Source organism: Methylobacterium sp. J-092, from assembly GCF_022829325.1.
Classification (GTDB): domain Bacteria; phylum Pseudomonadota; class Alphaproteobacteria; order Rhizobiales; family Beijerinckiaceae; genus Methylobacterium.
The window spans coordinates 55,567-166,456 of record NZ_JAKSXU010000128.1 but is presented as its reverse complement, the minus strand read 5'-3'; the positions used below and the strand labels follow the sequence as shown (position 1 = coordinate 166,456).

Annotated in this window: 106 protein-coding genes and 3 pseudogenes (2 of these 109 running past the window's edge); 47 read left to right on the top strand and 62 right to left on the bottom strand. The window is 70.0% G+C overall.

The window, feature by feature from the left end:
* Positions 1–511, top strand: the 3' portion of a protein-coding gene (locus MKK60_RS15530) for a cell division protein FtsX (protein WP_243936981.1). It extends 461 nt beyond the left edge of the window; the window shows 511 of its 972 coding nt (coding positions 462–972); its start codon lies beyond the left edge, outside the window; the stop codon is at positions 509–511.
* 181 nt (positions 512–692) lie between these two features.
* Complete coding sequence (locus tag MKK60_RS15525; protein WP_409567411.1) at positions 693–1,490, top strand: YdcF family protein; 798 nt, start codon at positions 693–695, stop codon at positions 1,488–1,490.
* Between the two features lie 118 nt (positions 1,491–1,608).
* Here the strand turns inward: MKK60_RS15525 and MKK60_RS15520 are convergent, their stop codons facing one another.
* From MKK60_RS15520 to MKK60_RS15425, 20 genes are all read right to left on the bottom strand, one after another.
* A complete protein-coding gene (locus MKK60_RS15520) occupies positions 1,609–2,265 on the bottom strand; it encodes a hypothetical protein (RefSeq protein WP_243951640.1) in 657 nt (218 codons plus the stop codon).
* Between the two features lie 61 nt (positions 2,266–2,326).
* The gene (locus MKK60_RS15515; protein WP_147729483.1) at positions 2,327–2,713 is read right to left on the bottom strand and encodes a hypothetical protein; all 387 of its coding nucleotides are present in this window, start codon (positions 2,711–2,713) and stop codon (positions 2,327–2,329) included.
* Between the two features lie 384 nt (positions 2,714–3,097).
* Positions 3,098–3,436, bottom strand: a complete 339-nt coding sequence (locus tag MKK60_RS15510) for a hypothetical protein (RefSeq protein ID WP_409567207.1) — start codon at positions 3,434–3,436, stop codon at positions 3,098–3,100.
* The gene (locus MKK60_RS15505; protein ID WP_147729862.1) at positions 3,433–3,900 is read right to left on the bottom strand and encodes a PTS sugar transporter subunit IIA; all 468 of its coding nucleotides are present in this window, start codon (positions 3,898–3,900) and stop codon (positions 3,433–3,435) included. Before MKK60_RS15505 ends, MKK60_RS15510 begins: the two co-directional genes overlap by 4 nt.
* 134 nt (positions 3,901–4,034) lie before the next feature.
* Positions 4,035–4,637: a ribosome hibernation-promoting factor, HPF/YfiA family gene (hpf, locus tag MKK60_RS15500; RefSeq protein ID WP_147729861.1), complete on the bottom strand. Its 603-nt coding sequence runs from the start codon at positions 4,635–4,637 to the stop codon at positions 4,035–4,037.
* 218 nt (positions 4,638–4,855) lie between these two features.
* Positions 4,856–5,947 carry a catalase family protein gene (locus MKK60_RS15495; RefSeq protein ID WP_243986990.1) on the bottom strand — a complete coding sequence of 364 codons (1,092 nt, stop codon included), beginning with the start codon at positions 5,945–5,947 and terminating at the stop codon, positions 4,856–4,858.
* 119 nt (positions 5,948–6,066) lie between these two features.
* The gene (gene rpoN, locus MKK60_RS15490; RefSeq protein ID WP_147859997.1) at positions 6,067–7,617 is read right to left on the bottom strand and encodes an RNA polymerase factor sigma-54; all 1,551 of its coding nucleotides are present in this window, start codon (positions 7,615–7,617) and stop codon (positions 6,067–6,069) included.
* Positions 7,618–8,029: 412 nt separating this feature from the next.
* Positions 8,030–9,652, bottom strand: a complete 1,623-nt coding sequence (locus MKK60_RS15485) for an ABC-F family ATP-binding cassette domain-containing protein (RefSeq protein WP_243986988.1) — start codon at positions 9,650–9,652, stop codon at positions 8,030–8,032.
* Positions 9,653–9,722: 70 nt separating this feature from the next.
* Positions 9,723–10,076: a hypothetical protein gene (locus tag MKK60_RS15480; protein WP_187274913.1), complete on the bottom strand. Its 354-nt coding sequence runs from the start codon at positions 10,074–10,076 to the stop codon at positions 9,723–9,725.
* 96 nt (positions 10,077–10,172) lie between these two features.
* A complete protein-coding gene (locus MKK60_RS15475) occupies positions 10,173–13,301 on the bottom strand; it encodes an efflux RND transporter permease subunit (RefSeq protein ID WP_243986987.1) in 3,129 nt (1,042 codons plus the stop codon).
* Positions 13,302–13,314: 13 nt separating this feature from the next.
* The gene (locus MKK60_RS15470) at positions 13,315–14,988 is read right to left on the bottom strand and encodes an efflux RND transporter periplasmic adaptor subunit (RefSeq protein ID WP_313901132.1); all 1,674 of its coding nucleotides are present in this window, start codon (positions 14,986–14,988) and stop codon (positions 13,315–13,317) included.
* 98 nt (positions 14,989–15,086) lie between these two features.
* Complete coding sequence (locus MKK60_RS15465) at positions 15,087–15,467, bottom strand: hypothetical protein (RefSeq protein WP_243986971.1); 381 nt, start codon at positions 15,465–15,467, stop codon at positions 15,087–15,089.
* Positions 15,468–15,478: 11 nt separating this feature from the next.
* Complete coding sequence (locus tag MKK60_RS15460) at positions 15,479–16,042, bottom strand: helix-turn-helix domain-containing protein (protein ID WP_243986969.1); 564 nt, start codon at positions 16,040–16,042, stop codon at positions 15,479–15,481.
* Between the two features lie 454 nt (positions 16,043–16,496).
* The gene (locus MKK60_RS15455) at positions 16,497–16,883 is read right to left on the bottom strand and encodes a DUF305 domain-containing protein (protein WP_243986961.1); all 387 of its coding nucleotides are present in this window, start codon (positions 16,881–16,883) and stop codon (positions 16,497–16,499) included.
* Between the two features lie 58 nt (positions 16,884–16,941).
* Positions 16,942–17,619 (bottom strand): NrsF family protein, encoded by a 678-nt coding sequence (locus MKK60_RS15450; RefSeq protein WP_243986959.1) that lies wholly within the window; start codon positions 17,617–17,619, stop codon positions 16,942–16,944.
* Entirely contained in the window at positions 17,612–18,181 is a 570-nt protein-coding gene (locus MKK60_RS15445) for an RNA polymerase sigma factor (RefSeq protein WP_147844732.1), read from the bottom strand. The genes MKK60_RS15450 and MKK60_RS15445 overlap by 8 nt, the downstream gene beginning before the upstream one ends.
* Positions 18,182–18,352: 171 nt before the next feature.
* On the bottom strand, positions 18,353–19,075 hold the full coding sequence (locus MKK60_RS15440) for a DUF1223 domain-containing protein (RefSeq protein ID WP_243986957.1): 723 nt from the start codon (positions 19,073–19,075) through the stop codon (positions 18,353–18,355).
* Between the two features lie 64 nt (positions 19,076–19,139).
* Positions 19,140–19,658 carry a phosphate-starvation-inducible PsiE family protein gene (locus MKK60_RS15435; protein ID WP_243934509.1) on the bottom strand — a complete coding sequence of 173 codons (519 nt, stop codon included), beginning with the start codon at positions 19,656–19,658 and terminating at the stop codon, positions 19,140–19,142.
* A gap of 393 nt (positions 19,659–20,051) precedes the next feature.
* On the bottom strand, positions 20,052–20,234 hold the full coding sequence (locus MKK60_RS15430; protein WP_147844753.1) for a hypothetical protein: 183 nt from the start codon (positions 20,232–20,234) through the stop codon (positions 20,052–20,054).
* Between the two features lie 50 nt (positions 20,235–20,284).
* Positions 20,285–21,574, bottom strand: coding sequence for a glycosyltransferase family 4 protein (locus MKK60_RS15425; protein ID WP_243986955.1), 1,290 nt, complete (start codon positions 21,572–21,574; stop codon positions 20,285–20,287).
* Between the two features lie 152 nt (positions 21,575–21,726).
* Between MKK60_RS15425 and MKK60_RS15420 the strand changes: the two genes are divergently transcribed.
* From MKK60_RS15420 to MKK60_RS15400, 5 genes are all read left to right on the top strand, one after another.
* On the top strand, positions 21,727–22,959 hold the full coding sequence (locus MKK60_RS15420; RefSeq protein WP_243934512.1) for a glycosyltransferase family 4 protein: 1,233 nt from the start codon (positions 21,727–21,729) through the stop codon (positions 22,957–22,959).
* A gap of 352 nt (positions 22,960–23,311) precedes the next feature.
* The gene (locus MKK60_RS15415) at positions 23,312–23,665 is read left to right on the top strand and encodes a phasin (RefSeq protein WP_147729981.1); all 354 of its coding nucleotides are present in this window, start codon (positions 23,312–23,314) and stop codon (positions 23,663–23,665) included.
* 248 nt (positions 23,666–23,913) lie between these two features.
* Positions 23,914–24,795 carry a hypothetical protein gene (locus tag MKK60_RS15410; protein ID WP_243986952.1) on the top strand — a complete coding sequence of 294 codons (882 nt, stop codon included), beginning with the start codon at positions 23,914–23,916 and terminating at the stop codon, positions 24,793–24,795.
* Between the two features lie 328 nt (positions 24,796–25,123).
* Entirely contained in the window at positions 25,124–26,383 is a 1,260-nt protein-coding gene (locus MKK60_RS15405) for an N-acetylmuramoyl-L-alanine amidase (protein WP_147728853.1), read from the top strand.
* Between the two features lie 180 nt (positions 26,384–26,563).
* The gene (locus MKK60_RS15400; RefSeq protein WP_243986950.1) at positions 26,564–28,984 is read left to right on the top strand and encodes a penicillin-binding protein 1A; all 2,421 of its coding nucleotides are present in this window, start codon (positions 26,564–26,566) and stop codon (positions 28,982–28,984) included.
* 257 nt (positions 28,985–29,241) lie between these two features.
* Here MKK60_RS15400 and purQ read toward each other — a convergent pair whose 3' ends face one another.
* The 10 genes from purQ to MKK60_RS15350 all read right to left on the bottom strand — a co-directional run bounded on the left by purQ (position 29,242) and on the right by MKK60_RS15350 (position 37,152).
* Positions 29,242–29,922 (bottom strand): phosphoribosylformylglycinamidine synthase subunit PurQ, encoded by a 681-nt coding sequence (gene purQ, locus MKK60_RS15395; RefSeq protein WP_243986948.1) that lies wholly within the window; start codon positions 29,920–29,922, stop codon positions 29,242–29,244.
* On the bottom strand, positions 29,922–30,161 hold the full coding sequence (purS, locus tag MKK60_RS15390) for a phosphoribosylformylglycinamidine synthase subunit PurS (RefSeq protein WP_147728648.1): 240 nt from the start codon (positions 30,159–30,161) through the stop codon (positions 29,922–29,924). The genes purQ and purS overlap by 1 nt, the downstream gene beginning before the upstream one ends.
* 103 nt (positions 30,162–30,264) lie before the next feature.
* Entirely contained in the window at positions 30,265–30,504 is a 240-nt protein-coding gene (locus MKK60_RS15385) for a hypothetical protein (protein WP_147843713.1), read from the bottom strand.
* Between the two features lie 112 nt (positions 30,505–30,616).
* On the bottom strand, positions 30,617–31,216 hold the full coding sequence (locus tag MKK60_RS15380) for an ActR/PrrA/RegA family redox response regulator transcription factor (RefSeq protein ID WP_147728650.1): 600 nt from the start codon (positions 31,214–31,216) through the stop codon (positions 30,617–30,619).
* Positions 31,217–31,255: 39 nt separating this feature from the next.
* On the bottom strand, positions 31,256–32,650 hold the full coding sequence (locus MKK60_RS15375; RefSeq protein WP_147728651.1) for an ActS/PrrB/RegB family redox-sensitive histidine kinase: 1,395 nt from the start codon (positions 32,648–32,650) through the stop codon (positions 31,256–31,258).
* A gap of 67 nt (positions 32,651–32,717) precedes the next feature.
* A complete protein-coding gene (locus MKK60_RS15370) occupies positions 32,718–34,022 on the bottom strand; it encodes a Gfo/Idh/MocA family protein (RefSeq protein WP_243986946.1) in 1,305 nt (434 codons plus the stop codon).
* Positions 34,023–34,097: 75 nt separating this feature from the next.
* Complete coding sequence (locus MKK60_RS15365) at positions 34,098–34,442, bottom strand: PilZ domain-containing protein (protein WP_243986944.1); 345 nt, start codon at positions 34,440–34,442, stop codon at positions 34,098–34,100.
* 115 nt (positions 34,443–34,557) lie between these two features.
* On the bottom strand, positions 34,558–35,316 hold the full coding sequence (locus MKK60_RS15360; protein ID WP_147858874.1) for a phosphatase PAP2 family protein: 759 nt from the start codon (positions 35,314–35,316) through the stop codon (positions 34,558–34,560).
* A 52-nt stretch (positions 35,317–35,368) separates the two neighbouring features.
* On the bottom strand, positions 35,369–35,938 hold the full coding sequence (locus MKK60_RS15355; protein ID WP_147842686.1) for a 2'-5' RNA ligase family protein: 570 nt from the start codon (positions 35,936–35,938) through the stop codon (positions 35,369–35,371).
* A gap of 44 nt (positions 35,939–35,982) precedes the next feature.
* Complete coding sequence (locus MKK60_RS15350) at positions 35,983–37,152, bottom strand: SPL family radical SAM protein (RefSeq protein WP_243986943.1); 1,170 nt, start codon at positions 37,150–37,152, stop codon at positions 35,983–35,985.
* 53 nt (positions 37,153–37,205) lie between these two features.
* Between MKK60_RS15350 and MKK60_RS15345 the strand changes: the two genes are divergently transcribed.
* Positions 37,206–38,135 carry an alginate O-acetyltransferase AlgX-related protein gene (locus tag MKK60_RS15345; protein ID WP_147858876.1) on the top strand — a complete coding sequence of 310 codons (930 nt, stop codon included), beginning with the start codon at positions 37,206–37,208 and terminating at the stop codon, positions 38,133–38,135.
* Positions 38,136–38,190: 55 nt separating this feature from the next.
* Here MKK60_RS15345 and MKK60_RS15340 read toward each other — a convergent pair whose 3' ends face one another.
* Entirely contained in the window at positions 38,191–38,418 is a 228-nt protein-coding gene (locus MKK60_RS15340; RefSeq protein ID WP_147725639.1) for a hypothetical protein, read from the bottom strand.
* A 285-nt stretch (positions 38,419–38,703) separates the two neighbouring features.
* Between MKK60_RS15340 and MKK60_RS15335 the strand changes: the two genes are divergently transcribed.
* The 7 genes from MKK60_RS15335 to MKK60_RS15305 all read left to right on the top strand — a co-directional run bounded on the left by MKK60_RS15335 (position 38,704) and on the right by MKK60_RS15305 (position 42,918).
* Positions 38,704–39,681: a glutathione S-transferase family protein gene (locus MKK60_RS15335; protein ID WP_147842196.1), complete on the top strand. Its 978-nt coding sequence runs from the start codon at positions 38,704–38,706 to the stop codon at positions 39,679–39,681.
* Between the two features lie 53 nt (positions 39,682–39,734).
* A complete protein-coding gene (locus MKK60_RS15330; protein ID WP_147858877.1) occupies positions 39,735–40,223 on the top strand; it encodes a hypothetical protein in 489 nt (162 codons plus the stop codon).
* A 238-nt stretch (positions 40,224–40,461) separates the two neighbouring features.
* Positions 40,462–41,376 carry a thioredoxin family protein gene (locus MKK60_RS15325; protein WP_243936937.1) on the top strand — a complete coding sequence of 305 codons (915 nt, stop codon included), beginning with the start codon at positions 40,462–40,464 and terminating at the stop codon, positions 41,374–41,376.
* A 55-nt stretch (positions 41,377–41,431) separates the two neighbouring features.
* On the top strand, positions 41,432–42,100 hold the full coding sequence (locus tag MKK60_RS15320; protein ID WP_147725636.1) for an LON peptidase substrate-binding domain-containing protein: 669 nt from the start codon (positions 41,432–41,434) through the stop codon (positions 42,098–42,100).
* Between the two features lie 93 nt (positions 42,101–42,193).
* Positions 42,194–42,397, top strand: a complete 204-nt coding sequence (locus MKK60_RS15315) for a Trm112 family protein (RefSeq protein WP_243987065.1) — start codon at positions 42,194–42,196, stop codon at positions 42,395–42,397.
* 20 nt (positions 42,398–42,417) lie between these two features.
* Positions 42,418–42,693, top strand: a complete 276-nt coding sequence (locus MKK60_RS15310; protein WP_243986942.1) for an adenylosuccinate synthase — start codon at positions 42,418–42,420, stop codon at positions 42,691–42,693.
* 69 nt (positions 42,694–42,762) lie between these two features.
* Complete coding sequence (locus MKK60_RS15305; protein ID WP_187274747.1) at positions 42,763–42,918, top strand: hypothetical protein; 156 nt, start codon at positions 42,763–42,765, stop codon at positions 42,916–42,918.
* Positions 42,919–43,035: 117 nt separating this feature from the next.
* Here MKK60_RS15305 and MKK60_RS15300 read toward each other — a convergent pair whose 3' ends face one another.
* The 11 genes from MKK60_RS15300 to MKK60_RS15250 form a co-directional block, all read right to left on the bottom strand.
* Positions 43,036–44,595, bottom strand: coding sequence for a SpoVR family protein (locus MKK60_RS15300; protein ID WP_243986941.1), 1,560 nt, complete (start codon positions 44,593–44,595; stop codon positions 43,036–43,038).
* A gap of 163 nt (positions 44,596–44,758) precedes the next feature.
* Complete coding sequence (locus tag MKK60_RS15295; protein WP_243986940.1) at positions 44,759–46,060, bottom strand: YeaH/YhbH family protein; 1,302 nt, start codon at positions 46,058–46,060, stop codon at positions 44,759–44,761.
* A gap of 101 nt (positions 46,061–46,161) precedes the next feature.
* A complete protein-coding gene (locus MKK60_RS15290; RefSeq protein ID WP_147842192.1) occupies positions 46,162–48,114 on the bottom strand; it encodes a PrkA family serine protein kinase in 1,953 nt (650 codons plus the stop codon).
* Positions 48,115–48,343: 229 nt separating this feature from the next.
* A complete protein-coding gene (locus MKK60_RS15285) occupies positions 48,344–48,799 on the bottom strand; it encodes an Ig-like domain-containing protein (RefSeq protein WP_409567408.1) in 456 nt (151 codons plus the stop codon).
* Between the two features lie 128 nt (positions 48,800–48,927).
* Positions 48,928–49,347, bottom strand: a complete 420-nt coding sequence (locus tag MKK60_RS15280; protein WP_187274748.1) for a hypothetical protein — start codon at positions 49,345–49,347, stop codon at positions 48,928–48,930.
* A gap of 85 nt (positions 49,348–49,432) precedes the next feature.
* Positions 49,433–49,954: a MerR family transcriptional regulator gene (locus MKK60_RS15275; protein ID WP_243951604.1), complete on the bottom strand. Its 522-nt coding sequence runs from the start codon at positions 49,952–49,954 to the stop codon at positions 49,433–49,435.
* Between the two features lie 38 nt (positions 49,955–49,992).
* The gene (locus MKK60_RS15270; RefSeq protein WP_147725630.1) at positions 49,993–50,310 is read right to left on the bottom strand and encodes an integration host factor subunit alpha; all 318 of its coding nucleotides are present in this window, start codon (positions 50,308–50,310) and stop codon (positions 49,993–49,995) included.
* Between the two features lie 122 nt (positions 50,311–50,432).
* Positions 50,433–51,410, bottom strand: a complete 978-nt coding sequence (locus MKK60_RS15265) for a beta-ketoacyl-ACP synthase III (protein ID WP_243986939.1) — start codon at positions 51,408–51,410, stop codon at positions 50,433–50,435.
* Positions 51,411–51,591: 181 nt separating this feature from the next.
* Positions 51,592–52,626 carry a phosphate acyltransferase PlsX gene (gene plsX, locus MKK60_RS15260; RefSeq protein WP_243986938.1) on the bottom strand — a complete coding sequence of 345 codons (1,035 nt, stop codon included), beginning with the start codon at positions 52,624–52,626 and terminating at the stop codon, positions 51,592–51,594.
* Positions 52,627–52,795: 169 nt separating this feature from the next.
* Positions 52,796–53,299 carry a DUF177 domain-containing protein gene (locus MKK60_RS15255; RefSeq protein WP_147842190.1) on the bottom strand — a complete coding sequence of 168 codons (504 nt, stop codon included), beginning with the start codon at positions 53,297–53,299 and terminating at the stop codon, positions 52,796–52,798.
* Positions 53,296–53,856 carry a ubiquinol-cytochrome C chaperone family protein gene (locus tag MKK60_RS15250; protein ID WP_147842189.1) on the bottom strand — a complete coding sequence of 187 codons (561 nt, stop codon included), beginning with the start codon at positions 53,854–53,856 and terminating at the stop codon, positions 53,296–53,298. Before MKK60_RS15250 ends, MKK60_RS15255 begins: the two co-directional genes overlap by 4 nt.
* 225 nt (positions 53,857–54,081) lie before the next feature.
* Here MKK60_RS15250 and MKK60_RS15245 point away from each other — a divergent pair, with 225 nt between their 5' ends.
* Positions 54,082–54,579, top strand: a complete 498-nt coding sequence (locus MKK60_RS15245; RefSeq protein WP_147842188.1) for an outer membrane protein assembly factor BamE — start codon at positions 54,082–54,084, stop codon at positions 54,577–54,579.
* Between the two features lie 127 nt (positions 54,580–54,706).
* Here MKK60_RS15245 and MKK60_RS15240 read toward each other — a convergent pair whose 3' ends face one another.
* A complete protein-coding gene (locus MKK60_RS15240) occupies positions 54,707–55,366 on the bottom strand; it encodes an HAD hydrolase-like protein (protein WP_409567407.1) in 660 nt (219 codons plus the stop codon).
* A complete protein-coding gene (locus MKK60_RS15235) occupies positions 55,306–56,802 on the bottom strand; it encodes a sensor histidine kinase (protein WP_243986937.1) in 1,497 nt (498 codons plus the stop codon). Before MKK60_RS15235 ends, MKK60_RS15240 begins: the two co-directional genes overlap by 61 nt.
* 138 nt (positions 56,803–56,940) lie before the next feature.
* On the opposite strand from MKK60_RS15235, the gene MKK60_RS15230 reads away from it, so the two are divergent.
* Positions 56,941–57,426, top strand: a complete 486-nt coding sequence (locus MKK60_RS15230) for a hypothetical protein (RefSeq protein WP_243936917.1) — start codon at positions 56,941–56,943, stop codon at positions 57,424–57,426.
* Here MKK60_RS15230 and MKK60_RS15225 read toward each other — a convergent pair.
* A complete protein-coding gene (locus MKK60_RS15225) occupies positions 57,393–58,484 on the bottom strand; it encodes an alkene reductase (RefSeq protein WP_147725623.1) in 1,092 nt (363 codons plus the stop codon). The genes MKK60_RS15230 and MKK60_RS15225 overlap by 34 nt on opposite strands.
* A 270-nt stretch (positions 58,485–58,754) precedes the next feature.
* On the opposite strand from MKK60_RS15225, the gene rlmN reads away from it, so the two are divergent.
* A complete protein-coding gene (rlmN, locus tag MKK60_RS15220) occupies positions 58,755–60,074 on the top strand; it encodes a 23S rRNA (adenine(2503)-C(2))-methyltransferase RlmN (RefSeq protein ID WP_243986936.1) in 1,320 nt (439 codons plus the stop codon).
* A 92-nt stretch (positions 60,075–60,166) separates the two neighbouring features.
* Here the strand turns inward: rlmN and MKK60_RS15215 are convergent, their stop codons facing one another.
* Entirely contained in the window at positions 60,167–60,565 is a 399-nt protein-coding gene (locus MKK60_RS15215; protein ID WP_147725621.1) for a DUF3775 domain-containing protein, read from the bottom strand.
* Between the two features lie 209 nt (positions 60,566–60,774).
* On the opposite strand from MKK60_RS15215, the gene MKK60_RS15210 reads away from it, so the two are divergent.
* The 3 genes from MKK60_RS15210 (at position 60,775) to MKK60_RS15200 (ending at position 64,614) form a co-directional block, all read left to right on the top strand.
* Complete coding sequence (locus MKK60_RS15210) at positions 60,775–61,941, top strand: MFS transporter (protein WP_243986932.1); 1,167 nt, start codon at positions 60,775–60,777, stop codon at positions 61,939–61,941.
* Between the two features lie 64 nt (positions 61,942–62,005).
* Positions 62,006–64,174, top strand: a complete 2,169-nt coding sequence (locus MKK60_RS15205) for a primosomal protein N' (RefSeq protein WP_243986930.1) — start codon at positions 62,006–62,008, stop codon at positions 64,172–64,174.
* Positions 64,175–64,254: 80 nt separating this feature from the next.
* Entirely contained in the window at positions 64,255–64,614 is a 360-nt protein-coding gene (locus MKK60_RS15200) for an STAS/SEC14 domain-containing protein (RefSeq protein ID WP_147729390.1), read from the top strand.
* 33 nt (positions 64,615–64,647) lie between these two features.
* On the opposite strand, the gene MKK60_RS15195 is transcribed toward MKK60_RS15200, so the two are convergent.
* Positions 64,648–65,037, bottom strand: a complete 390-nt coding sequence (locus MKK60_RS15195) for a hypothetical protein (RefSeq protein WP_147729391.1) — start codon at positions 65,035–65,037, stop codon at positions 64,648–64,650.
* Positions 65,038–65,357: 320 nt separating this feature from the next.
* Entirely contained in the window at positions 65,358–66,668 is a 1,311-nt protein-coding gene (locus tag MKK60_RS15190) for a leucine-rich repeat-containing protein kinase family protein (protein ID WP_243986925.1), read from the bottom strand.
* 185 nt (positions 66,669–66,853) lie between these two features.
* Between MKK60_RS15190 and MKK60_RS15185 the strand changes: the two genes are divergently transcribed.
* The 5 genes and pseudogenes from MKK60_RS15185 to MKK60_RS15165 all read left to right on the top strand — a co-directional run bounded on the left by MKK60_RS15185 (position 66,854) and on the right by MKK60_RS15165 (position 71,789).
* Positions 66,854–67,435 carry a hypothetical protein gene (locus MKK60_RS15185; RefSeq protein WP_243986922.1) on the top strand — a complete coding sequence of 194 codons (582 nt, stop codon included), beginning with the start codon at positions 66,854–66,856 and terminating at the stop codon, positions 67,433–67,435.
* Positions 67,380–68,612, top strand: coding sequence for a DNA-packaging protein (locus MKK60_RS15180; protein WP_243986920.1), 1,233 nt, complete (start codon positions 67,380–67,382; stop codon positions 68,610–68,612). The genes MKK60_RS15185 and MKK60_RS15180 overlap by 56 nt, the downstream gene beginning before the upstream one ends.
* A gap of 98 nt (positions 68,613–68,710) precedes the next feature.
* Positions 68,711–69,884: pseudogene (locus MKK60_RS15175) on the top strand (phage portal protein).
* A 47-nt stretch (positions 69,885–69,931) separates the two neighbouring features.
* A complete protein-coding gene (locus MKK60_RS15170) occupies positions 69,932–70,420 on the top strand; it encodes an HK97 family phage prohead protease (RefSeq protein WP_243937291.1) in 489 nt (162 codons plus the stop codon).
* An 85-nt stretch (positions 70,421–70,505) separates the two neighbouring features.
* Positions 70,506–71,789: pseudogene (locus MKK60_RS15165) on the top strand (phage major capsid protein).
* A 54-nt stretch (positions 71,790–71,843) separates the two neighbouring features.
* On the opposite strand, the gene MKK60_RS15160 reads toward MKK60_RS15165, so the two are convergent.
* The 3 genes from MKK60_RS15160 to MKK60_RS15150 all read right to left on the bottom strand — a co-directional run bounded on the left by MKK60_RS15160 (position 71,844) and on the right by MKK60_RS15150 (position 74,327).
* On the bottom strand, positions 71,844–72,419 hold the full coding sequence (locus MKK60_RS15160; RefSeq protein ID WP_243986912.1) for a PAS domain-containing protein: 576 nt from the start codon (positions 72,417–72,419) through the stop codon (positions 71,844–71,846).
* A 181-nt stretch (positions 72,420–72,600) separates the two neighbouring features.
* Positions 72,601–73,476 (bottom strand): S1 family peptidase, encoded by an 876-nt coding sequence (locus MKK60_RS15155; protein ID WP_147843740.1) that lies wholly within the window; start codon positions 73,474–73,476, stop codon positions 72,601–72,603.
* Positions 73,477–73,583: 107 nt separating this feature from the next.
* The gene (locus MKK60_RS15150; protein WP_243936887.1) at positions 73,584–74,327 is read right to left on the bottom strand and encodes a S1 family peptidase; all 744 of its coding nucleotides are present in this window, start codon (positions 74,325–74,327) and stop codon (positions 73,584–73,586) included.
* 36 nt (positions 74,328–74,363) lie between these two features.
* On the opposite strand from MKK60_RS15150, the gene MKK60_RS15145 reads away from it, so the two are divergent.
* The 7 genes from MKK60_RS15145 (at position 74,364) to MKK60_RS15115 (ending at position 77,400) form a co-directional block, all read left to right on the top strand.
* Positions 74,364–74,921 carry a hypothetical protein gene (locus MKK60_RS15145; protein ID WP_243986910.1) on the top strand — a complete coding sequence of 186 codons (558 nt, stop codon included), beginning with the start codon at positions 74,364–74,366 and terminating at the stop codon, positions 74,919–74,921.
* A gap of 63 nt (positions 74,922–74,984) precedes the next feature.
* On the top strand, positions 74,985–75,332 hold the full coding sequence (locus tag MKK60_RS15140; protein ID WP_243986909.1) for a head-tail adaptor protein: 348 nt from the start codon (positions 74,985–74,987) through the stop codon (positions 75,330–75,332).
* Entirely contained in the window at positions 75,329–75,784 is a 456-nt protein-coding gene (locus tag MKK60_RS15135) for a DUF3168 domain-containing protein (RefSeq protein ID WP_147844727.1), read from the top strand. The genes MKK60_RS15140 and MKK60_RS15135 overlap by 4 nt, the downstream gene beginning before the upstream one ends.
* Positions 75,781–76,191: a phage major tail protein, TP901-1 family gene (locus MKK60_RS15130; protein WP_147844728.1), complete on the top strand. Its 411-nt coding sequence runs from the start codon at positions 75,781–75,783 to the stop codon at positions 76,189–76,191. Before MKK60_RS15135 ends, MKK60_RS15130 begins: the two co-directional genes overlap by 4 nt.
* 202 nt (positions 76,192–76,393) lie before the next feature.
* Positions 76,394–76,717, top strand: coding sequence for a gene transfer agent family protein (locus MKK60_RS15125; RefSeq protein WP_243986908.1), 324 nt, complete (start codon positions 76,394–76,396; stop codon positions 76,715–76,717).
* A gap of 29 nt (positions 76,718–76,746) precedes the next feature.
* Positions 76,747–76,932, top strand: a complete 186-nt coding sequence (locus tag MKK60_RS15120; protein ID WP_147844810.1) for a phage tail assembly chaperone — start codon at positions 76,747–76,749, stop codon at positions 76,930–76,932.
* A gap of 27 nt (positions 76,933–76,959) precedes the next feature.
* Positions 76,960–77,400: a phage tail tape measure protein gene (locus MKK60_RS15115; RefSeq protein ID WP_243986907.1), complete on the top strand. Its 441-nt coding sequence runs from the start codon at positions 76,960–76,962 to the stop codon at positions 77,398–77,400.
* 495 nt (positions 77,401–77,895) lie between these two features.
* Here MKK60_RS15115 and MKK60_RS15110 read toward each other — a convergent pair whose 3' ends face one another.
* The 6 genes from MKK60_RS15110 to MKK60_RS15085 form a co-directional block, all read right to left on the bottom strand.
* A complete protein-coding gene (locus MKK60_RS15110) occupies positions 77,896–79,749 on the bottom strand; it encodes an ATP-binding protein (RefSeq protein WP_243986906.1) in 1,854 nt (617 codons plus the stop codon).
* 1,366 nt (positions 79,750–81,115) lie between these two features.
* Complete coding sequence (locus MKK60_RS15105; protein WP_243986905.1) at positions 81,116–83,401, bottom strand: restriction endonuclease; 2,286 nt, start codon at positions 83,399–83,401, stop codon at positions 81,116–81,118.
* Positions 83,402–84,445: 1,044 nt separating this feature from the next.
* Positions 84,446–84,952: a hypothetical protein gene (locus MKK60_RS15100; protein WP_243986903.1), complete on the bottom strand. Its 507-nt coding sequence runs from the start codon at positions 84,950–84,952 to the stop codon at positions 84,446–84,448.
* Between the two features lie 161 nt (positions 84,953–85,113).
* A complete protein-coding gene (locus MKK60_RS15095; protein WP_243986901.1) occupies positions 85,114–86,355 on the bottom strand; it encodes a tyrosine-type recombinase/integrase in 1,242 nt (413 codons plus the stop codon).
* A gap of 435 nt (positions 86,356–86,790) precedes the next feature.
* The gene (locus MKK60_RS15090; RefSeq protein ID WP_243986899.1) at positions 86,791–89,454 is read right to left on the bottom strand and encodes a hypothetical protein; all 2,664 of its coding nucleotides are present in this window, start codon (positions 89,452–89,454) and stop codon (positions 86,791–86,793) included.
* A 305-nt stretch (positions 89,455–89,759) separates the two neighbouring features.
* Entirely contained in the window at positions 89,760–90,602 is an 843-nt protein-coding gene (locus MKK60_RS15085; RefSeq protein WP_243986897.1) for a hypothetical protein, read from the bottom strand.
* A gap of 524 nt (positions 90,603–91,126) precedes the next feature.
* Here MKK60_RS15085 and MKK60_RS15080 point away from each other — a divergent pair.
* Positions 91,127–92,518 carry an L-serine ammonia-lyase gene (locus MKK60_RS15080; RefSeq protein ID WP_243986895.1) on the top strand — a complete coding sequence of 464 codons (1,392 nt, stop codon included), beginning with the start codon at positions 91,127–91,129 and terminating at the stop codon, positions 92,516–92,518.
* Positions 92,519–92,957: 439 nt separating this feature from the next.
* The gene (locus MKK60_RS15075) at positions 92,958–93,686 is read left to right on the top strand and encodes a GntR family transcriptional regulator (protein ID WP_409567406.1); all 729 of its coding nucleotides are present in this window, start codon (positions 92,958–92,960) and stop codon (positions 93,684–93,686) included.
* On the opposite strand, the gene MKK60_RS15070 is transcribed toward MKK60_RS15075, so the two are convergent.
* Positions 93,687–94,121 (bottom strand): nuclear transport factor 2 family protein, encoded by a 435-nt coding sequence (locus tag MKK60_RS15070; protein ID WP_243986884.1) that lies wholly within the window; start codon positions 94,119–94,121, stop codon positions 93,687–93,689.
* A 192-nt stretch (positions 94,122–94,313) separates the two neighbouring features.
* Here MKK60_RS15070 and MKK60_RS15065 point away from each other — a divergent pair, with 192 nt between their 5' ends.
* From MKK60_RS15065 to MKK60_RS15055, 3 genes are read left to right on the top strand one after another with little or no spacing between them, the layout of a single operon-like run.
* Complete coding sequence (locus MKK60_RS15065) at positions 94,314–95,495, top strand: ABC transporter substrate-binding protein (protein WP_243986882.1); 1,182 nt, start codon at positions 94,314–94,316, stop codon at positions 95,493–95,495.
* 10 nt (positions 95,496–95,505) lie between these two features.
* On the top strand, positions 95,506–96,375 hold the full coding sequence (locus MKK60_RS15060; protein WP_243986880.1) for a branched-chain amino acid ABC transporter permease: 870 nt from the start codon (positions 95,506–95,508) through the stop codon (positions 96,373–96,375).
* A gap of 4 nt (positions 96,376–96,379) precedes the next feature.
* Positions 96,380–98,848, top strand: a complete 2,469-nt coding sequence (locus MKK60_RS15055) for an ATP-binding cassette domain-containing protein (RefSeq protein WP_243986878.1) — start codon at positions 96,380–96,382, stop codon at positions 98,846–98,848.
* Positions 98,849–99,028: 180 nt separating this feature from the next.
* Here MKK60_RS15055 and MKK60_RS15050 read toward each other — a convergent pair whose 3' ends face one another.
* Together MKK60_RS15050 and MKK60_RS15045 are read right to left on the bottom strand one after the other, a co-directional pair.
* Positions 99,029–99,421 carry a hypothetical protein gene (locus MKK60_RS15050; RefSeq protein ID WP_243986869.1) on the bottom strand — a complete coding sequence of 131 codons (393 nt, stop codon included), beginning with the start codon at positions 99,419–99,421 and terminating at the stop codon, positions 99,029–99,031.
* 202 nt (positions 99,422–99,623) lie between these two features.
* Positions 99,624–99,992, bottom strand: coding sequence for a hypothetical protein (locus MKK60_RS15045; protein ID WP_243986867.1), 369 nt, complete (start codon positions 99,990–99,992; stop codon positions 99,624–99,626).
* A gap of 82 nt (positions 99,993–100,074) precedes the next feature.
* Here MKK60_RS15045 and MKK60_RS15040 point away from each other — a divergent pair, with 82 nt between their 5' ends.
* The 8 genes and pseudogenes from MKK60_RS15040 (at position 100,075) to MKK60_RS15005 (ending at position 107,477) form a co-directional block, all read left to right on the top strand.
* Positions 100,075–101,637: a recombinase family protein gene (locus MKK60_RS15040; protein ID WP_279604111.1), complete on the top strand. Its 1,563-nt coding sequence runs from the start codon at positions 100,075–100,077 to the stop codon at positions 101,635–101,637.
* Positions 101,638–101,663: 26 nt separating this feature from the next.
* Positions 101,664–102,533 carry a plasmid partitioning protein RepB C-terminal domain-containing protein gene (locus tag MKK60_RS15035; RefSeq protein WP_243986864.1) on the top strand — a complete coding sequence of 290 codons (870 nt, stop codon included), beginning with the start codon at positions 101,664–101,666 and terminating at the stop codon, positions 102,531–102,533.
* Positions 102,530–103,444 (top strand): plasmid partitioning protein RepB C-terminal domain-containing protein, encoded by a 915-nt coding sequence (locus tag MKK60_RS15030; RefSeq protein WP_243986863.1) that lies wholly within the window; start codon positions 102,530–102,532, stop codon positions 103,442–103,444. Before MKK60_RS15035 ends, MKK60_RS15030 begins: the two co-directional genes overlap by 4 nt.
* A gap of 564 nt (positions 103,445–104,008) precedes the next feature.
* Positions 104,009–104,812 (top strand): hypothetical protein, encoded by an 804-nt coding sequence (locus MKK60_RS15025; RefSeq protein WP_243986862.1) that lies wholly within the window; start codon positions 104,009–104,011, stop codon positions 104,810–104,812.
* Between the two features lie 425 nt (positions 104,813–105,237).
* Positions 105,238–105,465 (top strand): annotated as a pseudogene (locus tag MKK60_RS15020) (phage tail tape measure protein); the annotation flags it as partial.
* Positions 105,466–105,479: 14 nt separating this feature from the next.
* Positions 105,480–106,121, top strand: coding sequence for a DUF2460 domain-containing protein (locus tag MKK60_RS15015; protein WP_243986861.1), 642 nt, complete (start codon positions 105,480–105,482; stop codon positions 106,119–106,121).
* 13 nt (positions 106,122–106,134) lie between these two features.
* Positions 106,135–107,010, top strand: a complete 876-nt coding sequence (locus MKK60_RS15010) for a DUF2163 domain-containing protein (protein WP_243986860.1) — start codon at positions 106,135–106,137, stop codon at positions 107,008–107,010.
* An 11-nt stretch (positions 107,011–107,021) separates the two neighbouring features.
* Positions 107,022–107,477: a peptidase P60 gene (locus tag MKK60_RS15005; RefSeq protein ID WP_243945572.1), complete on the top strand. Its 456-nt coding sequence runs from the start codon at positions 107,022–107,024 to the stop codon at positions 107,475–107,477.
* 17 nt (positions 107,478–107,494) lie between these two features.
* On the opposite strand, the gene MKK60_RS15000 is transcribed toward MKK60_RS15005, so the two are convergent.
* Both MKK60_RS15000 and MKK60_RS14995 read right to left on the bottom strand, forming a co-directional pair.
* The gene (locus MKK60_RS15000) at positions 107,495–107,779 is read right to left on the bottom strand and encodes a helix-turn-helix domain-containing protein (protein ID WP_243986859.1); all 285 of its coding nucleotides are present in this window, start codon (positions 107,777–107,779) and stop codon (positions 107,495–107,497) included.
* 35 nt (positions 107,780–107,814) lie between these two features.
* Positions 107,815–108,117 (bottom strand): type II toxin-antitoxin system RelE/ParE family toxin, encoded by a 303-nt coding sequence (locus tag MKK60_RS14995; protein WP_243945575.1) that lies wholly within the window; start codon positions 108,115–108,117, stop codon positions 107,815–107,817.
* Between the two features lie 92 nt (positions 108,118–108,209).
* Here MKK60_RS14995 and MKK60_RS14990 point away from each other — a divergent pair, with 92 nt between their 5' ends.
* On the top strand, positions 108,210–110,890 hold the 5' portion of the coding sequence (locus tag MKK60_RS14990) for a glycoside hydrolase/phage tail family protein (RefSeq protein ID WP_243986858.1). The gene runs 1,213 nt beyond the window's last position; the window shows 2,681 of its 3,894 coding nt (coding positions 1–2,681); the start codon lies at positions 108,210–108,212; the stop codon falls past the right edge of the window.

Sequence of the window (110,890 nt, the reverse complement as noted above, 5' to 3'; positions counted from 1 at the left end):
CCTCAAGCACCTGCGCGCCGGCCTCGCCGAGGCGATGCCGGGGGTCGCCAGCCTCGACGACCACGCGCTCTGGCTGCAGCGGCTCTCGACCGCGGCCAACACCTTCGTCGGCATCGGCGTCGGCATCGTCGCGCTGGTGCTGGTCGCCACCGGCCTCGCGGTGGCGTTCGCCACCCGCGGCGCCATGGCCGGAAACCGCGAGGTGGTGGAGGTGCTCCACTTCGTCGGCGCCGACGACGACTTCATCGCCCGCGCCTTCCAGCGCCGCTTCTTCGGGCTGGGGCTGCGCGGCGGGATCATCGGCTCGGCCGCGGCGCTCGCCGCCTTCGCGCTGGCCGGGCTGCTCGCCCGCACCTGGCGCTCGGGGCCGGCGGGCGACGAGGTCGAGGCCTTGTTCGGCGCCTTCCACATCGGCTGGCGCGGCTATGCCAGCGTGATGGCGATCGGCGTCATCGCCTCGCTCGTCACCGCCGTGATCTCCCGGCTGACCGTGCGGCGGTTCCTGGCCTGAGTCGCGCGTCCGGCCGGTCCGGCATCGCGCCCCGCCGGGCATAGGAGACGAACGGTTCCGAAAATCCCCGTGATCGGAAGTGCTTGGCCGTGCGTTAACCCTCCGGAAAGGATTTGCGTCCGCAAATGCCGCCTCCGCCCCGCCGCAATCGGCGCTATTCTCCCGGAGCATGACCACGCGTATGGCGCGCGCCTTCGATCCGAGACAGGCCGGCCCCGGCGCCGAGCTCACGGGCTGGGCCTGGGACGCCCGCCCGAGGGCGATGCCGGCGGCCGCGCCCGCCGCGCGGCCCGTCGGCCCGATGGCGCTGACGATCCTCGGCCTCGCCGGCCTCGGCGCGGTCGCGCTGCTCTCCGGCTTCCTCGCCTTTGTCGCCGCGCTCGACCGCAGCGAGCGGGTGCTGCAGGGCCGTGCCGACGGGATCGTCGCGCTGACCGGCGGCGCCCAGCGCATCGGCGACGCGATCGACCTGCTGGCCGGCGGCTACGGCCGGCGCCTGCTGATCACCGGCGTCAACGAACGCACCAGCCGCGACGAGATTGCCCGGCTCAACCCGACGCAGCGCCACTGGATCGATTGCTGCGTCGACCTCGACTACCGCGCGCGCAACACCATCGGCAACGCCATCGAGACCCGGCGTTGGATGCGCCACAACCGCTTCAGCACCGTCGCGGTGGTGACCTCGAACTACCACATGCCGCGGACCCTGATTGAGCTCGACCACGCGCTCCAGGGCGCCGACCGGATCGTGCCCCATCCGGTGATCGCCGAAGGCTTCGACGCCGCCGATTGGTGGCACAGCCCCTCGGCGACCAAGCTGCTGGCGTCCGAATACCTGAAGTTCCTGGTCGCCTGGGTCCGCACCCGCTTCGAGACCGACCCGGAAAGCTCGCGCGTCGCGATCCTGATCGGCCGCGGCAAGCCGGTGAAGGCGCCGGTGCGGATGGTCGCCGAGCCGCTGCTGCGCGATCTGCAGTAGGCCGCCCGCGCCGCTCGCCGGCCCCACCTCATGAAAAAGCCCTGCGTGCCGGGGCATCGCAGGGCTGATCGTGGGCACCGTCGCCGAGGCGACGGGCCGATCGAAGGCTGAGCGTCGCTCAGAGCGGCTTGGCGGGGTAGGTGCGCACGCCGGGGCGGGCAGCCGCACCCGAAGGAACGCCCTGGCTCGCCGTCGCGCCGGACGGGTCGGTCGCGGTCAGCGCCGGGCCGCTCCAGCCCTCGGACCGCCAGCTCTGCGACCGCTCGTCGACGTTGACCGAGCCGTGCTGCTCGAGGATGTCCATCGCCGTCGTGGCGTGGGCGTCGTCCGTGCGCACCGTCACCAGGGTGCCGCCGCGGCGGATGCCCTCGTTGTAGGTGTGGGCGTCGTTCTCGCTGATCCCGGCGCCGGTGAGCGCGCCGACGAGGCCGCCCGCGGCCGCGCCGATGCCGGCGCCCGTCAGGGTCGCGACCAGCCAGCCGGCCGCCACGACCGGCCCGACGCCGGGGATGGCGAGCAGGCCGAGGCCGGTGAGGAGGCCGGTCGCGCCGCCGACCACCGTGCCGAGCGAGGCGCCGGTCCCGGCTCCCGTCTCGGCCTTGTGGGCGGTCTCGGCATGGTCGCCCGTGCCGAGCCGGCCGGCATGCCGGTCGCCCTCGTTGTTGCTGACGACGCTGATGTCGCCGTGCGAGATGCCGGCCGCCTCGAGGCGGGACACCGCGGTGCTAGCCGCGTCGTAATCGTCGTAGAGCGCCGTGATGGTTTGCTGAGCCATGGTCAAATCCTGGATGTCGTGGGAATTGCGTGCCTGCGCCTCAGCCGTCCGGGGACGGCGATCACTGCGCGGCGACGTTGCCCTTGAAGTCGACGCCGACCTTGACCGGCTTGCCGTTCAGCATCGCGTCGCCGCGCCAGATGCCCTTGTCGTCCTTCATCAGGCCGCGGACGTCCTTGTAGCCGGCATCCTCGAGGCGCTTGTGCGTCTGGGCTTCCGTGAAGCTGTTGGCGCCTTCCTCCAGCTTGGCATGCGCGGCCGCGTTGGCGGTGGCGGGCTTGCCGGCGTCGGGCCTGTCGGTGTTCGGACGCGTGACGGCTTCCTGGCCACCGGACTTCTCGCTGGACTTGGCGTCCGGAGCGGGGTTGCCCGTCGTCGTGGTCTGTGCGGACACGGTGCCCGTACCGAGAAGGGTGACGAGCGCGATGGCGGTCAGATAGCGTTGCAAGGCGGTTTCCTCTACTGTTGGTCCCCTTCAATTCCTTCGTGGCGCGAAGCGTTCCACTTTATATTTTGCGAGAACATCGTGTCGGCGGCTAACGACGGCGACGAGCTTTGCGATCACGCACGGCTTGCTTGGGAAATATTTCGCAGCGGTTGCCGCAGCGTGCGCGATGACCAGGACGCGCGCGAAACATCGCGCTCTTCCCTCCTCCCGACGGATCTCGGGCTTGCCCGAGATCCGCACCCTGTGTGCCCAAGGCGGGCAGGCCCGACTTGGGGACGGGGGAGGGAAGAGGCGTCGCGGCTTCGGTTGCAGGGATGAGAGCCGGGAGCGAAACGACGGCACGGGGCCGGGCCGATAGGAACCGGCCTCCACCCCCCTTCACGATCACCCGCGGCAGCGGGCCTTGATCGCGGCGGAGAATTCCTTCTCGGAGTCCTGGACCTGGGTCAGCCGGGCGCCGCGCTCGGAGCCCGAGAGGCAGCGGCCGTAGACGCCGGCGACGCGGCGCATGGTGTCCACGTGGCGGCGCCAGATCCGGCAGGCCTTGGCGTCGTCGCCGTCGGCCTGCTCGAGCTGGTCGAGCGCCTGCCGCTGCATCGATTGGGCGACGAGCACGTCGCGGGCGCAGGTGCCGTCGGCCGCGCCCTGCTGCGCCGCGGCCGCCGCGGGCATGGCGAGGAACGCCGCGAGCGCGGCCCGGCGCAGGATGCGAGGCCCGCTCATGCGGCCTGCGAGGCCGAGGTGTGGGTGAGCAGCGCGTAGAGGGCGTGCCCGTCGCGGGCCGCGCGGATCCGGTCGAGGATTCCCGGCTCGCGCAGGATGCGCGCGACCTGGGCGAGCGCCTTCAGGTGGTCGGCGCCCGCGCCCTCGGGGGCGAGCAGCAGGAAGGCGAAGTCGACCGGGCGGCCGTCAAGGGACTCGAAGTCGACCGGGCGGTCGAGGCGGGCGACGAGCCCGAACAGCCGGTCGAGCCCCGGCAGCTTGCCGTGCGGGATCGCGACGCCGTCGCCGATGCCGGTGGAGCCGAGGCGCTCGCGCTGGAGCAGGGTCTCGTAGACGTCGCGGGCGTCGAGCGCCGGCAGGCGGCGGACGGCCTGGGCGGCGAGGTCCTGCAGCACCTGCTTCTTGGCCCGGGCGCGGAGCGAGGGCACCACGGAATCCGGATCGAGGAATTCCAGCATCGGCATTGAAGGACCGCCCGTCCGATCGAAAGCCATGGGGGCCCCGCCCCCATGAAGAGGGGGCGCGCCGCGTTGTCCGCGCGGCCCAACCCCGAAAACATCAATCCCCGCGCCGACGGGCCGGTTCCGGCTCCCTCGGCTCAGGCCGCGGCGCTCGGCGGGTCGACCCAGCCGATCGCGCCGTCGCTGCGCCGGTATACGACGTTGATGCGGCCGGTGCCAGCATGGACGAAGACGATCACCGGGGCGCCGGTGAGGTCCAGCGCGGTGACCGCCTCGCTCACCGAGTGGCGCTTGAGGGTCTTGGTGCTCTCCGCCACGATCGGCGGATGGTTCGAGCCGTCGTCGGGCTCGTCCTCGTCCTCCTCCGGAGCGGCGAAGACCGCATAGGCCGCCTCGACCGCGGCGCCGTTCGGGCCCCCGTTCGGCCCTTGGGCGTGCTCCTTGAGCCGGTGCTTGTAGCGGCGCAGGCGCTTCTCCAGCCGGTCGGCGGTCTGCTCGAAGCTGGCGCGGGCGTCGTGCGCGGTGGACGACGCCTCGATGGTGAGCCCGGAGACGAGGTGCAGCACGCAGTCGGTGCGGTAGGCGGTGCCGTCGCGCCGGAGCGTGACGTGGCCGGTGCTCGAGTCGTTCATGTGCCCGTCGAGATACTTGGACAGGGTCGCCGCCATCCGCTCGTCGACCCGGCCCCTGAGGGCTTCGCCGAGGTCCAGGCCGTGGCCCGTGACGCGCAATGACCCCATGTATCCTCCGGTTTGGTTGACCCTGGTCTCTTGCCCGCGGATCGAGGCCCGCGGGATTCGGCGGAACGCCGACCCGCCGTCGCAGCGGGGGACGGAGTTAAGGAGCCGGCGCAGGGGAAGTCAACGGAGAGAGCCGGCCCCTCCGGCGGCGGCCGCGACCCCGGGGCGAACCCGAAGCCGCGGCGCCCGAGCGCGCACCGGCCTCGACCGCCGGCGCGTCACCCGCCCGCTCGGTCGCCGCCGGCCGGCTCGTGGATCGGGCAGCCGTTGAAGCGCTCGCGGAACGCGGCCGAGTGCTTGTAGGGCGCGTTGCGCGCCCGGTTGATGTTGCCGAGCGGCCGGTGGGCGGCGAGCCCGGTCCAGACGCTGAAGCGCATGCCCTCGTCGACCGCCTGCACCCGGCCCGGCTCCCAGCTGTCCTGCGGCCGGACGGTGATCAGGCCGACCCGCTGGAACGGCGCCTCCGCCTCGTCCCACTCCACCGTCGGATCCTCCACCGGCTGGCGTTCGAGGTCGCGGCAGAGCTGGACCCGGAAATCCCACACGCCCTCGATGCCCCGCATCTCGGACTGGACCGTCTCGCGGATCGCGTTCGGTCGCCCCGAGGCGTCGATCTCGGTGCCGGTGAGCGCGGTCAGCGCCGGGGCGACGGGGGCGACCGAGAACTTCGCGATGTGGTCGCCGTACCGGAACGGGGTGACGCTGTAGTAGGTCTCGCCGAGCGGATCGACGTTCGGTGCGCCGCCGAGCGCGCCGATGGTCGGGCTGTCGATGCCGACCGCGTGCAGCGCCTTGTTGACCCCGCGCAGCACGGTGGAGGCGGCGACCTTCAGGCCCTCGGCCCGGTCGGTGGTGCCGGCGAGCAGCTTCAGGCTGCCCAGGAACTTGTCGGCGTTCGGCGCCTGGAACACCGTGCCGTTGACGAAGATGAAGTTCTGCGTGGTGCCCTCGGCGTCGGGCAGCCGCTCGCCCGCGACGTCGAGCACCTTCAGGGCGAGGCCGCGCGGCAGCGAAACGGCGTCGGGCAGGATGTCGCCCGCGTTCGTCGAGAGCCGCAGGTAGACCTTGTGCTCGCCGGGCGTGGCGAACAGGCCCTGCGCCAGCTCGGGCGGCAGGTCCGCGTCGATCCTGAGCACGCCCTCGAGGATGCCGTGCGCCTTGGCGTGGACGGAGCGCACCGCGTGCCCGGAATCCTCGGCCACCGTCTTGAGGATGGTGTCGAAGGTCTCGTTGAGCTTGTCGATCGTCCGCCCTTCCTCGACGGTCACGGTCTCGACGTCAGGATTGTAGTGAACCGGGCTCGCGAGCATGCAACGTCTCCTGAACTTGCTTGCGCACAACCAATCATGTCCGGATCCGTTCCCGGTTCGACCCTCGGGTCCAGGCTATAGGCCGCCGCGGACGGCGCACGCGACCGGTTCGCGGGCTCTCAGCGCGCCATCATCGCCCCGGGCTGCATCCCGCCCTGCGCATAGCGCTCGCGCCGGCGCTCGATCGAGGACGGGATCCGCAGCGATTCCCGGTACTTCGCCACCGTGCGGCGGGCGATGTCGACGCCCTCGCCGCGCAGCTTCTGCACCAGGGCGTCGTCGGAGAGCACGTCGTCCGAGGTCTCGCCGTCGACGAGCTGCTTGATGCGGTGGCGCACGGCTTCCGAGGAATGCGCGGCGGTGCCCGCCGCGCCCGGGATCGCGGCGGTGAAGAAGTACTTCATCTCCAGGGTGCCGCGGCTGGTGCCGATCGCCTTGTTGGAGGTGACGCGCGAGACGGTGGATTCGTGCATCCCGATCGCCTCGGCGACCGTCTTCAGGTTCAGCGGCCGCAGGTGCGCGACGCCGTGGACGAAGAACCCGTCCTGCTGGCGCACGATCTCGGTGGCGACCTTGAGGATCGTGCGCGCGCGCTGCTCCAGGCTCCGGGTGAGCCAGTTCGCGGTCTGCAGGGCCTCGGAGAGGAACGCCTTGTCCCCCTCGGCCTTCGCACCCCGGACCACGCGGGCGTAGTAGCTCTGGTTGACCAGCACCCGCGGCAGCGCCTCGCCGTTCAGCTCCACCAGCCAGGAGCCGTCGGGGGCCGCGCGCACGAACACGTCGGGGATCAGCACCTCGACGCCGCTGGAGCCGAAGGCCCGCCCGGGCTTGGGGTCGAGCCGGCGGATCTCGGCCAGCATCTCGACGAGGTCCTCGTCGTCGACGCCGCACAGGCGCCGCAGCGCCGAGAAATCGCGCTTGGCCACGAGGTCGAGGCGGGAGACCAGCGCCTGCATCGCCGGGTCGAACCGGTTCTGCTCGCGCAGCTGGATCGCCAGGCACTCGGCGAGGTCGCGCGCGGCGATTCCGGCCGGATCGAAGCTCTGGACGAGCTTGAGCACGCCCGCCACCCGGTCGAGGGAGGCGCCGAGGCGCTCGGCCACCGCGTCGATCGATTCGCGCAGGTATCCGGCCTCGTCCACCGCATCGATCAGGAAGCCGCCGATCAGCCGGTCGGTGGCGTCGCGGGTGGCGAGGTCGAGCTGGCGGCCGAGATGCTCGCGCAGGGAGGTCTCGACGGTGAGCGTCGCCTCGAAGTCCGGCGCCTCCGAATCGAAGCTGCCGCCGGTGCTGCCGTAGGGCGCGGGCGTCAGCGAGAGCATGTCGCCGGTGGCCGCCTCGCGGATCGGGCTCGGCGCGTCGTCGGGGTAGACGTTGTCGAGGCGGGCGTCGAAATCGCCGTCGATCTCGCCGCGGCCCGGGTCGACCTCGGCGGCGGTCCACTCGGCGGCGCCCTCGAAGGTCTCGGCGGCGGGTTCCGCGCCCTCGGCCGGCCCCTCGGACGGCTCGGCCTCGGCGCGCTCCAGGAGCGGGTTGCGCTCCAGCTCGGCGTCGACGTAGGCCGCGAGATCGAGCTGGGAGAGTTGGAGAAGCTTGATCGCTTGCAGAAGCTGCGGTGTCATCACCAGGGACTGGCCCTGGCGCATTTCCAGCCGTTGCAGCAAACTCATCGCGTGGCCTCGGTCCTCTTCGGTGAACAGGCCGCGCCCCGCGTTATTGCGCTATAGGCACGGTTCTTGCTTAAGCCCTAGTGAAACGCTGTAAACCGATCCCGGCCGCGCGTCAAAGCGTGATGGCCGGTCGTCGCGTTGGTTCGGGGGACGGTGGCACCGGCGCCACAGCCATGGGGGGCGCCCGTCCCGCTCGCCGACCCGGCCGCGCACGAAGGCCTCGCGCGCCGCAGCGGCGCGATCCGGCTCGGGAATCGTGCCGGATCGGCCGGCCGGCGGGGGCGCGGTTCGGCACTCGCGCATGCGGCGATCGGGGGCGATGGCCGCCACCCCGCAGCCGTCGCCATGGCGGCGCGGGACGTCGCGGATGCGGTCGAGGCGCCGCAGCTCGTGCCGCGCTCCGGTCCCGTGCTCAGCTGCGCAGGCCGGGCGCCTCCTGGCCCGTGCGGGCGACGTACTCGGTGTAGCCGCCGCCGTACTGGTGGATGCCGTCGGGCGTGAGCTCGAGCACCCGGTTCGAGAGCGCGGCCAGGAAGTGGCGGTCGTGGCTCACGAACAGCATCGTGCCCTCGTAAGTGGAGAGCGCGTCGATCAGCATCGCCTTGGTGCCGATGTCGAGGTGGTTGGTCGGCTCGTCGAGCACCAGGAAGTTCGGCGGGTCGAACAGCATCTTGGCCATCACCAGCCGCGCCTTCTCGCCGCCCGAGAGCACCCGGCAGCGCTTCTCGACGTCGTCGCCCGAGAACCCGAAGCAGCCGGCGAGCGCGCGCAGGGAGCCTTGGCCGGCCTGCGGAAAGGTGCTCTCCAGGTCCTGGAACACGGTGAGGTCGCCGTCGAGCAGGTCCATGGCGTGCTGGGCGAAGTAGCCGAGCTTGACGCTGCCGCCGACCGCCACCGTGCCGTCGTCGGGCTGGGCCGAGCCCGTCACGAGCTTCAGCAGCGTCGACTTGCCGGCGCCGTTGACCCCCATCACGCACCAGCGCTCGCGCCGGCGGATGCCGAAATCGAGGTTTTGGTAGATCGTGCGGCTGCCGTAGCGCTTGTGTACGCCCTTCAGCATCACGACGTCGTCGCCCGAGCGCGGCGCCGGCTGGAACTCGAACGCCACCGATTGCCGGCGCTTCGGCGGCTCGACGCGCTCGATCTTGTCGAGCTTCTTCACCCGGCTCTGCACCTGGGCGGCGTGGCTCGCCCGCGCCTTGAAGCGCTCGATGAACTTGATCTCCTTGGCGAGCATCGCCTGCTGGCGCTCGAACTGCGCCTGCTGCTGGCTCTCGTTGAGCGCACGCTGCTGCTCGTAGAAGGCGTAGTCGCCCGAGAAGGTGGTCAGCGTGCCGCCGTCGATCTCGATCACCTTGCCGACGATGCGGTTCATGAACTCGCGGTCGTGCGAGGTCATCAGCAGCGCGCCCTCGAACCCCTTGAGGAAGGATTCGAGCCAGATCAGGCTCTCGATGTCGAGGTGGTTGGAGGGCTCGTCGAGGAGCATCACGTCCGGGTTCATCAGCAGGATGCGGGCAAGCGCCACGCGCATCTTCCAGCCGCCGGACAGCTTGCCGACGTCCCCGTCCATCATCTCCTGGGAGAAGCTCAGGCCGGCCAGCACCTCGTAGGCCCGGCCTTCGAGCGCGTAGCCGTCGAGCTCCTCGAAGCGCGCCTGGACCTCGCCGTAGCGGGCGATCAGCGCGTCCATCTCGTCGGCCCGGTCGGGATCGGAGAACGCCGCCTCCAGCGCCTTCATCTCCAGGCCGACGGCGCTGACCGGGCCGGCGCCGTCCATCACCGCCGAGACGACGCTGCAGCCCGACATCTCGCCGACGTCCTGGCTGAAGTAGCCGATGGTGACGCCGCGATCGGTGGCGACCTGGCCCTCGTCGGGCTCCTCCTCACCGGTGATCATCCGGAACAGGGTGGTCTTGCCGGCGCCGTTGGGGCCGACGAGGCCGATCTTCTCGCCCTTCTGCAGGGCGGCGGACGCCTCGATGAAGACGATCTGCCGGCCGTTCTGCTTGCCGATCTTTTCGAGGCGTATCATGCGGTCAGGGACCCTCGGGATGGTCCCGCGGGCCTTACGGCATCGGGCCCGCGACCGGAAGGGCGCCGGGCTATCGCGCGAAGCGGGCCTGCAGGCTGTGCCCGTGCATCCGCGCCGAGAACACCACCTTGGCGCCGGCGGGCAGCGGCCCCTTGAGCGCGCCGACCATGCGGTTCGGCGCGGCGCCGGCGAGCGGCACCGTCTCGGTCCCGGCCCCGGTCTGGACGAAGGCCTTGCCCGTCAGCCCCGCGGTCGCGGCCGGGCCGCCGTCGTCGTCGGTGACGAAGAACGTCAGCGCGGTCTCCGACGCGACGAGCTCGATCGGATGCCCGTCCGCCACCACCACGACGCCGCCGTTCGGGCCGGCGGCGCGGGCCGGGGCGGCGAGGGCGAGGAGGAGGGCGATGGCGAGGACGGGGCGCATGGACGGCTCCTGGGTTTTACGGGGTGGCGACATTGGTTCAGCAGGACTAGGTGCGTCTTCCCTCCCCCGCAGAGGGGGGAGGGAAGTGACGCACCGTCAAAACGCATCGGCCGTCGCAACCCCGGTCGGCGCCTCCGCCCGGGCGGCGGCGCGCAGGCGCTCCACCGGCCGGCGGCCGAAGCCGAGGAACAGGATCGGCGTCAGCACCGTGTCGAGCAGCGTCGCGCTGATCAGGCCGCCGAAGATCGTCACGGCGACCGGGTGCAGGATCTCCTTGCCGGGCGCGTCGGTGCCGACGAGCAGCGGCGCCAGCGCGATGCCGGCGGCGAGCGCGGTCATCAGCACCGGCGTCAGCCGCTCCAGGCTGCCGCGAATCACGAGGTTCGGCCCGAACGGCAGGTCCTCGTGGATCGCGAGGTTCAGCCAATGGCTGATCTTGAGGATGCCGTTGCGCGTCGCGATGCCGGTCAGGGTGATGAAGCCGATCATCGAGGCGACCGAGAGCGGCTGCCCGGCGAGCCACAGGGCGACCACCGAGCCGATCAGCGCCAGCGGGATGCTGCCGAGGATGATCAGCGTCAGCACGGCCGAGCGGTAGCGGCCGTAGAGCAGGGTGAAGACCAGCGCCAGCGACACGAGCGAGAGCAGGCCGATGGTGCGCGCCGCCTCGCCCTGCGCCTGGAACGCGCCTTCGAGGCTGGTCGCGTACCCGGCCGGCCACCGGGTCGCATCCACCTGCTGGCGGATGGCGGCGACGACCCGGCCTATGTCGGCGCCGGGCGCGGTGTTGGCCTGGACGACGATGCGCCGGCGCGCGTTCTCGCGAAGGATCTGGTTCGGGCCGTCGGTCTCGCGGATGTCGGCGATCTGGCGGGCCGGCACCCAGCCGGAGGGCGTCTCGACCAGGAGGTCGCCGAGCGCCTGGGTGGTGCGCTGGGTGTCGGAGAGCCGCATCACCACGTCGAAGCGGCGGATGCCGTCAACCACGCGCGAGACCACCTGGCCGTTCGACAGCCGGCTCAGCTGGTCCACGAGCGCCGCCGGCTGCACCCCGTACAGGGCGGCCCGCGCATAGTCGACGCGGACCTCGAGCTGCGGGATCAGCACCTGCTTCTCGACCTGCAGGTCGGCGATGCCGGGGATCGCGGACAGGCGCTGGCGCAGGTCGTCGGCGAGGCGCCGCAACGTATCGAGGTCGTCGCCGAAGATCTTCAGCGTGATCTCGGCGCGCACCCCCGAGAGCATATGGTCGAGCCGGTGCGAGATCGGCTGGCCGACGTTGACGGAGACCGGCAGCAGGGCGAGGCGGGCGCGGATGTCGGCGACGAGGGCGTCCTTGGGCCGGGCGCCGGGCTTCAGGTCGACCTCGAGGTCGGAGGAGTGGACGCCCTCGGCATGCTCGTCGAGCTCGGCCCGGCCGGTGCGGCGGCCGACCGAGCGCACGTCCGGGATCTCGAGGAGCAGGCGCTCGGCCACCAGCCCCATCCGGTTGCTCTCGGGCAGCGAGATGCCGGGGTTGAACGCCATGTTGACGGTGAACGAGCCCTCGTTGAACGGCGGCAGGAAGGCGCGCGGCAGCCACGTCGCCGCGACGGCGGCGGCCGCGACCGCGAGCCCGGCCGCGATCAGGATCGGGCGCCCGCGGGGCAGGGCGACGCGCAGGGTCGCGGCGAGCGCGCGCTTGAGCCCGCGGATCAGCCCGCTCTCGTGCTGGTCGAGGCGCTTGAGGCCGGGCAGGAGGTAGTAGGCCATCACCGGCGTCAGGGTGATCGAGACCACGAGGCTCGCCAGGATCGCGACGATGTAGGCCTGCCCCAGCGGCGCGAACAGCCGGCCCTCGATGCCGGAGAGCGCGAACAGCGGCACGAACACCAGCACGATCACCATCGTCGCGTAGACGATGCCCGAGCGCACCTCCTGCGAGGCGGAGACCACCACGTCGAAGGTCGAGCGCGGGTCGCCCGCCGCGCGGTTCTCGCGAAGGCGCCGGAAGATGTTCTCGACGTCGACCACGGCGTCGTCGACCAGCTCGCCGATGGCGATGGCGAGCCCCCCGAGGGTCATCGTGTTGATCGACAGGCCGGCGAGATGGAAGGCGATGGCCGTCGCCAGGATCGAGACCGGGATCGCGGTGAGCGAGATCGCCGTGGTGCGCAGGTTCAGCAGGAACGCGAACAGGACGACCGCCACCACCGCGATCGCTTCCACCAGCACTTGCTCGACATTGCCGATCGAGGTCTCGATGAAGTTCGCCTGCCGGAAGATCAGCCGGTCGGCGCGCACGCCCTTCGGCAGGGTGGCGGTGATCTCGGCGAGCGCCGCCTCGATCCGCGCGGTGAGCGCGACGGTGTCGGTGCCGGGCTGCTTCTCCACCGAGATCACCACCGCCGGCGCGCCCATGTAGCCGGCATCGCCCCGCTTCACGCGCGCCGAGAACGACGCCTCCGCCACCTGCCGCAGGAAGACCGGCCGCCCGTCGACCGTGGCGACGACCATGTTGCGCAGGTCGTCGAGGTCCATCGTCCGGCCGAGGTTCCGGATCAGGTATTCGCGGGCGTACTGGTCGGTGAAGCCGCCGCCGGTGTTGGTGCCGAACTGCGCCAGCGCCGCCTCGAGCTGGGCCTGCTTGACGCCGAGCGCCCGCAACGCGGCGGGCTGCGGCGCGACGCGGAACTGGCGGACCTCGCCGCCCATCGGGATCACCTGCGCGACGCCGGGAATCGAGAGCAGGCGCGGCCGGATCGTGAAGTCGGCGATCTCGCGCAGGCGCATCGGATCGACCGTGTCGCCGGTGAGCGCGACCATGACGATCTGCCCCATGATCGAGGAGATCGGCCCCATCGTCGGGCTCACCTCCGCCGGCAGCTGCGGCCGCGCCATCGCAAGGCGCTCGGCCACCTGCTGGCGGTTGCGGTAGATGTCGGTGCCCCAGTCGAACTCGACAGTGACCACCGACAGCCCGACGCCGGAGACCGAGCGCACCCGGGTGACGCCGGGCAGCCCGTTCATCTGCGTCTCGAGCGGGAAGGTGACGAGCTGCTCGACCTCCTGCGGCGCGAGCCCTTCGGCCTCCGACATGATGGTGACGGTGGGCCGGTTGAGGTCGGGGAAGACGTCGACGGGCAGCCGCGTGACGGTGAAGGCGCCGTAGACGACGAGGATCGCGGCGACGGCGAGCACCGCCAGCCGGTTCCGCAGGGCCTGGGTGACGAGGAGCGTGAACATGCGCGGGCTCCCGTCAGCGGATCTGGTTGAGGAGCTCGGCGCCCTGCGTCACGATCCGCCGGCCGGGCTCGAGCCCGGAGACCACCCGGACGCGGGCGGCGTCGAGGGGCTCGACCTGGACCTCGCGCGGCGCGAAGCGCTCGGGGGCGACGTGCTCGTAGACCAGGGTCTGGCCGTTGCCGCCGCGGACCACGCCGAGCCGCGGCAGGGCGAGGCCGGTCTGCTGCGTGTCGGTGGCGGCGAGCACCGTCACGAACTGGCCGGTGCGCAGCTCGGGCGGCGCGTCGCGCACGGCGAACTGGATCGGCACCGCCTGGGCCCGGTCGGCGAGGCCGGCGCCGCGATAGGCGAGCTCGAGCCGTCGGCCGTCGGCGAGCCGCGCGGTGGCGTCGGCGGTGCTGGCGAGCGCGTCGAAGCTCAGCGCCTCGACCCAGAGCCGGGACGGGTCGACGATCTTGAACACCATCGCGCCCGGGCTCGCCATCTGGCCGGCGACCGCGTTGGCCTCGGCGATCACCCCCGAGACCGGCGCGGCCAGCGCCTCCGGCTGCGAGCGGACGCCGTCGAGCGCCGTGCGGCGGTCGACGAGGCCCTTCAGCTCGGCATCCGCGTCGTCGATCTGCACCTGCGAGACCGCGCCGCCGGGGCTCAGCTTGCGGTAGCGCTCGACCCGGCGCGCGACGATGGCGATCTGCTGGTCGAGCTCGCCCTGGCGCTGGCGCATGTCCGACACGTCCACCGCCTGGACCGGCGGCGTGACGAAGGCCAGCACCTCGCCCTTGCGCACGCGGGTGCCGAGGCGCGGGAACAGGCCGGATTCCGGCGGCGACAGCCGGCCGCCGACCGAGGATTGCACCACGCCGCTGCCGTTCGGGTCGGCGATGATCCGGCCGGGCAGCTCGGTCGTCCGCGCCAGCACGCCCGACGCGGTGACGAGGGTGCGCAGGGTCAGCACGCGCTGGGTGGGTTTCGGCACGAACACCGACCCGTCGGGCAGGCGGCGGGCGAGGTCCTGGGCGCCGGTGGCGGCCATCGGGGTCGGGGCCTCGTGGTCGTCGTCGCCGTGCGCGAAGGCCGCCGGCGCCAGCACGAGCCCGGCCGCGAGCACGACGAGGGCGAGTGCCGCGCCGCTCCGGCGCCCGCGCATCAGCACCGTCGCGAGGATGCCGAGCACGAAGCCGGCGCCGCCGACGAGGAACGGCATCGGGTCGGCGCTGCGCAGGTGCGCGCCGAAATCGTGGGCGACGGCGAGGCCGGCATGCCACGGCGCAGGCTCGGGCGTCGGGGCCGGCGGTACCGGCACGTCGAGGTCGACCGGGAACAGGTCGGTCTTGCCGCCGACGGTCACCGTGAACAGCACGTCGTAGTCGCCGGGCACCGCGCTCCAGGGGGCGTCGAGGCGGTAGCTGCCGTCGGGGCCCGCGACCGCGGCGGCCTTGCCCGCCGGCGTCTCCGCCTCGATCGTCGCGTCGGCCACGGGCTCGTTGGTGTCGGCGCGGTCGAGGAACACCGTGAGCCTGCCGTCGCGCGCCACCGCGACGAGCTCGAGCGCGTCGGTGCTCGACGCGCCGCGCGGGGCCTCGACGGCGGGCGCCGCCTTCGGCCCGTCGGAATGGTCGTGGCCTTCGTGGGCGCGCGCCGCGCCGGCCCACAGGCCGAGGTGTGAGCGCGGCCGCCGCGAGGGCAGCCGGGAGCCGGATCGTCATGGGAGAGCAACCTTCGCATCGGGACGGGCGCGACTCGTCGGGACGAGCCGCGTGGCGCGCCGGGGCGGCGCGCGCAGCCTCAGGCGAAGGGTCTGGGGGGCTCGGGAAGGGCCTCGGATACGGCGCTCGGGCGCACGGAATCCGGCCCCATCGCGACGCGGTCGCCGCTCGGGCGGGCGGCGCGGACGCCGTCCCCGTCCGAGGCCGCGACGAAGACGTGGGCGCAGCAGCAGCCCAGGCAGGCGAGGCAATCCGCCCGGTCGGCGGCGGCCTCCGGCGCGGCGATCACGGCGGCGACGCCCGGGGCGGCCTTCGAGGCGTTCCCGACGCGCGCATGCCCGGCGCCGGGGTGGTGGGCGTGCCCGGCATGCGCCTGGGCGAAGGCCGGGACCATGACGAGAAGCGCCGCGACCCGAAGGATCGCAGCGAGCCGTCGCAGAAGGTGCCGGGCCTGTCGCATCGTGCGTGAGCCTAGCACGATTCGGGCTTCTGGACAGGGCGTCGAAGCGGGTCCACCGGGGCGTGGCCTTCCCCGGCGCGAAGGGCGGACGCCGCATCCGCTTCGGTCGCGGCTCCGCAGGTGGCGAGGGCATCGACGACCGCTTCGGGGTGGCGATGGATCGTCCAGATCAACGTCATGGCCGTGGCGTTCGGCCTGGACTTGCCCTGTTCCCAGTTCTTGACGGTCGCTTCCTCCAGCCCGAACCGGAGCGCGAACTGGGCTTGCGAGAGATGCAGGGCCTCGCGCACGCTTCGGACGGAGATCGGGTCGGGTGCATGCTTGCGGACGGCGATGCCCAGCGCCGTCAGTTCCGCCGTCAGCCGGCTCAGGCTCTCGACCTTCGGCACCTCGACATAGGCCTCGCCGGTGTCGAACACGTCCGTCATGACCGCGTGAGCCGCCTTCACCGGAAGATGCCTACGGACCAGGGCGCGGGCCGCCGCCACCGTGTCGAGGTGCGCGTCCGGCAGCCGCTTGAGGCTGAGGCGCTCTACGGAGCCGTCGGGGACGAGGGTCCCGTCCCGGATTTGCACCCGTGGTCCGAACGCCGCCAACAATGTGGATCGCGTCGACATCCAATTCCTCCATGACCCCCTGCGCGATGTCGCGGAGCACGGACGCGCCCCACTTCGTCATCGGGTCGCCGCCGACGTGCATGCCGTTCAGCTCGAGGGATCGCCCCGAGAGCGTCACCTCGGCCATCACAGCGAGCGAACCCCAGGGGGTCCGCACCTCGACCGTGAAGATCGGGTCGTCGCTGTTGGCATGATCGACGACGATCCGAACCTTGCAGGCCGACAAGGAGCTCTTCCTGTGCGCAGATTGCCTATAAGATAAAAAGATGCGCAGACGTCAAGGCTGCTGCAGCCCCGATCGGGATCGAGGCTCGGAAGGCGATGGCTCCGAATCGCGGGCGCAAGGGTGCCATGACGGAGGGAGGGACGTCGCTTCGAGCGCCGGGCGCGGGGGCATCCGAGGCTGCGGCTCCTACTTCCCGCCCGTCCGCGCCAGGATCGCCCGCATCTGGGCGATCTCGCGCTCCTGCGCCTTGACGATCTCCTCGGCGAGCGCCCGCACCTCCGGGTCCTTCGAGTATTGCAGCGCGACCCGCGCCATGCCGACGGCGCCCTCGTGGTGGGGGATCATGCCGCGCACGAAGTCGGCGTCGACGTCGCCGCTGTAGCGGATCGCCATGTCGGCGTGCATCCGCGCGTCGACGGCGCGGAACGCCCGGGTGGCGGGCGCCTCGCCCGCGGCCGGCGCGGGATGACGGCCGGCGTGGTCCCTATGCGCGTGGTCCATGCCCTGTGCCAGCACCCTGCCAGCGAGGAGGACGGCGACGGCGATCAGGGCGGGCCGGACGGTGTTGCGCATGGGGTCGGGTCTCCTCACGGGGATGCGCCGCACCGTGGAGCTTGCCGGCGTGGCAAGGTCAACCGCCACGGTCGCGCCGGGATGCGTCCGGGCCGCCGCCGAGCAGCCGGCCGCCAAAAATCCCGTTCAGCCCGATCACGCCGAGCACGGTGACCGCGTGGATCATGAGGTCGGTCGCGGTGGCGTCGTGCGGGTGGAACGGCACGAGGAGGGTCGCCGCGGCCGCCGCCGCCGCGAGGCCGCCGAGCGCTGCGGTGAGGTTCGGGTGCAGCGGGCAGGCGCGGCGCAGCATCGCCACCAGCAGCACGGAGAGCGGCAGCGAGACGCCGACGAGGAAGGCGAAGCAGCCGCCCATCGCGTGCCCGTCGGCCGGCGTGGTGCCGGGGGCGAGCCAGCCGCGCAGGCACCCGAGGCCGCTCGCGCCGATCCAGAACGCGGCCGGCGCCAGCGGCAGCAGCGCCCAGCGCAGGGAGCGGCCGGGCACGCTCGTCATGAAGGCGGCGAGCGCGGCCGCGACCGCGGTGAGACCGGCGCCGAGGGCGGCCACGCGCAGGTCCGGCGTGGCGAGGCGGATGCGCAGGCCGTCCATGTCGGCCATCGGCATCAGGATCGCGGCCAGCGCCAGCACCGCCGCGAGCCAGGCCGCCGCGCGCCAGGCCGGCGGGCTGAGCCGGCGCACCGGCGCGAGGCCGCCGACGAGGTCGTTGACCAGGGACTCGTGCACGGATTCAGACATCGCCGCCCTCCTTGTCCCGGGCCAGCGTCCCGCGCAGCGCCTTCAGGGCGCGGTGCAGGTTCACCTTCAGCGCGCCCTTGCTGCGGCCGGTGAGCGCCGCCGCCTCCTCGAGCGAGCGCTCGGCATAGGCGAGCTGCTCCACCGCCTGCCGCTGCCCGTCCGGCAGCGCCGCGACGGCCCGCGCCAGCGCGGCGTTGCGCTGGTCGGCCTCGATGCGCATGCCCGGGGCGGGGCCGGCATCGGCGTGGGCCTCGTAGGCGAGGGGATCGTGCACCTCCTGCGGGCGGCGCCCGGCCCGGCGCAGCCGGTCGATCGCCCGGCGCTGGGTGATGGCGCGCAGCCACGGCAGGAAGGGCCGCGCCGGGTCGTAGCTCGCCCGCGCCTTGTGGATCGTCAGCAGCGTGTCCTGCACCACGTCGTCGACCGCCTCGCCGCGCACCCCTTGCGCGCGGGCGATGCCCGCGATCACCGGCAGGCAGGCGTTGAGCAGCCGGCGATAGGCCGCCGCATCGCCCCCCTGCGCCGCGGCCATCGCCGTCGCCAGACTGTCCTCGAGCGCCATCGCCGCCCTGTCGCCGCGTCGTGTCCCGGACCCTAGCGCAACGCGGCCCCCGGGGGAACGCGCCGGCAGCGGTGGAACCGGGCCGATGGCGGGCAGGTACATCGGCAAGCCTCGCGGGAGACGTCGGGCGCCCATCGCCCGCGTTCGTCTTCGCCGAGGAACGCGCGACGGTTACGCTCGGGCGGCCGGCCCGAGCCGCGCCGCGCCGAGGATCCGCCCGTCGGCGCCCTGCACGATCACCGCGGCGTCGGCGCCGGCCGGCAGCGGCACCTCCAGCGTCGCCGCCTGCCCGGCCCAGCGGCCGATCTCGGACACGGCGCGGACGATGTTGGCCTGGGCGAGGGTGCGGCCGGCATTCTCGCCGCGGGCGACCCGGGTGGCGTGGCTCGGATCGAACCCGACCAGCGTCACGGTGCCGGCCCCGCGCCCGGCGCCGAGCGTGACGACGAGGGCGTCGCCGCGCCGTGCCAGCGCCACCGGCGCCTCGGCGGCGGTGGCGGCCTGCGCGCGGGCGACCGCGGCGCGGACCGCGCCGGCGTCGGAGCCGACGAGCCCGACCTGCCCGTCGATCACCGCCTCGGGGGTGTACGAGCCGCCGCCGAGCCTTTCGGCGTAGGCCGCCTGCCGACGGGTCGCCGCCGGCAGGGCGAAGGTGTCGCGCCAGTCGAGGTGGTCCCAGTAGGTGACGTGGAAGGCGAGCGGCAGCACGGCGCCGCCCTCGCGCGCGATCTGCCCGAGCAGCGCCTCGGCCGGCGGGCAGGACGAGCAGCTCTGCGAGGTGAACAGCTCGACCACCACCGGCCGCCCGGCCGCGTCCGCCGGGGAGACGGCGGAAGGGGAGAACGGGGCGCCGAGCAGGGCGGCGAGGAGCGCGAGCGGGATCGTGCGGCGCATGGCGGGTCTCCGGACGGGTGCGATGCCGTGCCCTTCGCGGCCCGGCCGGGCCGGTTACCCGGGCTTACCCCTCGGTCTCCTCGCCGGCCGGCTTGTCGTCGTCGCGGGCGCGGTGGAGCAGGAAGATCGAGGCCACCATGGTGAGGATCAGGCCGGCGAGCACGCCGAGCTCGATCATCGAGGCCTGGAACAGGGCCGCCTTCTCCTGCGTCCAGTCCTTGCCGTGCATGATCTCGGAGGATTGCAGGGTGATCACCAGCACCCGCCGGATCGAGGCGATCAGCCCGACGATCAGGAACGGCTCGCAAGTGAGCTTGCCGGAGCGCATCGAGACCCGCACCGTGTGCAGGATCTCCACCAGCATCAGCAGGAACAGCAGCCGGTCGACCACCTCCAGGGTCTGCGCGGCGCCCCCGAGCGAGCGCAGCGCCTCGAAGGTGAGCCCGACGGCGTCGACCAGCGCGATCAGCGCGGTGAAGGCCAGCAGCAGGCCCAGGGCCGCGTAGATCGCGTGCTCGGTGTGGAGGAAGACGAAGCTCGACGCGCGGGTCAGGCGCCCCTGCGATTGCGGATCGTCGGCCATGGCGTGCCTCCCGGACGCGTCTTCGTTCCGATGAGACAGGATCATGCGGCCGGCGTCCAGCGGAAGCCTGGCGGCGGGCGGGGATCGCGGGCGTCCGCGCGGCGGAACGGTTTCCGGGATGGTCCCGTTGCTCTCGTGCAACATAGGAGAAAAACATGCTGACCGGCGGCCTGCTGTGGCTCATCGGGATCCCGATCCCCGTCATCCTCCTGATCTGGTTCTTCTTCCTGCGCGGCCGCTGAGGGCGGAGGGCGCCTCGCACGGGACCGCTCGGCGTCCCCGTGCCTTCTCCGTCCGCGCGTGCTTGCGTCGTCCGCGCCCGCAGCGGAAGCACCGCAACGAAAAGGGCCGGCGTGCCTCGCGCGCACCGGCCCCGAACGCCTGCGGATCGCGCTACTTGGTGATCTTCACCGAGACCGGGTCGCTCGACGGGAAGGTCTCCTCGAGGGCGTCGTCGAGGCGCTCGCCCATCTTGTCCTGCTGGTTGGCGGGGTTCTTCTCGTCGCCGGGCTTGGCGCTGCCCTGCTGGAACCCCGGCTTGTCCGCGCCCTGCGGCGTCTTGGTGTCGTCGGTCATCGGGGCTGCTCCTGCCGTCACGAGGCGCCGAGGGCGGCGCCGGTGCCGGATCAACGCGAGGCGGCCCCGGGTGTTTCACGCCGCGTCGGCCGGGGGGCGGCGGCGCGCGAGGTCGCCCGGCCCGGCGCCGCCTCGCGCAGCACCGCCTCGTAGACGCCGGCGAGGCGGTCGAGATGGGCGTCGAGGGTGAGCGGCGCGGCCCAGTAGCGGGCATGCGCGGCCCGGCCCATCCGGGCGGCGAGCGCGTCGTCGGCGAGCCGGCGCAGGTGGGCGGCGAGCGCGTCCGGGTCGCCGGAGCGGAACAGGAAGCCGGTCTCGCCGTCGACCACCGCCTCGCGGCCGGCGCAGGCGTCGCTCACCACCACCGGCGTGCCCAGCGCCAGCGCCTCGTAGACCGTGAGCGGCTGGCCCTCGTACCAGACGCTGGGAAAGACCAGCGCGCGGGCGGCGCCCATCAGCGCCTGAACGCCGGCGGCATCGCGCCAGCCGAGCATCGCGGCCTCGGGGTAGCGCGCGGCCAGCGCCGCCCGCTGCTCGCCGTCGCCGACGAAGACCGCGCGGATGCCGGCCCGCCGCGCCGCCTCCGCGAAGATCGGCGCGCCCTTCTCGGTCGAGATCCGCCCGACGAACAGAAAGTCGCCCGGCGCCCGCTCGGTCATCGGCCGGTGCGCCACCGCGATCGGGTTGTCGACCCGGTGGAAGCGGGTCCCGCGCGGCAACAGCGGGCCGACCACCCGCTCCTGCAGGTCGCTGATCGTGATCACGTGGCGGAAGAGCGTCGGCAGCTCCGCGACCTGCGTCATGCCGAGGTGGCGGACCACCCGCGCGAGCTTGCGCGGGAAGCTCTGCGCATCGCAGTTCGTCGTCAGGCACGCGCCCGACATCGGCGTGCGGTGGCAGATCGCGGCGGCCGGATATTCGTAGAACCCCCCGGTCGGGCAGACCAGGAAGAACTCGTGCATGGTGTAGAGCAGCGGCAGCCGCGCGCGCCGCAACGCCAAGCCGATCGACGGCGACAGCGCCTTGGCGAAGGCGTGGACGTGGACCACGGTGTCGTCGGGGTCGCACGCCGCCAGTTCCGCGGCGAGCGCGCGGGCCGCTTCGCGGTTCCAGATCGCCTGCGCCAGGAAGGCGAGCTTGTTCGTCGTGGTCGAGATGTCGTCCTGGTTCAGGCAGACCACGCGGATGCCGGCGGCGGCCAGGCGCGGGTCGGCCGGGCCGCAGGCGGCGAACAGCGTCACGCGGGTGCCGCGGGCGGCGAGCCCGAGGGCCGAGTCGAGCGCGACCTTGGCCTGGCCGCCGTTGACGTAGGCGTGGTCGGCGACGAGGACGACGTGCACGAGGCGGCTCCCGCTCCCTGGATGTCCCCACGTTTACCGGACCGCAGTTGATCCCGCGTAAACCTCGGGCACGCCGCCGATCTGCGGTTGTTCCCCCTCGGATCGTCCCCGCTCGACCGCCTGATCTCTCGATCTCCTGCGCCGGTGTCGCCATGCACGTCGTGATCCTGGCCGAGTTCGCGAGCCCGAGCGGCGGCGCCGAGAAGGTCGCCGTCGAATCGGCCCGCGGGCTGGCCGAGGCCGGGCTCCGGGTCACCTACGTCCAGGGCGTCGCCGGCCCGGTCGACCCGCTGCTCGACCATCGCAACCTCACCCGGATCTGCCTCGACCTGCCGGACGTGTGGGCGCGCAACCCCGTCGCCGCGGCGGTCGCCGGCATCTGGCACGCCCGCGCCGCGCGGGCGCTCAGCGACGCAATCGGGCGGATGGCGCGCGCGCCGGACGTCGTCCACGTCCACCAGTGGACCCGCAGCCTGTCGCCCGGGATCTTCCCGGTGCTGCTCGCCACCGGCGCCCCGGTGGCGCTGACGCTGCACGACTACTTCCTGGCCTGCCCGAACGGGGTCTACTACCGCTTCGACACGGCCGAGCCCTGTGCCCTCGCGCCGATGTCCGCCGCCTGCATCCTGGCGCCGTGCGATGCCAGGAGCCGCCTGCACAAGCTGGTCCGCGTCGCCCGCACCGCGGCGGCGCGGCGGGCGGTGTCGGGACGCGGGCTCCACGTCGTCCACGTCTGCGACGCGAGCCGCGCGCGGATGGGCGCGATGCTGGGCGGCTACGGGCTCACGCATCACCGCATCGACAACCCGGTGCGGGTCGCCCCCGGCGCCCCGGCCGCACCGGAGCGGGGCGACGCCGTCGCCTATGTCGGGCGCCTGACCCGCGAGAAGGGCGCCGACCTCGTCGCGGCGGCCGCCCGCGAGGCCGGCCTGACGGCGTTGCTCGTCGGCACCGGGCCGCTGGAGGCGGAGCTGCGGGCCATGCCCCACGTCGAGATGCTGGGCTGGCAGGCGCCGGAGGCCGTGCAGGCGGTGTTGCGCCGCCGCGCCCGTGCGCTCGCCGCGCCGTCGCGCTGGTTCGAGACCGGGCCGCTCACCGTCTACGAGGCGCTCGCCGCCGGCATCCCGGTCGTCGCCTCCGACCGCTCCGGCGCCGCCGAGAAGGTGCTGGACGGCACGAGCGGCTTCGTCGTGCCGCCCGAGCCCGCCGCCCTGTCGGCGGCCTTCGCGCGCCTCGCCGACGACGCTCGCGTCGCCGCGATGGGCCGGGCCGCCCACGGCCGCTTCTGGGCCGCGCCGATGACCATCGCCCGGCACGCCGAAGCCTCGGCCGCGCTCTATGCCGGCTTGCTGCGCACGCGGCGTGACGCGATGCAGCACGCATAGGCCGGCGCGGCGCCCGACCCGCGCCCGCCCGGAGGACGATGCGAAGCGATCGGCCGATCAGATCAAGTTTCCGTGCGGTTTCGCGATCCCCCGCGACGTCACGATCGCGCCGTCGTCGCCATCGCGACCCTGTGCCCGACGGATGATTGCAGCAACATCGGGGGCAATCTGTCAGGTGTGGCGCTTGGTGGGGTCCCGGATCGATGCCGGGGCAAGAGTCTCTGCTTAATAAGCGCGGCTTTCGCCTCGAAAAGCGGCGTCTTGACTTATTATTGCAATGCAACATAAATCCGCCTCGCACGGGCGATCGCTTCGAGACCGCCGGTGACGACGCCACCCGAGGAGCCGATTCATGCAGACCCCGAATTTCGAGATCCCGACCGAGATGCGCGATTTCGCCGAGAAGAGCGTCGACCAGGCCCGCACCGCCGTCGGCACCCTGATGGGCAACGCGCTCAAGGCCGCCGAGCAGGTCCAGAGCTCGGGGCTCAACCTCCAGTCCTCGATGCAGGCCGCCGTCGCCAAGGGCTTCGACCACGCCCAGACCAACGCCAACGCCACCTTCGACTTCGCGCAGAAGCTCGTGCGCACCAAGGACCTGCGCGAGGCCTTCGAGCTGCAGTCCGAGTTCGTCCGCAGCCAGATCGCCGCGATGCAGGCGCAGGCCAAGGACCTCGGCGCCCTCGCGCAGAACGCCGCGCGCTGAGCCGCCGCTCGGCCCCGTGCGGGGCCGAGGATCTTCCGCCGCGCACCGGCGCGGCGGCCCCGGCCTCCGGTCGGCACCGCGGCTGGATCGTCCGGTCTCGCGGCCGTCGCGTCGGCGTGCCGATCCGCGGGCGCCGATCGCCGCCGCACCCCCGATGCATTGCGCCGGCCGGCAACTGGACTACGTTCGGCCCGTGCGATTCGGGCTCGAACGGAACGACACGCGGACGGCCTCAAGGGATCTCGACGATGGGCAAGCAACGGACGCCGCAGGGACGATCGACCGGCCGCCGCTCCTCCTCGACCCCGCCCGGCACCCTGCAGGGCAAGACGGGTGAGGCCAAGACGGGTGAGGCCAAGGCGGGTGAGGCCAAAAGCGCTCGCGCCGCCGCGCTCGAGGCGGCGCTGCACCCGCCGGAGGAGTCGCTCCCGCCGGTGCCCTCCGAGGCGCCTCCCGAGCCGCTTCACGCGCACCTGATGGACACGGTCTCGCCCGAGGCCCTCGGCACCGCGACCGGCACCCCGACGTCGGCGCCCGAGCCGGAGGCCCCCCCGGCCGAGATACCGGTCCCCGCCGACGCCAACCTGGCCGAACCCGCCTTCGCCGAGATCCCGAATCCCGAAGCGCCGCCGGTCTCCGAACCGGAAGTTGCCGGCCCGGCTGCGGACACGGCGCCCGCACCTGTCGATGAGCCCGTGCCTGCCGACGAGCCCGCGCCGGTCGCGGCCGCCGCGCCGAAGCCGGAGGCTCCGCCCGCCTACACCAACGTGGTCCCGCTGAAATCCGCCGCGCCGGCGCGGCCGCCCGAGCCCCGGTCGGCGCCCCAGCCCGGCGAGGCGCCGGTGCAGCTGTCGGACGGTGCGCTGCCGTCGCCGGCCTCCTGGCGCGCCGGGCGCCGACCCGTCCCGGCCCTGCGTCAGGACCTCGAAGGCCTCGGCGAGACCCTGTTCGCCTTCATGCGCGACGAGAGCTCGGCGGTGCTGACCCATCTCAACGCGCTGAAGGACGCGCGCTCGCCGGCCGACGCGATCCGCCTGCAGGTCAACGAGATGCAGCGCGTCGCCGACGCCTCGCTCACCTGCTGGAGCGAACTCGCCCGCCGCGCGACGCGGATCGTCGGCCACCGCTGAGGCTGCCGCGCCGCCGTCCGCTCGCCAACGCGCGGATCCCGGCAAATCCGACGCGTCGTCGCGCCGAAGGCGAGCCCGGGAGCCAGGACCGCCGGTCGCGCCCCGATCGGTCTCGTCGGGGGGGCGGATCCCGGGTTCTGTTGCGCAGCCCCGGGATGACGGAGAGGAGCCGGTTCGGTTGGCGCGCGGCATCCGTGCACGAGACCGCCGGCGGCGGAACGTCCCTGTCGCCTCCCGGTCACAGCCGCTGCCGGAATGGAGCTTGGCCGGAAACCTCCGGTTAACCATGTCGCTCCTATGCCGTATCGGAGGCTCGGGAGGCCGACCGATGCTGCGATCCGCGCGCCTGATCCGTTCCGCGATCCTGACGGCCGCCGTCGCGCTCGCCGCGATGCCCGCCTGCGCGCAGAACGGCGACCGGGCCCCGCCCGCGGTGGCGATCGCGGCCGACCTCGCCGCCTCGCCCGCGGGCACCAAGCTCACCCTCACCCTGTCGAAGCCGGTCGATGCCCGCGCCTTCGTGATGGAGCGCCCGGACCGGGCGGTGATCGACCTCGCCGAGGTCAACTTCCAGCTCGCGCCCGAGACCGGCCGCCGCCGCGAGGGCCTGGTGCAGTCGTTCCGCTACGGGCTGTTCGCGCCGGGGCGCTCGCGCATCGTCGTCGATCTCGCCGGCCCCGCCACCGTGGGGCGGATCGAGACCGCGACGCGCCCGCGCGACGGCGCCGTGATCCTCACCGTGCCGTTCCAGCGCGCCGACCGCGAGAGCTTCCGCAAGGCGGCCACCGCCGGCGACCTCGCCCCCGCGGCCGGCAAGGCCGTGGCGCCGGCCGAGCCCGCCGACCGGCGCCCGCTGATCGTGGTCGATGCCGGCCACGGCGGCATCGATCCCGGCGCGATCGCGGTCGGGGGCGTGTTCGAGAAGGACATCGTCTTCGGCTTCGCCCAGGCGCTGGTCGCCCGGCTCGAGGCCGGCGGCCGCTACCGGGTGGCGATGACCCGCGACCGCGACGTCTACGTGCCGCTGTCCGAGCGCGTGCGCATCGCCCGCGACGCCAAGGCCGACCTGTTCGTCTCGATCCACGCGGATTCGATCTCGTCGGCGCCGCAGGTGCGCGGCGCGACGATCTACACCGGCTCGGAGAAGGCGACCGACAGCGAATCCGCCAAGCTTGCCGAGCGCGAGAACAAGGCCGACGCCGCCGCCGGCGCCGAATCCGGCGACGGGCCGCCCGAGATCGCCGACATCCTGCAGGAGCTGACGCTGCGCGAGACCCGCGGCTTCTCGTCCGGCTTCGCCAAGACCCTGATGGGCCAGCTCGGGCCGGTGATGGAGATGAGCACGAAGCCGCACCGCGAGGCCGGCTTCAAGGTGCTGCGCTCGCCCGACGTGCCGAGCGTGCTGGTCGAGCTCGGCTACCTGTCGAGCCAGCGCGACCTCGACCTGCTGCAATCGGCCGAGTGGCGCGCCTCCGTCACCGGCTCGATGGCCAAGGCGATCGACCAGTTCTTCGGCAACCGGGCCAGCCTGGTCCGCCCGGTGGTGCCGAACCGCCGCTCGGCGGCAATCGCCCCAGTTTCACCATAGATCCGGTGTCGATACGGGGCACTCGAGACCCCGTCGCGCCGTCCATTCTTCGGTCATCGTCGGCGGGGATCTTCCAGGCTGCGGGCATGCCGGATCGGCGTGCGCCTCGCGGGCAGCCCCGACCCCCCTAGCCGAATGCGCTCCGCGCGCGGCCGAAGAAACCGACGGACGGGAAACCGGATGCGCCTCATCCTTCGCTTCTTCGGCTTCCTGTTCAGCGCCTTCGCGGTGCTGTTCGTGATCGCGGCCGCGGGCGGCGCGTTCTTCTACTGGAAATACAGCCAGGACCTGCCGGACCACGCCGTGCTCGCCAACTACGAGCCGCCGGTGATGACCCGCGTCCACGCCGCCGACGGCTCGCTGCTGGCCGAGTACGCCAAGGAGCGCCGGCTCTACCTGCCGATCCAGGCGATGCCGAAGATCATCGTCGCCGCCTTCCTCTCGGCCGAGGACAAGAACTTCTACAAGCACGGCGGCATCGACCCCGAGGGCATCGTGCGCGCGGCGCTGACCAACGCCAAGAGCGGCAAGCGGCAGGGCGCCTCGACCATCACCCAGCAGGTCGCGAAGAACTTCCTGCTCTCGAACGAGCAGACCTTCGACCGCAAGATCAAGGAAGCGCTGATCGCGCTGCGGATCGAGGCGACCTACTCCAAGGACAAGATCCTCGAGCTCTACCTCAACGAGATCTTCCTCGGCACGATCGTGCCGGGCCGCAACCTGCACGGCGTCGCCGCCGCGGCGCTGGATTATTTCGGCAAGTCGGTGCACGAGCTGACGATCAACGAGGCGGCCTACCTCGCCGCGCTGCCGAAGGGGCCGAACAACTACCACCCCTACCGCAAGACCCAGGCGGCGCTCGACCGCCGCAACGAGATCATCCGCCTGATGGCGGAGAACAACTACATCACCAAGGAGGAGGCGGACGCCGCCAAGAAGATGCCGCTCGGCGTCAACCCGCGCGTCGCCTTCCCGAACGCCGCCAACGCCAACTACTTCACCGAGGAGGTCCGCCGCGAGATCTCCGAGCGCTACGGCGAGAAGAAGCTCTACGAGGGCGGCCTGTCGGTGCGCACCACCCTCGACCCGAAGATGCAGGCCCTCGCGCGCAAGGCGCTGGTCGACGGCCTCGTGCGCTACGACCAGTCCCACGGCTGGCGCGGCCCCGTCACCAAGGTCGACCTGACCGGGCGCGACTGGGGCATGGCGGCGGCCGAGGTGAACGCGCTCGGCGACGTCGCGCCGTGGCGGCTCGCCGTGGTGCTCGGGCAAGGCGGCGGCGGCGTGCAGATCGGCCTGCAGCCCAAGCGCGAGGCCTCGGGCCAGGTCGCCAAGGACCGCGACACCGGCACGATCCCGCCGGACGGCATGCGCTGGGCCGGCCGCCCGAACCTCGCCGCCGGCGACATGATCTACGTCGAGGCGATGGATGGCGGCCGCGGGCAGTACCGCCTGCGCCAGAAGCCCGAGGTGTCCGGCGCCATCGTCGCGATGGACCCGAACACCGGCCGCGTGCACGCGATGGTCGGCGGCTTCTCCTACGACGAATCCGAGTTCAACCGCGCGACCCAGGCGATGCGCCAGCCCGGCTCGTCGTTCAAGCCGATCGTCTACTCGGCGGCCCTCGACAACGGCTACACCCCGTCCTCGATCGTGCAGGACTCGCCGATCACCATCGAGGCCGGCCCCGGCCAGGAGGCGTGGACGCCCTCGAACTACGACGGCAAGTCCGGCGGGCCGCACACCCTGCGCTACGGCATCGAGCACTCGAAGAACTTGATGACGGTTCGGCTCGCCAAGGACGTCGGCATGCCGCTGATCGCCGAGTACGCCCGCCGCTTCGGCGTCTACGACGACATGCTGCCGGTGCTGCCGATGTCGCTCGGCGCCGGCGAGACCACCGTCATGCGGATGGTCACCGCCTACTCGATGCTGGCCAATGGCGGCCGCCGCATCCGCCCGACCCTGATCGACCGGATCCAGGACCGCATCGGCGAGACGATCTACCGGCACGACAACCGCAAGTGCGTCGGCTGCGATGCCGAGAAGTGGTCCGGGCAGGACGAGCCGAAGCTGGTCGACGATTCCGAGCAGGTGCTCGACCCGCTGACCGCCTACCAGATGGTCTCGATCATGGAGGGCGTCGTGCAGCGCGGCACGGCGACGATCCTCAAGCAGATCGGCAAGCCGCTCGCCGGCAAGACCGGCACGACCAACGACGCCAAGGACGCGTGGTTCGTCGGCTTCTCGCCGGACCTCGCGGTCGGCATCTACATCGGCTTCGACAAGCCGCGCTCGCTCGGCGACCGCGCCACCGGCGGCGGCCTCGCCGCGCCGATCGCGCTCGACTTCCTCAAGGTCGCCCTCAAGGACAAGCCGCCGACCCCGTTCCGGGTGCCGCCGGGCATCAAGCTGATCCGCGTGGCGCTCGGCTCCGGCATGCGCGCCGGATCGGGCGAGGGCGTCGGCACCATCCTCGAGGCGTTCAAGCCCGGCACCGCGCCGCCGGATTCCTACGTCGCCCCGGCCGGCCAGGCCGCGGCGCCGGCCACCGTCCCGGCGGATGCCGACCGCGCGGTGCAGGCCGGCGGGCTGTACTGAGCGGGATGCCTCTCTTCCCTCCCCCGCTCCAGGGGGGAGGGACGTAGTTCCGATGTGGAACAAAAAAAGCCGCCCCTGACGGGCGGCTTTGAAGTTTCAGGGAGGCATCAAACAGAGCGGGACGGAGGTCTCACTCGACATCCAGACATCTGGAATGCCCCGACATTCAATCGAAAAAGTTAACGCACGGTTAAGGATCCGGCGTTCCTCAAATCATCGCCCGGTTCGACCGGTCCGACATCAGTATCGGTGGCTGCTCAGGCGGCGAGGCTGGTGAAGAGACCACGCCCGTCGGTGCCGCCGACCAGGCCTTCGACGAAGTTCTCCGGGTGCGGCATCATCCCGAGGACGTTGCCGCCCTCCGAGTAGATCCCGGCGATGGCGTTGAGCGAGCCGTTGCGGTTGGCGGCGATCGTCACCTGCCCGTCGGCGTCGCAGTACCGGAACGCGACCCGGCCCTCGCCCTCGATCCGGGCCAACGTCTCGGGGTCGGCGAAGTAGTTGCCCTCGCCGTGCGCGACGCAGATGTCGATGACCTCGCCCTTCGCGTAGGCGCCGGCGAAGCGCGTGTCGGTGCGCTCGACGCGCAGCGTCTGCCGGTGGCAGATGAAGCGGCGGTCGACGTTGCGCATCAGCACGCCCGGCAGCAGGCCGGATTCGCACAGGATCTGGAAGCCGTTGCAGATGCCGAGCACCAGCCCGCCGCGGGCGGCGTGCGCGCGGACCGCATCCATCGCGGCGGCGCGGCCGGCGATGGCGCCGCAGCGCAGGTAGTCGCCGTAGGAGAAGCCGCCGGGCACGACGGCAAGGTCGGTGCCGGCGGGAAGCGCGGTGTCGGCGTGCCACATCGTCGTGACCTCGGCCCCGGCAAGCCGGAGCGCGCGGGCGACGTCGGCGTCGCGGTTCGAGCCGGGGAAGACGACGATCGCGGCGCGCATCACGCGATCTCGATCGCGTAGTTCTCGACCACGGTGTTGGCCAGGAGCTTCTCGCAGGCGGTCTTCAGCGTCGCCTCGGCGCCGGCCCGGTCCGCGGCCGCGACCTCGATGTCGAACACCTTGCCCTGGCGCACGCCCTCGATCGACGCGATGCCGAAGGACTTGAGCGCGGCCTCGATCGCCTTGCCCTGCGGATCGAGGACGCCGGTCTTCAAGGTGACGACGATGCGGGCTTTCATGATGGGCCACTCAGCAGGGTCTGGATCGGAAGAAGGCGGTGACGAACGTCGGGGCGGCCGAGCCGGGCGCGGGGATCGACACGGGACGTGCCGAGACCGGGCATCACCGGCGCGCGGCCCGAGGTGCCGTGCGCAGGGGCTCGATGCTGGTCGCGCGCTGCCAGAGCTGGAGCATGATCCAAGCCGCGACCACGCTGAACAGCCCCATCAGCACGTGGCCGACGGTGTCGCCGAGCTCGAACAGGCCGGCGATCGCCCAGCCCGCGGCGATCGCCACCGCGAAGACTTCCGTTCCCACCAGCACCATCATGCTGAGGATCGTGATCAGGTTGCGGGTGTTCACGAGGACCCCTTCCTCCGGCGGCACGGATGTGCGTCCCGCTTGCGAAGGCGGCAGTACCCCGATTGTCGCATCCTGTGCAACCGATAAGCGGAGGGCCGGGAGGCCCCCCGCCTCAGCGCGGCGCCCGCTTGGCGAGGATGCGCTGGAGGGTGCGGCGGTGCATGTTCAGCCGCCGTGCGGTCTCGCTGACGTTCCGTCCGCACAGCTCGTAGACCCGCTGGATGTGCTCCCAGCGCACCCGGTCGGCCGACATCGGGTTCTCGGGCGGGTCGGCCCGCTCGCCGGGCTGCGCCATCAGCGTCCCGTGGATCTCGTCGGCATCGGCCGGCTTGGCGAGGTAGTCGAACGCCCCGAGCTTCACGGCGGTGACGGCGGTGGCGATGTTGCCGTAGCCGGTGAGGATCACGCCGCGGGCCTCGGGCCGGCGCTCCTTCAGGCGGGCGATCACGTCGAGCCCGTTGCCGTCGCCGAGCCGCATGTCGATCACCGCGAAGGCGGGGGCCCGCGCCTCGACCACGGAGACGCCCTCGGCCACGCTCTCGGCGACCTGGACGTGATAGCCGCGCGCTTCCATCGCGCGGGCGAGGCGGGTCGAGAACGGCTTGTCGTCGTCGACGATCAGAAGGCTGCGGTCGGAAAACGCGGCGAGCGGGTCGGCGTCGTTGAGCGCCACAGCATCCGGGGCGCCCGACGAGCTCGATTGCGTCAGCATGAGAAGCTCCTCAAACATTTCGTTGTATTCGTTGAAAGTTTATATAGGCGCGACATCGCCCGCGGGCAGGGGTGGTCGGGTACCGAATTCGGGGGCATGACGGAGCGCCGCACCCCGCTCGAAGATGTGGCGCGCCCAGGAGATCCGGACCTGCGCCCCGTGCGTTCCCGGCTTCGAGGCGTTGGCCAGGGTGATCTGCGCGCCCGAGCGCTCGATCAGCGTCTTGGCGATGAACAGCCCGAGGCCGAGGCCGGCGCCGACCGTGCCGCCCTGGTTCTGGCCCGCCGTGCGGTCCGGGCTGCGGGTGGTGACGTAGGGTTCGCCCGCCCGCAGCAGCACCTCGGCGGAGAAGCCGGGGCCGTCGTCTCGGATCTCCAGGGTGACCCGGTCCAGGGTCCAGCGCCCCTCGATCACCACCCGGGCGTCGGCGAAGTCGACCGCGTTGTCGAGGATGTTGCCGAGCCCGAACATCACGCCGGCGTTGCGGCGGCAATCCGGCTCCGGGGCGTCGCCCGCGCTCGATATGTCGAGGGCGATGCCCATCGCGCGGTGCGGCGCCACCAGCTCCTCGATGAGATGGCTGAAGCTCAAGGTCTCGAGGAAGCCGGCCCCGTCGCCGTCGAGCGAGGTGAGCTTCGAGAGGATGCCTCGGCAGCGATCGACCTGCTCGCGCAGCAATTGCAGGTCCTCGGCGACGGCCGGCGGCGCGTCGGGGCCGAGCTGGCGCACCAGCTCCTTGGTCACCACCATGATCGTGCCGAGCGGCGTGCCGAGCTCGTGCGCCGCCGCCGCCGCCAGCCCGTCGAGCTGCGACAGGTGCTGCTCGCGCGCGAGCACCAGCTCCGTCGCGGCCAGCGCCTGGGCGAGCTGTCGCGTCTCCTCCGAGACCCGCCAGGCGTAGACGCCGGTGAAGGCCGTGCCGAGCAGGATCGCCGTCCACACCCCGGAGACGTAGAGGAACGGCAGCTCGATCCGGCCGTCGGCGAACCACGGCAGCGGGCGGTGGACGAGGGCCAGCAGCGTCGCCAGCCCGATCGCCAGCAGGCCGAGCGCCAGCGTCCGCTCCGGCGGCAGCGCGGTCGCCGAGATCAGCACCGGGGCGAGGAACAGCAGCGAGAACGGGTTCTGCAACCCGCCGGTGAGGAACAGCAGCACGGCGAGCTGCACGATGTCGAAGGCCAGCAGCAGCGCCGCCGAATCGGCGCTCAGCCGGTAGCTCGCCGGGAAGCGGATGCGCAGGCCGAGGTTGAGCCACGACGAGGCGGCGATCGCCAGGAAGCACCAGCCGAACGGCAGCCCGAGCCCGAGCCCGAACTGCGCCCCGACTACGGCGGCGCTCTGCCCGGTGATCGCGAGCCAGCGCAGGCGCACGAACGTGTCGAGCCGCAGGTGGCGCGCGTCGCGGACGAAGCCGCTCGGATCGGTGTCGAGCATGATGTGTTCTACGATAGGGCCGCGGCCCCTCCCATCCAGGGCCCGCGACGCTCCGGCGGCCGCCGCGTCAACCCGCCTCGTCCAGCTCGGGGCCGCGGGTGGCGTCGAGGCCGGCGCCCGGGATCGGCGCGATCGGCACCGGCGCGCCGGTGCGGGCCGCCTCGTAGATCGCCTCCATCAGCACCTGGTCCTGCAGCCCCTCCTCGCCGGGGGTGCGCGGCCGGCGGTTCTCCTGGATGCAGCGCGAGAAGTGATCCATCTCCAGGGCGAACTGGTTCTTCGCGCCGAGCACCTTGGTGTCCTGCGACACCGCCTTGCCGTCGCGATGGGTGATGACGAGGCGCTGGCCGACATAGGCGAAGGCGTTCTGCAGATCGATGTCGGCGCCGCCGGTATGCACCGTCAGGCGGCGCGATTCGTGGACGCCGTAGCTGGTCATGCACTGCGCCAGCACGCCGGAGGGGAAGCGCAGGGTGAAGCTCACGCTCTCCTCGACCTCGCGGAAATTCGGGTCGTCGGGCGGCGAATAGGTGTGCGCCTGGATCAGGTCAGGCTCCTCGCCCAGCAACGCCCGCACGCCGTTGAGGCAGTAGAGCCCGATATCCGGCAACGCCCCGCCGCCGGACAGCGCCTTCTTCAGGCGCCACTGCTCCGGCAGCCCCGAGGTCTGGCCGTTGAAGGCCTGGATCATCCGCGGCTTGCCGAACTCGCCCGAGCGCACGAGGCGCACGACCTCGCGGTTGTAGGGCTCGTACTGGCAGCGATAGGCGATCATCAGCTTGACCTTGGCCTGCTCGCACGCCGCGATCATCGCGCGGGCTTCCGCGGAGGACGCCGCCATCGGCTTCTCGCACAGCACGTGCTTGCCGGCCCCCGCCGCGGCGACGACGTCGTCGCGGTGCACCGCGTTCGGGGTGACGATGTAGACCGCCTGGATCTCGGGATTGGCCTTGAGCTTGTCCCAGTCGCCGTAGCCGTAGACCGCGCTCTCGGCGACGCCGTACTGCTTGGCCACGAGCTTGGCCTTGTCCGGCGTGCCCGACATGAGCGCCACGAGCCGCGAGCGCTTGGCCTCTCCGAGCGCCGGGAGGATCTCGTCGAGGCTGAGGCGCCCGAGGCCGACGACGCAGTAGCCGACCCGCTGGCCCGGCGGCTGCGGCGCGGGCGTCGGCGCCGGAGGCCGGTCGCCCTGGCCGCGCCAGTTCGGGAACTGCACGCGGCCGCCCTGAACCGCGCCGGTGTCGGCCGGCACTGTCGGGCCGGGCGTCGTCGCGGCGCGGGCCGCGTCCGCAGCCGCGAGCGCCGCGCCGGTGAGGGTGACGCCGCCGGCCCGCAGAAGGGTCCGTCGCGAGAGCCCGTGATCGTCTGCCATGCATCCCCGTCTCGGTCGGTGAGAGGCGGGGAAACCCGGGGCCGGATCGCAGGGTTCCGCCGGGCGCCGGCGCGCTCAGTGCAGCCGGTCGGGCGGGGCGGCCGCATTCCAGGCGGCCCGGGCTTCGGCCGCCGCGCCGTCCTCGCGCGCCGGTTGATCGAGGAAGGCGAGGCCGGCCTGGGTGCCGTCGCGCCAGACGACCTCGGCGCGGCGGGTCTCGTTGCGGCCGGTCACCGTGAGGTCGACGACGCGCGGCAGGACCACGTCCTCCGCGACGACGATGCGGGCGCCGGTCAGCGAATGGTCCCGCAGGCGGCACGGAGCCTCCCGCAGGAACGCCGCGAGGCGCAGGGTGCCGCCGAGGCAGGCCCGGCGGCGGTCGCTGTGGCGGCGCTCGATCTTGGGCGTCGTCAAGGTCACGAAAGTCATCCCGGCTCTTGTTGGCATTTCATCAATGCAAGGGAGCACGAAAAGCTTCGTCTCGTCAGGTATAAGTGTTGGTTAACCCTAACGGCGCCGGGCAGGCATGCGGCCGTCACCGGGCCGGCGGCGGGTCCGGCGCCTCGACGCCGCCGCTGCGCTGGAGCTGGAGCGCGACGAACCAGCACAGGGCCGCCCAGGCGGCGCCGATGCACCACCCGGCCAGCACGTCGCTCGGCCAGTGGACGCCGAGGTAGATCCGGCTGATCCCGACGAGGAGGGTCATGGTGACGCCGAGCGCCAGCACCAGCGCCTTGACGCGGCGGTAGCGGTCGATCCGCGCGAGCAGCGTCGCCAGGGTCAGGTAGGCGATCGCCGACATCATCGCGTGGCCGCTCGGGAAGCTCGCCGTGAACACGTCCATGCCGTGCGGCACCAGGTCCGGCCGCGGGCGATGGTAGAACAGCTTCAGCACCGTCGAGACCAGCTCGCCGCCGCCGACCGCGCCGATCACGAACAGGCCGACCCGGCGCTTGCCGGACAGGGCGAGGTAGGCCGCGACCGACGCCGTCAGGAACACGATGGTGAAGACGCTGCCGAGCCCGGTGATGTCGCGCATCGTCTCCTCCAGCCAGCGCGGCCCGATCGGATCGGACAGGTCGGCCGGGTTGCGCAGGGCGAGCAGGATCTTGCGGTCGAGCGCCTCGGTCGAACCCTCGCCGACCTCGTGCGCCAGGGCGAAGAAGGCGTAGCCGAGCCCGCTGACGCAGATCAGCGCCAGCAACGGCCCGACCTCGTTGAGGCGCAGCCGGAGCCAGACGGAGGTGGCGTGGGACAGGAACGGGATGCGCCGCAGCGGGGCGGGGGGGCTCATCGCGCCGTGCCCGATCGATCGCGGGCGCCGTGGGGAGGATTCATCGAGACCATCACGCGTTCTCGCCGAAGGCGAAGCGCGCCCGCTCGGCCCAGGGACCGCCGAGGTAGCGCCACAGGCGGGTGGCCGGCGCGGTGAAGCGGAACGGCGCGAAGTCGTCGGCGAGGGCGGCGTGGAGCGCGCGGGCGGTGTCGGGGTCGACCTTGTTCTGCACGGTGACATGCGGGCGCCAGCCCTGCTTGTCCTGGGCGGTGAGGTGGGCGTCGAAGGTCTTGGCGAGGCGCGCGCGGAAGGCGGAGAGCGGCTCGGAATCGAGGACGTAGGCCACGCCGCGGCCGGTGAAGCGCAGCCCCGTCACCGCAACCTCGGGCGGCGGCACGGTGCGCGCGAGCAGCGCGATCGTCTCGCGCACGCCCGCCTCGGCGGCGCCGGGCAGGTTGTGGAACAGCGTGGCGTGGGCCGGGATGCGGTTGAGCGCCTTCGGGAAGTGTTGGCGCCGCAGGCCGTCGAACCGCGCGAACGTGTCCGCGTCGAACTCGAGCGTCAGGATCAGGGGCGCCTGCCGGGCGTCCTGTCCCGGCTCCTCTTGCTTCAGCGCATCTTGCGTCGGCGTCTCTGGCATGCGGGCTTCCTGTCGCGGCCGGACGGAGATGGCGCGGCGCGCGATCAGGTCCAGTAGAGGATCCGCGCCGCGGGCAGGTCGCGGGCGAGCGCGGCAAACAGCGTGTCGCGCATCGACCGCATCAGCTCCTTGGGGAAGACGTACTTCACCGAGCCGAACTTGGTGAGCTTCTTCGCGCGCTCGGCCTCGTCGAGCGGCAGGTCGGAGCCCGGGTACCAGCCCTGGAGCACCTGCTTCGAGCCCGGGGTGAAGCGGTGGGTGATCAGCTCGGCGGTGAGGTCGAGGTCGGGCACGTCGGCGAGCGCCGCAGCGGCCTCGCGGATCAGCCCGGCATAGCCGGCCTCCCAATCCGGCACCGGCAGGATCGGCGCGATCGTGAGCCCGACGGGATAGCCCGCCAGCGCCACGGCCCGCATCGCCTGGAGCCGCGCGTCGAGGCTCGCGGTGCCGCCCTCGTAGCGCGTCGCGGTGCGGGCGTTGACCGAGAACCGGATGCGGGTGCGGCGGTTGTGCGGCAGGTCGAGCAGCGGCTCGACCGCGGCGAACTTGGTGGTGAAGCGCAGCTGCACCGGCGCCTCCCAGGCACCGAAATGCCGGATCGCCGCCGAGAGCGAGCCGGTGAGGTGCTCGATGCCCAGCGGATCGGTGTAGCACGAGGCCTCGAAGGTGGTCCCTTCCTGCGCCCGCTCGGCCTGTGCCGAGGTCACCGCGCCCTGGCCGAGATAGGCGCCGAGATTGGTCAGGATCGCGTCGAGGTTGGCGTAGGCCCGCGTCACCGGCGGCCCCGACAGGGAGCCGGCGAGGTAGCAGTACTGGCAATGGGCCGGGCAGCCCTCGGCGAGGTCGAAGCGCCAGTCGGCCGAGGGCGGGATCGGCTGGAGCCGGAGCTTGGTCGGCGGTGCCACGACGAGGGCGAGCGTCGCCTTCGCCTCGATGTAGGCCCGGCGCGGGTCGGCCTGGCGCAGGCCGGTGAGGCGGTTGGCCGTCAGGCGCTCGACCGGGAGCCCGAGCGCTTCCGCGCGGGCGAGCATCGCCCGGCCGTGCGCGTGCTCCAGGGCGGCCGGCGTGGCCAGGACGCGCCGCGGACGCCACAAGCGTGCCGCCCGCGCCGTCGACGAGACGGCCGGCGCGGGCGGCGGCGAAAGGACGGGCGGCGAAAGCACCGGTGGCGCGAGGGTCTGGGCGGGCTCCATGAGGGCCGAACGCCCCGGCACCCGTGCCGGCTCCTCACTTCCGCCGGGCGCGGCCTGCGGCTAAAGCACCGGCCATGGCCCCGAAGCGTTCGCCCGTCCCCCCCGTCCGGGAAACCGTCCACGAGGGGCGCGACGGCTGGCTGTTCCTCATCGGCGGCAGCAACGACGTCATGCAGCGCTACCGCGGGACCCTGCGGCAGTGGTGGACCCTGCGCGGCTGGACCCGGCTGATCACGGCGCGCGCCGCCCGCGCGGCCGGGCTCGGCATCCGCTGCGTCCAGCTCATCGTGCCGGAAAAGCTCTCGGTCTACGATCACAAGACCATCGACCTGCGCTACGACCCGGCCCGGGCCTCGACCCGTCGCCTCGCCCGCAAGCTCGCGGGGCAGGCCACCTATCTCGACCTGCTCGGCCCGTTTCGCGCGGCCCGCGACGGGCCGGTGCCGCTCTACCTCAAGACCGACACGCACTGGTCGGCCGAGGGATGCCTGCTCGCCTATCGCGAATTGATGCGGGCGCTCGCCGCGGTCCCGCCGGCCGACATCGGCACCCGGCCCGTCCTCGTGACGGAGCGGGTGATGGATCTCGGCGCAAAGCTGCCGGGCCGGCCGGCCGAGCGCCTGGTGCGCCCGCAGATCCACCGCGACGCGGTGCGCGTCGAGACCGGGGCGCTGCTCGCGGCCTCCGAGGAAGCGGGAACCGAGGTGGACCTGCATGTCGGCGCGCACGTGGTCTACCGCAACGCCAACCCCGCCGCCGACCCGCGGCGCGTGGTGCTGTTCGGCGATTCCTACGCGCATTTCGCGCCGATGCTGCTCACCGGGCTGCTGGCCGAGAGCTTCGCCGAGGTGCACTTCGTGTGGTCGTCGAGCTTCGACTGGGCTTACGTCGAGCGGGTGCGCCCCGACATCCTGCTGTTCGAGCTGGCCGAGCGCTTCCTCGCCCGCCTGCCCGCCGACGACTTCGACGTGGCCGCCGGGCGCCGGGCCGGCGCGGCCGGCTAGAGCATTCTCCGCGATCCCCGGATCACGTGGAATGCTCTCCCGTTGCAAGATCGCATCAGGGGATCGGCTGGCTCAGGGTGGTTTCGACGAGGACGTCGTCGGTCTGGGCCGCGAGGTACAGGTCCGGCGTCCACGCGATGCCGAGGAGCAGGACGACGATCGCGAGGAGGCCGGCCAGGCCCAGCGTCACCCCGTCGGCCTGCCGCCGCAGCGCGTGGATCGCGGCGCATCCGGCGGTGAACATGGCCGCCTCGGCGGCGGGGATCGCGAGGGCAAGCGACATCGGGCCTTCTCTCCGGACGTTTCGGCGGGATCGTGCCATCCGTCTCACGGTCCGGCATCGAATGCGAGATGCCGAGGCCTGCGCGGGGCGACGACCGAGGAAGACATCCAAGCAGGAAACGGGCTAAGTGCACCTCACCAAACCCCCGACCTCCGCGGCCGTTCACTATGTCGGCGACGCCACGACGGGGGGGGGTGAGAGGCACCAAGCCTGCCGCAACCTTTCCCCCTCCCCGCGTCGCCCTCCCGACGGACGGCGCGACGCGCGAAACAACGGATCGCACCCATGGGATTGCTCGTCGACGGCGTCTGGCAGGATCAGTGGTACGACACGGCGTCGACCGGCGGCCGCTTCGAGCGCAAGGCCTCCGCCTTCCGCAGCTGGGTCACCGCCGACGGGTCGCCCGGCCCCTCGGGCGAGGGCGGGTTCAAGGCCGAGCCCGGGCGCTACCACCTCTACGTCTCGCTCGCCTGCCCTTGGGCGCACCGCACCCTGATCGTGCGGGCGCTGAAGGGCCTCGAGGACGCGATCTCCGTCTCCGTCGTCGACCCGCACATGGGCGCCGAGGGCTGGGTGTTTGGCGACAGCCCCGGCGCCACCCCCGATCCGATCCACCATGCGACGCGGCTCTACGAGGTCTACCGCGCCGCCGACCCGCGCTATACCGGCCGCGTCACCGTGCCGGTGCTGTGGGACCGCGAGCGGAAGACGATCGTCTCGAACGAATCGGCCGAGATCATCCGCATGCTCGACGGGGCCTTCCACGGCGGCGGGCCGGACCTCTGCCCGGACGACCTGCGCGGGGAAATCGATGCGGTGAACGCCCGGGTCTACGACCGGGTCAACAACGGCGTCTACAAGGCCGGCTTCGCCACCGCGCAATCCGTCTACGCGGAGGCCTTCGCCGCGCTGTTCGCCGAGCTCGACGCGCTGGACGCCCGCCTCGACCGGTCGCGCTACCTGTGCGGCGCACGGCTCACCGAGGCCGACATCCGGCTGTTCACTACGCTGGTGCGGTTCGACGCGGTCTATGTCGGGCACTTCAAGTGCAACCGGCAGCGCATCGCCGACTACCCGAACCTGTCGAACTACCTGCGCGACCTCTACGCCCTGCCGGGCGTCGCCGGGACGGTGGACCTCGTCCACATCAAGCGGCACTATTACGAGAGCCATCCGACCATCAACCCGACGGGCATCGTCCCGGTGGGGCCGGCGCTGGACTTCGCCGCGCCCAACGACCGGGCCCTGCGCTTCGGCGGGTGAGGCGAACGCGCGCCGGGCTCGACGGATGCGCGCGGCGCGTTAGATCGGACGGCATGACGCTCGCACACACCTCTCGCCGCCTCGCCCTCGCCCTGCTCGCCGCGCCCTTGGCGCTGTCGGGCCCCGCCTGGTCCCAGGCCGCGGTGCAGCTCGACGGCACCTGCGAGAAACTGACGATCGAAGGGAAGGACGCCACCTCGGCCTGCAGGCCGACCCTCGGGAACAGCGCCGAGCGTCGGCGCACGACCTTCGACTTCACCACCACGGACGGGCGCACGCTCAGCTTCAGCGGCACCGGCGCGCAGCAGGAGCGCACCGAGGAGACCGACCCGCTGCAGCCGATCAACCTCGTCACCACCGGCACGTCGAGCGACAAGGGCATCGTGCGCAACCCGACCCCGGCGGTCGGCGCCTGCACCTTCTCGACGCCGGCACCGGGCAAGACCACCATCGCCTGCGAGGCCTCGGCGCCGGACGGCCGCACCTTCGCCGGGACCTTCGTGACGCAGGCCAAGGCCGCCGCCGGCGCCCCCGCGCAGTAGGCCCGGCGTTTCGAGGGTCGGGGCGCACCGCACGACGCGCTCCACCCTGGGATGCAGCGATCCGGTCTCGGCCCGGCACCGCGCGCGGGACGGCCCTCGGGGACCGGCGAAAACCCGACGAAACCTGCGGATTTGCCCGATTCCGCCGCGCGAGAGCGCGCGCACCGCACTGGTCAGCCGCGTGCCCGAGTCCCATGTACCCGGTCTGGCGACATTTGGTTCCAAGGCCCGACACCGCATGCTGAACGACACGCTCGCGACGGACGCGCACCCGGGTGCGTCCGACCTGATCCGGGAGACCACCACGGCCGGTTTCCGGCAGGACGTCATCGCCGAATCGGCGAACCGTCCCGTGCTGGTCGCGTTCTGGTCGCCGCGCGCACCGTCGAGCAAGACGCTGCTCGCCGTGCTGGAGAAGCTCGTCCGCGCCGCCGCGGGCAAGGTCGTGCTGGTCAAGATGAACGTCGACGAGCATCCGGCGGTCTGGGGCCAGATCGGCCAGCAGCTCGGCCTGCAGGGCGTGCCCGCCGTGGTCGCCATCGACCAGGGCCGCCCGGTCGACATGTTCGAGGGCGCCCTGCCGGAAGCGCAGATCAAGACCTTCTTCGACCGTCTCGCCGGCCCGAGCGAGATCGATCAGGTGATGGCGGAAGCCGCGCAGGCGCTGGCGGAGGGCGACCTCGCCGGCGCCTCCGAGCTCTACGCGGCGGTGCTCGGGCAGCAGCCCGACAACGTCGCGGCCCTGGCCGGCCTCGCCAAGATCCAGCTCGACGCCGGCGAGCTGGAGAACGCCAAGCAGGTGCTGGCGATGGTGCCGGAGGCCAAGGCCGCCGACCCGGGGCTCGCCGGCATCCGCGCCGCGATCGTCCTGGCCGAGCAGGCCGCGGCGCTCGGCGACCTCGCCGGCCTGGAGGCGGAGGTCGCCGCGAACCCGGACGCGCACCAGGCCCGGTTCGACCTCGCCCTCGGCCTCAATGCCGGGAACGAGCGCGAGAAGGCGGTCGATCACCTGATCGAGATCATCCGCCGCGACCGGACCTGGAACGAGGACGGCGCGCGCAAGCAGCTGCTCCAGTTCTTCGAGGCCTGGGGCCCGATGGATCCGGCCGCGATCCGCGGACGGCGCAAGCTCTCGACGCTGCTGTTCGCGTGAGGGCGGATCTGCGGGTGCAGAGGGAAGCCGAAGGTTCTGTCTTGCTGGAGGCATCATGAGCACGCATGCGGGCTACAAGGGGCCGGGCGATTGCCCGCCCGTCATCCCGGTCTTCCCCCTGCCCGGCGCCCTGCTGCTGCCGCGCGGGCAGATGCCGCTCAACATCTTCGAGCCGCGCTACCTCGCGATGGTGGACGACGCCCTGCGGACCGACCGGGTCATCGGCATGATCCAGCCCGACGCCGAGGGCGGCGCCTCGCCGTTGAACCCGAAGCTGTACCGCGTCGGCTGCGCCGGGCGGATCACCCAGTTCGCCGAGACCGGCGACGGGCGATACCTGCTCTCGCTGACCGGCATCGGCCGCTTCCGGGTGATGAGCGAGCTGGCCACCACCGGCGCCTATCGCCGCTGCCAGGTCAGCTACGACGACTTCGCCATCGATTTCACCGCGCGCGCCGGCGAGGACGCGGTGGACCGCGAGGGCGTGCTGCGGGCGCTGCGCGACTTCGTCGATTCCAACGACCTCAAGGTCGACTGGGCCGGGATCGAGGAGGCGCCGAACGAGGCCCTGGTCAACGCGCTATGCATGATGAGCCCGTTCGGCGTCCGCGAGAAGCAGGCGATGCTCGAGGCCGCCGACCTGAAGACCCGCGCCGAGATCCTGGTCGCGGTCACCGAGATGGAGATGGTGCGCAGCACCGGGCCCGAGCCGACGATGCAGTGACGGCTCGAAGGACGGCCCGGCGGCGACGAGCGCCTGCGCCTTCGCGACCGACCGGCACGGCTTCCCATGGAGAACCAGAGCATGACGCAGGACATGACCACGCAGAGCACCGCCGTCGAGGCGACCCGCGTCGACCCGAAGCTCCTCGAGCTGCTGGTCTGCCCGCTGACCAAGGGCACCCTCGATTACGATGCCGGCCGCCAGGAGCTGATCAGCCGCTCGGCCAAGCTCGCCTACCCGATCCGCGACGGCATCCCGATCATGCTGCCGGAAGAGGCGCGCCACCTGACGGACTGAGCCGGGGCGAGGACGAGGGCATGGCGTTCAAGGCGAAATCCGCCTCCGAGACGAAGGCGGCCGAGCTCGCATCCGCGATCGTGCGCATCGCCGACCGGGACGGCGCGCCGCTGCAGATCGGCGTCGACCGGCTGCGCCAGGGCAACCCGCGGCTGACGCCGCTGGCGATCGGCCAGCTCTACCGCAAGCATCGCGACTACCTCGACGCCGCCCTCGCCGAGCGCGGCTACACCCTCGTCGGCTATGCCGACCAGGGCCCCGGCCGCGGCATGGAGTTCGAGATCGACCCCGCCTGACACGGGACCCGGCCGGGGCGTCGAACGTGCCGCGGTACCGGCCATCGCCCGCCCGTGGTAGGGGAGGCGATGCCCCGCTGGCTTTTCCTCACCTTCGTCGCCGCCGTGGCGCTGGCCGTGCTCGGCAGCGCCATCATCGTCCTGCGCGCCCCGCCGTCCAAGCCGCCGGCCGCGAGCCTGTCCTGCGCACCGATGCCCTGCCCGGGGACCGCGCCGACGGCGTGAGCCCCGGCCGAGCGGCCTTCGCCGGCCATTTCCACACGGGCCTCGGACGAGCCGCGGGGCCCCCCTCGCCGCCGCGGGCGGGGAGGCCTGCACGATGCGGCACCGTCGCGAAACGCCTCAGAAGAAGATCGGCCGCGCGCTCGCGTGGTGCTCGCCGAGCACGGTGCCGGTGGCGGGCTCGATCTCCTTGAGCACCACGTCGTAGCCCCAGAGGTCGGCGAGGTGCTGCAGCACGCGCCGGGCGTCGTCCTTCTGCAGGGTGATCTTGTTCAGCGCCTTGTGGTGCAGGATCAGGCGGCGGTCGCCTTCGAGGTCGACGTCCACCACCTCGATGTCGGGATCGAGCCAGGCCACGTCGTACTGGCGGCCGAACGAGCGGCGCATCTTGCGGTAGCCGCGCTCGTCGTGGATCGCGGCGACGTGCAGCTCGGGCTGCTCCGGATCGTCGGCGACGTGGAACAGCCGCATGTCGCGCATCAGCTTCGGCGACAGGAACTGGGCGATGAAGCTCTCGTCGCGGTAGTTCTCCCAGCAATCGCGCAGCACCGCCATGCCGTCGCCGGTGCCGGCGATGTCGGGGAACCACTGCCGGTCCTCCGCCGTCGGCTGCTCGACGATGCGGGCGATGTCCTGCATCATCGCGAAGCCGATCGCGTAGGGGTTGTGGCCGCTGTAGCTGCGGTCGTCGTAGTTCGGCTGGCGGATGACGTTGGTGTGCGACTGCAGGAACTCGAGATAGGCCGCCTCGCCGATCAGGCCCTTCTCGGAGAGCGCGTTCATGATCCGGTAGTGGCAGTAGGTGGCGCAGCCCTCGTTCATCACCTTGGTCTGGCGCTGCGGGTAGAAGTACTGCGCCACCAGCCGGACGATGCGCAGGATCTCGCGCTGCCAGCGCTGCAGGCGCGGGGCGACCTTCTCCAGGAAGTAGAGGATGTTCTCCTGCGGCAGCTCGAGCAGCGCCTTGCGCCGCTCGATCGCCTGGTCGGCGCGCGTCGCCCCCGCCTTCGCCGGCAGGGTGCGCCACAGGTCGTTGTAGATCTGCTCGCCGTGCTCGACCCGCTCGCGCTCGCGCCGCTGCTCGGAGGCGAGGTCCGGCCGCTTCTTGCGCGGGTAGCGGTGCACGCCCTGGCTCATCAGCGCGTGGGCGGCGTCGAGCACCTGCTCGACGGCCTGATGGCCGTAGCGCTCCTCGCAGCGGGAGATGTAGGTCTTGGCGAAGTCGAGATAGTCGAGGATGCCCTCGGCGTCGGTCCACTGCCGGAACAGGTAGTTGTTCTTGAAGAAGTGGTTGTGGCCGAACGCGGCGTGGGCGATCACAAGCGTCTGCATCGTCGCCGTGTTCTCCTCCATGATGTAGGAGATGCACGGGTCGGAGTTGATGACGATCTCGTAGGCGAGCCCCATCATGCCGCGGCGATAGCCGGATTCGTGCTGGGCGAAGTGCTTGCCGAACGACCAGTGCTTGTAGAACAGCGGCATGCCGATCGACGCGTAGGCGTCGAGCATCTGCTCGGCGGTGATGACCTCGATCTGGTTCGGATACCACGACAGCCCGAGCGCCCGCGCCTCGACCTCGCAGGCGTCGTGGATGCGCCGGATGGTGTCGAAGTCCCAGTCGTTGCCGGTGAACAGCGGTTTTGGGGCGCCGGACGTCGCGCGTGTCTTGATAGCAGTCATATCGCCTCCCGATCGGCCGGCCGAAGCGCGACGTACCCCCTCTCCCGTGCGGGAGAGGGTTGGGGTGAGGGGGCAGGTCCGTCCGGAGAGGTCGCCCCCCTCACCCTGTCCCTCTCCCAACCGGGAGAGAGGACCCGCGCCCCGACATGACGACCTGCGAAGCTCAAGACTCCGCCTCCGCCCGCGCGTCCTTGCGCCCGAACAGGTCGCGGAAGACGGCGTAGATCTCGCGGCGGTGGTTGACCTTGCGCATGGCGATCGGGCCGCCGGCCTTGGCGATGGCCTCGTAGGTCCGCCACAGGGTGGTGCGGTGCTCGACGAAGCCGGCGCGCGGGCCGTTCTCGTCGCCGACCTCGAGATAGGCGAAGTGCTGGCAGGCCGGCAGGATGTGGGCGCGCAACAGCTCGGTCGAGGTCGGGCCGTCGGAGGAGACGTTGTCGCCGTCCGACGCCTGCGCCGCGTAGATGTTCCAGTCGTTGGGGTCGTAGCGCTCGGCGATGATGCGCTTCATCTCCACCAGCGCCGAGGAGACCAGCGTGCCGCCGGTCTCGCGGGAGCCGAAGAAGGTCTCCTCGTCGACCTCGGTCGCCCGGTCGGTGTGGCGGATGAACACGATCTCCACGTGCCGGTAGCGGCGCGTGAGGAAGATGTGCAGCAGGATGTAGAACCGCTTGGCGAGGTCCTTCATGTGCTCGGTCATCGAGCCGGACACGTCCATCAGGCAGAACATCACCGCCTGCGCGATCGGGCGCGGATACGGCTCGAAGCGGCGGTAGCGCAGGTCGATCGGGTCGACGTAGGGGATGCGCCGCGTGCGCTCGCGCAAGCCCGCCAGCGCCTTGGCGAGGTCCGGCAGCGCCGGGTCGCCCTCGTCCAGGCCGGCGATGCGCGCTTCGAGCGCCGCCACCTCCTCGGGCTTCGGCCGCTTCAGGGCGATGCGCCGCGACATCGAGTTGCGCAGCGTCCGGGTGAGGGCGAGGTTGGCCGGCGAGCCGGTCACGGTGTAGCCGGCCCGGCGCAGCCCCTCTGTCTCCACCACCGCCAGGCGGCGCTTGGCGAGGTCGGGCAGCTCTAGGTCCTCGAGGAACAGCTCGAGGAACTCCTCCCGGGTCAGGACGAAGCGGAACGCGTCCTCGTTGTTCTCGCCGCCGTCCCCGCCCTCGCCGGAGCCGCGGCCGCCCCCGCCGCCCTGCGGCCGCTCGATGCGGTCGCCTTCCACGTAGGTCTTGTTGCCGGGCAGGATGTGGTCCTGGAGGCCGGTGCCCGGCTGGCGGGAGAAGCGCGGCTCGCGCACCCCGTCGGCCGGCACCGTGACGCGGCCGTCCTTGCCGAGGTCCTTGATGTCCTTCTCGCGGGCCGACTCGCGCACGGCCCGCTGGGCCACGTCCTTGACCCGCCTAAGGAAGCGCTGCCGGTTGGCGAGGCTCTTGCCTCCTGGATTCAATCGACGGTCGACGATGTGCATTCGGTGATCAAATCCCCGCCCGCAAGATCCGACCGGGATAACGCGCCGGCCGGTCGTCCGAAATCATGGCGGATCTCGATCAGGTCCCCGAGGGGACCGAATCATCCCGCCTGCTTCACCCGCATGTACCACTCGACCAGGCGGCGCACCTGCCGCTCGGTGTAGCCGCGCGAGACCATCCGGTCGACGAACTCGCCGTGCTTCTTCTCGGTCTCGCCGTCCTTCTTCGAGCCGAAGGAGATCACCGGCAACAATTCCTCGACCTGGCTGAACATCCGCCGCTCGATGACCTCGCGCAGCTTCTCGTAGGACGTCCACGAGGGGTTGCGGCCGCCGTGCTGGGCCCGCGAGCGCAGGGCGAACTTCACCACCTCGTTGCGGAAGTCCTTCGGGTTGGCGATCCCGGCCGGCTTCTCGATCTTCGTCAGCTCCTGGTTGAGAAGCTCGCGGTTGAGCAATTGCCCGGTCTCGGAATCCTTGAAGTCCTGGTCCTCGATCCAGGCGTCGGCGTAGTCGATGTAGCGGTCGAACAGGTTCTGGCCGTAATCGTGGTAGGATTCGAGGTAGGCCTTCTGGATCTCGTGCCCGATGAACTCGGCGTAGCGCGGCGCCAGCTCGCCCTTGATGAACTCGAGGTAGCGCTTCTCGGTCTCGGGCGGGAGCTGCTCGCGGCGCAGCGACTGCTCGAGCACGTACATCAGGTGCACTGGGTCGGCCGAGACCTCGGTGGTGTCGTGGTTGAAGGTCGCGGCCAGCACCTTGAAGGCGAAGCGGGTCGAGATCCCGTCCATGCCCTCGTCGACGCCGGCCGAATCCTTGTACTCCTGCATCGAGCGGGCGCGGGGGTCGACCTCGCGCAGGGACTCGCCGTCGTAGACGCGCATCTTCGAGAACGCGTTGGAGTTGGCGTGCTCGCGCAGGCGCGACAGCACCGAGAACCGCGACAGCATCTCCAAGGTGCCCGGCGCGCAGGCCGCATCCGAGAGCTCGGAGCCCGAGATCAGCTTCTCGTAGATGTGCTGTTCCTCCTGCACGCGCAGGCAGTAGGGCACCTTGATCACGTAGATGCGGTCGATGAAGGCTTCGTTGTTCTTGTTGGTCTTGAAGGTCTGCCACTCGGACTCGTTCGAGTGCGCCAGGATGATGCCGGTGAAGGGGATCGCGCCGATGTTCTCGGTGCCGACGTAGTTGCCCTCCTGCGTCGCCGTGAGCAGCGGGTGCAGCATCTTGATCGGCGCCTTGAACATCTCGACGAACTCGAGGACGCCCTGGTTGGCGCGGTTCAGGCCGCCCGAGTACGAGTACGCGTCCGGGTCCGCCTGCGACAGCGTCTCCAGCCGGCGGATGTCGACCTTGCCGACCAGCGAGGAGATGTCCTGGTTGTTCTCGTCGCCGGGCTCGGTCTTGGCGATGGCGATCTGGCGCAGGCGCGAGGGCCGGACCTTGATCACCTTGAACTGCGAGATGTCGCCCTCGAACTCGTCGAGACGCTTCAGCGCCCACGGGCTCATCAGGCCGGTCAGGCGCCGGCGCGGGATGCCGTAGCGGCTCTGGATCTCGGCGCCCATGGTCTCGGGGTCGAACAGCCCGAGCGGGCTCTCGAAGACCGGCGAGACCTCGTTGCCGGCCTTGAGCACGTAGACCGGATGGACCTCCATCAGGGCCTTGAGGCGCTCGGCCAGGGACGACTTGCCGCCGCCGACGGGCCCGAGCAGGTAGAGGATCTGCTTGCGCTCCTCCAGGCCCTGCGCCGCATGGCGGAAGAACGAGACGATCCGCTCGATCGTCTCCTCCATGCCGAAGAACTCGTGGAAGGCCGGGTAGGTCCGGATCGTCCGGTTCATGAAGACGCGGCCGAGGCGGGCGTCCTTCGAGGTGTCGACGAATTCCGGCTTGCCGATCGCGTCGAGGATGCGCTCGGCGGCGCTCGCGTACATCAGCGGCTCGTCGCGGCACGCCTCGAGGAATTCGGAGAGCGTCATCTCCGTGTCGCGGCGCGCTTCGTACCCGCGGGCGAAGCTCTGGAAAAGGTCGTTGGTCGCATGCATCGGCATTCGATAACCCTCTCAGACCGTCAACAGCTTCATCCTGTCCTGCCGCGAACGCAACCGACAGGCCCGCATTTGTCGCAGTGCGGCGAACACGGTGACGCTGCGTGTGCTAGATGCAACACCCGTCGGGCTGAAATGCGGCATCCGTCAAGCTTCCCCGTGGTCGTCCGGCCGGATCTAAAGAACGATCCGGCCGAAAAAACGTGCACTCCGAGCTTTCGGTTGCCTCCTATCAAAGATCGCTGCTGTCTTTCTTGGCATCGGTGTCTTTCTTGGCCGACGCAGCCTCGACGGTGATTTTGATATTCTGCGTCTGGACTTGACCGTCCGCGTTCTTGATTTCGAACGTCACCTCGTCGGCGCCGGTGTAGCCAGCCTTCGGCTGGTAGAAGAGACCCTGGACCGCGGTGTCCTTGTTCGGGCAGCGATAGGAAGCGGGCGTCTTCTGCTTGCCGACCTTGGTGATCAGCGCGCCGTTCTTCGGCGCCCCCGAGACCTTGAACTCCGGCATCGGGCCGGGCGAGCAATCCTTCTTCAGGTTCGGGACGATGGCGATCCGAACCGTCTTGCCGGAGGCGACGGTTTCGCTCTTGGTGATCGTCGTCTGCGCGAAGGCGGGCGCGGCCAGCAGGAGAGCGCCGGCGGCGAGCGCGCGGACGGGGCGAAGGGCGGACAGGGTGGCGCTCACGGGCGTGTCTCCGAACATCTCTTGGCGCGGCATCCGGAGCCATGGGGCCACGTGCCGGCCGAGCCGATGTGGGGATGCCCACGACGCCCGTCGAGGCCGCAGGCCCGTGCCGGCAGCCGGGACCGCGATTATTGCTGAAGCGCGGCCGCGACCACGCCGGTGACACGGGCGATCTGCGCGGCGTCGAGCTCGCCTTCCAGGGCCGCCGCGAGGCTGCGCTCGACCCGTGCGCGCTCGCCCGCATCCGAAGTCGGGGTGACGGGGATGTCGGTCTCGTCGAGGCCGCAGACCCGGCGGATCGTCTCGGCCGCGGCCAGCAGCGCGCCGCGATCGGTCGGCCCCATCTCCCAGAGCGGGTTGCGCAGGCGGCTGACGACGCGCCGCGCGTCGCGATAATCCCGGTCGACGTGGGTCGCGGCCTCGATCTGGCTGACGAGGAACATCAGCTCCAGGACCTCGGAGGCCGCGTCGGGGCACGCGCGCACGATCCGCATCACGCGGCTGATGAGTTCCTGCGTCGGCGTCATCGAACGGCGGGGTGCGCTCATGCGGCGATCAACGCGGATCGGCCCGCAAAGTTCGCCGCGCCGTGACGCATCGCGCGGCGTCGTCGCGACGCAGCCTGGGCGCCGCTCAGGCCTCGGGCGGGGCGCGGAAGGCCGCCAGCGCCTCGCGGCAGGCGTAGAGGTCCTGCAGCGCGCCGGCCAGCGCCCCGCGGTCCAGGGCCTCATGATCCGACGTTTCGCGATTCGACCCCTCGCGATCCAGGGTCTCGGGCTCGGCGCCGTCGGGGGACGACGTGGCCGGGCCGCTCGTCTCCTGCATCACCGGCGCGGCCGCAACCGCCTCGCCGCGGCCAACCGCCTGGACGAAGCGGACGCCGTTCTCCTTGAGGACGCGCTGCGCCCCCTCGATCGTGTAGCGCTGGACGTGGAGCAGGTGGCGGATGCCCGCGACGAGCGCGACGTCGCCGGGACGGTAGTAGCGCCGCCCGCCGGCCCGCTTCACCGGCCGGATCTGGCCGAACCGGGTTTCCCAGAACCGCAGCACGTGCTGCGGCACGTCGAGGGCTTCGGCCACCTCGGTGATCGTGCGGAACGCGCCCGGATCCTTGTCGACGGGTCCGGACGCCTCAGTGAGGGCAGCGAGCGCCATGGATCGATCCGGCTACGAGGGCGGCGATGGGCGAGCGGTCAGTCGTCGGCGTGGGCGGCGCCGTTCAGGCCGTTGATCCGGGCCTTGAGCACGTTCGAGGGCTTGAACACCATCACCTGGCGCGGCTCGATCGCCACCTCGACGCCGGTCTTGGGGTTGCGGCCGACGCGCTTGCCCTTCGACCGCACGACGAAGGAGCCGAACGAGGACAGCTTCACGGTCTCGCCCTCCGAGAGGCAGGCGCAGATCTCGGACAGGACCGTCTCGACGAGGGCGGCGGATTCGGTGCGGGAGAGGCCGACCTGCTGGTAGACGGCCTCGCTCAAATCGGCGCGCGTCACCGTCTTGCCTGTCATGCCTCGACCCCTCGCGGTTCTTCTTGCCGGGAGCGGTCGTTTCCGACGTATCCCTATGATCTGCCACGCTAATCCCCGGTCGGGCCCGGGTCAACCGGGGCGGCTCCGGAAATTGTTTTCGGCTACCAGCGGATCAGCGCCGCGCCCCAGCTGAAGCCGCCGCCGATCGCCTCGATCATCACGAGGTCGCCGCGGCGGATGCGGCCGTCCCGGCGGGCCACGTCCAGAGCCAGCGGGATCGATGCGGCCGAGGTGTTGCCGTGGCGGTCGACCGTCAGCACCACCTTGTCGCGCGGGATGCCGAGCTTGTCGGCGGACGCCTCGATGATGCGGCGGTTGGCCTGGTGCGGCACGAACCAGTCGAGGTCGGCCGCCGTCGCGCCGCCCTTCTCGAGCGCGTCGACGATCACGTCCATCACCGAGCCGACGGCGAAGCGGAACACGTCCTTCCCCTCCATCCGGAGATGGCCGGTGGTGCCGGTCGAGCCCGGGCCGCCGTCGACGTAGAGCTTCTCGCGGTGGCGCCCGTCCGAGCGCAGGCTCGCGCTGATCACGCCCCGGTCGCCGCTCGCCCCCGCGGCCTCCTGCGCCTCCAGCACGATCGCGCCGGCCCCGTCGCCGAACAGCACGCAGGTGGTGCGGTCCTCCCAGTCGACGATGCGCGAGAAGGTCTCGGCGCCGACGACGAGCGCGCGCCGGGCCGCGCCGGTCGACAGGAACTTGTCGGCGGTGGAGACGGCGAAGACGAAGCCGGCGCAGACCGCCTGCAGGTCGAAGGCGGCACCCGCCGTGATGCCGAGCGCCGCCTGGATCTGCGTCGCGGTCGAGGGAAAGGTGTGGTCGGGCGTCGAGGTGGCGCAGATCACGAGGTCGATGTCGCCGCCGGTGAGGCCGGCATCGTCGAGCGCAGCGCGGGCCGCGCGGATGCCGAGCACCGACGTGGTCTCGGTGGCGTCCGCGAGGTAGCGCTGCCGGATGCCGGTGCGCTGGACGATCCATTCGTCCGAGGTGTCGACCCGCTCGGCGAGCTCGGCGTTGGTCACCACCCGCGCAGGAAGCCCCGAGCCGGTGCCGACGACGACGGAACGCAGGGTTGTCATCGGATTCCTTCCCGTCGCGACGCCGGCGCAACAACCATCGGTTGTTAGACCTGCATCGCTCCGATCTCCATCGCATTCGTTCACCGACCCCGATCCCGGGCCGGTGCAGGCGTCTCGTGCCGGTGCGGGCGTCCCGCGCCGGCGAAGGTCCGGCCGGGCACCCATCCGGGCCGGGGCGAAGTCAGGCCGGCGCGAGCGTCGGCGTCTGGTCGAGCATCTCGCGGATCGTGCGCATCAGGTCGTGGCGGGCCATGTCGTGGGCGAGGTCGACGGCGGCCGCGAAGCCTTGCGCGTTCTCCGAGCCGTGGCTCTTGATGACGATGCCCTCGAGCCCGAGGAACACGCCGCCGTTGGCCCGGCTCGGGTTCATCTTCTCGCGCAGCGCGCGGAACGCCTGGCGGGCGAACAGCGCGCCGATCTTGGCGGACAGCGTCCGCGTCATCGCGGAGCGCAGGTACGTGCCGATCTGCTTGGCGGTGCCTTCCGCGGTCTTCAGCGCGATGTTTCCCGTGAAACCTTCGGTGACGACCACGTCGACGGTGCCGTGGCCGAGGTCGTTGCCCTCGACGAAGCCGTGATAGGCGAAATTCGGCAGGTCGATCTCGCGCAGCAGGCGCGCCGCCTCCTTCACCGCCTCGTTGCCCTTCATCTCCTCGGTGCCGACGTTGAGCAGCCCTACCGTCGGACGCTCGAGGTCGAACACGATGCGGGCCATGGCGGAGCCCATCACCGCCATCTCGATCAGGTGCTCGGCATCGGTGCCGATGGTGGCGCCGACGTCGAGCACCACGCTCTCGCCGCGCACCGTCGGCCACAGGCAGGCGATGGCCGGGCGCTCGATGCCGGCCATGGTCTTCAGGCAGATCTTCGACATCGCCATCAGCGCGCCGGTGTTGCCGGCGGAGACTGCGGCATCGGCCTCGCCGTCCTTCACCGCCTGGATCGCCTTCCACATCGACGACTTGCCGCGGCCCTGGCGCACCGCCTGGCTCGGCTTGTCGTCCATGGCGACGGCGTAGGTGGTGTGGCGGATCTCGACGCCGCCCTTGAGGCGCGGCTCGGCCGCCACGAGGGGGGCGACCACCGCCTCGTCGCCGAAGATCAGGAAGGTCGTCTCGGGATGGCGCTCGCGCGCGAGCGCGGCACCGGGCACGACGGTCGAGGGGCCATAGTCGCCGCCCATGGCGTCGAGCGAGATGCACACGCGTTGGGACATGAAGGGGTTGTCGCGGCCTTTGACGGAACGCCGTCGCGGGGGCGACGGCCGGGATCGGCGCGGCGGAAAATAGCGATCCAGCCCCGGCGGGCAAACGAATTCTCGCGCAGGGGCAGGGTGCGGCCCGATTTGGCGGCCGGGTTCGGCGGCCCGCGGACCCGGGAGCCCGCTACGGCTCCTCGGAGCGGAGCGTCCGCAGGACGTCGAAGGGTTTCACGTCCTCGCCGAGCTGGACCGCCTCGAACACCACCCCGGGCTTGCGCGGATAGGGGTCGATCCCGAGCGCCAGGAACTCGGCGGTCAGAAGGCCGAAGTCGATCCGCCCGCCGACGATCGGGTCGGGGATGTCGGCATCCTCCGCGTCGGTGCCGGCGAGGCGGTCGGTGTCGGTGAAGACCACCTCCACCGGCTCGGAGACCCTGGTCTCGAACGGCTCCAGGCTGACGGTGCAGACCAGCGTCACGGTGCCCTCGACGGTGCCGGTGACGACGAGGCGGCTCGTCGGGCCGGACACCGAGAACTGCCCGGCGAGGTCGCGGATCGCCGGGATCTTGAAGTCGGCGGCGAGCGCCGTGCACTCGGCCGGCGTCGCCTCGACGGTGACGGCGCCGCGGCCCTGCGGCAGCCGCGCCACGCTCACCCATCGGGACAGGGGGGTCTCGCTCACGCTCATCGGGCTTCCAGGTCGAGTGTCGGGGCATCGCCCGCATGCGGGAAGGACGGGCCGGCGCCGAGCAGGCCGTCGAGGTCGGCCTCGGCCAGCGCGCGGTCGGCGGCGAGGACGTAGTCGGCGAGGCCGGCGGCGGCTTCGGGATCCTCGCTGCCGAGCACGTTGCGGGCGAGCGCAATGCGGAGCGCGGCGGCATCGCCCGCGTCGAGCGCCGCGTCGTAGTTGGCGGCGCGGCCGTAGAACGCGGCGCCGAGCTTCTTCATGCGCTTGGGCACGCCGAAATCGCCGACGCCGAGCTCGCGCAGGGACGCGTCGAGCTGGAGGAAGACCGAGTTCACGAGGTCCTGCGCCACGTCCGCCGCCGGCGCCGGCAGGCGGTTCAGGCGGCGCAAAGCCAGGATGACGTGGAGGATGAGCGATTCGAAGCGGCCCTCCACGCCGTCGGGCACGCCGAGCGCGGTGTAGAGGCCCGGCTGCCGCGAGGCCGCGTTGAGGCGCATGTGCAGGGTCTCGATGGACCGCCGCCGCGCGTCGTTGCGCCGGAAGAACCGGGTGATCATGGGGTCCGCCCTCGGCCCGGAGGCCGGCGCCCGGACCGTGCCCGGCGGAACGGCCATGCCCGGTCGCGCAGCGTTGTGGCCTGTGGCCGAGCTTGCCTTGTCAAAGCCATAACCCCGCGGTACGGCAACCCACGGTCAAGGTGCAAGCATTCATCAGACCGCCCCTGGTGTCGCGCTCCGGCGTGCCTAGCGGCGTCCCGTCCCATCAGCAACATAGGGTGGCCGATGTCGCGCCGTCTCGTTCCGTCTCTCGCGCGCCTCGGCCTCGTTGGCCTGCTCGGCCTCGGCCTGTCGGGCTGCATCGGCGAGGAGCTTCGCCACGGCTACCAGATCGACCAAGCGGCGCTCGCCACCGTCAAGCCCGGCATGAGCCCGGAGCAGGTGCTGCAGACGCTGGGCACCCCGTCCACGGTCTCCACCGTCGGCAACAAGTCCTGGTACTACATCTCCCAGAACACCTCGCGCACGGTCCTGTTCCTCGGCGAGCAGGTCGAGGACCAGAAGGTCACGGCGGTGTACTTCACCCCCGCCTTCAAGGTTGAGCGCGTCGCCCTGTACGGCCTGCAGGACGGCAAGGTGTTCGACTTCATCGAGCGCACCACGCCGACCAGCGGCGCCGACCGCGCCTTCCTGAGCCAGCTGTTCAAGGGCCTGACCAAGTACGAGCCCTTCGGCAGCGGCAACGGCGCCAGCGTGGTCCCGGGCGCCCAGCGCGGCATGTGAGGCGTCGGGCGAAGGCCCGACCCCGAACCGTCCTTCCCCCCTCTGCGGGGGGAGGGAGGCGGCCCCGCGAGGGCTCATCGTCGTGCCGACAGGACGGCCTCCACGATCTGCGCGGGTTCGGCGAACATCAGGTCGGACGGGCCGCCGACAGGGTCGCCCCGTCGGTGTAGCCCCACGCGACGGCGCCGAAGGCGCAGCCCACCGCGCGCGCCGCGTCGAGATCGCGCAGCTCGTCGCCGACGCAGAGCACCGCACGCGGCTCGATCCGCGCATGGCGCAGCAGGCTTCCGAGACGCCGTGCCTTGCCGAACACCGACGCGCCGCAGGCGTAGCGGCCGATCCGGGCGGCGTCCGGCCCAAGCACGCGCCGGACGTTCGCCTCGGTGTTCGAGCTGAGCACGGCCGTCGCGACGCCCGCTTCGCCGAGCCCCGCCAGCATCTCCGAAGTTCCGGGAAACGGATGCAGCAGCGCGGCGTCGCGCGCGGCGAGCCCGTGCATGTGGCGGGCGATCAGCGGCAGCTTCCAGCGCGGCACGCCGAGGCGCGCCATGATCGCCCGCGCCGAGAGCCTGCGGAGCTCGTCGGTCTCGTGCGCCGCGACCCGGCGGAAGCGGTAGCGGTCGGCCACCGCGTCGAGCACGCCGCAGAACCAGGGAAAGGTGTCGGCGAGCGTCCCGTCGAAATCGAGGACGACGAGGCGATATCCGCGGGCCGGGGCGGGACGGATCAGAACCGCAGGGTCTCCGCCGGGACGTCGAGGTGCAGCACGAGGCCGCTCGGCGCCCAATCGTGCTCCAGGATGCCGTCGAGCTGGCCCGTGACGCTGCGCTCGGCGAGTTCCGTGCCGAAGCCCTTGCGCGTGGGGGCCGAGGGAACGGGCGGCCCGCCGCGCTCGGCCCAGGTCAGGCGGTAGCGCGAATCGGTCCGCCGCCCGGTCAGCGTGACGGTGCCGGCCTCGTTGGAGAGCGCGCCGTACTTCACCGCGTTCGTCGCCTGCTCGTGCATGATCAGCGCCAGCGCGGTCGCCGCGCGCTCGCCGACGACCGCATCGTCGCCGTCGACGGCGATGCGGCAGCGCCCATCCTCGGCATAGGCCGACAGGATCAGGCGCATCAGCCCGAGGACGGTCTGGCCGCCGACCCGCGGCGCGCTGCCGGCGGAATGCGGGCGGACGTATTCGTGGGCCTGGGCCAGCGCCCCGAGCCGCTCGCGGAACGCCTTCGCGAACGGGCGCGCGCCGGGATCGCTGCGGGCGCTGAGCGCGGCGATGCCGCCGACCACGGCGAAGATGTTCTTGATCCGGTGCGACAGCTCCTTGATCAGCAGGTCGCGCGCCTCCTCGGCGCGCTTGCGCTCGCGCAGGTCGCGGGTGACCGTGCCGTAGCCGGCATGGCGGCCGGCCGCATCCCGCACGGCGAACACCGTGAACAGCACGGCGATGGCCTCGCCGGTGGCGAAGTGCCGGAACGCGAGCTCGCCCTCCCACCAGCCGTCGCGCTCGAGCGCCGGCATTGCCACGCCCTCGAGGGCTTCGCGGCTCTCGGGGGTCACGTAGTCGGCGATCGTGGTCCGCAGCGCGGCGTCAAGGTCGGGCAGCCCGACCAGCGCCAGCGCGGCCTCGTTCAGGTGCGCGATCCGCCCGTCCTCGGTGGCCAGCCCGATGAAGTCCTTCGAGGTCTCGACGACGGCGGCGAGCTTGCGCGCGTCGGCGACCGCCTGCCTCAGGTCGTGGATGTCGGTGCAGGTCCCGAACCAGCGCTCGATCCGCCCGTCGGCGCCGCGGATCGGCATCGCGCGCCCGAGGGTCCAGCGATAGGCGCCGCTGTGATGGCGCAGGCGGTACTCGACCTCGTAGGGCGCACCAGTCGCGAGGCTGTGGCGCCAGCGGCTCCAGGCCTCCGCCTGGTCGTCGGGATGGAACATGTCGGTCCAGCCGGCGCCGTCGGTGGAGCCGTGGGGCACGCCGGTGAATTCGTACCAGCGGTCGTTGTAGAAGTCGTGGAAGCCGTCGGGCTGCGTGGTCCAGACCATCTGCGGCATCGCCGAGGTCATCACCCGGAAGCGGCGCTCGCTCGCGGCCAGCTCGCGCTCCCGCGCGTCGACGTCGGCGAGGGTGCGGCGATGCTCGACCAGGGTCGAGATCTGGCGGGCGAGCGCGGCCAGGGTGTCGCCCTGGGCCCTGGTGAGCCCCTCGGGCCGCGCGGTGCGGTCGAGGACGCACATCGTGCCGATCGGGGCGCCGATCCGGCTGCGGATCACCGCCGCGGCGTAGAAGCGGAACCCGTTCTCGGCCCGGATCGCCGGGTTGTCGCGGGTGCGGGGATCGACGGTCAGGTCGGTGATGACGAACAGCCCGTCGGCGTGCGAATCGTCGGCCTGGAGGGCGTGGACGCAGACCGAGCGGTCGATGCCGGTCTCGCGCTCGCCGTAGCCGATCTCCGCCTTGAACCACTGCCGATGCGCATCGACGAAGCCGATCAGCGAGACCGGAACGGCGCAGACCAGGGCGGCGATCCGCGCGAGGTCGTCATAGGCCGGGTCCGGCTCGGTATCGAGGATCCGCAGCGCGCGAAGCTCCGCGAGCCGCTCGGCCTCGTTCCAGCGCTCTCGTTCGGTCGCACGCGTCTGGCTCGCGATCGTAATCGGCAGCTCCCGAATTCCCGAGCCAGAGATAGGCGGCTTGCGCCGCCGCGCCTAGGTTCGGGAACGGACGAAGCGCCGGTTTCGTTCGAAGCGGGCCGCGAGCGCCCGTTCGTGGGCGCGTTCGCGGCCCGCACCCCGACGAGGGACGGGAGCGGGCCGCGGGAGTCGCCTCAGGCCGCCTTCGCGGCGTCGAGCGTCGGGTAGTCCACGTAGCCCTCCGGGCCCTGGCTGTACCAGGTCGCGGCCACGTCCTTCTGGAGCGGGGCGTCGGCGGCGATGCGCGCGGGCAGGTCCGGGTTGGCGATGAACGTCCGGCCGTAGGCGATCGCGTCGGCCTCGCCGGCATCGAGCGCCGCCTGGCCGCTGCGGCCGTCGTAGTCGGCGTTGAGGATCAGCGCGCCGTCGAACACCCGCTTCATCGCCGGGGCGATCGGCGGATGGTCGGCCTTGCCGAAGGTGCCGTTCGGGCCGGGCTCGCGCATCTCCAGGAAGGCGATGCCGAGTTCCGACAGCGCCTTCGCCGCGGCCACGAACAGCGGCTCGGGATCGGAATCGTTGGCGCCCTGGATCGCGCCGTTGGGCGACAGGCGCACGCCGGTGCGGTCCTTGCCGGCGACCTCGGCCACGGCCTGCGTCACCTCGCGCAGCAGGCGCACGCGGTTCTCGATCGAGCCGCCGTAGGCGTCGGTGCGGTGGTTGGTGCCGTCGCGCAGGAATTCGTCGATCAGGTAGCCGTTGGCGGCGTGGATCTGCACGCCGTCGAAGCCGGCGGCCAGCGCGTTGCGGGTGGCGTTGCGGTAATCCTCGAGCAGCCGCGGGATCTCCTCGACCGGCAGGGCGCGCGCCTCGGCATAGGGCTTCTTGCCGGCGTAGGTGTGCGCGTCGTCGGGCGCGGTCGTGGCGGAGGACGAGATCGGCGCGGCGCCGTCGAGGAAGTCCGGGTGAACGAGGCGGCCCATGTGCCAGATCTGGCAGACGATGCGGCCGCCCTTGTCGTGCACCGCCTTGACGATCGGCTTCCAGGCCTCGACCTGCGCCGCGTTCCAGATCCCCGGGGCGTAGGGCCAGCCGAGCCCCTCCTGGCTGATGCCGGTCGCCTCGGTGAGAATCACGCCGGCGCTCGCGCGCTGGGCGTAGTATTCGATCATCAAGGGGGTGGGCACGTGCTCGCGGGTGGCGCGTCCCCGCGTCAGCGGCGCCATCCAGATGCGGTTCTTCGCGTCGATGGCACCGACGCGGATCGGATCGAGCAGTGAAGGCATGGGCTTCCCGTGTTTGGATGGGGTGGGGGCGGCACGCCGCACCCCGTGTGACGCATAGGTGGCGGGAACGATGCCGCCCGCAAGGCACTGGACGCATGGGCGACCCTGCCGGGGTGCGCGGGCGCACATGGTGTCGCGGGCGGCCTTCCCTCCGCTGCCCGGATCACAGGATCCGGGCATGCAGGGAGCGGGCATGACGGGCGCGCATTCGCGTTCGTGCCGCGGATCGCGTATAGCTCGACGCCTCATTTCCAAGGTCTTTGCAAGAACATGGCGACGGCGTCGTTCGACACCGCCCGGCGCGCGGGCAGCGATTTCTCCGGCATCGAGAAGGCGCCCGAGTTCCGGCCCGAGCCGGCACCCGCGGCGGTGCCCGGGCAGCGCAGCTCGCTCGTCGGCCTGCCGCGGGCGGCGCTGAAGGAGCGCCTGCTCGCCGTCGGCGTCGGCGAGCGCGAGAGCAAGATGCGCTCGGGCCAGCTCTGGAACTGGCTCAACGTCCGCGGCGCGCAGGACTTCGACCAGATGACCAACGTCGGCAAGGCGCTGCGGGCGCAGCTCGCCGCCGCCTACACCCTCGACCGGCCCGAGGTGGTCAGCCAGCAGGTCTCGCGCGACGGCACCCGCAAGTGGCTGCTGCGCATGGCCCCGACCGGCCGGCACGACCACAACCGCGGCGCCGAGATCGAGTGCGTCTACATTCCGGGGCCCGACCGCGGCACGCTCTGCGTCTCGTCCCAGGTCGGCTGCACGCTGACCTGCTCGTTCTGCCATACCGGCACGCAGCGCCTGGTGCGCAACCTGTCGGCGGCCGAGATCACCGCCCAGCTCGTCGTCGCCCGCGACGCGCTCGGCGACTGGCCCGGCCTGATCCCGTCGCGCGACGCCTCGGGCAGCGGCGAGGTCGGGCGGCTCGTGACCAACATCGTGTTCATGGGCATGGGCGAGCCGCTCTACAATCTGGAGAACGTCGTCGACGCGGTGGCGACGATGTCGGACCCGGAGGGGCTCGCGCTGTCGCGCCGGCGCATCACGGTGTCGACCTCCGGCGTCGTGCCGCAGATCCAGCGGCTCGGCGAGGAGGCGCACGCGATGCTGGCGATCTCGCTCCACGCCGTGCGCGACGAGCTCCGCGACGAACTGGTGCCGCTGAACCGCAAATACCCGATCGCCGAGCTGATGCGCGCCTGCCGCGAATATCCCGGCCTCAACAACGCCCGCCGCATCACCTTCGAGTACGTGATGCTGAAGGGCGTCAACGACACCGACGGCGACGCGCGCGAGCTGGTGCGGCTGCTCAAGGGCATCCCGGCCAAGATCAACCTGATCCCGTTCAACCCCTGGCCCGGCAGCCGGTACGAATGCTCGGACTGGGAGCGGATCGAGCGCTTCTCCGAGATCGTGTTCGACGCCGGCTACGCCTCGCCGGTGCGGACCCCGCGCGGCCGCGACATCCTCGCCGCCTGCGGCCAGCTCAAGAGCGAGACCGAGAAGCTGCGCGCCCGCGAGCGCATGCTGCTCGACGCGGGCGGCGACGCGGCCGGCGCGGTCTCGGCCCAGGGCTTCTACGCCCTTCACGACGGCGAGGAATGAGGGGGCCCGGCGCCTCTCCGGTGTGGGCCTTCTGGCAGAGGTAACCGTCTCTTCCCTCCCCCGCAGAGGGGGGGAGGGGGAGCCGGCCTCGCTCAGCCCTGCGGCAGGTCCGGCGTGATGCCGAGGGCGTCCATGCCCTCCTCCAGGAGGTCGCCGGCATCCGGCGTGCCGAGCAGCGTCTTCACCGCGCCGTCGCCGGCGCCTTCGCGCTCGCGGGCGAAGCGGACCGCGTCGGCCCATTCCTCCGGCTCCATGTCGCCGCGGCCGACATAGAGCAGCGCCAGCAGGTCGGCGCGCTCGTCGTCGTTGAGGCCGGCGATCATGCCGCGCAGCTCCGATTCGGTGGCGTCGTCGGTGCCGGAGGTGAGCACGTCGGTGGCGCCGTCGTCGATGGCGTTGGAGCCGGAATCCGGATCGGTCGCGCCCTCCTTCACCTCGACCGCGCGCAGGCGCAGGATGATCTCGGTGACCGTATCGGGGGCGATGTCCATGTCGAGCTCCGGTTGGCGGTCCCGTCGGGGGCCTGAAGCTGCGACAACTGGCGAGAGCGGTGCCGGTTCGCCCGGCCCGGCGCCGTCGTGCTTACGCGCGGTCGGATTTCGCCGCCCGTTCGCTCCGCGGCGCCCGTGAAGATGCGCGCACGTCGCGGCGCCACGCGGTGCTACGCTGTCGCCGGGGCGGGCACGCGCGGGGGCGGGGGATGAAGCGGGGCGGGCTCGTCGGCTGCCTCGCGCTCTACGCCGCGCTCTACGGCGCCTACGGCTGCATCTCGCCGATCCTGCCGAACGTGCTCGCCGCGGGCGGCCTGCCCCCGGAGCGGATCGCGATCCTGCTCGCCGCCGCGACCCTGGTGCGGCTCGTGGCGGGCCCGCTCGCCGGGCGCTCCGCAGACCGGCACGCGGCGACCCGCCCGATCCTCGCCGCAGCCTGCGGCCTCACCGCGCTCGCGGTCCTCGGGCATCTCCCCGCGCGCGGGTTCTGGCCGTTCCTCGCGGTCGGCCTCGCCTACGCGGTGACGACCGCCCCGCTGGCCCCGCTCGCCGACGTGCTCGGGCTCGCCGCGGCGCGGGGCGGCGCCGCGTTTCCCTACGGCTGGGTGCGGGGCGCCGGCTCGGCCGCCTTCATCGCCGGCGTCGGTGCCGCCGGCTGGCTGGTGCAGGGGTTCGGGCTCGCGGCCGGCCTCGTCGCCGGAGCGGTGCTGTTCGCGGCCGCCGGCGCGGCGGCGCTCGCCGGGCGGGACGCCGACGTCGCGCGCGACGGGCCCGTCGCCGCACTCGGGATCGGCTTCGCCGACGTCCTCCGCCTTCCCGCCTTCCGCCGCACGGTGCTGGTCGCCGCCCTGGTGATCGGCGCGCACGCGATGCACGACGCCTTCGCGATGATCCTGTGGCGCGAAGCCGGCATCGGGGCGGGCGCCGCCGGCCTGCTCTGGGCCGAGGCGGTGGCGGCGGAGGTGTTCGTGTTCCTGATCGCCGGCCCGCCGCTGCTGGCGCGGATCGGGTTGCCGGGCGGCCTCGCGGTCGCCGCCGGCGCCAGCGCGCTGCGCTGGGCGGTGCAGGCCGAGACGGTGGCGCTGCCCTGGCTCGCCGCGATCCAGTCCCTGCACGGCCTGAGCTTCGCGCTCCTGCATCTCGCCTGCCTCGGGCTGATCGAGCGGACCGTGCCGCCGGCCGCCCGCGCCACGGCGCTGACGCTCTACGGCACCGTCGGCCTCGGGCTCGCCGGCGCGGCGGCGACGCTCGCGTCCGGCCCGCTGTATTCGGCCTTCCACGGCCGCGGCTTCTGGGCGATGGCGGTGCTGAGCCTTGCCGCGCTGCCGCTCGTTCCGCGCTTGCGCCCGCCGTCGGAAGGCACGACCTCTGCGTGACGGCGCGTTTCATGGTACAAAACCGGAACATGCCGTCGGTCCCCGCAACCCAACGCCCAGGTCCATGCCGCACGTCGCCGAGATCCTGATCCCGCTCGCGATCGACACCGCCTACAGCTACGCGGTGCCCGCGGGCCTGGCGCTGGCGGCGGGCGACGTGGTGCAGGTGCCGCTCGGGCCGCGCGAGACGGTCGGCGTGGTCTGGGGCGTGGCGGAGACGGCGGGCGGCTCGAACCTGCGGCCGGTCACCGGCCATCTCGGCGTGGCTCCGCTCTCCGAGCCGCTGCGCAGGCTGGTGGACTGGATCGCGCGCTACACCCTGGCCCCGAAGGGCTCGGCCCTCGCCATGGTGCTGCGCCTGCCCGACGAGGCGGCCGCCGCCGAGGTGGTCCGCGTCGGCGTCCGCACCACCGGCAAGCTCCCGGCCCGCCCGACCAAGGCCCGGGACAAGGTTCTGGGGGTCGCCGCCGACGGCGAGATCCGGGGCAAGAGCGTGCTCGCCAAGACGGCCGAGGTCTCGCTCTCGGTGGTCGACGGGCTGATCGACGACGGCGCGCTGGAGACGGTGGCGCTCGCGCCCGAGCCGGTGGCGCTCCCCCCCGATCCGGAGTTCCCGCGGGTGCCGCTGTCGGAGGCGCAAGCCGCGGCGGTCGCGGACCTGGTCGCCGCCCCCGCGGAGGCGGGCGGGAGCGGCGCCGTCCTGCTCGAGGGCGTCACCGGCTCGGGCAAGACCGAGGTCTACTTCGAGGCGGTGGCGGAGTGCGTCCGCTCAGGCGGGCAGGCGCTGATCCTGATGCCCGAGATCGCGCTGACGGCGCAGTTTCTCGACCGCTTCGCCCAGCGCTTCGGCGTGCGTCCGGCGGCCTGGCATTCCGGCATCGGCGGGCGGCGGCGCGAGCGGCTGCGCGCCGGGGTCGCGGACGGCGAGGTCCGGGTGGTGGTCGGCGCCCGCTCGGCCCTGTTCCTGCCGTTCCGGAAGCTCGGCCTGATCGTGGTCGATGAGGAGCACGAGAGCGCCTACAAGCAGGAGGACGGCGTGCACTACCACGCCCGCGACATGGCCGTGGTGCGGGCCAAGCTCGAGGGCTGCCCGGTGGTGCTGGCCTCGGCGACGCCCTCGATCGAGACGCGGGTCAACGTCGAGCGCGGGCGCTACCGGCGCGTGCGGCTGCCCGAGCGCTTCGGCGGCCGCCGCCTCCCCGACATCCAGGCGATCGACATGCGCCTCGACAAGCCGGAGCGCGGGCGCTTCCTGTCGCCGCCGATGATCAACGCGGTGAAGGCCAACCTCGCCGCCGGCGAGCAGGCGCTGCTGTTCCTCAACCGCCGCGGCTACGCGCCGTTGACGCTGTGCCGCGCCTGCGGCCACCGCTACCAGTGCCGGAACTGCTCGACCTGGCTGGTCGAGCACCGCTTCCGCAAGGCCCTGGTCTGCCACCAGTGCGGCTACAGCGAGCGCCGGCCGGACGCCTGCACGGAATGCGGCACCTTCGACAACCTCACCCCCTGCGGCCCCGGGGTCGAGCGCATCGCGGAGGAGGCCGCCGAGCTTTTCCCGGATCGCCGGATCATCGTGCTGTCGAGCGACTTTCCCGGCGGCGCCGAGCGGCTTCGGATGGAGCTCGAGGCGGTGGCGGCGGGCGAATGCGACATCGTCATCGGCACCCAGCTCGTGGCCAAGGGCCACAACTTCCCGCACCTGACGCTCGTCGGCGTGCTCGACGCCGATATCGGCCTGACCTCGGGCGATCCGCGGGCGGCCGAACGCACCTTCCAGCTGCTGCAGCAGGTGACCGGCCGCGCCGGCCGCGGCGAACGGCCGGGCCGCGCGCTGGTGCAGACCTACCAGCCCGAGCACCCCGTGATCGCGGCCCTGCTGTCGGGCGATTCGGAGCGCTTCTACGAGGAGGAGATCGCCGCCCGCGAGGCGGCCGGCCTGCCGCCGTTCGGGCGGCTCGCGGCGCTGATCGTCTCCGCCAACGACCGCGCGGCGGCCGAGGCCCACGGGCAGGCGCTGGCCCGGGCCGCCGAGCCGCCGGACGGCGTGATGGTGCTCGGGCCCGCCGAGGCGCCGCTGGCGCTGGTGCGCGGGCGCTACCGCTTCCGCCTCCTGGTCAAGACCGAGCGCAACGTCGACCTGCAGAGCTACCTGCGCGACTGGCTGGCGCGCGGGCCGAAGGTGCGCGGCAACGTGCGCGTCGCGATCGACGTCGACCCGCAGAGCTTTTTGTAGGCGACCGGGATCGCGTTTTGTAGGAAGGTGCGGCGCCGCCGAAGTCCCGACCGGCGGCGTCCATTTCAGGAGCGCGCATCGTGCTGAGCTACACCAAGAAGCCCGAGTCCAGCGTCGCCGAGATCGTGGTCGACGGGAAGATCACGGACGAGGAGATGAACGCGGTGATGACCGCGATGAAGGCCGACCTCGACAAGGGCGGCAAGCTCAAGCTGCTGGAGGACATCCGCGCCTTCGAGGGCATGGAGCCGGCCGCCTTCTTCAAGGACCCGCGCTTCGGCCTGTCGATGATGAAGGGCATCAGCCACGTGGCGCTCGTCACCGACGCGCAGTGGCTCAAGGTCGTCGCCGAGACCTTTGGCTTCGTCTCGCCGGCCCAGATCAAGGTGTTCGAGCGCGCCCGCCTCGACGAGGCCCGCACCTGGCTCGCCGCCGCCTGAGCGGCGAGAAACCGTCCCGGGGCGGCCTGCCGCCTACTCGGCCTGGGCGGTGCGCGTGGTGTTGCGCCGCGCCGTCCAGCGGCCGGAGCACAAAGCCGAGACCTTCCAGGTCCCGGCCCCGCCCTGCGCCTGCAGCCGACCCGAGGCCGCGCCGCTCGCGGCGCCGTTCGAGACGCTCAGGCCCACCGTCCCGTCAGCCCCGACCTGCCCGCTGACCCGGGCGGCCGTCGCCGCCGACGCGGCGCGCACCTGCCCGTCGCGGATCGCGACCGAGGTGCTGTAGCGCGCGTCGCACAGGCCGCTCTCGGTCACGAGATCGACGGCCCAGGTCCCGTTGAAGGCCCCCGGCTCGCCGGCGGCGGCCGGCGTGAGGATCGCGCCCGAGAGGAGGCCGACGAGGGCGATCGGGGTGAGCTTCGACATTCAGGACCTTGCTGTTGAACGGGAGCGGCCGGCGGACGGACCGTCGGGGTGCCGGGGAATCAAACCTCGACTCTACATCTTGTGCGGTGACGCGCAGATGAACGACCGAAACGGCAAGAGTATGACGACGCGCGCGAGCGCCGGATACAAGCTGGACCGTTGACGCAAGCCGGCGATGACTGGACGCGCCCCGTCGGATCCTTGCCACGCTTTCGCAAGCCGGTTCGCTGAACGGGATGGCCTGCGCTGGACCGCTCTTGAGACGCTCTTCCGCGCGATCGAGGGCGTGGCCGACCGCGCGGTCGCGCGCCGCACCGTCATCATCCGACGGCGCGCACCACCTCCGCCATCGCCGGGCGCGCGCCGACCTCGGCCTGCACGCAGGCGCGCTCGAGATCGCGCAGGGCCGCCGCCTCCGGGAAATCGGCGGGCGCACGGTCCAGCACCTCGCCGATCAGCAGCCCGAAGGCGCGGACCTCGACCCGCTGCAGGGCTACGCCGGGCGGCCCGTCGGGCAGCACCGAGGCCGCGCCGAAATCGCTGAGCACCGCCTCGCCGGTGGCGGCGTCCCACAGGATGTTGTGGCCGTAGACGTCGCCGTGCAGCAGCCCGCGCGCGTGGAGATGGGCGAGGCCCGCGGCGAGGCCGCGGACGAGGCGCAGCAGCGCCGCCGGGGCGAGGCGCAGGGCCGGGTCGTAGACGTCGCGGCTGCAGCTCGCGAGGCTCGGCGGCCCGGCGAGCACGCGCCGGTCCGGCGGCAGGAGCGGCATCAGCAGCCCGTCGGTCCCGTCCGGGTGGCCGGTGATCCGCCCGAGCGCGCCGGTGAGGTTCGGGTGCGCCCCGGCCGCGAGGCAGGCCTCCATCTCCCGCTCGGGCAGGCCGTCGCTTGTCATCGTCCCCTTGAACAGCTTGAGCGCGACCGGCCGCGGCGGCGCGGTGCCGCCGGGGCGCCACAGCGCGCGGTGGACCCGGCCCGACGTGCCCTCGCCGAGGAGCGCGCCCGCGTCGAGATCGGCGAACGGGACCAGGGCGGCCGAGGCTCGCGGCGCATCGCCCTCGAACGCGTTGCCGGCCCAGGAGGTCCAGGCGAGGGCGGGGAGGGCCGGAAGCCAGGCGGGCAGCGCGTCGAGGCGGTTGGCCGCGAGACGGATCAGCTCGAGGTCGTCGCAGCCCGCCAAGCTGTCCGGAAGGCTGCGCAGGCGATTGCCCGAGAGCATCAGCTTCCGCAGCCGCGGCCGGTGCCCGAGCGCGTCGGGCAAGTGCGCGATCCGGTTGTCGGTGAGCGTCAGCCAGCGCAGGCGCGGCGGCAGCGCCTCGCCCGGCACCTCCGCGAGGCCGCAGCCGCGAAACCCGACCTGGCTCAGCGCCCTGCAATCCCCCAGGACCGGCGGCAACGTGGCGAACGGGTTGCCCGAGCAGAACAGCACCTGCAGCCGCGTCAGGCGGCCGAGATCGTCGGGGAGGGCGGTGAGCGCGTTGCCCGAGAGGTCGAGCACTTCCAGCGTGTCGGCCAGCCCGAAGATCTCGGGCGGGAGCACGGTCAGGCCGGCGGCCGGCAGGCGCAAGGTGCGCGCCCCGGCAAGGTCGCCCCGGCGGAGGGCGTCGAGGGTGTCGTGCGTCGCGTCCTGCATCGTCGGTCGGCGCTCCGGCCCGCCTGGGAAGCCGGCCTCGTCGCACGAACCGGGATCCCGCAGCAAACCCCATAGAGAAGGAAAAAATATCGTTATCAGGATTATGGGCTTGACATCGGCACGCTCCTCCGGCATAAGAACCGCACGCTCCAGAAGTGTGACGAGACGGTCTCGGGAGGCGGCGGATGGGCAGCGCAGCCGGGGCCGTCCCGCCGGAGGTCGTCGCCGCCGTGGAACGGCTGGTGCGGCACGGCGAGGCCAGCCTCGCGCGGATCGCCGCCGCCGCCGGGCTCCCGCAGACGACCGTGACGGGCTGGATGCGCGATCGCGGATGGGCGCGGACGCGCCCGGTCCGCCCGCGCGGGACCGACGACATCCTGGCCGATCTCGCCGCCCTCGAACGGTGCGGCGATCCGGTGCGCGCACCCGCCGACCTCCCGGTGCTGCGGCGGCGGCTGCGTGCGCATATCGGCCGGCAGATCGCGACGTTTGATGCGGCTCTGCGCGGCGAGGGGGCGGCGGTGATCGATTCCGCGCGGACCCTGCGCGATCTCGGGGGCCTGAAGCGCCTGCTCGACGACCTCGCCGCCGACGATCCCGCCAGCGAAGGGGAGGGCGATGGCGACGGCCGAACCCCTTCCGCCCTCGACCTTCCGGGCCTCCGCGCGGAGATCGCGCGCCGCTATGGAGGATGCCGCGGCGACCGGCCGGATGGCCGCCTTTCTGGCGAGCCTGCCGCCGCCGCTCCTCCGGGCGCTGGCGCTTGACTGGCTGCATCAGGCGCGGCCCGACCAGCTTCCGCCGCCCTGGGAGGACGACTGGACCACCTGGGCGGTAATCGGCGGCCGCGGCTGCGGCAAGACGCGGACGGGGGCGGAGTGGGTCGACGCGCTCGCCCGCGGCGACCCGGCCTTCACCGACGTGCGCGACGTGATGATCGAGGGCCCGTCGGGCCTGCTCGGGCTGCCCGAGCGCGGCAGCCGCCCGCGCTGGTCGCCGAGCCGGCGCCGGGTCGAGTGGGCGAACGGGGCGGTGGCGTCGGCGTTCTCGGCCGAGGAGCCGGATTCCCTGCGCGGCCCGCAATTCGGCGCGGCGTGGTCGGACGAGATCGCCAAGTGGCGCCGGCCGGATGCCGCCTTCGACATGCTGCAATTCGGGCTGCGGCTGGGCGCCCGCCCGCGCAACCTCGTCACCACCACGCCGCGGCCGATCCCGCTGATCCGCCGGCTGATCGCCGACCCGCGCTGCGTGGTCACGAAGGCCCGCACCGCCGACAACGCCCGAAACCTCGCCCCCGCCTTCCTGGAGGCGGTGGTCGGGCGCTACGCCGGCACCCGCCTCGGGCGGCAGGAGCTCGACGGCGAGCTGATCGACGACCGGGCCGACGCCCTGTGGACGCGCGAGATGATCGAGGCGCCCCGCGTCGCCGCGGCACCCGATCTGCCCCGCATCGTCGTCGCGGTCGACCCGCCGGCGAGCTCGGGCCGCTCGGCCGATGCCTGCGGGATCGTCGCGGTCGGGGCGTTGGGCGAGACCGCCTACGTGCTCGCCGACGCGACGGTGGCGCGCGCCAGCCCGCAGGCCTGGGCCAACGCCGCGCTCGCGCTCTACCACCGCCTCGGTGCCGACGGGCTCGTGGTCGAGGTCAACCAGGGCGGCGAGATGGCCACCGCCGTGCTCGCCCAGTGTGATCCGGCGGTGCCGGTGACCCCGGTGCGCGCCACACGGGGAAAATACCTGCGGGCCGAGCCAGTCTCGCTGCTCTACGCGCAAGCGCGCGTCCGCCACGTCGGGGCGCTGCCGGCGCTCGAGGACGAGCTGTGCGATTTTGGGCCGGACGGGCTCTCGTCCGGCGCCTCGCCCGACCGCCTCGACGCCCTGGTCTGGGCGGTGACGCACCTGCTGCTCGCGCCCCGCGCCGAGCCGCGCATCCGCAGCTTCTGATGCCGGCCCACGCGACTGCGGGGCGGCGGCCATCCGCCGGGCCTCATGGGTTTCGACCCATGAGGCGTCGGACAACACGCATTTCGAGGAGGCGCCCGATGCCGACCCTGCTGACGAGGCTGGCGCGCGCCGCCGGCTACGTGCCGGCCGTGAAGGCGGCCCCGCTCTCCGGGCCGAGCGTCGCCCTCTACGGGGACGCCCGCGCCGTCTGGACCGCGCGCGACGGCACCGCGCTCGCCCGCGAGGGCTACCAGCGCAACGCCGTGGTCCACCGCGCCGTGCGGCTCGTCGCCGAGGGCGCCGCGTCGATCCCGCTGGTCGTCACCGGCGCGGAGGCGGCCGACCACCCGATCGCCGCGCTGCTGGCGCGGCCGAACCCGCGCGAGGGCGGCACCCGCCTGCTGGAGACCCTGTACGGGCACCTGATGGTGTCCGGGAACGCCTATCTCGAGGCGGTGTCGCTCGACGGGATCCCGCGCGCCCTGTTCGCGCTGCGCCCCGACCGGATGCGGGTGGTGCCGGGGCCCGACGGCTGGCCGGCCGGCTACGTCTACGAGGTCGGCGGCCGCCGCGTCGCCTACGATCAGGCCGGCGCCGTGCCGCCGATCCTGCATCTCGCCCTGTTCCACCCCACCGACGACCATTACGGCCTGTCGCCGATGGAGGCGGCCGCGATCTCCCTCGACATCCACAACGCGGCCGGGGCCTGGAACAAGGCGCTGCTCGACAACGCGGCGCGCCCCTCCGGCGCGCTGGTCTTCGCCGGTGCCGGGGCGAGCTTGAGCGAGGCGCAGTTCGTGCGGCTGAAGGCCGAGCTGGAGGCGAACTACCAGGGCGCCGGCAATGCCGGGCGGCCGCTGCTGCTCGAAGGCGGGCTCGACTGGAAGCCGCTGGCGCTGTCGCCCAAGGAGATGGACTTCGTCGAGGCGAAGGCCGCGGCCGCGCGCGAGATCGCCCTGGCCTTCGGCGTGCCGCCGCTGCTCCTCGGGCTTCCGGGCGACAACACCCACGCCAACTACGCCGAGGCCAACCGCGCCTTCTACCGCCAGACCCCTGGTGCCGCTCGCCCGCCGCACGGCGGAGGCGCTCGCGCACTGGCTCGCGCCGGCCTTCGGCGACGTCCGCCTCGAGCCGGATCTCGACGCGATCGAGGCGCTGGCCAGCGAGCGCGAGTCGCTGTGGCGCCGGGTGCAGGCGGCCGACTTCCTGACGCCGGCCGAGAAGCGCGCGGCGGTGGGCTACCCGCCCGAAGCCCCGGAGCCTGGGGCCTGAGGCTCCGGCGCAGCCCGATCTTTCCCTGCCCGCCACGGGAGACCGCCATGGACGGCCACTTCACCGGCTATGCCAGCCTGTTCGGCGTGCCCGACCTCGGGCGCGACATCGTGCAGGCGGGGGCCTTCGCCGCGAGCCTGCGGCAGCGCGGCGCCGCCGGCGTGCGGATGCTGTGGCAGCACGATCCCGCCGAGCCGATCGGGCGCTGGCAGGCGCTCGCCGAGGATGGGCGCGGCCTGCGCGTCGAGGGTCGCCTCAACCTCGCGGTGCAGCGGGCGCGCGAGATCGACGCGCTGATGCGGGACGGCGCCCTCGACGGTCTGTCGATCGGCTTCCGCACCCTGGAGGCGCGCCCGCGCGGCGGCTTTCGGCAACTGCACGCGGTGGATCTCTGGGAGATCTCCCTGGTGACCTTCCCGCTGCAGCCGGGGGCGCGCGTCGCGAACGCCCCGCTGCCGGCGGAACTGCGCGCCTTCGCCCGGCGCCTCGCGCCGGTGCGTGCCGCCGGGCGCTCCGCCACCCCCTCCGGGTGGTGAGAGGCGGCGGGCGCCCACGTTCTTCCCTCCCCCGCAGAGGGGGAGGGATCCGCGCGTAACTTTTCATTCCAACGGTGAGGCTCACATGACCCGTCACGAGACCTTCGAGACCAAGTCCGATCGCGTGCTGCTGGAGAACAAGGCCGGGCGGCCCGGCGCCGAGCCGGGCACCGCGCGGGACGCCTTCGACGGGCTGACCCAGGCCTTCGAGGCCTTCAAGGAGACCAACGACACCCGGCTCGCCCAGATCGAGGGCCGGCTCGGGCCCGACGTGCTCACCGAGGAGAAGCTCGCGCGGATCGATGCGGCGCTGGACAGTGCCCGGACGCGCCTCGACCGGATCACCCTGGACCGCGCCCGCCCGCCGCTCGGCCGGCCCGAGCAGCCGCGCGATGCGGCCGCCGACGAGCACAAGACGGCGTTCGACCTCTACGTCCGCGCCGGCGAGAGCGGCGGCCTGAAGAGCCTGGAGGCCAAGGCGCTCTCGGCCGGATCCGGGCCGGACGGCGGCTACCTCGTGCCGTAGACCATCGAGCGCGAGGTGCTCAAGCGCCTCGCCGACCTGTCGCCGATTCGTGCCATCGCCAGCGTCCGCACCATCTCGGGCGGCCAGTACAAGCGCGCGGTGGCGACCGGCGCCCCAATCGCCGGCTGGATCGCCGAGACCGCGCCGCGCCCGGCCACCGACGGGCCGGTGCTGTCGGAGCTGAACTTCCCGGCGATGGAGCTCTACGCCATGCCGGCCGCGACCCAGACCCTGCTCGACGACGCCGTGGTCGACATCGACGCCTGGCTCGCCGACGAGGTCGAGACCGCGTTCTCCGAGCAGGAGAGCGTCGCCTTCGTCACCGGCAACGGCGTCAGCCGCCCGCGTGGCTTCCTCAGCTACGACACCGTGGGCAACGACGCCTGGGTGCCGGGCAAGATCGGGATCGTCGGCACCGGCACGGCCGGCGCCTTCCCGGCGGCGAACCCGGCCGACGTGCTGTTCGACCTCGTCTACGGCCTCAAGGCCGGCTACCGCCAGAACGCCGGCTTCGTGATGAGCCGGCGCACGCAGAGCGCGATCCGCAAGTTCAAGGACAACGAGGGCAACTATCTCTGGCTGCCGCCGACCGCCTCGGACCGGGCCGCGACCCTGCTCGGCTTCCCGGTGACGGAGGCCGAGGCGATGCCCGACATCGCCGCCGGCAGCCTCGCGCTCGCCTTCGGCGATTTCCGCCGCGGCTACCTCGTGGTCGACCGCACCGGCCTGCGGGTGCTACGCGACCCGTATTCCGCCAAGCCCTACGTGCTGTTCTACACCACCAAGCGCGTCGGCGGCGGCGTGCAGGACTTCGCCGCGATCAAGCTGCTGAAGTTCGCCTGATCCGGGCCGCGGGCGGCGTCCCCGCCCGCGTCGACGGCCCGCCCCGGGCCGGCCTCACGCGCCCTGGCGCCGTGCCAGGGCGCGGCCCACCTCCAGCAGCAGCGTATCGACGAGGGTGCGCAGGCGCTTCTGCCCGGTCCGGTCGATCGCCACGCGGGCGGCCAGGATCTGGTCGGCGGCCTGCTCCAGCGGATCGGCCGGGGGCAGCAGGCGGAGCTTCGGCCGGGGCAGGACGTCGAGCTTCGCGCGCGTGTCGGTGACGTCGAAGAAGGCGCCGTGGCCGTGCATGCCGGTCTCCGTCCGGGTCACGTGGCCGCGGTTGCGGATCCAGCGGATGTCGCCGCCTTCCGTGACGATCCGGAAGTCGGCGGAGAACGAACCGCCGGTCTCGCGCACCTGCCTGATCCGGTCGAACACCCAGCCGCGATCCTCCGGGTGGATGCGCGCGAGCGACTCGTCGAGCGTGAGGGGCTTGCCGGCGAGCGACGCGTCGCCCGCCATCACGTCGCAGGCGCCCTCGTCGAGGACCGAGCGCCCGGCCGCGACGTTCGTCTCCCAGGCGCCGACGAACCCGAAGGCGATGAGCGCCGAGGCGAGCGAGGGCGTGGCGGGTGTCGAGCCGTCGAACATGAGCGATGCTCCCGGGAGCGCAGCCGCATCGCGTTCCGGGTGAGGCCGGATGCGTCGGCGCCGTCGCATCAAGCGGTATCATTCAGTGAATTGAAAATGCAATCGACCAGATGCACGGGCGACGATCGCGCGACCGCACGTGAAACCTGGTCCTTCTGCAAATTCCGGTTCGGGTCGGGGTTCAGCGGTTGCGCCCGGGCCGGGCCATCCAATCCGAGCGGTTGCCGCGGCCGGCCGGCATCGCCTGGCCGACCTCGATCCGGGAAAGCTCGGCCGAGCGTGCCGCGATCCACCCGGTGTGCTCGGCCACCGGCGTCACCGCCGTGAACCCGCCGCAGGCGGTGCGGCGGCGGGCGTCCTGGCGCATCGCCCCGCTCGACCAGCTCACCACGCCGACGATCTGGTAGCCGCCGGGGCCGCCCGACAGGATCGGGCCGCCGGAATCGCCGAGGCAGGCGCCGGCGCCGGCGGTCTCGGCCATGCGGCGGCGGTCGGTGACGACGGTGACCCGGTTGGCGACCTGCAGCGACCCGATCGAGACGAGGTGCGCCTGGCGCAGCGTGCGGGCGGTGTTGCGGCGGTTCTCGGCGACGACGCCGAAGCCGGCGATGTCGACCGCGTCGCCGTTGCCGATCGAGCCGGCGCCGCGCGGATCGAGGGGCGCGTAGTCCGTGCCGAGCGGCTGCTCGAGCTTGAGCAGGGCGAGGTCGACGCCCGGCTGGTCCTCCGGCGTGGTGCCGGGGACGAATTCGGGATGCATCGAGGCGGCGATCACCGAGACGCGGCGCTGGCGGAAGCCGCGGTCGACCGCCACGATGCTGTAGCCGGCCGGCTGCATCACGCAATGGGCTGCGGTCAGCACGAGATCGGGCGCGATCAGCGTGCCCGAGCAGATCTCGCCCTGGGTGCTCTCGATCCGCACCACGAAGTTGCGCGTGCCGTTCGGGTCGCGGGTCACCTCGCCGTTGATCACGGCCGAAGCCGGTGCCGGCAGCGAGCCGAGGAGGCCGACGGACAGGCCGCCGAGCAGGGCGCCGCGGAGCACAGTGGCGAGCATCGTTCTCTCCGGGGGCCGAGGGCGCTCTCGGCAGGTGGGGTTGAAGCCTAACGTAAAGCAATCCGTCGGCCAAGGTTCGGTTCCTCGGGGCCGGCGGGACCGCCGGCTCAGTGCCAGCGCGCCGTCCGGTCCCAGCCGGCGAGCGTGCGGTCGAGCCAGTCGCGCTGCGGCGCGACGCGGACGGCCTGGGTCAGGCCACCGCAGGCGCCGCCGATCCAGGCGGTGACGGCGACGACGCCCGCCGCGTCCGAGACCGGGCCGCCGGAATCGCCCTGGCAGCCGCCGGCGCGGCCCGCCGCCTTGAGCCAGACCAGGATGCGGCTCGGGCCGTAGGGCTCGATCACCGGCAGGGCGACGCTGCGGAAGGTGCCGGTCGAGCGCGGGTCGCCGGGCCGCTCGGCGCCGTAGCCGGCCAGCGTCAGCGTCTCGCCGGCCCGCGGGCTCGCAGTGCTGAACGTCGCCGGGGAAAAGCGCGGCGGCAGCGGCGTCGCCGTGCGCAGCAGCGCGAGGTCGATCGAGCGCCGCCGGCCGGCGATCGCCCCGGCATCATAGCCCGGATGGACCGCCCGGGCCGCGACCTCGACGAGGACCGGCTGCCCGGACGCGTCGCGGAAATGGATGCGGTGCTCGAGGCCCGCGCCGGCGCAATGGCCGGCGGTGAGCACCGTGTCCGGCGCCACCACCACGGCGGAGCAGACCCCGCCCTTCGACGACAGCACCATCACCGCGCCCTCGGGCGTCGCCTCGGCGCCGCCGATCACGGCATGCGCCGGCCCGCCGGCCCACGCCAAGGTCGCGAGCCACGCCAGGCCGATCGCGGCCGGGCGGGGAACGCGCTGTCCGAACACCATCGAGACCCCTCGATCCACGCTTCATGGAGATGCGCGATGATGCCGATACGCGTGGCCGGCGCCGTCGTCGAGCCGGTGAGCGTGCCCGAGCTGCGCGGCTACCTGCGCCTCGACCCGGACGACGCCACCGAGGACGACCTGCTCGCCGGCCTGATCGCGGCCGCCCGCAGCGAGGTCGAGGCCGAGACCCGGCGCATCCTCGTGCCCGGCACTTGGCGGATGGTGCTGGGCCGGCTGCCCGCGGACGGGCGCGTGCCGGTGCCGCTGAGTCCCCTCGTCGCCCTGGTGCGCGCCGGGTTCTCCGCGGCGGATGGCGGCATCGCCGAATTCGCCGCGGGCTCGGCGAGCCTCGCCGCCGACCGGATCGAGGCGCCGGGCCTGCTCTTCGCCGCGATCCCCGATGCGGCCGGGCGCGCCGTGCTGGTCGATCTCGTGGCCGGATACGGCGGCGACGGGCCTCCGATCCCGCCGCCGCTGAGGCTCGCCGTGCTGCGGCGCGCCGCCGCCCGGTACGAGCACCGCGGCGACGACGCCTTCTCGGACGGGGCCGACCTCGCGTCGGCGACCGCGCCGTTCCGCCGTCTGCGGCTGTGATCCGCGCCGCCGGACGCGCTCGCCCGAACCGGCTTCGCGATGTCCCGTACCCCGGAGGCCACCATGCCCGACACCGTTCCGCGGGCGATCGGCACGCGCCGGCGCCGGCTCGTGCTGGAGCTGCCGGTTGACGAGTCCGACGGGTTCGGCGGCATCCTCCGGCGCTACGTCGCCGGGCCGGTGCTGTGGGGGGCGATCGAGCCGGTCGGCGCCGTCGAGCGCCTCCGCGGCGGGCACGACGACAGCGTCGCGACCCACCGCATCACCCTGCGGGCGCGCACCGGGCTCACGCCGGCGATGCGGCTCGCCGCCGGCCCGCGCCGCTTCGCCATCCGGACGATCGTCGATCCGGACGAGCGCGGCCGCGACCTCGTCTGCCACGTTGAGGCTTTGTCGGAGGCGAGCCCATGACCGACGCATCGCCCGGCACGGCCCTCGCCCCGCCGGCGCCGAGCCCGCTCCTCGCCCTGCGCGCGGCGCTCATCGCGCGGTTCTCCACCGATGCCGCGCTCGCCCGGCTGATGGGGGGCACGTTCCGGCTCTACGACGAGCCGCCGGCCGGCGCGCAGCCGGTCTACGCCCTGTTCGGCGACGCCGAGATCCGCGACGATTCCGTCGACGGCGCCGTCCGCCACCAGCACAGCCACGCGCTCGTGGTGTTCGCCCGGCCCGGCTCGGTCCGCACCGCGCTCGACGCCGCCGAGCGGATGTCGCTCCTCGTCGCCGATCCGGCCCTGGCGCTCACCGGCCACGCCCTCGTGACCCTGCGCGTCCAGGCCATCGCGGCGCGGCGCGACGAGCGCACCGGCGAGGCCCGCGCCGTCCTCACGCTCCAGGCCGTCACCGAAAGGAACCCGACATGACCGCGCAGAAGGGGAAGGACCTGCTGGTCCGTGCCGGCAACGGCGCTGGCGGCTTCGTCGCGGTGGCGGGCCTGCGCGCCCGCCAGATCGCGTTCAACGCCGAGGCCGTCGACGTCACCAACGCCGATTCCGCCGGGCGCTGGCGCGAGCTCCTCGCCGGTGCCGGCGCGCGCCGGGCCGCGATCTCGGGCTCCGGCGTGTTCCGCGACGAGGCCTCCGACCTGCGCCTGCGGCAGGTGTTCTTCGACGGGGTCATCGAGACCTTCCAGGTGGTGGTGCCGGCCTTCGGCACCCTCGAGGGGCCGTTCCAGATCACCGCGCTGGAATACCGCGGGGATCATGCCGGCGAGGTCACCTTCGACATGAGCCTGGAATCGGCCGGCGCCATCGCCTTCACCGCGCTCTGAGCCGGCACGGGCATCCCGACGTCGGTCGGCGAGCGCGACCGCGCGCCGCCGCCGGTGCGGCGGACGCCGTCGGCCGGTTCCGGTCGAAGGCCACCAAGACGAGCATCCCGACCTCGGGAAGCAAGCGCGACCGCGCGCCGCCGCCGGTGCGGCGGACGCCTTCGGCCGGTTCCGGTCGAAGGCCACCCAGGAGAACCCCTTCATGGTCAACCGCAGGCGCGGCGAGGTGCCGCTCGATCTCGGCGGCACCCGCTACACCCTCTGCCTGACGCTCGGCGCCCTGGCGGAACTCGAGGCCGCGCTGCGGGCGGGCGACCTCGTCGGCCTGGCCGAGCGCTTTTCCTCCGGCCGGCTCGCGGCGCGCGACCTGATCGCGCTGCTGGGCGCGGCGCTCCGGGGCGGCGGCCACGCCCTCGACGACGCGGCGGTCGCCGCCCTGCCGCTGGCCGGCGGCCTGGGGCCCCTCACCGGCGCCCTCGGCGAGGCGCTCGTCGCCGCCTTCGGGGAACCGCCCGCGGACCCTTGAGCCCCACGGGCGGGAGCGCGCCGGGCCCGATGCCCGCCTTCCCGTGGGACGACGCGCTGGCGCTCGGGCTCGGACGCCTGCGCTGGCGCCCGCGCGATTTCTGGCGCGCCACGCCGCGCGAGCTGCTCTCCGCCGCCGGTCTCCGCACCGGGGGCGGAGCGCTCGGCCGCGACGGGCTGGCGCGGCTGATCGCCGACCATCCGGACGCAACCTGACGCCCGTCCGCGTCGCTGGAGGCCACCATGGCGGAGACCGACCTCGACCGGGCGAACGCCGCCCGCATCAAGCAGCTCGACACCCTGGACAAGCTCGCCCAGCGCTTCGGGCAGAGCCTGTCGACGGCCCTGACCCGAAGCCTCAGCTCCGGGCGGCAGCTCGACGGGGTGCTCGGGTCGCTGGGCACGCGGCTCGCCGGGGCGGCGGTCCAGGCCGCGCTCAAGCCGGTCCGCACCGGCCTCACCGGCCTGGTCGACGGCCTGCTCGGCTCGAGCGTGGGGGCGGACGCGGCGTTCGCCCGCGGCGGCGTGCTTCAGGGCGGCCGGGTGCGGGCCTTCGCCGGCGGCGGGGTCGTCGCGGCGCCGACCTACTTCCCGATGAGCATTAGGTCTTCGATCCGTGGCGAGAGAGGATCGCCGCCCCTTCTTCCTTCGGAAAGGGCAGAAATTGAGAGCTACCCCGAGTAGTTCGATGTAGCGCTGGATGACTGCGGTTACTGGCCGGTTACAAGGGGGCTGCCGCCGCCAAAGGTGTGAATCATCGCCATCAAAAGCGAACTCGGCCAAGCGCGACGCGCCTCCGACATAAACGAGAGTTGGAAGCCCGCTTCGAAACCGGCGTTCCGCCCCGATCTAACCTGACCGCTGTCGGCTCGACGTCGGCACGCTGAAAGCGGGCGTTCACCTGGTCCTACGCGATCGCTGGAAAGAGCAGTGTTGTGACGTCGCATATCTATAATCAGCCTCATCACCACGGGAATCGCATTTATGTTATCCAATACAATTTTCATGTTTCCACACTTTTAGAGCTATAAATTCGGCTATCTTGAGGATGGGCCGGCGGGGCCGCTAACATCTCGGCCTGATGGCTAAACGATAGAAGCGGATGTGAACTTCGGGATGATTCCTGGCGTCCGGCAAAACCAATGATCGCCGCTGAGGCAAACGGCGAGTAATTCCTGTTCAGATCTCCGCGCGCTCGCGGATTGCAACTAACCACCCAAGGATTTCGCCATTCGTATCGATTGCCTTAAGCTGGACCAGCGTCATCGCCACGACTGCTTCCTGATTCAGGCGGGACTTGGCACGCGACGCCTTCTTCGACTGCTTCTCTGGGTCCAGTGAGCCCCACAGGTTCGGCGATGCGCTAGCGGCATGGACGTGCTCGGCTACGAGGGACGGAACATCACACCAGTCGGTAAAAGCGGGGCATCCCCCAAAGACAGCCGCTATGCAGTCAGGGTGTATATAGTTCTCCATTTCCCTTCGGTCGGTTAGGAAGGCGATGTCTCGCCCCTGCCGTGCGTTCACGGCAATGACCTGGGCACCATACTTTGGGTTTTGCTGGTCGTCGCGGTCATAAATGTGGACCTCGGTTAGCGCAGCGTTGCGGAGGTACTGCTTGTTCACCCAGTGCTTCAGGTTTCCGCCGCCGGTTGGGACGAAGGCTACGCGGTGATCGTTCTCTAGGTCGATCAAGCTGGCATCCTCAGCGCGGTAGAGCCGACCTACGAAGGTTAGGAAGGTCACGTCGTGAGGTCCTTCGACGTAGACAGCGACTCGGGCCCGTCGATCAGGAAGAACCCCCAGCGCTTCCGAGGTCTCCCGGTACACGTCGTCGCCCCCGACGCGAAGCCGCGGATGGCCGTCCCCATCGCGCTTGACGAGCCGTATAGCCGCAACGGGCACCATCGCGGCTACCGCCGGCACGTGTGTGGTGATCAGCACTTGGGAGCCTGGGTCATTCCCGAGGTCAAGCAGAGCCTTGATCAGCATCACCTGATTGTCCGGGTGCTGTGAGCTCTCCGGCTCCTCGACAGCGTAGATTACGTTCCCTGTGCCGTCCGCCCCCCGTCGGCGCTCCGCCTCCGCACGGAAGAAGTTCAGGAGAATAAGGCGGCGGACACCACTACCACGCTTGTTAATTGGAATTTGGTCGTCCCCCGTTAGGCTTAGTTTGAAGGCATCCCACTTTGGCTCGGCCTTGAACGTCGGCGTCAGTTGCCCGGCGAGTGCAGGGTCCATCTCACGGAGCTTTGCGAGGGTCCTCTCTGCCACCTCCATGACACTGGCTTGGACACGATCCTTGATCGCGCTCAGCTCGGCCTCAACCTCCTTCACGGCTAGTGCCATCGCGATCTTCATGGGGTCGGACACCTCGCGATCATCGTCCCGGCTGGCCCGATCCGCCTGAAAGAGTGCGAAAGCGGGGAGGTGCTTCTCCAACTGTTCCCACACCTTCTTGCCGTCCTCGGTTGCCAATGGGATCAATGTTTCCTCACAGGCTCGATCCCCCACAGCGACACGGATAGCCTCCCGGAGGGCGGCGTTCGACCGGAAGTCAACTCCTCCCCCCTTCTGTACCCCCAGCTCGGTCGCCCTAGCTTTCAAATCCGTGTTCTTTAGCTTCAACAGATCTCGAAGCTTGTCGTGGATTGGATGACGCGCTCGCGCGAATACGAACTCCTTGACCGTCCGTCCCGAACAATCGAACTGCTTGACGATCTCAAGCCGCCCATTCCGGTTCAACAGGAACTCTGCTTCCAGCGACGTGGGTGATACCGCATCAATCGTGAGTTCCCTCGGGTGGCTGTCGAAAACGCAGCCGATCTCGATAACCTTATCCGCCCCATGAACGCACGGGTCGTCCTGGTCGAGCTTGATAAGCTGATGGTTGAAGAAAATTTCTAGCGCTTCAAGGAGGGTGCTCTTACCGACGTCGTTTCGGCCGACCACGGCGGTGAAATTTCCGAACTCAATTGTTACCGCTTCTTTGTAAGACCGGAAGTTGCGGATGCTCGCCGACAGAAGCTTCATGGTTCCTCCTTGGGATGTGAGGGACCGTAGCAGGCACCGAACGATTCGGTAGCTAGGAATCAAACACAGACCTGCAGTGAAGGCATCTTCGCCACAAAACGACTGAGGATTAGAAAGATTGCGCTTCCGGCACGGCATTCCGCGGCTCTCTGTTCCTGCGAGAGACGGCCGAAGGCAGCCGACATGGCCGCAACCTCAACCGGGGTGCCATGGTGGATCAGGATCTGAGATTGCTGAAGCTCGCACCGTCCCAGAATTGAGCGTAAGCGACCGCGAGCGTCTCAGAGGGGTTGGGGAGGATGGAAGATGATACGAGACGCTTCCAGCGCTAGTCGTCGCCTGGACGGATTGGTGGGGCTCGCGTTTTCGTTTCTCAAGGTAGGGGCGATGATGCTGAGCGATGCGCAATGGCCGAACTCGGAAAGGCTGGCTGGGGCCTGCCGGCCCAAGACCAAGACGGCACCTCAGGATTTCAGGCGGATACTTCCAGCCATCCTCCGACAGCATCAGAACATCGTCAAATGGCGCGGCATTCCAGGAGGGGTGGGTCCGTGGTGGGGCGCCCCCCAGACGTTCATCCGCTGGTCCTGTGCCGGTGTGTGAGAGCAGCTCCTTAGCATCGTGCAGGAGCGAGGCGTCCAACTCGGTATGGCGTTCCTCGACGCCACGAATGTGCGAGCGCATCGGAAGGCGACGGGTGTCACCATAAAGCGGAATCTGCGGTCGAGCGAGATCATCGTGAAACGCTTGGCCGCTTGCGCGGTGGCTATGGCACCAAGACTCGCGTAGTCGCCCGCGGCGGGGACCGCACGATCGCTTTTTCGCCCGCACTCGTTCAGGCTCATGAACGGCCCCCCGCCCCCCATGGTCGAGCGACTGGCGGGCGCGCCCAAGTGGACCGCAGGGGGATCACAGCTACATCAACCGCGCCTTGCGCGAAAATAGCCGGGACATGAGCGCCCGCCCGGCGATACCGCCACAGCGCCACGAGGCCCACGCAGCGCGCGAGTCGAGTTAGCGCGCGCAGAAAAGCTAAGGCACAGACGCTTCGGGGAATTTCCGGATGGGGTGTAGGCGAGATTTATGAGCGAAGAGTGCTTGAAAAGGAATGTAGGGATCTGATTGGTCAACTCGTTAGAGCGTTACGGGCGACGAAGTTCATGGCATGGTTGAAGACATAATAAAAATTGACGAGCTCGAATGCTAAAGATTATAATTGGTAATCGATCAAATATACGGTTAATTAATGCGTTATCTTAAATCTGATAGATCTGAAGCTGGCTGAGCAAAACATCTCGCATCGCCACTGTGGGTCATTGACGAACCTTGATTGTGTCAGCTCCAAATAGGGTCTGCGCAAGACAGCCTACTGCTCTTCAAGCAAGGGCGTGAAGAGGTTATGCAAGGCCGCATTGTCGAACGTGTCGGTCGGTCTATCAGACTCGGGGGCATGGGGTGATGAGGACGTCGTACTGCTATCTTCGATCTCTGCGATGCGGTGCTCGACGGTCGAGACTGCCATGTTCAGGACGGCGGACGGAATGCTATAGCGCGACGCAAACTTGTTGAGTGCCTCGATCCTGTCGCTAAGGGTTGTCTCGCTATCTTCTTCTCGAACGCGGCTGCCGATCTCCTCGAACTCCTCTAGCACCGCAGACTCAACGGCAGATGCAACACGTTCCGAGATTTTATCACCAGCATAGTCAATGGTGTCCACGAAGCTGGACAGCTCGTCGCTGGCCACGCCCCATCGGATCAGGTCAATGACCGCATTTTCGATAAGAACTAATAGCTCCGCTTCGTGAACAAATCTCTGTTCTTGCTGGTCATCTGGCAGGCGCGATAGCAACTCTAGTAGCCTATCGCCGTCGCGCCAGCTTGCGAAGCCTTGAACAGGTTTGCGTGCGATGACGAGAGCACTGTCCGCAAAGCGTACATCGCCAGTCAACCACCACCAGCCTATAAGCAACTCCAACCTCGCGGAGTTCGACGCGTCGACATATTCCGTGACCCCTGGTTCCCGCCGTGAAGGTCGACAAGCTGGCCGCGTTTCTACCAATTCTCGAAGGTTAACGCAGGCAAACGCAATTTTGACCCTGTCGTCGGGTTCGATCGAACTCCTTTCAACGAACCCCCAGAGTTTGATAATCCAATCAACTGATCTGGCCGTCGGAGCGAGCTGCAAAAGGAGCCCGGAATCCGAAAGATAGGTCGATAGGTAGTCCTTCAGGGAAGGGTTCAGGAACGAGACCCGGCCGGCCGAAATGGTGACGAAGCTGCCTTCCAAGATGCGCAGGGCCTCTTCGAAGTCCTTAGGGCCGTGCGGTTGGCCATAGGCCGCACTCAGCGCGGCGTGAAGTGCTTCGTAGGAGGACTGGAGGTCGGTGATGTTTGCGCCGAACTCCGGAAGAAAAAATAAAGCGAGAAGCAGGTGCCTGCACCTCGGGTCGATGTGCGTTCGAAAGGCTGTGTCCCAAATCTGGTATGGGTTCCTGAGCGCATCAAGAAACGCCACGGGGTAGTCTGCCGGCTCTATGTCCCCGATGCGGAAGGTGTCGGTCATCGCTTCGATGACACGAGGATTGTAGTTGCGATGGTCGACGACTGCGGCGAGTGCGTTTCCCTTGATGAGGGCTCGGACGTGAGATTTCGGAGTTCCTGCCACCAGAAGGTGGTTGTAGAGGATGCGGGCCTTTATCCGTCGCGTGTAAACTCCGACGTCGAGGACGTACTTGGACACCTCTAACCTACTATCGCCCAGGTGCTCCGAGACCCGGCGGGCCTCTTCGAAAATGTAGGCTCTCGTGGTAAGAATGAACCGCGCATTGGTCGAGCGTCGAACGCGACCCATGAACCGGGCGAGTTCGGAATCCTTGTGAGCCAGTGCCTGTTTGTCGAGGGCGACACGGCCGAGGAAGTCGTCGAAAAGGAATATCTGTCTTCGGCTGTCTTTGATCGAGGCAAAGCCATCTTCGAGGCTGCGAATTGGAATAAGTTCCCATCCCTCCCCTAGGAACATGTAACAGATCATCTCCGCGAGCGTTGTCTTTCCGACGCCGGGCGGTCCTGAGATGATGAGTACGTGATGACGGTCGAGTTTTTGTAGCGAATGCTCGAAGCTGGGGTTGGTGGCGTAGACGCGGACCTTCTGCTCGATGTCCTCCAACGTCATTCCGGTGAATGCGTGGGCCGACGATCGAAGCACTTGCTCAAGTACGCCGGCGCCAGAAAGCCAGAGTTTAATATGAGACCTCAGGACGTCCGGGAACTTCCTCAGGAGCGCGTTGAGATCCCCAGGTCCGAAAATGTCGCTCGGACACTTAAGGGCGGGCCCGATCTGTGATGCGAGCGCGGTCTTGCTGGGCGGAGTAAACTTGCAGGACGTCGCGAGAATGTACCGGGCCGGCGTTAGCGCGTCGATTGATTTTCGCTCTCGCTTCATTGAACTCTTGAGCTTGCTGAAGGGCGATCCCTCATAGTGTTTTGCCTGGAGAATGATCGCCCCGTCATCGCCTAGCGAGTGTCGGCCGTCGATGCCGCCATCCGGACCCGTGCAAAACGCCTCGAAACGGACGCCCAATTCTCGACCGACCAAATCGCGGACAAGATCCTCGAAGTCGGCGGATGATAGGTTCTTAAAGTCGTAGGCCACACGGTTTCCGTTCGTTGGTCCTGAGATCCAGGCTGCGGTTTTGGCCTATCCATCATCCGATGCCGCCAGAATGACGAGATCAGTGCTTCGACAGCCCGTCAATGCGGGGTCCCCGGGGGGGGGGCGACCATTTATCTAGAGTTCGCTCGTTCTTGTATACGTTCGCCGTTGGTCGATTTATAGAACGCAAGTATGACCTGGATTGGCGTGTGACCATGCCGCAAGGGTATAGTGTTCCTCGAGCCGAGCGGCCAATCGCGACGCAAAGTTCGACGCCATCTGGTTGCGGACAATGGCGTTGCCTTACTGCTCGCAGGTCAGGCCGCTTTACCCTGCACCCCGGCAGGCTGGAGGCCTCAAGATAGAAGGAGCCGCCGCCGCACTATCCGTTTACGAACGCCAAATGTCACCGAATTTTCGTTGCCACTGGTCCGCCGGCGCATGAAGCCGCGCAATGGAGCGGCGAGAACGGAAAGGGAATCCTTACGCCCTCCGGGCCATACGCACAGACCGCAGCCAACTCGTGTTACTCCGGAAGTTCGCCGTGATCCGTATGTCCGCCGCCGAGTACCGTGCTCTCGGCCTGCCGCCAGTTACGTCTTTGCCCATCAAGGCCACGCGCCGACCTGCGGCTGACACTGAAGGACCTGTTCACCGAGGCGTCCTCGATATCCTGCGCCTGCGCTTGGGGCGGCGCTACCTCGTCCAGCATACCCCGAACCGCCCGCGCAGCAGTGTCCAGGGCGGGCGGGAGAAGAGACTTGGCGCTGTCCGAGGATGGCCAGACTTGGCCATCTACGGGCCAGGACCGGCCGGACCGGCTTGCTGGTTCGCGGAGATCAAGCCACCGGGTGCGCCCGTGCCGACTTATCAGCAGGAAATCCACGCCCAGCTTCGCGCGGCCGGGTTTGAGGTGCGAGTGTTACGCGGGATTGCGGATGCCGAGGCTGCCCTCACCAACTGGGGCCTCCCGACTGAGAGGTAGATGCCGTCGCCATTGGGGGCATTCGTCCTGATACAAACCTAACCTCCGATCCGACCAACTTATCGTGCCGCGACGGCATCTACCGCCCGGACCATAGCGCTCTCGGCCTCGGCGCGGGCTTCCTCGGCCTCTTGACTAGCCGGTGCAGCGGCCCCCGCCGCTTCGGCGTGTCGCGTAGCAGCCGTTGCGTGGTGCTTCGCAGCCGCCGCGTGGGCGTCGCGCGGATCCTCACCGTCCTCGGTCTGGCGCGAGGCCTCATTCGCTTCGCGTTGTGCGTCTCGCACAATGGTAATCGGGCTACCGGCCAACTCGGTCGCTTCGGCCGCCGTGTCGGTTTGGATGGCGGCATCGGCGCTCGCGGTCATCGCGTCATACTGTGCATCAGGGTCGAAGTCCTCGTCCGGCACGAGGGCTTCGAAATGCATCTCAGCGGCGGTAGCGTGGGCGTCGGCAGCAGCTGCGTGTTGGCGGGCCGCCTCTGTGTGGGCGGCCGCGAGGCCGAGATTTGATGCCATCGCGCTCGAGATGTTGTCACTTGTAGTCGCATAAGAAAATTGATCTGACATGGAGCGCGCCGCCTGGATAAAGTTAACTACCAGACTAGAAAAACACGCGGTTGCATCTTGAACAATAATTCAGACCTCGGCGGGGTAAACGTGAAATTAAGATGCCGGTCCTTCGGCAAACGTACCCAGATGATCATAACTCACGCGCGACCAGCGATCCGTCAGGCGGCATACGCCCGATCGATGGCGGCCGAGGCCACTTCGCCCCCGCGGACAGCCTGTGTGTAATGGCCGAGCGTCACCGCAGGGGAGGCGTGGCCCACAATCTTGGCCACGAGACCGACCTCGACGCCTTCCGCCTGTAGCATTGAGATGTACGAGTGCCGGGCTGAGTGCGGCGTGACATACGGTAGGCCGGCTCGCTTCAGCATCGGCGCCCAGATGCGCGAGCGAAAGTTGGCATAGAGCAGCGTTCCGCCGCCCCCGACCCGCGGCTTGGGCCACGCCTGCCTCACCCCGAGATTCGGAAAAACACGGTGAGGTCCGCCCTCACGGCCCGGACACATGGCTTTCCAGGCCAGTAGCATCGCCCGCAGGCGGCTTGGCATGGGGATCGAGCGGCGCCCAGCCTCAGTTTTGGTGATCTCGCACAGGGTGCCGTCGATCTCCTGCATTCGACAGATTCGAATGACATTTGCCTCAAAGTCCACCTCGTCCCACATGAGCCCGAACTGTTCGCTTGGGCGCGTACCCGCCAAGAACGGGAAGGCGACGTAGATGCCCCGGCCAAGATCAGCCTCGGCGGCCGCAAGAAGCGTGACGATCTGCTCCGATGTGAGGATCGCTTTGCGAACCTTCGGCGCACCCTTGAGGCGTGTCGGCATCATCGGCGGCCGGATGCCCATGTCTTCTGCAGCAAGCGCCAGGGCGCTTCCCAGGTATTTCCGGGCGCGGCTCGCCGAGGCGGCGCCAACTTCACGCGACAGCAGCTTGTGCCAGGCTCTGATATCAGCCGTTCCAAGACGGTCGATCCTGATGGTGCCCAGCGTAGGCTTCAGCGTGGCACCCTGCGGCATGGCGCCGGTTTCAGTGAAAGCGCGGCGTTGGGGCGGGGTTGCTCCAATCAGTATGGGGTCAGAGATGTAGCGGGCACCCTGCGTGTAGCCGTGGAGGGTCTGGCCCTTCACCTCGCCGCGGCGACCCTCAAGCCAGAGTGCGACGGCTTCAGCCACCGTGATCATCTCGCGAGCAGGAACGTAGGTGCGGCTCTCAACAGCTGCCTGAATAACATTGCGCTTGGCGATGGCCTCCTTCTGACGTTCGAAGAAGAGCTGAACCCGCTGCCCGGATTTTGGGTCCTTGTAGTTCAGCACCCAGCGAACCTGAGTGACCATCTCGCCCGACCGCAGCTTGCGATGCCGCTCGCGCTTAGTGAGACTGATGTTGAAGGTACTGGTCGCCATCACCGGAACTCCACAAAATAGAAGAAAATAAAAACACGCGGTTGCTGGCGGAACAATTATTCGCCTGCCAATGCAGCTAACGGAGCCACAAGTCAGGTGGTGAAGTATAATTAGAAGGCGATTGCTTTGAGCGTCGTTCCTGTAACCGATGTCGTAACCACAATAGCGAGAAGAGCGAATGTGGATGGTCAACATACAGCCCCTAGTATTCGATGGGCCATCGGAATAATTCCGGTTGACTCATCCGCAGGCGGCCCAAATGCTTGCGAAGCGGTAGGTCGCATACCGTAGGACGCAGGACAGGACGGACAACATTATGAGGGGGGAGAGGGGGAGTAAGTGCCGATTGCGGCACCGGTGCCACTACAGAGCGACACCTCCCCCCATCCTCACCGTGCGTCCGTCCCGTCCTGCGTCCTGATGCTCGCGCTCCGATCAATAGCCGGGGGCGCCCGAAGGGCCCTGCCCACCGCCCTGACTATCTCCGGCCTCTTCGGTTGGAGGCGGTAGTATGTCGAACGAGAGCCCGATCGCACGAGCCTTCTTCCTGATGTTGGCGAAGTAGACCGGGTGCTTGGGCGAGAACGCACCGTCCATCTTGCGGATCGCGTGCGCCCAGGCATCCCCAGCCCATTTCGTGTCTTTGAAGATCCGCTCGATCCCTGGCGAACCCCTCAGGAGGTAGAACCCGGGTTCCTCGTTGTTGACCCTCATCAGGATGTCGAGGGAGTCGATGAAGCGTGCGCTGGGCCGCGTCTCCTTCTCGCCCTCCGCCATCAGATCCCTGTGCTCCCGAGCGAGCCACTGCCCGAGCGAGGATCCTGCGATTACGAAAGCGAAGAGGTGGTGGAGTGCTTCAGCGGCATCATCGCGATCGACAGCCTCGGCGTGCTCTGCGGTCGTCGACGCATATTCTGCGACCTCCTGCTTGACCTCCTCGGGTAACGGCACCCTTCCATTCAGGGCAACGAATGCCGCTCCTAAAAGCGTAGCGATGTTCGTTCTGAGCCGCGCGTCGAGCCCCGGCATCTCCGCCTCAAAGGCCTCTCGCGCCGGAGAGACCAAGAGTGCCTTCGATGCCATGTACCCGCACCACCGAGGCCCAGCATCGGCGAAGTGCGCGAGCTCGGTCGTGATGTGACGCGCGGCTTCCTGGTCGTTCTCGTGCATGACGAGTTCGAGCAGGAGGATGCGGCTTGCGTCAGCTGGCGACAGGCCCGCCGGATTGATGCCGCTGAAGAAGAAGGTTGTACGCAGGCTGAATTGCATCGCCTTCCCCTCCGGCGTGCCCCGGAGCACCGGTGTCGTACCCGAAGATGCACTACGAGCGAGCATCACCACGGCTTGCTGCCGACCCTTTCTTTGATCGCTCTCGAACTCGTCGATGATCACGGGCAGGCTGTCAGGGCCGATCGCTTGGCGTATGCCCGCTTCCGAGCTGTCCCCGGTCGTCGACACCGCCAGGGGCGTCAGCAGCCCCGTGGCAAGGCCGTGCAGGGTGCTTTTCCCGGCCTTCGGCGGTCCATAGACGAAGCAGTGCGGCCGCCATACCAGAACGCCGCAGATCGGGGCGATCGCGAGCCAGCCAAGCAGCAGCCTGGCATTCTTCGGATCGCGGAACGTGAAGCGACTTATGAGGTTAGAGAGCCGGGCTGTGTCGAAGCTGGGCTCGACAGGTAGAGGGATTGGCTCGAAGCAAAGGTACTGATTCTTAAGACCTTCCCGTAGCTGACCACCCAAATTGACGACGATCTCGCCGTCTTCGATCCAGATCCCGCGCCCACGAATGCGGGTCGGATTGAAGGGACCGACCTCCTTGCATGCGGCGATGATGGCCTCGCCAACAGACGTGGAACTGAACGACTTCTCCGTTGCGAACTGCCTTCTCCAAAAGCTCGACGGAGCAACGCCTTGCAGCCACTGCATCGAGAGCAACTGCTGGGCACTTGCAGTCATGATGATGTTGCGCACCGGATCGCGCAGCGCGAAGTTACCGTCACGGGTGTAGCCGAGCGGGATGGGTCCCTCGTCGCCAGGATCGTATCGCCGAGACCCAGAGCCGATCTGGACGGGCGACTTGATCTTGCCGTGGTACGAGCACGAGAGGCAACCCTCGTAGCCGAGGTCCGATTTGATCGACGCGCAGGTTCGAGGCGTACGGCTTCGGACCGCCTGCTCGATCTTGCCCTGGGCTTCCCGCTGATCGTACCGGTGATAGTGCCTACTGTAGGCGTGGAAGGTTTCCTCCGGATCTTGGCAACAAGCGGTGATGCTCGCAGCTGCAAACCACTCGGGTTCCGACGAGGATGCCGCGCCCTCGCCGGTGACATCGAAGTACCACGAGCAGCCCTGCCGGAGAGCCTCGTGCCGAGCGGGAGCAAAGCCGTGGCTCGGCCGGCGGGTCGGCTTGCTGGGTGACGAAGGAGGGGACGCGAATTCGGCAAGCATCGCAACGGAATATCGAAGCGTTGGCTCAAAGTGCGTGAGGACAACAGGCTTTTTCTCTCCTCCCTTGTGATTGAAGGTTCCCGGCAACCGGAAGGCACGAGCGATATCACCGATGCTATCGATCTCGGCTCCATGCTCGCGAAAGATTGTTTGCATCGCGCGGCTGAAGTTCCGAGAGAGATCCTTTGCCTGCTGCCGATCTTCCTCGGTCTTGATAACAATCGGACGATCGAAGAACCAGTGCCAATGCTCACCGTTACCTGTTGCAACGATTGCTGAGGGCGGATGGAGCAAAGAATCTCGTACCAGCCGAGCTTCTTCTCCACCGGCAACGTAGGTCTTCCCCGACGCCTTCTTTGACGCAAAGTCGACGTCGATGATCAGCCCCGACACCTGAACTACCGTATCGACTGAACCTCGCTTCGCGCCGCCGACGCGAACGCTCTGAGTCCCGATGACGCCGTAAAGATCAGCCGTGTCTTTCTGCCGATTGATCTCTGCCGCCAATGCGGGCCACTCACTGGCGTCGAATGACATGGTGTTACGAGACGGCAACTTGAACAACAGCTGGAAGCCGACGAAGTCGTCGCCGTGCAGTGCCTTCAAGAACGAGATGTGACACAAGTCCGGATGGGTGTGATCCAGCGTCATGACGCCTCTCCATTGCGGACAGGCGACCGACCGAGCGCTGCCTCAATATCAGAAACGCGGACGTACCGCCGCGAATTGAGAAGAGTTGTTGTGGGTATCAGTCCAACCTGCGCCGCACGCTGGATCTTCCAATACGGGACGTTGAGGTGATCTGCGGCCTGGCGAAACGTCAGAAGTGGCCCGGCACGAAGGCCAGATGTTTCAGGTATGGCAACGGTAGGCATGGCCCGTCCTCGCTAATAACCTCCACTCGGGAGGCGACGGGACGAACAATGACCTACCGCAACGCGACCCATTACGACCCCTCAGGGGTCGCTTCTTTTTACGAATTGCGCCTGGCTGACGGGCGGTAGTAGCTCGAGCGGAAAGAAGGTCGAATCTGATAGTTCTAAGATCTTTTCCCTACTGAGCCGACTGAATCCTGAGCTTAAGTACCACTCCTCGCCCTTTTTCCTGGCCGCGAAAAGTGAGAACCACCTCTTATCGAAAAAATTCGGGCGTATTGGCGAAACGAGTTCGCCATTCCTGATCTTGCTGCATAACTCTACTAGGTCCGAGTCAGCCGTTCCTCGGCTGCATCCATTTTTCCTAACGTAAACACCCCTTGAGGTGAGCCATCTGGCATACCAGAATTCGCGGGCGCGATTGTCGGTTTCTTTCCCGGAATTGATCTGCGCTCGCTTACTGGTCTGAGATGCCTCACTTGATTCGTCTAGTTCAACAGTACGACCGAAGATTGCTCCGAAGTGCCACCAAGCTTCTAGAAATCGCATCGTAACGGATCGCGATTGGATGGCAGCCTCAATCGCCCCTTGCCAATCGAGAACCTCGAGGAAAGCTGGGGTAGCACTTTGGTGCTCATGGGAGCGATGAATTTCGTCAGCAAGCTGCACCGCTCTGGACATCCAGGGTCCAGTTCCTGGAAACAGATGAGCACCCTGCCTATGTTTCTCCTCTAATGGACCCCTGATCGATTGATCTCCGATGAGAATGCCGCGTTCATAATGTTCGATTTCGGAAGGCGTGGGCAGTCTGAACATCGAAACAACTGAAAGCATCTCCTGGTATCGAGAGGAGATGTCGTCCCAGTCGATGTCTTCTTCTTGGCGCGGCCGCTGTAGATCTTGGCGCATAACTGGGTTGCCCACAACGGTCGTTGTCGGGCGACGAGTTAACATCGACGAAGTTAAGGAACTGCGCAGCACCACGTTAGTGTGATGACTAAGCCTATCCCCCCGATATACGGGATCTCCGGCGCGGCGAAGATCGCTCGGACGGCTTATTCCGTGAGCCCCCCAAAGGTGCTTGACCACTCAAGCCCTGAAGCGAAAGGGGCCTTTGACATCTGGGTGACCGCCTGGGGTGGTTTTCAGCTGGTCCATTTGTTGATTCGAAGTTGAGAAACTTAACGCTTGCTCGAGTTTCGACGGACGACCTCCAAAGCAGACGTAAAAGCCTTATTCGCCGGCTATTGTTTCGCTCGTTGGGTTTGTAGCCGGATCCGGATGGGATGCGACAGACTGCAGGGTGATTGCGTCCGGCCATCCCTATGCGGTCGTGTGCAAGATGACCTCGGAGCAGGTAAAGCCAGGGGCTGGCGGCACAAGGAGTGCGAGAGAAGACCAGCCGCGATGCCACAGGGTCCGGATCGAGGCCGTAACAGGACGTCTTGATGTTTCTCAGCGTATTCGATGTATTCAAGCTCGGATTAGGGCCGTCCTCGTCCCACACGATGGGGCCGATGACGGCGGCGGCCGACTTCCTCGACCTTCTGCGGGCCAGTCCGGCGAAAGACGCGGCTGTTGCGGTGCGCGTGACCCTGTACGGGTCGCTCGCCTTCACGGGGAAGGGCCATGCCACCGATCGCGCGGTATCGCTCGGCCTGCTCGGTTACCGGCCCGCCGACATCGAGATGACCGAGGCCGAGCGCCGGCTCGAGGAACTCCGCGTCGATAAGCGCCTCGCCCTGCCGGGGCTCCCGGTGCTCGCCTTCGACCCGGACGGCGCGGTCGCGTTCGATTTCGGGCCTCCGCTGCCCGGCCACGCGAACGGGCTCGTCGTCACCGCCTGCGACGGGCAGGGCTCGCCGATCCTGTCCGAGACCTACTACTCGATCGGCGGCGGCTTCATCCTCACCGCCGCGCAACGCGACGTCGTCCTGCCGCCATCCTCCGACGCCGCGGACCCGCGGCTCTGGCCTTACCCGTTCGAATCGGCGGCTGCGATGCTGCGCATGGCGCGGGACAGCAGCCTGTCCATCGCCGCTATGAAGCGCGCGAACGAGGCCGTCAGCCATTCGGATGACGAGATCGACGCGGGGCTCGCGCGCATCTGGGCCACGATGGACGGTTGTATCGAGCGCGGGCTGTCGCGGGACGGCGAGTTGCCGGGGGGCCTGCGCGTCAGGCGCCGGGCCAAGCGCATCCGGGACCAGCTGCTTGCCGAACAGGGCTCGAACCGGGCGCAGCCGCACAGCGTCACGGAGTGGTTGGGCGTCTACGCCATGGCGGTCAACGAGGAGAACGCGGCCGGTGGCAAGGTGGTGACGGCGCCGACGAACGGGGCCGCGGGCGTCGTCCCCGCTGTGATCCGGTACTACCTGGACCGGTGCATCGGCGCCGACCCAGCCCGCGTTCAGGACTTCCTTCTGACGGCCGCCGCCATCGGCGGATTGATCAAGCACAACGCCTCAATCTCCGGTGCGGAGGCCGGGTGCCAGGGGGAGGTCGGCTCCGCCAGCGCGATGGCGGCGGCCGGCCTGTGCGCCGTGCTCGGCGGCACGCCCGAACAGGTCGAGAACGCGGCCGAGATCGCGCTGGAGCACCATCTCGGAATGACCTGCGACCCGGTCGCGGGCTTGGTACAGGTGCCCTGCATCGAGCGGAACGGGATCGGTGCCACGAAGGCCGTCGCGGCCGCCTCGCTTGCCCTGCGCGGCGACGGCTCGCATTTCATGCCCCTCGACAACTGCATCGCGGCCATGCGGCAGACCGGCGAAGAGATGAGCACCAAATACAAGGAGACGAGCCTGGGCGGCCTGGCGGTGAACCTTCCCGAATGCTGAGGATCACGCGTCCGCAGGCGGTTGGGTCGGTGAACTTTAGGAGCCGACGTCTGTCCTGACGATGTGAGCATCGATGAGCCGACCGGCGGCCTTCAACAATTTTTTTATTATCCGCTGAGATGGGGGCATCGGCGTTCTGGCAGCAACGAAACCCGCCTCGTTCGGTCGGGTTGGCTCGAAATCAACATTCTAACAGTATTGCTAATCGTCAGGTACCCAACCCGGAAAGCAATCTGCGAGGCGCAAGCACTAAGGGCTTCGGCGTTTCGCTGATGGCCGGGTACCACAAGGTAGGAGTGCACGCCTATCCGGTGGAAATACATCGTCTGTAGGATTTTCGTCGTCGCTCCATGAGCCACGGTGGTCGCCTTGGTACCACTTGTGCTTGGCTTGTCGCGACGGGGTATCGGAATGGGCCGGCAGGATGAGCAGACGAGGCATGGTGGGTCGACGGAATACGGTGGGAAACCGGGCGCAATTTGGGAGCGCGGACCGAGTCGGGGCGATCTGCCGGGCTCTGCGACAGGCCATCGTCGAACGAGCTGTAGTCCCCGGCGACCGGCTCCCGGAAGACGCACTCGGGGAGCGTTTCGGCGTCAGCCGCACCATCGCGCGCCAAGCCCTCGGGCAACTTGCCAGCGAGGGACTGGTCGAGCTTCGCCGCAATCGCATCGCCGTCGTGGCGACCCCTAGTTGGGAGGAGGCGCGCGACACCTTCGATATCCGCATCGGCCTCGAACGCCTCGTGGTCGCCCGCCTCGCCGGCAGCATTGATGCCGTACAAGAGGCTGCCCTGCAGGCGCACGTCGACAGCGAGGAGGCGGCCCAGCGCGGTGGCGAGCCTGGCTCCATCCGTCTCGCAACGGAATTCCACCTACTGCTGGCTCAAATGACCCTCAGCCCTGTACTGGAGCGCTACGTCGGCGAACTCGCCTACCGCTGCGCCCTCATCCTTTCACTCTATAGCAGGCCCCATTCCGCTGAATGCGCCGTCGCCGAGCACCGCGCCCTCATTGCGGCTCTTACCGCGGGCGACGTTGCTCGGGCGACAAGCCTTATGGACCGCCACCTCGACGCCGTAGCCGAACGCGCCCGCATTGTCGCCGCTCCGCCCCAACCGCGAGACCTCCTGCGAGTCCTTGCACCCTACGCAGAGGTTGCGCTCTGATCAGGCCGTGATGCCGCGTTGCGTCAGAATCCGTTCAGCGCTGTCGTTCCACACCTCCATCGTGACGATCAGGCCATCGCGGACGGTGAAGCGGTCGACGTAGCGGTTGCCCTCAAACGGCGACCCGTCGGGCCACGCGCCGTAGAGGGTGCCGAGGCTGTAGACCGTGGTCATGCCATCTCCCGGTACGACGTCGAGGCGCTCCATGTGCTTCTTCACCCAGGCGTAGCGACCGGCGTTGAACGCAGTGACTTCGCGCGGATGCCGGAAGCTGCGGGCTCCTGTGAACACGATCTCAATGCCAGGCGCCATGTAGGTCGCCGCCCGCTCCGGGTCGGGAACCATCGAAGCTTCGAGGTAGGCGGTGACAATGGCCGCGTCCTGCGCTGTCGTATCCGGCCGCGTAACTCGAGTTGATCCTGTTTCGTCCGTCATCGTCGAAGAGCTCCCTCAGCCTCTCATCTCCATGCGAGCGCGGCGCTAAAAGTGCATGCAAAAAGTGTATGCACTTTGTTTATGTTCGAGGCATCGACTGCCCCTCAACTCGAATTATTTGAGTTTTGGCAGAGGCTTGACCCTTGGCACAGGCGTTGCGGGGTTTCTGGAAATTCCTCCGGAGTCCCTTTTATGCGCACCCGCCCGTCCCTGATCCGTCGCGCGGCTGTCGGCGCGGCTCTGTTACTGAGCGTTTCCAACGTGTCCGTGGCCTTTGCTGAGGAGCCGATCCGCATTGGCCTCGTCACGGCGCTTAGTGGCCAGTCGGCCAAATCCGGCGAAGCGATCTCGCGCGGCATCGGCCTCGCCATCGACGAGATCAACAGCGCCGGCGGCGTTCTTGGCCGGCCACTTGAACTCGTATCGCGAGATGACGAGGCCAATCCGTCGAAGGGCGTGCTTGCCGCACGCGAACTCATTCAGCGCGTCGGTGTCGTCGCTCTGGTCGGCGGCCTCGACACCCCCGTCTCCATGGCAGTGGTTCCCATTGCCAACCAAATGAAGGTGCCGTTCCTCGGCCCTTGGGCCGCTGGCACCGGGATCACCCGCAACGGAGCGGCCGACAACTACGCCTTCCGGGTCTCGGCCGTGGACGCCCTCGTCGACGAAGCCCTGGTCGCCTACGCGGTGAAGACCCACGGCGCGAAGAAGCCCGGCCTCATCCTCGTCAACAACGCCTGGGGCGAGTCGAACCGGGAGGGCCTCGTCGCGGCCCTTAAGGCGGCGAACCTCCCCAGCGCGGGCATCGAGAAGTACGAGGCCGCCGACGTCGACATGGTGCCCCAGCTCACCCGCCTGAAGGAGGCCGGCGCCGACACCCTGTTCCTCGTGGGCAATGTCGGCCCCTCGGCCCAAGTGGTCAAATCCCTCGACCGTATGGGCTGGACCGTGCCGGTGGTCTCGCACTGGGGCCCGGCGGGCGGACGCTTCGACGAACTCGCCGGTCCGAACGCCGGCAAAGTCCACTTCATCCAGACCTTCACCTTCGCAGGCAACACCTCGCCGAAGGCTTCAGCCGTCCTTGAGGCGCTCAAGAAGAAGTACCCGGCGATCAAGTCGATGGCCGACGTAACGCCGGCGGTGGGCATCGCCAACGCCTACGACGCGATCCACCTGCTGGCGCTCGCGATCAAAGCGGCGAACTCGACCAAGGGGCCAGAGGTCCGCGACGGCTTCTACAAGGTCGCGACCTACCCGGGCCTGATCAAGACCTACGACAAGCCCTTCGCCCCGGGCCAACACGATGCCCTCGGGCCGCAGGACTACGTCTTCACACGCTTCCAGAACGGCGAGATCGTCGCGGTGACGAACTGAGCCCAGTCGGATGCTGACCGGAACCCTCGTCACCGGCCTTGGCCTCGGCAGCATGTACGGGCTGATCGCGCTCGGCTTCCACATCACCTACGCGGTGTCGGGCACGGTCAACTTCGCGCAAGGGTCGGCCGTGACGCTGGGCGCCGTCCTCGGCTACTGGCTCGGGGTGACGCTGGGCTGGCCGATGCCGCTCGCCGTCCTCGCCGCCCTCGCAGGTTGCGCCCTCCTTGGCGTGGTGGTGGAGCGGCTGCTGGTCTGGCCCTTCGTCGAGCGCGGCTCGGATGCGTGGCTGCTCGCTACGGTGGCCGGCGGCATCATCCTCGACAACACCATGCTGTTCACCTTCGGCAAGGAGCCGCGCAGCCTGCCTTCCGTGCTAGCGGTGTCGCCCGTGCAGATCTTCGGGACCGGGATCTACCCGCTCCAGCTTGTCATTCCGGTCATCGGCATCGCGGTGGCCATCGCGATCCGCACGGTGTTCCGCCGGACCGATCTCGGGCGCGTGCTGCTGGCCGTCGCCCAGAACGCGGACGCGGCCCGCCTCATGGGCATCGACGTGCGGAAAGTTGTGGCTTGCGCCTTCGCTCTCTCCGCGATGCTGGCCGGCGTCGCGGGACTGTTGATCGCGCCCTTGTTCTCCGTTTCGGCGGAGATGGGCGCCCTGTTCGGGATCAAGGCCTTCGCCGTGGCGATCCTCGGCGGGATCGGTTCGGCCACTGGCGTCGTCCTAGCGGGGCTGCTCTACGGCCTCCTCGAGGCGGGCGTCACGGCGACGCTCGGCTCCGCCTACACCCAGCTCATCGTGTTCTCGGTGATCATCCTGGCCCTGGCAATGCGGCCAGATGGTTTGTTCGGCCGCAGCGCCGTCAACAAGGTCTGACGCCATGCGCCACCTGAACGGACGGCTGGCGATGCCGTTCGCCATCGCGGCACTCACGGCGATGGGCCTCGGTCTCGTCGCGGGAACGGCTGGCTACAGCCATTTCATCATCGCGCTGGTGGCGTTGACGACTGTCGCGGGGGTCGGCCTCAACGTGCTCCTCGGGCTGACCGGCCTGATTTCCTTCGGCCATGCCGGCTTCTACGCCATCGGCGCCTATACGAGTGCTGTGATTACCGGCGCGGGTGTGAGCTTCTGGCTGGCCCTGCCGGCGGCGGCCCTGCTCTCGGCACTCGTCGGCGTGGTCCTAGCCGTGCCGGCCATGAGGGTGAAGGGGCCGTATCTTGCCATGGTCACCATCGCCTTCGGCTTTATCGTCGAGCATGCGCTGATTGAAGGCGGCACGCTCACCGGAGGGCAGAATGGCCTCGTGGTTACCGGCGGCCCGAGCTTGTTCGGCATCCCCTTCGCGGAGCGCGAGCTTGCGATCTTGAGTGTGCTCGGTGCCGGAATGAGTCTCTACGGCTTTCACCGTCTGGCGCTCAGCCGCCTCGGCCGGGCCATGTGTGCCGTTCGGGATGCTGACGTGGCGGCCGCCTCGTTGGGCTTCGATCCGGTGCAGGCGAAGACCTTGGCCTTCGCTATCTCAGCGGCGCTTACGGGGCTCGCAGGTGCCGTGCTGCCGCCCCTTATGCTGTTCATCGCCCCGAGCTCGTTCCCGTTCTCGCAATCGATCCTATTGGTTCTCGCGGTCGTGGTTGGTGGGGCCGGCACCGTGCTGGGACCCCTGTTCGGCGCTCTCGTGACCGTGCTCCTACCCGAGACCCTGTCGGGGCTCGCCGAGTATCGGCTGCTGTTCTTCGGTGCCGCCACCCTCGTGGTGCTCTGGCTCGTGCCGTCCGGCCTCGTCGGCAGTTTTACACGCTTGATCCCACGTCGAACGGACACCCGGGTCACGGGAGACACCGACCTCGCCGACTTCCTCGGCGGCCGGCACGGCGAGGCCTTGGTAGTGGAGGCCATCGGTATCCAGTTCGGGGGTATTCGCGCAGCGGACGGCGTCTCGTTCACCGCCGCTCCCGGTGCCATCACCAGCGTCATAGGCCCGAACGGGGCCGGGAAGACCACGGCGCTCAATATGGTCTCAGGCTTCTACCGCCCGAGCACAGGTGCCATCCGTCTGGGTACCAGGGACCTCACGGGAGCATCAGCGCAGACCATCGCCCGGGCCGGCATCGCACGGACCTACCAGACAACGCGCCTGTTCGGCTCGCTCAGCGTCGTCGACAACGTCGTTCTTGCCTTCGCCCCCGGCCGACTCTGGCGCATGGGCCGCCGTGATGATCGAGCTAAGGCCGCCGCCCTTCTCGCCTTCACCGGCTATACCGGCGACCTTGACCGGCGGGCCGACGAACTTCCTCATGTCGACCGACGCCTCGTGGAAATCGCCCGGTCACTCGCCGGTCGCCCCCGGGTGCTCCTCCTAGACGAACCCGCCGCCGGCCTCACCCGCGCCGACACCGACCGCCTCGGCATCCTGCTGCGCCGGATCGCCGCCTGCCAGGTAGCTGTGGTTCTCGTCGAGCACGATATGCCCCTGGTGATGGGCGTGTCCGACTTCATCCTCGTCATGGATGCGGGGCGGCCCATCGCCAGTGGTACCCCAGCCTCCGTCCGGCACGACCCGCTGGTGCTCCGTGCCTATCTCGGTGCTGCCGACACGCCGGCCCGGCCGCGCGCAGCACCCTGGCAAGGCCCCGCCGCCGCCGTCCTTTCTGCCCATGGCCTCACTGCCGGCTACGGCGCGGCCCCGGTGCTGGAGGGAATGTCACTGGAGGTCCGCCCTGGCGAGACCGTAGCGCTGTTGGGCGCCAACGGTGCCGGCAAGTCCACCGCTATGCGAGCCCTGGCCGGGCTTCTGCGCCCGGTAGCGGGTGGGATCGTGCTGGAGGACCGTGGCGTTGCTGCACTGCCTGCGCACCGGATTGCCCGCATGGGCCTCGCCCTCGTGCCTGAGGGCAGGCAGGTGTTTCCGGAGTTGAGCGTGGTGGAGAACATTCGTCTGGGTGCCCACAGCCGCGGGACGTCCATCGACGCGGCCGAGATCGAAGCACTGCTGAATCGTTTTCCCCGCCTGCGCGATCGCGCGACGAGCCGGGCCGGTCTGCTTTCGGGGGGCGAGCAGCAGATGCTCGCGATCGCCCGGGGGATGATGGCGCATCCCCGCATCCTCCTCCTCGACGAGCCGTCGCTCGGTTTGGCACCGGCGATGATCAACGCCCTCTACGCCGTAGTGGCAGAACTGCGCGACGGTGGTACCACTATCCTTATCGTTGATCAGATGGCGGCGCTCGCCCTCACGGTGGCCGATCGGGGCTACGTGTTGGAACAGGGCCGCGTCGTTACGGAGGGCTCGGCCGCCGATCTCTCCGCGGACAAGGCCTTGGAAGCCGCCTATCTCGGCGCGGCGTAATCCCGGTCCCCCATACAAACTTAGGACCCGCAGGGTTCTGGCGGTCGACTTGGAAAGTAGATTTCCATCAGCGGCGTCCGAAGTGGTTGGGGAGCGGAAGTTAGCCACGTGCCTCAAAGCGAACATTCCGCCTCCGGCCCGCCTCAGCCGTAAAGCCCGCGTAAGGGTCCCCGCAAGCAGTCATTCACAGTTTTTCATGATCTTCGGGTGTATGCTGGGCAGCACAATCTGCGAGCAAATCGTCTTGGGCTGCCGTGAAGGCCATCCCTTTTCGTTTTTCTCGGCCAGAAGGTAGATTTTTGTGAACTCCACAGCTTCGAGATCCGGTGCAGGGATCTTCGTGGGATAAAAGACCCTCGCAATGCGCAACATCTGATAGGCTCGTCGCCGCCTGACTACACCGTTCGTGCTGACATTTCTGAAATCTGCAGCGGATGCATCATGCAGCTTATGCAGTCGGTGAGGAACGTCGTAAGAGCTCGTTTTGCCGGCCAAGTCGGTGACGAGCTTCACGTGTTCGGCGGGGGTACCGGATATAGCCAACGCACTGCTCCTGCTGGCGTACTCGATCACGTAGGTGTAGAGATCGCTGGCGCACCTAGGCAACTTGATCCTGCATGCCTTCAAGGATCCGATCGCAATGGCAAGGATCGGCGGCGCTATCGCGAAACCCACTCGCGCAATCAACTTCGCAGTAAAGATTTGTTAACCAGGCTTGCTGCTGGCTAGCATGCATCAACATCCATCCTGATCTTTCAGCGATCGAACGGTTTGCCTACTGTTTGAGCCTCGCGATGGCGGCTAGGGCGTCCAGCAGCGCGGCCTCAACCTGAATGACCTTGGCGAGGGCGAGGTGGTCCTGCCGGTCAACGGACACCAAGAACGCATCCAGCATCTCGGGGCAGTGCCGCACAAGGTCGCGGAAGTGGTCCCCTTTCGGTGCGCATGAACCAGCGAACCAATTCTTGACCGTTCGCTCGCGTGCACCGGTCCACCGCGCCACGAGCTTCACCGCCGAGGGGCGGCCGCCCACCGAGCGGCGCAGTACCGCAGAGACCATCTCTGCGAACGTGTCCGCATGGTCGTATGAGGGGTTTCCGTCCGTACCGCCATGAAAAGAATTGCCCTTCTTCGGAAAAGACATTCCAGCCTCCACGCGCTCTTGTTGCATCTGGGTAACGGACCCGATGCGGGGCCGAGCCCGAACCCTTGCGGGGCGTGGCGGAATGGATCGAAAGGAAGTGGCAGGGGATACAGGGACCCGGGGATCGACCCGAGCCGTCGCCTATGTCCGGATGTCGACCGACCCCCAGCAGTTCTCCATCGAGAACCAGCTGGCCGAAATCCGAAGGTACGCGGAAGTACGGGGCTTCGAGGTCGTCAGGGTCTACGAGGATGCCGGGCGCAGCGGCCTCACGCTAGGCGGACGCGAGGGTCTCACGCGCCTGATGGCCGACGTCGCCTCCGGCTCTGCCGACTTCCAGGCGATCCTCGCCTACGATATCAGTCGCTGGGGCAGGTTCCAGGACGCGGATGAGAGCGCCCACTACGAGTTCCTGTGCTCGCGCGCCGGCATCCAGGTCCACTATTGCGCGGAGCAGTTCGACAACGACGGCACGACGAGCTCGGTCCTCCTCAAGGCGGTTAAGCGCGTCATGGCGCGGGAGCACAGCCGCGAGCTTTCGGTGAAGGTGTTCGCGGGCCAGTGCCGACTTGTCGAGAGGGGGTTCCGCCAGGGCGGCATGGCAGGCTTCGGTTTACGACGGCTGCTGGTGGACGAGGCGGGCGTCCCAAAGGGAGAGCTCGTCATCGGTCAGCGAAAGAGCTTCCAGACCGACCGCGTGATCCTCGTGCCCGGGCCCGACGAGGAGGTCCGTACCGTCCGTCGGATGTATCGCATGTTCGTCGAGGACGGCCGCGGCGAAGCCGAGATCGCAGCCACGCTCAACCACGAGGGCGTCCGGACCGACCTTTGGCATCCTTGGACCCGGGGCACGGTGCACCAGGTCCTGACCAACGAGAAGTACGTCGGCAACAACGTCTTCAACCGGCGATCCTTCAAGCTGAAGCAACGCCGCGTCGTGAACGCCCCCGGGATGTGGGTTCGGGCGAGGCACGCCTTCCAGCCGCTGGTGGAGGAGATCTGGTTCGAGCGTGCGCGTGCCATCGTCGAGGCTCGCAGCCGTCGGTACGACGACGCCCAGTTGCTCGACCTCCTACGAAGTCTCCTGCAGGCCCAGGGGGCGCTCTCGGGGGTGGCCATCGACGAGCGGGGAGAGTTGCCGTCGAGCAGCGTGTACCGGCGGAGGTTCGGCAGCCTGCTGCGGGCCTACACCCTCATCGGCTACGAGCCGGAGCACGACTATCGGTACGTCGAGGTCAACCGGACGCTACGCCGGATGCATCCGGAGACTGTCGCCATGGTGATGGAGGGTATTCGACGTGTAGGCGGGTCCGCGGAACGGGATCCTGTCAGCGACCTCCTGACCGTCAACGGCGAGTTCACGGCCTCGGTCGTGATCGCACGATGCCGGGAAACGCCGGCTGGCTCCCTGCGCTGGCGCATCCGTCTGGACGCCGTGCTGGCGCCCGACATCACGGTCGCGATCCGAATGGATGACGGCAACGCGACGGTGCTCGACCACTACCTGCTTCCCGGCGTGGACATGACCGATCCCCGGCTTCGCCTCGCCGAACGCAACGGCCTCTCGCTCGACGCCTACCGCTTCGAGACCCTGGACACGTTCTTCGCGCTCTGCGCTCGAGCGCCCTTCGAGGATGCGGCATGACTATTCAAACGAACCGATGCGTCCGGATGATCCCGATCGACCGGGTCGCCGTCCTGAACCCGAGAATGCGCGACCGCCGCAAGTTCGAGGAGCTCGTAGAGAGCATCTCCCTAGTCGGACTGAAACGGCCGGTGACCGCGACGGTCCTACCGGATCAGGATGGCATGCCGTTCTATGGCCTCGTCTGCGGGCAGGGGCGGCTCGAAGCCTGCGTTCGGTTGGGTCAGACCGAGGTGGCCGCCATCGTGATCGAGGCCGATGAGCGCGACTGCCTCGTGATGAGCATCGTCGAGAACTGCGCCCGTCGCCACCATCGACCCGTCGACCTCCTGCACGACATCACTGGCCTCAAGGAACGCGGATACGACGAGGGACAGATCGCGAAGAAGATTGGGTGCACTCAGCAGTGGGTGAACATGATCGTCGGATTGATCGAGCGTGGCGAGGAGCGACTTATCGCGGCGGTCGAGACGGGGATCCTTCCCGTCAGCGTCGCCTTGGAGATAGCTCGCTCCGACGACGAGGGGGAGCAGGCTCTGCTTGCGCAGGCCTACTCGGAGCGCAAGCTGTCGGGAGGCAAGCTGGCCAAGGCGCGCCGTCTCCTCGAAGCGCGGCGTCGGAGCGGGCGCGGGCTGTCCAAGAGCGCCTACGGCCGAAAGGACGGAGTGAGGCGCCCCATGTCCACTGAGGCCTTGATGCGGATGTACCATCAGGAGGCGGACAAGAAACGGCTCCTGGTGAAGAAGGCCGAGGTCACACAGACCCGCCTCCTGTTCACGGTCGAAGCGTTGCGGGTCCTCAGATCGGACGAAAATTTCGTGAACCTGCTTCGCGCCGAGGGGCTTGCGACCATGCCGCTCGACCTTCATCAACGCCTGACAGCGAGGCCGTCATGATCGCTCCGGTTCCAACCTGCCCATTCTCACTTGCGTTCGAGCCGGACCTCGTGAACGTGAGCCTCGCCTCGCTACTGCCGGTGAAGGCCCTGCGCCCCACGGTGAAAATCAGTCAAAAGTATACCCAGATCGCCGCGTCCGTCCGCGAAATCGGTCTCGTCGAGTCTCCCGTCGTCGCTCGCGACAGGAAGATGCCTGGCTTCTTCCTGCTCCTCGACGGACACCTGCGGGTGGAGGTTCTGAAAGACCTTGAGCGAACCGAGGTGGAATGCCTCGTCTCCACGGATGACGAGGCGTTAACCTATAACCGGCGCATCAATCGCCTATCCGTGGTGCAGGAACGGGCGATGATCGTACGTGCCATGGAGCGCGGGGTGTCTGCCGACAAGATCGCGGCGGCGCTTTGCGTCCGCCCCGAAAGCGTCCGTCGCAGGGTGCGCATGCTGGACGGCATCTGCGACGAGGCCGTGTCACTCCTGCGGGACAAGCAGTGCCCCATCGCAGTTTTCGAGACGATGCAGAAGATGCGGCCTATCCGTCAGATCGAAACCGCCGAACTAATGGTCGGTGCGAACAACTACACGGTGAACTACGCCAACGCGATCCTGGCCATGACCCCGCAATCCGGTCTGGTGGACGGTGGGACGCGCAAGACGGTCAAGGGCGTGACGCCCGAGACGCTGGCGCGGATGGATCGCGAGCTCGCCAAGCTGCAGGAAGCGGTTACGTCGATCGAGGAGACCTACGGCCGTGACAACCTGGAACTAACCGTGGTGCGCGGCTACCTGTCTAAGCTACTCGGCAACGGCCGCGTCGTTCGCTACCTCGTTCAGAACCGGCCGGAGTTCCTCGACGAGTTCCAGGCCATTGCCGACATCAAGGCGCCGCTGACAATCGAGGCGGCGGCCTGAACGCCGCCTTGTCCGGAACTTAAATCCCCCCGCGACTTCGTCGAACCGTAGGGTCGCTTGGATGCCGGCTGTCGCCGCTGCTTAAACGACGCAAGAGTTCGTGTCGCAGCGGAGACTCTTGCAACTGTAGGAAAATCAAGAGCTTAGCAGCGTTTTCCCTATGTGTATGCGAGTAGGGAAGAGCGACCGCCCTTGCAGGAAAGCACAGGTACTAAGCAGGTGCATAATTCCCGAGTCATCCAATTCTCGGAATTGAGACGTTTGTCACCTGCATAAAAGTGGCACTGCTACTCCCGACCCAACTCGGTCGATCGCATTATCATTGGAGCTTCCCGAAAGCAGCCATTATTCGTCAGTATAGTGAGTTCTGCTCTGCACGAGACGTGCTTTAATGCCGAGTGTTGGTCTGCTGGCCGAACGGACCATAGTTACAAGGCGGGGGGCTCGTTGCCCCTGGCCTGATCCGTTTTTCCGTCTCAGGAAGCATTCTGATGGTATCCCTCCGAGCGCGGAGCGGGATAAGCAGGCCCAACGGCGGCACCCTTAACCGGGTCATGGGGGGCGATGTTGGACGCCATCTGGGTCGCGGCGCTCGTTCGGGCGTTGACCGCGGGGACCGTCGTGGTGCTCGCATCCGTGCTGGCCGAAATGCGCGGACCGGTCTGGGGCGCGTTGATTATCAGTCTGCCGGTCACGGCCGGGCCGGTCTACGTGTTCATGGTCCTCGAACACGACGCCGCCTTCGTCTCGGCGGCGGCCCTCAACGGGTTTGCGGCGAACGCCGCCACGGGCCTGTTCCTGATCGTCTACGCCAAACGCGCCATGGATCGAGCGCTTGTGTCAGCGCTCGGTCCTGCGGCGCTGGTCTGGATCGCCGCAGCCATGGCCATATCCGTAGTCTCCTGGACACCGGGAAGGGCGTTCCTACTGAACGTTACCGTCTACGGTTCCGGGTTGATCCTCGCCCGGCCCGCCCGACCGGGAACCCTTGCACCTGGCGCTTCCGTCGCTAGACCGAGCGCTCGTGACTTGTTGGTGCGGGCGGTTGCCGTCGCCCTGTTCGTCTCTGCCGTGCTGGCCCTCAGCACAGCCCTGGGGCCGTCGCTCACCGGTGTCGTCGCCGCCTACCCCGTCACCCTCACAAGTACGTTCGTGATCCTGCATCGCCGCGTCGGAGGAGCGGCGATGGCACGATTGGCGGGGATCACGATCCGGGGCGTGTTTGGGTTCGGGCTGACGCTACTCACGCTGCACTTGCTTGGCCGACCGTACGGCGCCGCGGCAGCTCTCTCCGGAGGCTTCCTGGTCTCGCTGATTTGGTCTGCGGGGCTACTCCTCCTGCAGCCCAGAACACATCGGGCCGACTAATTCCAAGACAGCACAGATCCTGATTGACAAAGCCGGCCGATGCTCAGGGGGGGGGGCTACACGATAGGCTGCTTGGGAGACATCTTTTGACTGAGTGTAGCTAAACCGCATTTCACCTTACCCAGTCGTTTAAAACTGCGTTTTGAGAGCCTGAAAGCGGATGTTCCTGGCTACCGCAAAGAATCTAAGGGGCAGGTACACTTTTGTGCTGGCGACCGCCATTCACAGCTATCGCACTACGGTAGCTCGGTTGCCGTCGCGGTTGCAGTCACAAGGCGATAGGCAATTCGCTGATTTGCGACGGCGTATCACGTGCTTTCACCAAGGCCAGGCAAACATCCCTTGTTTCTCGTTCGTGTAAGACCTTCGCGTGAAGTCGAATCTGGTAGAGCCCCGCCTACTATTTGATCAACTCGAATAAGCTACCGATGAGCGGCGGCACCGGCCTGATGGGGGAGGCCGGCCCCGAGGCGATCCTGCCGCTGCGCCGCGGCCCCGACGGCCGCCTCGGGGTCGGCGCCGGATCGGGCGGCCGGCCCGTCGCGGTCACCGTCAACATCGCCACGCCGGACGCAACCTCGTTCCGCAAGTCCGAGGCGCAGGTGACCGCGAGCCTCGCCCGCGCCGTGGCGCGCGGCCAGCGGGCGCTATGATCGGAGGAGGACCGATGCCGGACGATTTCCACGAGGTGTCCTTTCCCCTCGACGTGGCGCTGCGCGGCAGCGGCGGCCCGAGCCGGCTGACCGAGATCGTCACGCTGGCCTCGGGGCGGGAGCACCGCAACAGCCGCTGGGCCGATTCGCGCCGGCGCTACGATGCCGGCTTCGGCATCCGCTCGCTCGACACGCTCCATGCGGTTCTGAGCTTCTTCGAGGAGCGGCGCGGGCGGCTCTACGGCTTCCGCTACCGCGACCGGGCCGATTTCCGCTCCGGGCCGCCGGGCCGGGTGCCGGCGCCGACCGACCAGCGCCTCGGCATCGGCGACGGCGCGACCGCCGCCTTCCCGCTGGCGAAGACCTACGGCGCCGGGCCGACGCCCTACCGGCGGACGATCGCCAAGCCGGTCGCGGGGAGCGTGCGGGTGGCGGTCGCCGGGATCGAAGTGGCGGCCGCGGGCTTCGCCTGCGATCCCGCGACCGGGCTGGTCGTGTTCGGCGCCGGCTCGGTGCCGGCGGCCGGCGCCGTGATCACCGCGGGCTTCGCCTTCGACGTGCCGGTCCGGTTCGACACCGACGACCTCGTCGTCAACCTCGAAGCGTTCGCCGCGGGCGAGATCCCGAAGGTGCCGCTCGTCGAGATCGTGCCGTAGGGAGTTCGGAACCATGCGCGACCTGCCGCCCGCCTTCGCCGCCCACCGCGCCGGCGGGGTCACCACCCTCTGCCGATGCTGGGCCCTGCGCCGCCGCGACGGCGTCGCCCTCGGCTTCACCGACCACGACCGCGACCTCGCCGTGGCGGGCCTGACCTACGCCGCCCGCACCGGGCTGGAAGCGGCCGAAGCCGCGGCCGAGCTTGGCTTCGCCGTCTCCGGCGGCGACGTCTCCGGCGCGCTCGCGAGCCTCGGGCTGACCGAGGCCGACATCGCCGGCGGCCTCTACGACGGCGCCGGGATCGAGACCTGGCTGGTGGACTGGACCGACCCGGACACCCGCCTGCTGCTCGACGTCGGCACGCTCGGCGAGATCCGCCGGGCGGGCGACGCCTTCGTCGCGGAGGTGCGGGGCCTGGCCGACCGGCTTGACGCCGAGCGCGGCCGCAGCTACCGCGCCACCTGCGGCGCCGACCTCGGCGACGCCCGCTGCGGCGTCGACGTCGCGCGGTTCCGCACCGACGGCACGGTCGACGGCCTGCCGGAGCCCGGCACCTTGTCCGCGGCGGTCGCGGGTACCTTCGCCGACGGGCTGTTCAGCGGCGGCCGCCTGAGCTGGACCGCGGGCGCCAATGCCGGCCTGTCCGGCGACGTGCGCACGCATCTCGGCACCCTGATCGAGTTGTGGGAGGCGCCGCCGCGCGGCATCGCGCCGGGCGACGCCTTCACCCTCGTCGCCGGCTGCGACAAGCGCCTCGCCACCTGCCGCGGCACCTTCGCGAACGCCCTGAACTTCCAGGGCTTCCCGCACATGCCGGGCAACGATTTCGTCGTGCGCTACGCGCCCGGCGCGGGTCCCGGCCTCGACGGCGGCTCGCTGTTCCGCTGAAAGGACGCCCCATGCGCGACCCGCTCGACGGTGCCGCGGTCGCGGCCGAGGCCCGGCTCTGGCTCGGCACGCCCTACCGGCACCAGGCCTCGCTGATCGGCGTCGGCTGCGACTGCCTCGGCCTGCTGCGCGGCGTCTGGCGCGGCCTTCTGGGCGACGAGCCCGAGGCGCCGCCGCCCTATTCCGGCACCTGGGCGGAATCGGCTGCCCCCGGCACCGACCCGCTGACGGAGGCCGCCGCCCGCCACCTCGTCCCGGTCGCGGCCGACCTCGCGCGCCACGGGCCGGCGCCGGGCGAGGTGCTGCTCTTCGCCTTCCGCGCGCACCTGCCCGCCCGCCACTGCGCCATCACCACGCAGGCCGGGATGATCCACGCCCACGACCGCGCCGCGGTGACGGAGGTGGCCTTCACGCCGTGGTGGCGGCGGCACCTGGTCGGGGTGTTCCGTTTCCCGGGGGCGGGGTGAGGGCGTGGCGCGATCCGTCAGGCGGCGCGCGCCACCTGCAGCTCGACCTGCAGGCCCGCCGCCGCGATCATGGTGACCAGCGATTCGATGGCGAACAGGTCGATGCGCCCGCGCATCAGGTCCGACACCCGCGGCTGGGTGATGCCGAGGATCGCGGCGGCCCGGACCTGCGTCAGCCCTTCGCGCGCGATGTGGTCGCGAAGGGCCATCATGAGCTGCGACCGCAGGCGCATATTCGCGGCCTGGGCCGGCGTATCCTCGATCGCGTCCCAGACGCTCTCGAAGCGGTTTTCGTCGCTCATCGCCCGATCTCCTCGATCAGTTGCGCTTAGCGCCGCTAGGCGACCGCGAGGTCGCCGCGGGCGGTCTTCTGGGTCGTCTTCCGGAAGCAGTGCAGGACGAAGATCGCATCGGCGAGCTTCGCGACGAAGATCACCCGGAACGCCCCATTCGCCTCTCGGATCCTGATTTCCCGGACACCCGGCCCGACCGTCGCCATCGGCTTCCAATCGTCCGGCTCGTAGCCTTGCTGGAGCCGATCGATCTGGTGCCCGCCCGCTTGGCGCGCGTCGCGGGGGAAGCCAGGCAGGTCGTCGAGCGAACCACCGCGAAACACAACCGCCTTCGCACGATCCGCCATGTCGGGGCCTCACGACGCAGAACGATCCCCAAGACTATACAAAAATTTGTATGAGCCGCAATCGCGGCTCGCTCGGTCCCACGGAGCCCGCCATGGCCACGCTGATCCTGTCCACGGCGGGGGCGGCGGTCGGGACCGCGCTCGGCGGGCCGATCGGGAGCGTGGTCGGGCGGGTGGCCGGCGCGGCGGCGGGGGCCGGGCTCGACGGCGCCCTGTTCGGGGCGGGGACGAGCCCGCGCTTCGTCGCCGGGCCGCGGCTGTCGGACGTCGCCGGCCTGTCCTCGACCGAGGGCGATCCGGTGCCGCGCGTCTACGGCCGGGCGAAACTCGGCGGCACCCTGATCTGGGCGACGCGGCCGCTCGAGGTCGCCAACACGGCCGTCGAGCGGGCGTCCTCCCCGGCGAAGGGCGGCGGCGGGCAGAAGACCGTGCGGACGCGCTACGCCTACTTCGCCAACCTCGCGGTCGGCCTGTGCGAGGGCGAGATCGCCCTCGTCCGGCGGATCTGGGCGGACGGGATCGAGCTCGACCGCACCGCGATCACCTGCCGGGTCCATGCCGGCGCGGCCGACCAGGCGCCCGATCCGCTGATCGTCGCCAAGGAGGGCGCCGACGCGCCGGCCTATCGCGGCCTCGCCTACGTGGTGTTCGAGGGGCTGCCCCTGGCCGATTACGGCAACCGCATCCCGCAATTCGCCTTCGAGGTGGTGCGGCCGGTCAACGGCGTCGCGCCGCTGATCCGCGCGGTGAACCTGATCCCCGGCGCGTCCGAGTTCGGCCTCGACCCGATGCCGGTCACGGTCGATCTCGGCCTCGGCCGGACGCGGGCCGCCAACCGGTTCCAGCTCCAGGCGGCGACCGACGTGGTCGCGTCGCTCGACGCGCTGCAGGCGTTGTGCCCGAACCTCGCCCGCATCGCGGTGGTGGTGGCGTGGTTCGGCGACGACCTGCGCGCCGGGCACTGCACGGTCGCGCCCCGCGTCGAGATCCGCGACAAGGCGACCACCGGCGACGGCTGGCTCGTGGCCGGCCTCGACCGCACGCAGGTCGCGCCCGTCTCCGCCGCGCCGGACGGCACGCCGGCCTATGGTGGCACGCCCTCCGATGCCGGCCTCGGCCGCCTGGTGGCGGAGCTGGTCCGGCGCGGCCTCGCGGTGGTGCTCTACCCGTTCGTGATGATGGACGTCGCCGCCGGCAACGCGCTGCCCGATCCCTACGCGCCCGGCAGCGTCGGCCAGCCGGCCTACCCCTGGCGCGGCCGCATCACCTGCGATCCCGCCCCCGGCCAGCCCGGCAGCCCGGACGGGACGGCGGCGGCCGAGGCGCAGGTGCTGGCCTACTTCGCCGGCGCGCAGGGCTATCGCCGGCAGGTGCTGCACTATGCCGACCTCGCGGCCGGCTGGGCGGCCGCCGGCACGCCGCTCTCCGGCTTCGTCCTCGCCAGCGAGCTCGTCGGCCTCACCCGCGTGCGCGGCGCGGGCGAGACCTGCCCGGCGGCAACGGCGCTGATCGACCTCGCCCGAACGGTGCGCCGGAGGCTCGGGCCGTCGGTGAAGCTCGTCTACGCCGCCGACTGGACCGAGTACGGCGCCCAGGTCCGCGACGGCGGCGCCAGCGTGCGCTTCCCCCTCGACGCGCTGTTTTCCGACCCGAGCATCGACGCGGTCGGGATCGACTATTATCCGCCGATCTCGGACTTTCGCGACACGCCCGCGCAGGCCGACCTCGCCGAGACCGACACGATCTACGACCGCGGCTTCCTCAAGGCCCGGCTCGGCGGCGGCGAGGCGTTCGACTGGTACTACGCCGACGACGAGGCCCGCGCCGCGCAGCGCCGCAGCCCGATCACCGACGGTGCCTACGGGAAGCCGTGGACGTTCCGGCCCAAGGACCTCGTCGGCTGGTGGTCGAGCGCGCACGTCGAGCGGGCGGGCGGGGTCGAGACCCGCGCCACGGCCTGGGTGCCGCGCGGGAAGCCGATCTGGCTCACCGAGATCGGCGTGCCGGCGGTCGACAAGGGCACCAACGGACCCAACGTCTTCCCCGACCCGAAATCCTCCGAGAGCGCCTTTCCGCCCGCCTCGCGCGGCCTGCGCGACGAGCTGATCCAGCTGCGCGGCCTGGAGGCGATCCTGTCGCGGTTCGATCCCGTCGCGGCGGGCTTCGCGGCCGCCGACAACCCGCTCTCGCCCGTCTACGGCGGGCCGATGGTCGACCCGGGCGCGGTCTTCGTCTGGGCCTGGGACGCGCGGCCCTACCCGGCCTTTCCCGACCAGGGCTCGGTCTGGGCCGATGCAGGCAACTGGCGGGTCGGCCACTGGATCACCGGCCGGATCGAGGGCTGCGACCTCGACCGGCTGATCGAGCGGATCCTGTCCGACCTCGGCGTCGCCGTGCCGATCGCGATCGAGGCCGCCGCCTACCTCGACGGCGCGGTGATCGACCGGCCGCTCTCGGCCCGCGCCGCCCTGGAGCCGCTGGCGCAGCTCTACGGCCTCGACGTGTCGGCGGTCGCCGGCACCCTGCGGCTGCGCGGGCCGCGGCGCGAGGCGGCGGTGATCATCGCCGACGACGACCTCGTGCGCGTCTCCGAGGACGAGGCGCCGCTGCGCCGGGTGCGCGCCGAGGAGAGCGGCCTGCCGCGCTCGATCGAGATCGGCTTCACCGATTCCGAGAACCCGGACTATCGCCGCGCGTCCGCCGCCGCGATCCGGCCGGCCGGCGGCCGGCGGCGCGAGACCCGGATCGAGGTGGCGGTCGTCACCCGGCGCGA

Bases quoted from the DNA above. Each gene is read 5' to 3' on its own strand.
- MKK60_RS15525 (WP_409567411.1), top strand. From the start codon at position 693: ATGGCGCGCGCCTTCGATCCGAGACAGGCCGGCCCCGGCGCCGAGCTC.
- MKK60_RS15520 (WP_243951640.1), bottom strand. From the start codon at position 2,265: ATGGCTCAGCAAACCATCACGGCGCTCTACGACGATTACGACGCGGCT.
- MKK60_RS15510 (WP_409567207.1), bottom strand. From the start codon at position 3,436: ATGAGCGGGCCTCGCATCCTGCGCCGGGCCGCGCTCGCGGCGTTCCTC.
- MKK60_RS15505 (WP_147729862.1), bottom strand. From the start codon at position 3,900: ATGCCGATGCTGGAATTCCTCGATCCGGATTCCGTGGTGCCCTCGCTC.
- hpf (WP_147729861.1), bottom strand. From the start codon at position 4,637: ATGGGGTCATTGCGCGTCACGGGCCACGGCCTGGACCTCGGCGAAGCC.
- MKK60_RS15495 (WP_243986990.1), bottom strand. From the start codon at position 5,947: ATGCTCGCGAGCCCGGTTCACTACAATCCTGACGTCGAGACCGTGACC.
- rpoN (WP_147859997.1), bottom strand. From the start codon at position 7,617: ATGAGTTTGCTGCAACGGCTGGAAATGCGCCAGGGCCAGTCCCTGGTG.
- MKK60_RS15485 (WP_243986988.1), bottom strand. From the start codon at position 9,652: ATGATACGCCTCGAAAAGATCGGCAAGCAGAACGGCCGGCAGATCGTC.
- MKK60_RS15480 (WP_187274913.1), bottom strand. From the start codon at position 10,076: ATGCGCCCCGTCCTCGCCATCGCCCTCCTCCTCGCCCTCGCCGCCCCG.
- MKK60_RS15475 (WP_243986987.1), bottom strand. From the start codon at position 13,301: ATGTTCACGCTCCTCGTCACCCAGGCCCTGCGGAACCGGCTGGCGGTG.
- MKK60_RS15465 (WP_243986971.1), bottom strand. From the start codon at position 15,467: ATGCGACAGGCCCGGCACCTTCTGCGACGGCTCGCTGCGATCCTTCGG.
- MKK60_RS15455 (WP_243986961.1), bottom strand. From the start codon at position 16,883: ATGCGCAACACCGTCCGGCCCGCCCTGATCGCCGTCGCCGTCCTCCTC.
- MKK60_RS15450 (WP_243986959.1), bottom strand. From the start codon at position 17,619: ATGTCTGAATCCGTGCACGAGTCCCTGGTCAACGACCTCGTCGGCGGC.
- MKK60_RS15445 (WP_147844732.1), bottom strand. From the start codon at position 18,181: ATGGCGCTCGAGGACAGTCTGGCGACGGCGATGGCCGCGGCGCAGGGG.
- MKK60_RS15440 (WP_243986957.1), bottom strand. From the start codon at position 19,075: ATGCGCCGCACGATCCCGCTCGCGCTCCTCGCCGCCCTGCTCGGCGCC.
- MKK60_RS15435 (WP_243934509.1), bottom strand. From the start codon at position 19,658: ATGGCCGACGATCCGCAATCGCAGGGGCGCCTGACCCGCGCGTCGAGC.
- MKK60_RS15430 (WP_147844753.1), bottom strand. From the start codon at position 20,234: ATGACCGACGACACCAAGACGCCGCAGGGCGCGGACAAGCCGGGGTTC.
- MKK60_RS15420 (WP_243934512.1), top strand. From the start codon at position 21,727: ATGCACGTCGTGATCCTGGCCGAGTTCGCGAGCCCGAGCGGCGGCGCC.
- MKK60_RS15415 (WP_147729981.1), top strand. From the start codon at position 23,312: ATGCAGACCCCGAATTTCGAGATCCCGACCGAGATGCGCGATTTCGCC.
- MKK60_RS15410 (WP_243986952.1), top strand. From the start codon at position 23,914: ATGGGCAAGCAACGGACGCCGCAGGGACGATCGACCGGCCGCCGCTCC.
- MKK60_RS15405 (WP_147728853.1), top strand. From the start codon at position 25,124: ATGCTGCGATCCGCGCGCCTGATCCGTTCCGCGATCCTGACGGCCGCC.
- MKK60_RS15400 (WP_243986950.1), top strand. From the start codon at position 26,564: ATGCGCCTCATCCTTCGCTTCTTCGGCTTCCTGTTCAGCGCCTTCGCG.
- purQ (WP_243986948.1), bottom strand. From the start codon at position 29,922: ATGCGCGCCGCGATCGTCGTCTTCCCCGGCTCGAACCGCGACGCCGAC.
- purS (WP_147728648.1), bottom strand. From the start codon at position 30,161: ATGAAAGCCCGCATCGTCGTCACCTTGAAGACCGGCGTCCTCGATCCG.
- MKK60_RS15380 (WP_147728650.1), bottom strand. From the start codon at position 31,216: ATGCTGACGCAATCGAGCTCGTCGGGCGCCCCGGATGCTGTGGCGCTC.
- MKK60_RS15375 (WP_147728651.1), bottom strand. From the start codon at position 32,650: ATGCTCGACACCGATCCGAGCGGCTTCGTCCGCGACGCGCGCCACCTG.
- MKK60_RS15370 (WP_243986946.1), bottom strand. From the start codon at position 34,022: ATGGCAGACGATCACGGGCTCTCGCGACGGACCCTTCTGCGGGCCGGC.
- MKK60_RS15360 (WP_147858874.1), bottom strand. From the start codon at position 35,316: ATGAGCCCCCCCGCCCCGCTGCGGCGCATCCCGTTCCTGTCCCACGCC.
- MKK60_RS15355 (WP_147842686.1), bottom strand. From the start codon at position 35,938: ATGCCAGAGACGCCGACGCAAGATGCGCTGAAGCAAGAGGAGCCGGGA.
- MKK60_RS15345 (WP_147858876.1), top strand. From the start codon at position 37,206: ATGGCCCCGAAGCGTTCGCCCGTCCCCCCCGTCCGGGAAACCGTCCAC.
- MKK60_RS15340 (WP_147725639.1), bottom strand. From the start codon at position 38,418: ATGTCGCTTGCCCTCGCGATCCCCGCCGCCGAGGCGGCCATGTTCACC.
- MKK60_RS15335 (WP_147842196.1), top strand. From the start codon at position 38,704: ATGGGATTGCTCGTCGACGGCGTCTGGCAGGATCAGTGGTACGACACG.
- MKK60_RS15330 (WP_147858877.1), top strand. From the start codon at position 39,735: ATGACGCTCGCACACACCTCTCGCCGCCTCGCCCTCGCCCTGCTCGCC.
- MKK60_RS15325 (WP_243936937.1), top strand. From the start codon at position 40,462: ATGCTGAACGACACGCTCGCGACGGACGCGCACCCGGGTGCGTCCGAC.
- MKK60_RS15320 (WP_147725636.1), top strand. From the start codon at position 41,432: ATGAGCACGCATGCGGGCTACAAGGGGCCGGGCGATTGCCCGCCCGTC.
- MKK60_RS15315 (WP_243987065.1), top strand. From the start codon at position 42,194: ATGACCACGCAGAGCACCGCCGTCGAGGCGACCCGCGTCGACCCGAAG.
- MKK60_RS15310 (WP_243986942.1), top strand. From the start codon at position 42,418: ATGGCGTTCAAGGCGAAATCCGCCTCCGAGACGAAGGCGGCCGAGCTC.
- MKK60_RS15305 (WP_187274747.1), top strand. From the start codon at position 42,763: ATGCCCCGCTGGCTTTTCCTCACCTTCGTCGCCGCCGTGGCGCTGGCC.
- MKK60_RS15300 (WP_243986941.1), bottom strand. From the start codon at position 44,595: ATGACTGCTATCAAGACACGCGCGACGTCCGGCGCCCCAAAACCGCTG.
- MKK60_RS15295 (WP_243986940.1), bottom strand. From the start codon at position 46,060: ATGCACATCGTCGACCGTCGATTGAATCCAGGAGGCAAGAGCCTCGCC.
- MKK60_RS15290 (WP_147842192.1), bottom strand. From the start codon at position 48,114: ATGCCGATGCATGCGACCAACGACCTTTTCCAGAGCTTCGCCCGCGGG.
- MKK60_RS15280 (WP_187274748.1), bottom strand. From the start codon at position 49,347: ATGAGCGCACCCCGCCGTTCGATGACGCCGACGCAGGAACTCATCAGC.
- MKK60_RS15275 (WP_243951604.1), bottom strand. From the start codon at position 49,954: ATGGCGCTCGCTGCCCTCACTGAGGCGTCCGGACCCGTCGACAAGGAT.
- MKK60_RS15270 (WP_147725630.1), bottom strand. From the start codon at position 50,310: ATGACAGGCAAGACGGTGACGCGCGCCGATTTGAGCGAGGCCGTCTAC.
- MKK60_RS15265 (WP_243986939.1), bottom strand. From the start codon at position 51,410: ATGACAACCCTGCGTTCCGTCGTCGTCGGCACCGGCTCGGGGCTTCCT.
- plsX (WP_243986938.1), bottom strand. From the start codon at position 52,626: ATGTCCCAACGCGTGTGCATCTCGCTCGACGCCATGGGCGGCGACTAT.
- MKK60_RS15255 (WP_147842190.1), bottom strand. From the start codon at position 53,299: ATGAGCGTGAGCGAGACCCCCCTGTCCCGATGGGTGAGCGTGGCGCGG.
- MKK60_RS15250 (WP_147842189.1), bottom strand. From the start codon at position 53,856: ATGATCACCCGGTTCTTCCGGCGCAACGACGCGCGGCGGCGGTCCATC.
- MKK60_RS15245 (WP_147842188.1), top strand. From the start codon at position 54,082: ATGTCGCGCCGTCTCGTTCCGTCTCTCGCGCGCCTCGGCCTCGTTGGC.
- MKK60_RS15235 (WP_243986937.1), bottom strand. From the start codon at position 56,802: ATGTGCGTCCTCGACCGCACCGCGCGGCCCGAGGGGCTCACCAGGGCC.
- MKK60_RS15225 (WP_147725623.1), bottom strand. From the start codon at position 58,484: ATGCCTTCACTGCTCGATCCGATCCGCGTCGGTGCCATCGACGCGAAG.
- rlmN (WP_243986936.1), top strand. From the start codon at position 58,755: ATGGCGACGGCGTCGTTCGACACCGCCCGGCGCGCGGGCAGCGATTTC.
- MKK60_RS15215 (WP_147725621.1), bottom strand. From the start codon at position 60,565: ATGGACATCGCCCCCGATACGGTCACCGAGATCATCCTGCGCCTGCGC.
- MKK60_RS15210 (WP_243986932.1), top strand. From the start codon at position 60,775: ATGAAGCGGGGCGGGCTCGTCGGCTGCCTCGCGCTCTACGCCGCGCTC.
- MKK60_RS15205 (WP_243986930.1), top strand. From the start codon at position 62,006: ATGCCGCACGTCGCCGAGATCCTGATCCCGCTCGCGATCGACACCGCC.
- MKK60_RS15195 (WP_147729391.1), bottom strand. From the start codon at position 65,037: ATGTCGAAGCTCACCCCGATCGCCCTCGTCGGCCTCCTCTCGGGCGCG.
- MKK60_RS15190 (WP_243986925.1), bottom strand. From the start codon at position 66,668: ATGCAGGACGCGACGCACGACACCCTCGACGCCCTCCGCCGGGGCGAC.
- MKK60_RS15185 (WP_243986922.1), top strand. From the start codon at position 66,854: ATGGGCAGCGCAGCCGGGGCCGTCCCGCCGGAGGTCGTCGCCGCCGTG.
- MKK60_RS15180 (WP_243986920.1), top strand. From the start codon at position 67,380: ATGGCCGCCTTTCTGGCGAGCCTGCCGCCGCCGCTCCTCCGGGCGCTG.
- MKK60_RS15170 (WP_243937291.1), top strand. From the start codon at position 69,932: ATGGACGGCCACTTCACCGGCTATGCCAGCCTGTTCGGCGTGCCCGAC.
- MKK60_RS15160 (WP_243986912.1), bottom strand. From the start codon at position 72,419: ATGTTCGACGGCTCGACACCCGCCACGCCCTCGCTCGCCTCGGCGCTC.
- MKK60_RS15155 (WP_147843740.1), bottom strand. From the start codon at position 73,476: ATGCTCGCCACTGTGCTCCGCGGCGCCCTGCTCGGCGGCCTGTCCGTC.
- MKK60_RS15150 (WP_243936887.1), bottom strand. From the start codon at position 74,327: ATGGTGTTCGGACAGCGCGTTCCCCGCCCGGCCGCGATCGGCCTGGCG.
- MKK60_RS15145 (WP_243986910.1), top strand. From the start codon at position 74,364: ATGATGCCGATACGCGTGGCCGGCGCCGTCGTCGAGCCGGTGAGCGTG.
- MKK60_RS15140 (WP_243986909.1), top strand. From the start codon at position 74,985: ATGCCCGACACCGTTCCGCGGGCGATCGGCACGCGCCGGCGCCGGCTC.
- MKK60_RS15135 (WP_147844727.1), top strand. From the start codon at position 75,329: ATGACCGACGCATCGCCCGGCACGGCCCTCGCCCCGCCGGCGCCGAGC.
- MKK60_RS15130 (WP_147844728.1), top strand. From the start codon at position 75,781: ATGACCGCGCAGAAGGGGAAGGACCTGCTGGTCCGTGCCGGCAACGGC.
- MKK60_RS15125 (WP_243986908.1), top strand. From the start codon at position 76,394: ATGGTCAACCGCAGGCGCGGCGAGGTGCCGCTCGATCTCGGCGGCACC.
- MKK60_RS15120 (WP_147844810.1), top strand. From the start codon at position 76,747: ATGCCCGCCTTCCCGTGGGACGACGCGCTGGCGCTCGGGCTCGGACGC.
- MKK60_RS15115 (WP_243986907.1), top strand. From the start codon at position 76,960: ATGGCGGAGACCGACCTCGACCGGGCGAACGCCGCCCGCATCAAGCAG.
- MKK60_RS15110 (WP_243986906.1), bottom strand. From the start codon at position 79,749: ATGAAGCTTCTGTCGGCGAGCATCCGCAACTTCCGGTCTTACAAAGAA.
- MKK60_RS15100 (WP_243986903.1), bottom strand. From the start codon at position 84,952: ATGTCAGATCAATTTTCTTATGCGACTACAAGTGACAACATCTCGAGC.
- MKK60_RS15095 (WP_243986901.1), bottom strand. From the start codon at position 86,355: ATGGCGACCAGTACCTTCAACATCAGTCTCACTAAGCGCGAGCGGCAT.
- MKK60_RS15090 (WP_243986899.1), bottom strand. From the start codon at position 89,454: ATGACGCTGGATCACACCCATCCGGACTTGTGTCACATCTCGTTCTTG.
- MKK60_RS15080 (WP_243986895.1), top strand. From the start codon at position 91,127: ATGTTTCTCAGCGTATTCGATGTATTCAAGCTCGGATTAGGGCCGTCC.
- MKK60_RS15075 (WP_409567406.1), top strand. From the start codon at position 92,958: ATGGTGGGTCGACGGAATACGGTGGGAAACCGGGCGCAATTTGGGAGC.
- MKK60_RS15070 (WP_243986884.1), bottom strand. From the start codon at position 94,121: ATGACGGACGAAACAGGATCAACTCGAGTTACGCGGCCGGATACGACA.
- MKK60_RS15065 (WP_243986882.1), top strand. From the start codon at position 94,314: ATGCGCACCCGCCCGTCCCTGATCCGTCGCGCGGCTGTCGGCGCGGCT.
- MKK60_RS15060 (WP_243986880.1), top strand. From the start codon at position 95,506: ATGCTGACCGGAACCCTCGTCACCGGCCTTGGCCTCGGCAGCATGTAC.
- MKK60_RS15055 (WP_243986878.1), top strand. From the start codon at position 96,380: ATGCGCCACCTGAACGGACGGCTGGCGATGCCGTTCGCCATCGCGGCA.
- MKK60_RS15045 (WP_243986867.1), bottom strand. From the start codon at position 99,992: ATGTCTTTTCCGAAGAAGGGCAATTCTTTTCATGGCGGTACGGACGGA.
- MKK60_RS15040 (WP_279604111.1), top strand. From the start codon at position 100,075: ATGGATCGAAAGGAAGTGGCAGGGGATACAGGGACCCGGGGATCGACC.
- MKK60_RS15035 (WP_243986864.1), top strand. From the start codon at position 101,664: ATGATCCCGATCGACCGGGTCGCCGTCCTGAACCCGAGAATGCGCGAC.
- MKK60_RS15030 (WP_243986863.1), top strand. From the start codon at position 102,530: ATGATCGCTCCGGTTCCAACCTGCCCATTCTCACTTGCGTTCGAGCCG.
- MKK60_RS15025 (WP_243986862.1), top strand. From the start codon at position 104,009: ATGTTGGACGCCATCTGGGTCGCGGCGCTCGTTCGGGCGTTGACCGCG.
- MKK60_RS15015 (WP_243986861.1), top strand. From the start codon at position 105,480: ATGCCGGACGATTTCCACGAGGTGTCCTTTCCCCTCGACGTGGCGCTG.
- MKK60_RS15010 (WP_243986860.1), top strand. From the start codon at position 106,135: ATGCGCGACCTGCCGCCCGCCTTCGCCGCCCACCGCGCCGGCGGGGTC.
- MKK60_RS15005 (WP_243945572.1), top strand. From the start codon at position 107,022: ATGCGCGACCCGCTCGACGGTGCCGCGGTCGCGGCCGAGGCCCGGCTC.
- MKK60_RS15000 (WP_243986859.1), bottom strand. From the start codon at position 107,779: ATGAGCGACGAAAACCGCTTCGAGAGCGTCTGGGACGCGATCGAGGAT.
- MKK60_RS14995 (WP_243945575.1), bottom strand. From the start codon at position 108,117: ATGGCGGATCGTGCGAAGGCGGTTGTGTTTCGCGGTGGTTCGCTCGAC.